This window comes from Brachymonas sp. KE5 (genome assembly GCF_057773645.1).
The window spans coordinates 169,893-284,630 of the sequence record NZ_CM173463.1 but is presented as its reverse complement, the minus strand read 5'-3'; the positions used below and the strand labels follow the sequence as shown (position 1 = coordinate 284,630).

Here is a 114,738-nt window from a genome sequence, read left to right as displayed (position 1 = left end):
ACATCGACTACGAGGCCGTGGGCAACTGGGCCGAGCGCCAGGGTCTGCCCTATGGCGGCTACGTGGATCTGGCTGCCAAGCCGCAGGTGCTGGAAATGGTGCGCGACTGCGTGGAGAAGGTCAACGCCGACCTGGCCCGCGAGGAAGGCATGGAAGACACCCAGGTCACGCGCTTCCTGGTGCTGCACAAGGAACTCGATCCGGACGACGACGAGCTGACCCGCACGCGCAAGGTGCGCCGCGGCTTCATCTCCGACAAGTACAAGGTTCTGGTGGATGCGCTGTACGAGGGCAAGCCCGAGCAGTTCATCGAGACCCAGGTCAAGTTCGAGGACGGCCGCACCGGCAAGGTGAGCGCCACCCTCAAGCTGGCCGATGCCAAGACCTTCCCCGCCACCCGGGCCGCTGCCTGACCCCCTGACGGAAAGACCGCATCATGACTACCAAGAAAATCGGCGACGTCATTCTCGACATCAAGAACATCAGCCTGCGCTTCGGCGGCGTAAAGGCATTGACCGACATCAGCTTCAACGTGATGGAGCACGAGATCCGCTCCATCATCGGCCCCAACGGCGCCGGCAAGAGCTCGATGCTGAACTGCATCAACGGCGTCTACACGCCGACCGAAGGCTCCATCACCTTCCGTGGCAAGACCTTCGACCACATGAACAGCCGCCAGGTGGCAGAGATGGGCGTGGCCCGTACCTTCCAGAACCTGGCGCTGTTCAAGGGCATGAGCGTGCTGGACAACATCATGTCCGGCCGCAACCTGAAGATCAAGAGCAACATCTTCATGCAGGCGCTGCGCATCGGCCCGGCCGAGCGCGAGGAAATCGCGCACCGCGAGAAGGTGGAGCGCATCATCGACTTCCTGGAAATCCAGGCCTACCGCAAGACGCCCGTGGGCACCCTGCCCTACGGCCTGCAAAAGCGCGTCGACCTGGGCCGCGCGCTGGCCATGGAGCCGCAGGTGCTGCTGCTCGATGAGCCGATGGCCGGCATGAACGTCGAGGAAAAGCAGGACATGAGCCGCTTCATCCTGGACGTGAACAACGAGTTCGGCACCACCATCGTGCTGATCGAGCACGACATGGGCGTGGTGATGGACATTTCCGACCGCGTGGTGGTGCTGGACTACGGCAAGAAGATCGGCGACGGCAGCCCCGACGAAGTGCGCAACAACGAAGACGTGATCCGGGCCTACCTGGGCGCCAGTCACTAAACCCGCCATCAAGGAGATTTCAAAATGGGATTTTTTCTGGAAACCCTGCTCGGCGGCCTGATGACGGGCATGCTGTACGCGCTGGTCGCGCTGGGCTTTGTGCTGATTTTCAAGGCATCCGGCGTATTCAACTTCGCCCAGGGCGCCATGGTGCTGTTCGCGGCGCTGGCCATGGCCCGCCTGGCTGAATGGATTCCCAAATACCTGGGGATCAACAACATGATCGTCGCCAACATCGTCGCCTTCATCGGTGCGGCGCTGGTGATGTTCGTGGTGGCCTGGGCCATCGAACGCTTCGTGCTGCGTCATCTGGTCAACCAGGAAGGCGCCACGCTGCTGATGGCCACGCTGGGCATCACCTACCTGCTCGAAGGCATCGGCCAGACCCTGTTCGGCAGCGAGATCTACTCCATCAACATCGGCATGCCCAAGGATCCGATGATCATCCTGGAAAGCGTGATCGAGGGTGGCGTGCTGGTGAACAAGGAAGACCTGATTGCCGCTGCAATTGCCGCAGTGCTGGTGGCAGGCCTGTCCGTGTTCTTCCAGAAGACCACCACCGGTCGTGCCCTGCGCGCCGTGGCCGATGACCACCAAGCCGCCCAGTCCATCGGCATCCCGCTCAACCGCATCTGGGTGATCGTGTGGTGCGTGGCCGGCGTGGTGGCCCTGGTGGCCGGCATGATCTGGGGCTCCAAGCTCGGCGTGCAGTTCTCCCTGGCAACCGTGGCCCTGCGTGCCCTGCCGGTGGTGATCCTGGGCGGCCTCACCTCCGTGCCCGGCGCCATCATCGGCGGCCTGATCATCGGCGTGGGCGAGAAGCTGTCCGAGGTCTACATCGGCCCCATGGTCGGCGGCGGCATCGAGATCTGGTTCGCCTACGTGCTGGCCCTGGTGTTCCTGCTGTTCCGTCCGCAAGGCCTGTTCGGTGAAAAGATCATCGATCGCGTGTAACCCATAACGATAAAACCTGGAGACTTTCCCATGCTTTACCGCGAAAACGGTCAGTTCAAGACCACCTACCGCGCCGACCAGGCCATGTTGCCGATCAAGCAGGACCGCCTGTTCATGATCCTGCTGCTGGCGGCCGTGTTCCTGGTGATTCCGGCGATTGCCACACCCTACTGGTTTACCGCCATCCTGATCCCGCTGGTCATCATGTGCCTGGCTGCACTCGGTGTGAACGTGCTGGTGGGCTATTGCGGCCAGATCTCGCTGGGCTCCGGCGCCTTCATGGCGGTGGGTGCCTACGGTGCCTACAACCTGTTCGTGCGCCTGCCGGGCGTGCCGCTGATCGTGGCGCTGATCTTCGGCGGCGTCTGCGCCCTGCTGTTCGGCATCCTGTTCGGCCTGCCCTCGCTGCGCGTGAAGGGCCTGTACCTGGCCGTGGCCACGCTGGCGGCCCAGTTCTTCAGCGACTGGATGTTCCTGCGCATCAAGTGGCTGACCAACAACTCCGCTTCCGGCTCCGTGTCCGTCAGCAACCTGAGCTTCTTCGGCATCCCGCTGGATACGCCCATGGCCCGCTACGTGTTCTGCCTGGCCGTGCTGGTCGTCACCGCCGTGCTGGTGAAGAACCTGGTGCGCGGCGCCATCGGCCGCGAGTGGATGGCCATCCGCGACATGGACGTGGCCGCCGCCGTGATCGGCATCCGCCCGATGTTCGCCAAGCTGTCCGCCTTTGCCGTGAGCTCCTTCATCGTGGGCATGGCCGGCGCGCTGTGGGGCTTCATCCACCTGAGCTCCTGGGAGCCGGGCGCCTTCAACGTGGACGTGTCCTTCAAGCTGCTGTTCATGGTGATCATCGGCGGCATGGGTTCGATCATGGGCAGCTTCTTCGGTGCCGCCTTCATCGTGCTGCTGCCGATCTTCCTGACCAACTTCCTGCCCCTGGTGGCCAGCCTGTTCGACGCCCAGGTGTCCACCGCCACCATCTCGCACATCGAATACATCATCTTCGGTGCGCTGATCGTGTGGTTCCTGATCGTAGAGCCGCACGGCCTGGCCAAGCTCTGGGCCATGGCCAAGCAGAAACTGCGCATCTGGCCGTTCCCGCACTGATCTCCGGGAAATTACCAAACCAAATTCTGTCAAATTTCTGACAACCTGAGCACCCTGTTCATCTGAGTTCATAACCAAGGAGACAACCCCATGAACGCACTGACCCTCCGCACCGGCCTGACCGGCATCGCCATTGCCGCAGCCCTGGCCCTGTCGGCCTGCGGCAAGCAGGAAACCGCCTCTGCCCCGGCCGCCTCCGGCGCCACCACCACTGCTGCTGCAGGCGGCGGCAACACCGGCGGCTCTCCCGCTGCCACCGGTGATACGCAGTTCTTCCCGCTGCTGTCCTACCGTACCGGCCCTTACGCTCCCAACGGCATCCCGTGGGCCGATGGCAAGCAGGATTACCTGAAGATGATCAACGAGCGTGATGGCGGCATCAACGGCGTGAAGATCTCCTTCGAGGAGTGCGAGACCGGCTATGCCACCGACCGCGGCGTGGAGTGCTACGAGCGCCTGAAGACCAAGCCCGGCGTGACCCTGTTCGATCCCCAGTCCACCGGCATTACCTTCGCCCTGACGGAGAAGGCTCCCGTCGACAAGATCCCGCTGATGACCTTCGGCTACGGCCTGTCCGTGTCGCAGAACGGCGACTTCTTCAAGTGGAACTTCCCGCTGATGGGCAGCTACTGGACCGCCGCTGACGCGCTGATCCAGCACATCGGCACCAAGGAAGGCGGTCTGGACAAGCTCAAGGGCAAGAAGATCGCCCTGGTCTACCACGACAGCCCGTTCGGCAAGGAGCCGATCCCCCTGCTGCAGAAGCGCGCCGAAATGCATGGCTTCGAGCTGCAGATGCTGCCTGTGACCGCCCCTGGCGTGGAACAGAAGGCCACCTGGCTGCAGGTGCGCCAGAGCAAGCCCGACTACGTGCTGCTGTGGGGCTGGGGCGTGATGAACTCCACCGCCATCAAGGAGGCACAGGCCACCGGCTATCCGCGCGACAAGATGTACGGCGTGTGGTGGGCAGGTGCCGAGCCTGACGTCAAGGACGTGGCTGCCGGCGCCAAGGGCTACAACGCCCTGTCGCTGAACGCTTCCGGCCAGGAGCCCAAGGTGATCCAGGACATCCTGAAGCACGTGTACGAGAAGGGCAACGGCACCGCCAACAGCAAGGACGAAGTGGGTACCGTGCTGTACAACCGCGGCGTCGTGATCCAGATGCTGGGTGTGGAAGCCGTGCGCGCCGCCCAGGAGAAGTTCGGCAAAGGCAAGGTCATGACCGCAGAGCAGGTGCGCTGGGGCATGGAGAACCTGAACCTGACCAAGGAAAAGCTGGCCGAACTGGGCTTTGGCGACATGATGCACCCCATCACCACCACCTGCAAGGACCACATGGGCTCCACCGCTTCCCGCGTGCAGACCTGGGATGGCAGCAAGTGGGCGCCGGTGTCCGACTGGATCCAGGCCGACCCCGCCGTGGTTGATCCGCTGATCAAGGCAGGTGCCGAGAAGTACGCCGGCGAAAAGGGCATCAAGGCCCGCGAAGAAGCCGACTGCAACAGCTGATGCGCTGTCTGGCAACCCTGCCCATGCAGGGTTGCCGGCTCCCCCGGGAGCCCCGCTGTTCCGGCAGCGGCAAGCTGATGCCCCGCGTCGTCTTGCCAGTGCCGCGCCAGATGCAAGGCCGCAACCCATACTGATAACGGAGACAAGCCCATGGAAGCCACCGCTACCGCCACCGACACCCGCTCGCCACTGACTGCACCTGCGCTGGTGACCGTCAACGGCATCGAAGTCATCTACAACCACGTGATTCTGGTGCTCAAGGGCGTCTCGCTGGCCGTGCCGGAAGGCAGCGTGGTCGCCATTCTGGGCGGCAACGGCGCCGGCAAGACCACCACGCTGCGTGCCATTTCCAACCTGCTGGCCGGCGAGCGCGGCGAGGTGACCAAGGGCACCATTGAGTACCGCGGCGAGCAGATCCAGAACCTGAATCCGGCCGAGCTGGTCAAGCGCGGCGTGGTGCAGGTGATGGAAGGCCGCCACTGCTTCGCCCACCTCACCATCGAGGAGAACCTGCTCACCGGCGCCTACACGCGCAAGGACAAGGGCGAGATCTCCGCCAACCTGGAAAAGGTCTACAACTACTTCCCGCGCTTGAAGACGCGCCGCACCAGCCAGGCCGCCTATACCTCCGGCGGCGAGCAGCAGATGTGCGCCATCGGCCGCGCGCTGATGAGCAACCCCAACATGGTGCTGCTGGACGAGCCCTCCATGGGCCTGGCGCCGCAAATCGTGGAAGAAGTGTTCGAGATCGTGAAGGATCTCAACACCAAGGAAAAGACCACCTTCCTGCTGGCCGAGCAGAACACCAACATGGCGCTGCGCTACGCCGACTATGGCTACATCATGGAAAGCGGCCGCATCGTGATGGACGGCACCGCCAAGGATCTGGCCAGCAACGAGGACGTGAAGGAGTTCTACCTCGGCGTTGGCGGCGGCGAGCGCAAGAGCTTCAAGGAAGTCAAGAGCTACAAGCGCCGCAAGCGCTGGCTGGCCTGATGTTTCCACTCCGGGCGGCCTGAGCGCTGTCCGGACTCCGGCCTGCGCCCCCGCAGTTCCTGCAGGCTTCGTCGAACGAATACCCCTTCCATGCTTCCTGCGCGGATACGCGGGAAGGCCTTCTGCAGCCTGAAAACGCACAAGCCATGCACACCTTTTACGACTCCCTCGAAAACCGCAGTCCTGCCGACCGCGAAGCCGCCCTGCTGGCTGCCCTGCCGAAGCAGATCGCCCACGCACAGCAGAACGCACCGGCCATGGCCGAGCAGTTGGCCGGCATCGACGCCGCCAGCATCGCCAGCCGCGAGGCCCTCGCCACGCTGCCGGTGATCCGCAAGTACGAGTTGCTGGAGCGCCAGCAGGCACAGCGTGCCGACAATCCCTTCGGCGGTTTTGCCGCCATCGGCATGGGCCCGAAAATGGCACGCGTGTTCGCCAGCCCCGGCCCGATCTACGAACCCGAGGGCAAGGCCAGGGATTACTGGCGCATGGCGCGCACGCTGCATGCTGCCGGTTTTCGCAGCGGCGAACTGGTGCACAACTGCTTCAGCTACCACTTCACCCCCGCCGGTTCGATGATGGAAACCGGCGCGCATGCGCTGGGCTGCACGGTGTTTCCGGGCGGCATCGGCCAGACCGAGCAGCAGGTGGAGGCCATGCGCGACCTGAAGCCGGCCGGCTACATCGGCACGCCCAGTTTCCTCAAGATCATTCTGGAAAAGGCCGCCGACATGGGCGTGGCACTGCCTTCGCTGAAGAAGGCGCTGGTCAGCGGCGAAGCGTTCCCGCCCAGCCTGCGCGACTGGTTCGCCGAGCGCGGGGTGCAGGGCTACCAGTGCTATGCCACGGCCGACCTGGGCCTGATCGCCTACGAGACCAGCGCACGCGAAGGCCTGGTGCTCGATGAAGGCGTGATCGTCGAGATCGTGCGCCCCGGCACGGGCGACCCGGTGCCCGAAGGCGAAGTGGGCGAACTGGTGGTGACCACGCTCAACCCGGACTATCCGCTGATCCGCTTCGGCACCGGCGACCTGTCTGCCGTGCTGCCGGGCCAGTGCCCGACCGGCCGCACCAACACCCGCATCAAGGGCTGGATGGGGCGCGCCGACCAGACCACCAAGGTGCGCGGCATGTTCGTGCATCCGGGCCAGGTGGCCACGGTGGCCAAGCGCTTCCCCGCGGTGCAGAAGGCGCGGCTGGTGGTCAGCGGCGAGATGGCGAACGACAAAATGGCGCTGCACGTGGAATGCGCCGAGCAGAGCGCCGAACTGCAGCAGGCCATCGCCGACGCCGTGCGCGAAGTGACCAAGCTGCGTGCCGATGTGGTGTTCTGCGCGCCGGGCAGCCTGGCCAACGATGGCAAGGTGATCGAGGACGCGCGCAGCTACGCATAAGGCGCTGACAGCGGCACACGAGCGCTGGCGGGAAAACGGCAAAGGCCGGCATCATCGTGCCGGCCTTTGTGCTTTTGGCACCGGCGCATACCGATCAGGCTGCGCCGGACCGCATCACGCCAGTGACACAAGGAGCTTGGCTTCAGGCAAACACACGGAAACGCGCAGCGTCGTCCATGAAGGCCTTGTCACCGAACGGTGCCTCGTGCGAGCCGAAGGGCATCTGCGCGCGCAGCTTCCAGGAAGCAGGGATATCCCACTCCTTCTGCGCAGCCTCGTCCACCACCGGGTTGTAATGCTGCAGGCTGGCGCCGATGCCGGCTTCGGCCAACGCCGTCCACACCGCGAACTGTGCGATGCCGGTGGAGTGCTCGGACCAGATCGGGAAGTTGTCGGCATAGGCGGCCAACTGCTGCTGCAGGCCCTTCACCACGTCCTGGTCTTCGTAGAACAGCACGGTACCGGCGCCGGCGGCAAAGCTGGCCAGCTTATGCTCGGTGGCGCCGAAGCTCTCGGCGGGCACCATGGGGCGCAGCGCTTCCTTCACCAGATCCCAGAATTTCACGCTTTGTGCGCCGAACAGGATCACGGCACGCGAGCTCTGCGAGTTGAAGGCGGAAGGCGCCTGGCGGATGGCTTCCTGGATGAGGTTGGCGGCAGCCTCCTGGCTGAACGGCAGCTGCTTGCCGAGGGCATACTGGGTGCGGCGCTTGGTGAAACTGTGGATGGCGGTGTTGCTCATGAAAACTCCTGGAATTGGGGGATGAACCGATCAGCTGGAGCCCATGACGGACGCCATCCGAACGCGATGAATCCAGTGTAGGAAAATCGCCGAATGCTTAGAATAGAAAATATCGAATATCACTCTTTCCATTTTTCAACCAATCACATGCAGGCACTGCCATGAAGAAGCTGCCGGATCTGGAAGCCTGGGCCATCTTCGCCAAGGTGGCCGAAACCGGCTCGTTTGCCAGAGCTGCGGAGGAACTGGGCCTGTCCCAGGCCACCGTCTCCAAGGCAATCACGCGCCTGGAGGCGCGCATGCAGACCATGCTGTTCCACCGCACCACGCGCCGCATGTCGCTCACCGAAAGCGGGCAGACCGCGCTGGAGTACGCCACCCGCATTCTGGAAGAAGGCGAAGCAGTCGAGGCCGAGCTGGCCGAACAATCCGTCAGCCTGCGCGGGCTCATCCGGATGACGGCGCCCATGTCCTTCGGGCTGAACTACGTGGCGCCGCTGCTGCCCGCCTTTCTCGAGGCGCACCCCGAGGTGCGGCTGGACATCGAATTCAGCGATGACCACATCGATCTGGTGGGGCAGCGCTTCGATCTGGCGCTGCGCATCTCCAATCTGGTCGACTCCAGTCTGCTGGCGCGCCAGTTGTGCACCATCCGCCTGCTGCTGGTCGGCACGCCCGCGTATTTCGCTTGCCATGGCAAGCCGCGCCATCCGCGTGACCTGGCCCGGCACAAGGCGCTGCAGTATGCCTACGCGCGCGGCGGGACCAACTGGAGCTTCCGCCATGCCCGCCACGGCGAGCTCACGCAGGAAACACACGGCGCCCTGCGCGTGAACAACGCCGAAGGCCTGATGCCCGCCCTGCTCGCGGGGCTGGGGCTGGCGCTGCAACCCGAGTTCATGGTCTGGCGCGAACTGCGCTCCGGGCAGCTGCTCTCGGTCATGGAAGAATGGCAGGTGGCGCCAGTCGCGCTGCACACCGTCACCCCGCCCGGGCGACGCCGGCCCGCCAGGGTGCAGGCGCTGCTGGACTACCTCGCCAGCAGCCTGGCCAACGCGCCCTGGGCCCGGCACGAAGAAACCGTGGCACCATGAATCCTGACATGCTCACCCTCACCTTTCTCGGCACCTCCTCCGGCGTGCCCACACGCCGCCGCAACATGAGCGCGCTGGCGCTGCAAACCGGCCCTGGCGCCTCCTGGGTGCTCGTCGATTGCGGCGAAGCCACGCAGCACCAGCTGCTGCGCGTGAAGCTCTCGGTGCGCGATCTCGAGGCGATCCTGATCACGCACGCCCATGGCGACCATTGCTACGGGCTGCCGGGCATGCTGGCCAGCGCCGCCATGCATGGCCGCACCAATCCCCTGCAACTGATCGCCCCGCAGGTGGTGCTCGACTGGGTGGAGGCTACGCGCCGCTGCGGCGACCTCTACCTGCCATATCCGCTCGAGACGCTGGCGCTGGAAGACGCGCCTGCCGTGGTGCTGGAGCGCCCCGGCTTGCGCATCGACCGCCACGCCCTGCTGCACCGCGTGCCCAGCGTGGCCTACCGGCTGGAAGTGTCCCGCACGCACACGCATCTGGATGGCGACGCGCTGCGCCAGTTCGGCCTGCCGCGCGGCCCGCTCTGGCGCCAGCTGCAGGATGACCAGGACGTGCAATGGCAGGGCCGCACCATCCGCAGCGCCGAGGTGCTGCGCCGGCATGTGGAACAGGTCCGCGCCGTGATTGCCGGCGACAATGCCGACCCCGGTCTGCTGGCCGAAGCCTGCGCCGATGCCCAGCTACTGGTGCACGAAGCCACCTACACCCGCCCGGTGCTGGACAAGGTCGGCCCCGAACGCATGCACAGCTGTGCCGAACAGGTCGCAGCCTTTGCCGAGCGCATCGGCCTGCCCAACCTGATTCTCACGCATTTCAGCCCGCGCTACGATCATGGCGACGGCATGGAGCAGCTGCGCCGCGAAGCCGTTTTGCAGTATGGCGGCACGCTGCATCTGGCGCGGGATTTCGACCAGTACACGCTGTCGCCGGATGGAGCGCTGCAATACCAGGGTTCCGTGCGCCGCTGACATGGGCTGATGGCTGATGGCTGATGGCTGATGGCTGATGGCTGATGGCTGATGGCTGATGGCTGATGGCTGACCCCAGCCTCCACCCTTTACCGCGCCAGCACCGCCTCCACGCGCTGCCCCATGGCCTGTGCCGAGTCATAGCCCTGCGCCAGCAGATAGAGCTGCTGGCCCACGCGCAGCAGCACCGTGGGGAAGGCATTCACGCCCCATTGCCGGGCCAGCGCAAAATCCTGGCGTGTCGCCTCGATGGCCTGCGGCGCAGGAAAGCGGCGGGCAAATTCATCGGCATCCAGCCCCAGTTGCTCGCACGGCAGCCGGTAGAACTCCCCCTCGGACGGATCCGCATTGTCGGCATAGAACCGGTGCTGCACCGCCTTGAAGAAGCCATACAGGTCCAGCCCGGGCGCGCTGCCGTCGTCGCGCATGCCGCGGGCCACTACCACGGCACGGCAGGCCGGTTCGGTGTCGTAGTTGAACTGGTCGCGCTCCAGCAAGCCGTAGCTCACCGGCTGGCCGGTGCGGGCATGCACCTGCTGCCATTCATGGCGCAGGAAGTCGCGGAACCTGGGTGTCCAGGCATCGCCACCACCGGGTCGCAAGCCGCCGAGAATCACTTCCAGCCCCATGCCCTGCGTTGCGGCATGCTGGCGCAGCCGGTCCAGCTCGGGCGCGATGCCCCAGCACCAGGAGCACATCGGGTCGCCGACGTAGATCAGTTCGGCATCCCGGGCGGGCGCCGCCGTTGCCCCGGAGGCGGTGGCATCCCGATCCGCATGGGCAGTTTCCGGCGTGGCACCAGCACTGGCCAGGTCTGCGGGCCGGCAAACACCCTCCGTACAGGATTCTTCAGCGGCATGGGCCTGCTTGGTCGCATCAACATCCAACGTCTGCGGTGCGGCTCCGGAATCGGGCGGCCGCCCGGGTTCAATCTGCTCGTTCATGACGCTCTCCTTGCGCTGCGCAAACGCGACGCTGAGGCCGGCTCAGCCGGACGGTAGCAAGCGACTCAGTCCTGCGCCTTGGGCGGCGGCGGAATCAACAGGCCGCGCTGCACGGCGGGCCGCGCCACAAAGGCTTTGAGCACGCGGTCCACCTCGGCAAAGTCGCTGTAACCCACCAGCTCGCCCGCTTCGTAGAAACCGATCAGATTGCGCACCCAGGGAAATACGGCGATATCGGCGATCGAATAGTCGCTGCCCATGATCCAGTCCTTGCCGGCGAGGTGCCTGTCGAGCACGCCCAGCAGGCGGCGCGTTTCGGCGGCATAGCGGTCGCGCGGGCGCTTGTCCTCGTACTCCTTGCCGGCAAACTTGTGGAAGAAGCCCAGTTGCCCCATCATCGGCCCGACGCCGCCCATCTGCCACATCAGCCACTGGATGATCTGATAGCGCGTCGCGGCGTCCTGCGACAGGAACTTGCCGGTTTTTTCGGCCAGGTAGATCAGTATGGCGCCGCTTTCCCACAGCGGCAGCGGCTGGCCGCCCGGGCCATTCGGGTCTATCAGCGCGGGGATCTTGTTGTTGGGGTTGAGCGAGATGAACTCGGGCGTCAGCTGGTCATTGGTGGCAAAGTCGACGCGATGCACCTCGTAGGGCAGGCCGCATTCCTCCAGCATGATCGAGGCCTTCACGCCATTGGGCGTAGGCAGCGAATACAGCTGGATGCGGTCGGGATGCTGCGCCGGCCACTTGCCGGTAATGGGGAATGCGGACAGATCGCTCATCAGGGCCTCCAATCGGTACAAGGGATGCCCCAGTATGCCGCGAAAGCGCTCTGCCCTGCGGGGTGCAGGGGCTTGCGTCAAGCACGCCCCCACAGCCATGACGGCTGCCTACCGCCGTCCGCCTTGCTGGCATACGACCTGATTGCGCTGGTGACTCACCAGTGGGGACAACACGCATCCCCGCCAGCATGATGCACCATCCGGCCTTGCCTGCTGCCTGCTGCCTGCTGCCTGCTGCCTGCTGCCTGCTGCCTGCTGCCTGCTGCTTCAGTCTGCCCACGGCGGCGTGCTGGTCGCCATCTCCATGGCAGGAGCATCCGTAGCCTCGGGAATTGCAGGCGCTGCAGCCGATGCCTGAGCGCTCTCCTGCGCAGCCGAAGGCGTCACGGGCGCAGCCGTCGCCCCGAGCACCTGCTCCCCGCCCAGCGCCTCGATCAAATCCGGCAACAGCTGCAGCAACTCGCCCGTCGTGATCGCCATATCCGAATCGAACACCGCATCCTTGTCGCGCTTGTCGATCTCCGGCATGTCCTCGAACACATCCTCCAGAAAATCGATCTTCTTCAGCTGCAGGGAGTCGGTGAGCACAAAGGACACGCGCCCGTTCCAGGTCATGGCCACGCGCGTCGGCACCTTGCCGCTGGTGATGTGCTGCTTCACCTCGTCGGTGTCCAGCGCATGGCGGGCGTAGCGCACCACGGATTTCATCTCGTCGGTGGACTTCAGCTCGCACTCGCGGTCGATGGTAAAGGCGTAGGGCTCCTCGCCCGTGCCCAGCCAGTGCGTCATCGCCACGGCGGGCGACATGGCCGTCTGCACCAGCGTGAGGGAGAGCCCGTCCAGCGCCTTGATCAGCAGCGTGGTGATCTCGTCCGCTTTCGAGTGACTGCCGGCATCGATTACCAGCAGACGCTCCTGCGGCGCCAGCCACACGCGCGTGGCGGACTGGCGCGTGAAGGCGCGCGGCAGCAATTCGTGCAGTGCCTGCTCCTTCAGCTCCCTGGTTTCCTTCTTGCCCGGCTTGCGGCCCGTGGTCTGCTCGATATGCGCCACGATCTCTTCCACGCGCTGGCGCACGGCCGAGCCCGGCACCACGCGCTGCTCGGTCATCAGCTTGAGCAGCAGATGCCCGCCCACCACTTCCACCAGCGCACCACCGGGCTCGCCGCGCGGCTCCACCCAGCCCAGCGATTTCTGCTGCGTCGGCCCGCAGGGCACAAAACGGCTCCCATCCAGCGCCGACTCGATGTCGGTCGCGCCGGCATTCCACTCCGCAGCGATGCGGTACACAATCAGATTCTTGAACACTGCTTTCCTTTGGGTTGCGGCCAGAAAGCAATCGCCCCGGATTCGGCCGGGGCGAGCAGGTCTGGCAAGGGCCATGCACACGGGGGCAATGCCGCGATGCGCCCAGCGCATCTACGGGCTGCGCCGCCGTGGCGCCAATACCGATATCCTAGCCGGTCTGGCGAAGCATCCGTGTGCAGGAAGTCACGCGTAGCGCTTGAACACGCGGCTGCTGCCGTCGCGCTGCACCAGCAGCACGGCATAGGGGTCGCGGCGGCCGCCGTAGACCGGGCCATCCATGCCCGGAGAGCCAATCGGCATGCCCGGCACCGCCAGACCCAGCGCCCTGGGACGCTCGCCCAACAGGCGCTTGACGTCCGATGCCGGCACATGCCCCTCGATCACATAACCGCCCACCAGCGCCGTATGGCAGGACGCATACTGCTGCGCCAGCCCCAGGCGCGCACGGATGGCGTTGTTGCCGGTTTCGTGCGCACGCACGCGGAAGCCGTTCTTTTCCATGTGTGCGATCCAGTCCTTGCAACAGCCGCAACTGGCGTCCTTCCATACCTCCACCTGCGGCAGGGCCGACTGCGCACGCGCCATGCCCATCAGGGGCAGCAGCGTGGCGACGGCGGAAATCTGGAGAAGCTGGCGGCGGGAGGAATGGGGCTTGCGGGACATGGCAGTCATGAAGTAAAAACAGTGGAGCCATGATAGCGCAGCAAAATTCCCTATCGCACACATGGACATGTGATGCGTTGCCTTCCACGTGACAGGAACTGGCATGGATATCCTGATTCGCCATCGACCTGCTGGCCATCTACCCTCTGCTGCTGGGCGTGACGCTCTACGGCCTGATTCACGCGCTTCAACGTCGGAAGTCGTGACCAAAGGTGACGGCTTCGCGGCCACCGTCACATGCAGGCACAAAAGTGACCGTTCGTTCGGTTTCATTTGCGACAGTGACGTGTAAACGCGGCTTTACAAGAACCACCTCATATCCATGCGCACTCGTACCCTCACCCTGTTCGCCGCCACCACCCTGACCCTGACCTTGGCCGCCTGCTCCGGCGACGTGCAGGAAGCCAAGTATTCCAGCCAGATCGAAGCCGCCAAGGCCGGCGCTATGGACCAGGGCTGGATCCCGCGCTGGCTGCCGGAAGAGGCCATCAACATCCGCGAAGTCCACAACCTGGACAGCAACGAAAGCCTGGTGAGCTTCACCCTGCCTGCCCAGCACCAATGGGCACCTCCGGCGGCCTGCCAGCCCGCCGAGGCAGCCCAATTGCCTGCCCCCGCCTTCGAGCGCAACTGGGCCCCGAAAAAACTCGACGGCTACACCACTTATGCCTGTGCTGAACCCGATAGTGGTTCCGGCGTGCGGCATGCGCTTGCGATTGCACCCGATCGCAGCAACGTGCTGTACTGGGGCAGCAGCCGCTGAGGCAGCCCTGAAACAGTAGCGGCCGGGTGGATGCATGCTCTTCCCAATCCGGGAACGCAGCCAATCGTTCAACGTCCCAATAGCCCCGCTGCCCATGCCTGAATAGGCGCCATGTTTGCCCTGCACTGCCGATCCGTTTATAAAACAAACATCGGCAGATGTTTTTCTTTGTTGTATCAGCTGCGCGATCCATACCGCCCACTTTTCAACAAGGAGAACCCCATGAGTCTGGCTATCGACGACCTCATGCACGAACACGACGCTATCCTGTCCTCTTTCCGGATCCTGGACGGCATGAGCCGGGTGCTGGCTGCAGGCCAGCCCATCGCCGCCAGCGATGCCGTGGAATTGCTCGGCTTTCTGCGCGAATTCGGTGACAGCTGTCACCACGGCAAGGAAGAAGGATTCCTGTTCCCCGCCATGGTCCATGCCGGCCTGCCGTCCGAAAGCGGCCCCATCGCCGTCATGCTGCATGACCACACGCAGGGACGCGCCTGGCTGCAGGCCATGGAACAGGCGCTGGGCCCGGAGTTTCGCCCCGACGCCTTCCTCACTGCCCTGCGCGGCTACGTCACGCTCATGCGCAGCCATATCGCCAAGGAAAACAACGTGCTCTTTCCCATGGCCGAAAACCTGCTCGACGCAGAAGCGCTGCAGACCCTGTTCGACCAGTTCGAAGAGCACGAGGCCCGCGTCATCGGCCCGGGGCGGCATCAGCAACTGCATGCCCTGCTCGAATCCCTGATCGCCCGCTACCCTGCCGCCGCGCACAGCCAGCACTCCCATGGCGTACACTGAGCCTCACAAGGAGGCAAGCCATGGACGCCAAAGACACCGCACCGGAAGTGCGCAACCTCAAGCAGATGCTCCAGTACCAGGAGAAGGCCGTCGTCAGCCGCATGCTGGTGAAAAACTCCGCCGGCAGCGTCACCCTGTTCGCCTTCGACGGCAACGAGGGGCTGAGCGAGCATACCGCTCCCTATGATGCCCTCGTCGTCGGCGTCGAGGGCCGCGCGGAAGTGCCCATCGGCGGCGTGACGCACCTCGTGGGTGAAGGCGACTCGCTGCTGATGCCAGCCAACGTCACGCATGCCATCAAGCCGCTGGGCGGGTTCAAGATGCTGCTGGTGATGATCAAGGGCGAAGTGAAATAGGCCATCGTCTCGGGGAGGAGGTTTGCATCGCGCCTGGCGTGATGGCGGTTGCGCAGTTGCGCGCCTGCGTGCTATTCCCGGCCGTGTCCATGGCAGGGATTTTCAGCAAGCCGGAGCCGATGCCCAGCACGCCGCCAAGTGCGCTGGCGGCGAAGGCGGCGGTGAAGAGCCAGAGGGTGGTGGAGAGGTCCGGCAATGGGAGTTTCCTTGTTGTCCGCAAAGGTTCCCAGCACTGGCATCGGTGCACTTATAGCCATCATCTGGAAAGGCCTCAAAAAACTCCGACTCGGCGTTCACTCCAGAAACATCCAAATGATCACGCGCACGAGTGCAAGCCACATACAGCAATTGGCACTCGGTCGGCCAGGCTGGCGGTGAAAGTGTCGGCGATGCTGAATTCCATGCATCAATTTCCACTCACATCGACGATGTTTACCTGCCACTCCTTGCACAACTTGCGGAATGAACGGCTGTGATCAAACGCCAGTTGCAGATCGAAGTGTGCCGTGAAAGCCGGTTGATCCAGCACTTCGCTGTAGGTCACGCTTGTCATGTTCCGGCGCAACCAGCCTTTCGCATCCCGTGGTATCTCTGCATCGGCAGGGCCTTCATCGGGGCAGCGGAATCCACGATGCCCATCAAGCGAACTTGCAGCCGCAATGAACCAGGCTTCGTACTCGCGCTTGGCCAATACTACTGATACGCGCCGGTGCGGCACAATCTGCTTCGCGCGCTCGCACACATCGGCCGCCAACGTGACCGGGCAATCGTCATCAGCATCAAGAACCACAAGAATCCACCCCTGGTCACCACACTTGGCGGCCACCAGCAACAGTTGCTTGCGAAATTCATCTTCGCGATTGAGAAAGCGATCCCGATGCACGCGAATGGGCTGCAGCACCTGCGCGTAGCCATTTCCAGGCCGCCACTCGTTCAAGCGACGCAGCAGCACCGGCAAGGCCGCCACCTCGCCATCGCCCTCCACAATGCTGGCTATCTGGATCATGCGCTCCTCGCCTCGCTGAAAAGATCGCCAGAGGCTGCATTGTCCTGCTCCTCGATGCTGGCGCGATCGGGCGCCAGTTGGTTCATGCGCAATAGTTCACCAGCTGAAAACAGATGATCCCGCATGACCTGGCGTGATCCGCCATCCAACGGCGCAATCTTGGTTTCTCCGGCCTCCGACACCACAGCCAACACGGCATCCGCGTCAATACTGCGATCATCCAGCAGGTCGGGACTGTGGCTGGTCACCAGAATTTGCGTGGTTTCGGATGCGCGCACCAATGCTTCTCGCAATGCGGCACTCGCTGCCGGATGCAGAGCGGTTTCCGGCTCTTCTATACCAATCAAGGTCGGCGAATAATCCATGTTTCCCTGCAATAACGCAGAGAGGACACCCAAGGCACGCAAGGTTCCATCGGACATGTTCTGCGCGAGGAAACGCCAGGGGTGTTTGGAGCCCGCCATCTCCCGGCGAAATTCCAAGGTTTCCATCGGTCCGATGGATTTGCGCCCCACGCCATGCACCATCGGCACCACCGAGTGCAGATACTCCTGGACCAGAGTCATCTGGGCAGGCGCCACCTTCTCGAGATGGCCGACCACGCTGGCGATATTCTCACCAGCCGATCGCAGCAATCGGCCATCTTGAGGCTTCTGCAACTCGCGCATCAGCTTGGGGTTGAGATTGTAGAAACCCATCGCCGTCAGGGCGTCGAACACAGGGCGGAAAGTCGTCAGGCCTGACGCCGCGACCAATGCCAGCCTGTCCGCCATAACAGACGGAAATACAGTTTCACTGCTGTCGCGCAACTTGCCTTTCTCGATGCGGAAGAACGGTCCCTTGCCTATACCCGCAACGACACATTCCTCTTTCTGTACCTCGTAGCCGCCATTCGGCATCGCCCCGATAACGAAACCATAGTGTCCGGGTTCGCCTGAGGACAAGACAAATTTGATCCGGATCGCGAAGTGGGTGGGATGACCGCCGCTGCGTCTGCGCACCTCGCTGATACCGCCACGCTTCATTCAGTGCGCTATCCAGAGAATTGAAAAGAGCATCACGCACGAAATGCAGTGCATTCATGAAATTGCTCTTGCCTGCGCCGTTGTGTCCTACAAGATAGGTTAGGGGACGCAACTTCACGTCGCAGTAACCAATGCTCTTGTAATTGCGCAAGATGACTCGGCTAATGAAAGGAATCTTGGTCATGCATTTTCTCCGCATCAAACCTTGAAGACCTTCATCACCTCATCGCCCAGGTGATTGATGACCTTCACCGCAAAGCGCCCGCTGCTGAGTTTCGGGAGCGAGCGCGAAGTGTCCAAATTAATCGTGGCCCACTCGTGCCAGCTCTTGAAACCAACATGATCGCCCGAATTGGATGGCCCGACTCAGACGTTGAACAGCGATTGTGACTGCAAGTCATTGAATGAACAGTTCACCATGCTTCTCCATTAAAAAACATACTCATGTTTGTACTCAAGAAACCCAGCATTGAGTACGTTCAACCGTGATGTGGCGCCGTTGCGGCGGCCCGGATTCAGCTTTCCAGGCGCCGGCGACAGGCATCAATGATGGATTTTATCTGCTGCGCCAGCATCTGCCTGATCGGCGCACGCTCCAACCGCTCACCCAATGAGCTTGCCTGCAGCAACATCCGGTCGATGATCTCCTCAGGCTCTTTCGTCGAGACGCCCCCCTCCTTCGCCAGGCGCAGTAGATGCCGGCGTTCGATGGCAGCACCTTCGCCGCAAACGTCCAGGTGATGCTGGCCCATCGGGCCTTCGCTGAAGGTCAGGTCGAATGCCGGAGCCAGACGCCAGCGCCGGTCAGGCCCGAGACGCCAGGCGAAATTCTTGGGGTGGTCGTCACGGTTGTGGAAGAGCACATTGAAGACGACTCGCGCGTAGGCTTTCTCCACTTCGCGCTCGTCGCGCGTCAGGAAACGGGTAGCTCGCAGGAAGGCGGTGTAGTCGGTGGCACCGGGCAGGCGAAAATCCACCTGCAACAATCCAGCCAGACTGTGCACCGGGACGCGTTGCCCACCCTCTCGGTCGAAGCGCGCGACGCCGAAGGCGGCCAGTTCAGGGCCAAGGTCGAACCAGCGGCTTTCGGGTACATCCAGTCCGCAATCCCGAGCCAACTCGGCATAGAGCTGCTCGATGACGCAGACTTCCTTGTGTTCGTTCTGCGCCGGGAACTTGACCAGCCAGGGACTGCCGGGCGCATCCGGACGGGTGCTGACTTGCCCGGTCGTTGCGTCGTACTGCACCAAGGCCTTGGGTCGAGCCCCTTGGACGCATCGACCATTCGTTGTCCCCACGCCGCCGCGCCCGATTTCTGGCGAAATCGAGCCCAGCGGCCACATTCTTTGTGCTCTCGAGAGCCAGCACAAAGAATCTGCTCATCGTGCTGGGGACAAGCGACTCTCGGGCTGCGTCCCGGCCGGAATGTGTCAGGCATGGTGACAACACTGTGTGCACAAAGTGGCGTCAATGTGGTGAACAGCGTGGCAACATTGTGTTGAACATGGCGGCAGCATTGTGGCGACATGTGGGTCACCGTGTGGCAACAAGGTGGCGCTGACAGTTCAAGCGACCGCATGGATGAAAGCATTCAGTGCCGCCGCGATGCGTTTACGGCGCTCCTGCAAGAACGCCTTGTAGTGATCCAGTACCAACAGTTCCTCCTCCACCGGGATGCACTGTGCCGCGAATGGTGCCGCACCGTGCTGCGCCACCAGCGGTAACAGGTAGGCCACAGGAGCCTTGTCGCTGATCGCGCGATTGGTTTTGCCGCCGATGAAAGCCAGGTTGGCGATGTCGTCAGCCTCACGAGGGGTGTAGCTGCCTCGCAGCAACGCCTTTGGGAAAATGTGATGGAACTGCAAGCGGTGCTGACTGCCGGAGTGATCCAGGGCAATAGCCAAGTGGCTGCGCCAATCCTTGGCGCCTGCCGCACGAAACGCCAGAAACATGGTCTTGAACAGTGCGCTCCTCTGGTTGCGCCCTTCCAGCTCTTCCGGCGTGATCTCAAGGTGGCCGAACTGCAGACGCAGCCGGTCGATCAGTTCATTGACGCCGCCGCCATTGCGGATGATCGCCAAATCCTGATCCAGAATGGTCTCACTGGAACCCCGCGAGAAACGGCCTTTGGCATTGGCGGCCAAGGCCCAGTAGCGCAGTTGGCGGGCCTCATCGTTGCTCAGCGCATAGTTGCGGCTATGCCCGAAATACGCCAGCACCACCAGCAGGAAAGGCGACGACAACAGTGCCGGGCTATCGATGCCAAGATTGCTGCGCAGGAAGTTGAGCGCGAATTCCATGCCATCGCAGGCTTCTTTCCATGCCTTCTGCAGCTTCTCCACATTCAGGCTACCCACGATCTGGAAACGTGATTGACCGGTGGCAAACGCCATCAGATTCTTCAAGTGCAAACCGAGATCAAGGTCAAAGCCCGTCTTGGCGCATGCCTTCTGGAAATCCTGGAACGTCTGCAGCGAGTGCCGCCATTTGGCGGTGATCTGAGCCAGAGCCAAGTCCGAACTGCGCAGCTTGGCTCCCAGTGAATTGACCCGGACGAAGATTTCCGTGACTTCATCGTAGGAAAGCGTGCGTTCCAGCACGTCCATCCGATAAACGTACTTGCGGATGCCACGTAGCCGGGCCAGGCGCTGACTGTATTTCTCGTAACGCGGATCATCAAAGCCACTGATGCCCGCACGTTTGAGGAAAGGCGCATCGCTGTCGGTCTTGAAGACTTCGGATACCTTCACCCAATGCGGCAACTGCTCCAGCTTCCTCGTGGCCACCACGAAAGTCATCTTGTTGAAGCGCTTGAGCAGTTCGTCCTCGGTCGAGTCCGTCTCATCGCCAATCAGTTCGCTATCGTCGTCGGCATCGTCCTCGTCGTCGCCGTTCTCTTCCACTTCGGTCACGACCGCCAACTGGTCGGGATGCTCCAAGTTGAACAGCAAGTCGATAGGCCGACGACGGCCGCGCACCGATACTGGCTCGCCGCGAATAACGGCAGAGAGCGATGTCAGACGCTGCTGACCATCCAGCAGAAGCCGCGTGCTCTGGTAAGGATTCGTGCTCTGGCTGACCGCGAAATCCTGCAGCGGCACAGCTTCATCCGTTTCCCAAAGCAGGATTGCGCCCGATGGGTAGCCGCGATACAGCGAATCCAGCAGATCACGCACTCGCGTGGAGCGCCACACATACTGGCGCTGCATCTCCGGCAAGCGCAGTTCGCCCCGCTCGATCATTGATACCAGTTCTTCAACGCTTGCTTCGGCCTTGGCCATGGTTATTCCTTATTGCGCTATTTAAGGTGAGCAAGTCGCCAGATACGGTAGTGCCTCAAGCCTTCACAAACCTCAAAAAGTCGGCCAACCGCCGCGACTCATTGACTTCATCGTGAGGTACGAGCAGATACCGCCACGGTTTGCCGCCGACGCTCGCCGTGAAGTCCGACGCGTGCTGGCACCACTGCAAGGCAGCAGCAGCTTTGGCCTGCACCTCTTGCGTGTTGATATCGCCGCGTGCTTTGGTTTCCACCATCAAGATCGTCGAGTCCGTTTCGGCGACGAAGTCCGGGATGTACTCCGGCTGCTCGGTGCCAAGCTTGTAGTAGATCTGGAACTGCCCCTTTGCAGGCTTGAACCACTTCAGGGCATCGCGCTCCAGAATGATGGCGAAGCGCCGCTCAGTGTCCGAATCGAACTTCTGTAGCGGGTACAGACAACGCGCGAAGCCACCGAACAGCATCTGCTTGATGCGACTGGTCTCGGTCACGGTCTCCCGGAAGTGGTGAGCCGTTTGGCCCGCCGTGGCGGTGTAGTTGCACGGCTTGAGTTCGGTGAAGCCACGGCTGACCTGCACCTCGTACTCCGTTGCTTCCTCCCAGAAGTGGGCCATCATCTGCGCATGGATTTCGCGCGCGATCAGGCGCCGGTCACGATCGAGGACGTTGACGGCCTCGTCCTCGGACAGATAACTGCGCAGGTGCTGCACCATCTGGCCCGCGAGGTCGTAGAGCAGATCGGCGTGGGTGAAATAGTCGATGTCGTCGAAGTCGACTAGCGCGTGGACGATGTAGTCTTCCAGACGCTGCTCTCTGAGCCCGACCTCGGTAGCCAGCGTGAACTGCTCGTTGGTGCGCAGCATCTGCCCAACGATCTCGCGCTCACCCGGCTGAAGATGAAGCTGGCTCACATCAAGCTGGAATGGATGGAACCCTGTCGTGACCTCGCCAGTGGGCACCACGGCAATACGCGGGATATCGATCGTCTGCTGGACCACGATTTCCGTGGTCTTGGCCACCACGGCGGACAAGTCAAGTGCGGGGGCTGAATCATCCACACCCGCCAACAACTCGCCTTGCAGGGGTTTCAATCGCTCCGCTACCTCCGCAAGAATCTCTTTCTGCACCTCGGGTTTCAGCAATGCGCCGCTGGTAGGCACCAGATCGCGTTTGACCTCGTACTTGCCAATGACGTCCATAACCACGCGCGCGGCCTGCTTCTCCGCCTCCGTGGTGAACACCGGTTCAGGGGCTGGCACTTTCGGTCCGCTGTCGGTGCCAGAAGGCCCTGTGACCAAGATCGGTGTGTCCGTCAAGCCGAGGCGCGACACTGCCCCGGATTCGACCTGCACGCTGACCTTTCTGTCGTCAGCATTCGGTGCTTCAAGGATGACCTGCTTCAGACGAATTGGCGAATCGCCACGATTGGCTTCGTCGATGATCTCTTGGAACTTGTCGTGTGCGACGATGTTCAAGCGATCCACCGCCGCGACACCCGTGCGTTTGCCGTAGGGCAGTCGCAGGCCACGTCCGATGGACTGTTCGATCAGCGTGCGGGCATTGGCGGCGCGCAGCGGCACGATGGTGTAAAGATTGGTCACGTCCCAGCCTTCCTTGAGCATGTTGACGTGGATGACAATCTCGGTCGGCTCATCCGGGCTTTCCACCGCCAGCAGTCGTCGGATCATCTCTTCCTCTTCCGCGCCACTCTTGCTGGAGTCAACCTGGATCACCTTGTCGGCGTAGCGTCCTTCGTAGAACTGCTCCGCCTCAATCAATTCCTTGAGCTGTGCCGCATGCGTGGTATCCCGGGCGATGACAAGCATGAAAGGCTTGACCGGCTTGACGCCGTTTTCGCGGGCGTAGGTCAGCAGTTCGACCTTGGTCGTCTCGTGCAGGCGCACGCCGTCTTCCAGCTTGGTCTTCTCGATTTCTTCGGGCGTGTGGGCTTTGGCGTCGAAGTTGCGTTGAGTGACCACGGCAGGCTCTTTGACGAAGCCATCCTCCATTGCCCGCGCCAGTGGGTAGTCCATGACCACGTTCTTGAACGGCACTGGTCCCTTGCTGGATTCCACGAAGGGCGTCGCCGTCACTTCCAGACCGAATAGCGGTTTCAGTTCATTGATGGCACGCACACCTGCGCTGGCGCGATAGCGGTGTGATTCATCCATCAACAACACCAGGTCGGGCAGATTTGCCAGATGATTGAAGTAGCTGTCGCCCAGCACCTCACGCATGCGCTTGATACGTGGCTCCTTGCCGCCGCGCACCTCGGAATTAATCTTGGAAATATTGAAGATGTTGATACGGACATCTTGGGCGAAGCCCTGTGGTTGGTCATCCACCGTCGCGCCGGTCTGGTCGTAGTTGTCACCGGTGATGATCAGCGGCGGTTGCTGCGCGAACTCGGCAATCCCCTTGAACACGTACTTCGGCGTGTTGCGCGTGAAGTCCGTGATGAGTTTGTTGTAGATCGTCAGGTTGGGCGCGAGCACGAAGAAGTTGTTGATGCCGTGGGCCAGATGCAGGTAGGCGATGAATGCTCCCATCAGGCGCGTCTTGCCCACGCCTGTTGCCAGCGCAAAGCACAGCGAGGGGAACTCGCGCTCGAAGTCCTCCAGCGTAGGGAACTCTGCCCTTAATGTGGAAAGGATGGTTGTGACATCTCGCTCATGGCTCAGCAGATCGGGGGCGGCTTCGATCATGCGCGCCAGCCTGGAAAGAGATTCCGCCTGTGGCGGGCGAAGAGACAAACGACCAGTGACGGCGTGCAGGACGCGGTTGCTCATTATTCGTCCTCCCCAAACAAGCCGCCCTGATTCGAATGCGTGGCAGCCACATTTCTGTTCTTTGACTTCTTATTGACGGCCTCGGCGGATGCAGCAGGATCGACTGGATCAGGTTTGGCCAACGGCAGGTTCGCCACATTCAGGCTGTAGTCGTCATGGCCCCATTCGCAGCGGGCCAGCACCATCTTTGGAATCTTCTTCAGCGTTAGATTCGGCCATCGTTCCGCCGCCTTGGCGGCCGTCACACCCCGAAACGCGGAGCAGCACACCAGCAGGCTCTGGTCGGAACCCACTTCGTCGGAGAGTGCCTGCAACTGGTCGGCGGACAGGTTTTGCGTGGTGACGTAGATGAAATCCCGCTCACTGGAGTGACCATGCTGCCACCAATGCGTTTCCGAAGGGGCATAGGTGAAGCCTTCCAGCTTGCACAGGGCTTCGGCCAGTTGCGCTGCGTTATATTCTGTGTTGATGATGGGATTTCCCCAGCGATCATTGACGATCAGGCTGGGCGCCAGACGGTAATAGCGGAAGCCGCCGCCGCCTTTCCAGCCCGTGCTTTCGGTTACGCCGCCTTTGTCTTCACCGTCAATGACCTTCTTCAGACGCGGGATGATATGGGTGTGACAGTGCTCACCCAGCTCCACCATGATCCAGCGGCGCCCCATCTTGTGCGCCACCGCGCCGGTGGTGCCGGAACCAGCGAAGGAGTCGAGAACGAGATCCCCCTCATTCGTAGCGATTTCGAGAATTCGCTTCAGCAGTCGCTCGGGCTTGGGGGTGTCGAAAACGTTGCGCGGACCATAAAGTCCAATCATTTCCTTTTTTGCCTCATCGGTATGTCCCACTTCTTCATGAGGCCACCAGTTATGTGGGGTCATACCATCTCTAACCTCGGAGAGAAACAGCTTCAACGCAGGAACGGTATTCCGACCGTCACGCCCCCACCAGATGCGATTCTCTTCAACGTGACGCTTATGCGTACTAGGGTCGTATTTCCACGCCTTCTTAGTGTTCTTTATGACGGCCCCAGTATTCGGATTGATTATGTCGTAGCACAAGTTCGGACGCTTTTCCGGTGTCGCCTGATTTAGATAATCGACTGCCTTCCAAGGGCCGCGAGGATCATTGTCTGGATTGCTATATCGCGCTGCAGACTCTTCGCTGCGAGGAAGTAGATTGTTCTTGAAAGCGTCGCTTTTCGCGTACACGAGAACGAAATCGCAGATGCTAGCTATGCCTTGGAAGTTATTGCTGACGCTATACTTTCTTTGCCACGTGACTGTTGTCTTGTAGTTGCGCCGCCCAAAAATCTCATCGCACAACACCTTGAGGTAATGGCACTCGTTGTCGTCGATGGTGATCCAAAGCGAGCCATCCTCCGACAACAGCCGCCGGATGATCTCCAGCCGGTCGCGCATCAGCCCCAGCCAGATGGAATGTTCAAGCCCATCGTCGTAGTGTGTAAATGCACTGCCTGTGTTGTAGGGTGGGTCAATGAATACGCACTTAACTTTCCCAGTAAATTCCTGCTCCAATGCCTTCAACGCCAGTAGGTTGTCCCCGAAGATCAGTCGGTTGTCGAAAATATCGTTTTCTGTCACACGCTGTTTGGCGTGGTACGACTTCTCTGGTTCTTCGAGCAGGATGCGCGGCTCCAGCTTGGGCCGCTTTTCCTTCCCAATCCACGTCAGTTCGAGTTTTTGTTTGCTCATAAAAAACCTATACATTCGTCATTTCTGCGAATCTAACTTCGGGAAGAGCATCTTTCTTAGCCTCCTCCAAGATCCGAAGTAGTTCATAATTTTTGTTTTCACTATTGCTAACAATATCCCTTGCCAACCTGACGCACGCGGCACGCACAAAGGAAACACCAATGGACTCTCGTCCAAAGGGTAAAATATTCCTATAATCAGCGTTATCAAAGATGATAGGTAGAATCTCTACCAACGATTCGATGCTCTCATCAGATAGATATTTTTTGCAATACATCTGATTGGCAGTCCAGAGCAATGCTGGCAAACCAGTCATTCGATTCGACCCTATCCGATAAATTAATCTAGAAATCAACTTCTCAATATTAGGTGATTCTTTTTGATCTCTCCAAGTTAACAGGGCATATGATGCATATGTCAACTTGTTTGCATCGTTTGATTGAAGGCCTTGTCTGATCAACCTTTCCACCTGCTCATTAAAAATTTCATTGTTAATAGCAAAGTATGGAAAGGCAATCAGCGCCTCTGGTGCCTCGACTTCGGAATAAAAGACACAAAGCTTTTGAAAATTTTCTTCTGTGAGATTTTCTGAAGGCAATGCAGGAACAACAGAGCGAGCCAACACTTGGCCGACTAGAACAGTGAGTTGGCGTTCTTCGTTTTGCGCAAAGCCGAGCATATCGCTGCTGTCTTTATTCGGTCTCCAAATAATCAGTTGCTCGAAGTAATCGGCAGCCTGATCTGCAGACGGAAACTCTTTGATATTTTCTGCTTGTGCGGCGTTGGCTATGTCCGTCAACAGCGCCGAATCAAGCAGGCTTGGCTTTTTTGACTCAAATAAATATCTCCTGACAAGAGCCTTGACAGCAACAGGATCTGGCGAGGGAATTTCAAGTAGTACATACTTGAGTAATCCTGTTTCAGGAGCATTGTTCAGATTCGGTTCACTTCCCCATACTTTTTGCGCAATTTTTTTAAGCTCTTCTTTTGTCAAAAATTCTTTCTCGATCAACGGAAGTAGACGCAGCAGAGCAGAGGCACTTTGAGGTGAGCAGGGTGCGATATGATCTATTATTTCATCTATACGACGATCAAGAGCTGAGTCTTGCTTTCTTTCCCCCGGGTGTTTTACGACTGGATTTCCCCACTCTTTGTGATCCTTAAAGCTTATTTCAGACTGGAGAGGGAAAGACAAGGCATCGAGCAACACATCATGCTGCTGCGAATCGGGAATGCTCTTGAGAGAGAATTCAGACAGGTGCTTGACTGCATCAAAAAGCCAGAGATGATGAAGTTCAGGTTTTTTGCCAAGAGATACAGCCAAGCGAAATATTTGCTTTGCCTGTTCGGCCGTGGCTCTCACTGAAACACGGGCTAATACCTCGATAAAAACCCGCAAGCGGTCAATAGCGACGCGGCTAGCATAAGAAGACTTATCCTCCCGCTTTTTCAGCCAATAGTTGATTGCTAGAATGCACTGATTTAGCAAGAAGGTCACATCACTTTCTGGAAGACATGCTATGTGAACTCTTGAGAAGACTTTTTTCAAAACCTCCGATGTGTCGCTGTTCGCTGAACGGATTGCCAATGCAAAGCGATGAATATTGTCAATACCTTCCAACTCTGCGCTCTTGGCTGCTTGTTCAACAAGGAAGCTAACACCGCTCCATCGAAGTGGCATACCAACGGTGCTCGAAACACCTTCTAACAGAAGCAATGGATGTAGTTCGTTGCTAAATGTTAATGTATTGGCATTGTCTTTATAACGCCCGGGTTCGAATGATGGCTCAATTGCCTGTTGTTTTTGCTGCTTCTCCAGAGCTTTTGAAATTCGTTCCCTAATATGCTCAATGTGATCCCATGGGTCACACTTGGAATCTCGATAGCTGGACGGAAATGCTTTGAAAGGTTTGTCAAAAGACGACAGATCGACGCCACGCATCAGCCAGTGTGCCCAGGCTAATCGCGAGAGTACATGGATTGAGTTGCGATCATTTCGATACTGGGTTAGGAGTTCCTTGTATGCTTCTGCTACTAGCGCCCCCCCCTTATCAAATTGCCCAAGGTCGGCAAGGAGAGAAGCTTTTCTTAGTTTCCAGACTGGATTGCTATTAGTAATTTTTTCAACATGTTGTTCCATGGCCGTATAGTCGAACTGGTCACGCGCCACGATAGCGTTGTGGTAGGCAAGCTCGTCACTGCTCTCGGGCCAGTGTTTTTTGCCTTTCTCCAATATTGCACTTGTCGTCTGAAAAATATTTCTGGAGTCAGGGTTATCCATCCAGCGCGTATTTTTCAGAAGCAGGACCGCAATTTCTAACTGCTGTCTTTTTGATAGTGAGCAGGGCTTGTCAGGATCGCATACAGCAAGCAACTCGCTTGCCAGCCATGATGGTATAACTTCAAAGGTTACTTGGTGATGCCAAGTGATTTCGTACAATAGCTTGGCTTTAGATGTTTCTGTCATTGCAGACAGATTCTTAGGGTTAGGCCAGGGATCGGTTATTTGGCTTTGCAACTGAAACCGCTGTTTATTGGGACAAACCAGCCAGTCAGGGTAGGACAATCGATCCTTCTCTAAAGAGGGTAGCTTCTCCTCCAGCAGTTTAGCCGCATAGCTGGCATCTTGATGAATCTTGGTGCTTTCTGCCCCAGTGCTTGTTGTACGATGCAGCTGCGTTGGATCCCACTCCCAAATCTGTTTAGGCTTAAGATCTTGTAGGGCTCGGACGAATATTTTAGTCGCTTCCAAATGTCGAATATCGCGCTCATCGTAATCTGTAACTAGGTCATCTAGGTCGATGGGTGCGACATTAATGGATTCCAGATATTTTCGTTTTGCGGAGTTCAGCCCCAGGGCCCCAACGAGGTAAATACGTCTTGAATGTGTGGCTAGATGATCTCGGACCCACCCAGCCCATTGGAGAAAGTTGGGATCATCACCGGAGAAGCCTAACAAACATAATTCGTTTTCGATGAAAACCTGACGCGAGAAATTGACAAACGCCGCGTATTGTTGTGGATATTTTCGGTAGTCCTCTTGGGTGAAAACCAGGTCTTTTGTTACGTCTATCGTCCCGTGTAACTTGACGATTCTTGGCGCTCTTGCACTGGAAAGATCTTCTTGCTTTGAAACCACACTGTAAATCGGTTGGTGCACCTCGGATGATGCACGCTCCAGCAACGTATCCCAATTAGTGGTCAGAATTTCTGACCATGGCAATTCCAGCAATGACTTGTACAACTCGCCAGGTTCCCACGCTGCATCGTTGATTTCTTGCTTTATCAAATCATACAGGGCTTGCTTGCCAAAATAAGCGCAATATTCTTCTGCCAAACGTAGAGCGTCGGTGCTGCCTGAACCCAATTCATCGGCAAGTTTGCTGGAAAAATGATTCCAGAGCGGCAGTTTCTTACTAGGATCGCCTGTCGAGGCAGCGCTTCTGCTAAAACCTGCGCCTACCATGATGGCTGCGCCATGGTAAGAGTTGTCCTGCTGCCAAAGTGCAGCCGCGAGTTTTTTTAATGCAGCGTAATCGGGAAGAGAAGAGATATGTTTCATCATTGCAACACCCACTCCACGTTGAACAGCACCTGTTCCCGGACCCTCTGTTCCAGTTGCTCTTCAAGCTTTTCGATCAGCGTATTGCGTTGCATCTCGACCTCATCCTGTCGGTTGAACAACTCGCGGCGCAGCTTGCTGCGCTTGCCTTCCAATTCGCGCTGCTTCTTCTGCCATGACAGCTTTTCGTCCAGCGTCGGCGAGGTCGCGGCGGTTCGGCGCACCTCCTTGATCTCGCGGTCGATCTCCTTGATCTCCTGCTCCAGACCCAATTTCAGATCGTCCGCCCAGGCATCCAGCTTCTGGACTTCCTGCTCGAAGTAACCAAGGTTGCGCTCGTTGACTTCGCGCAAGAGCGCGCTTTTGCGCGCTTCCACATCGACCAAAAGGGTGGCGTCAGGGGCGTTGAACAGACTGACCGTCTGCGTGGTTGCGGGCAGACGCAGCAGTTTTTCCGGGTCATCTTCCGTGAGCAAAACGCCGTCGGTTGTTGCCGCGGCGACTAGCAGATGTTCTTCCCGGTTGCCAAGGGTCTCGACCGTGATCAGTCTCACCGTGAGCCATCCAGCCTTGCCGCGATAGGCTTCAAGTGTGCTGATCTTTGAGCCGTAGGCGTCGTAGTCGAAGATGAGACGAACTGCATCAAGTTTCCGAGCCTTGGCCTGCTCGATAGCCCATCGAGCCAGTGGATGACTGATACGGTATAGGTGCGCATCACCGGACCGGCGGGGCAGTTCGTAGCGCCCCCGCTCGATGGTCGTAAGTCCGCTGTGCTCGATTTCGGCCGGTATTTGGCAGAGATCGAAACCGCTGTCATCGAACGAGGCATACTGGATCAATTCGGCGCGGGTCAAGTCCATCAACATGCGTTCGAAGCGATTGCGCGCGTTGCGGCTGTCGTCTGCACGTATCCGCAGCTTTTCCTGCACTGACTCGTCGAAGTTTTCAAGTAATGCCTGACGCGTCTTGACCATGGCGTCACTGATCTCTCCCGACAGGTCAAGGCGGAGCTGCTCAAAACTGGATTTGATTTCCTCTGGTTCTCGGCAGTTCTGGTAGATATCCGCGATACGTCGCTCGAAGTCGACACCCGAACCGATGGCACCCAGCACTTCGTCGCTGGCGCCAAACACGCCTTCGAAGAGCTGGAACTTCTGCGCCAGCAATTCATAGACGCGTTTGTCCGCCTCATTGCTGAGATCCACGAAGTTCACAACCACCACATCGTGCTTCTGGCCGTAGCGGTGGCAGCGCCCGATGCGCTGCTCGATACGCTGCGGATTCCAAGGCAAGTCATAGTTGATCACAAGCGAGCAGAATTGAAGGTTGATGCCTTCGGCGCCAGCTTCGGTTGCAATCATGACCTTGCCACGCTCCTTGAAGTACTCGACCAGTGCTGCACGGGTGTCGGCGGTCTTGGAGCCGGTGATGCGGTCAGTGCCTTCATGGCGTTTGAGCCAATCCTTGTAGATCGCCTGCGCACGTTGGTCGCTGTTGGTGCCGTTGAAGAGCACGATGCCGTCGCCGTATGGCGTGTCAGCCAGCAAGCTCAGCAGATACTCCTGTGTGCGCTTGGATTCGGTGAAGATAATGGCTTTTTGCGCTGCACCCAACCGATCCAGTTCGGCAAAGGCACGATCCAGTGCGGTCAGCAGCGCCTTACCCTTGGCATTGTCACGGATGTTGGTCGCCAACTCCTTGAAGTGGCGAAGCTCTTCGACTTCCTGCGCAATGGCATCTCGCTCTGAGCGGCTCGGTGCCGCCGTAGCGGAGCCTTGCTCGTTCCACTCATCCGCAGTTTCGTCCAGCGATTCGTAGTCTTCGTCGAGTTCTTCGGCCAGATCAGGAATTTCTGCCGTCTCGTCGAGCACTCCCTGAAGCCGTTTGGCCATCGTTTCCAGCGCACCTGCGATGGCGTGCGAGCTGGACGCGAGCAACTTCCATAGCACCAGTGAAATCAGCTGGCGCTGTCCCTCGGGCATGGCCTTCAGGTTGGGGCGACGCAAGTAATCAGCGACGAGTCGGGACAGTTCCTGCTCTTCGCTTGAGGGCGTGAATTCCTGGATGATGGCCTTGCGCGCCGTATACGACACATAGGGCTGAACCTGTTTGCGCAGCGTGCGCTTGCAGATGGGAGCCAGCCTGTCACGCAGACCGTTGAACGCCTGCTCCCGGCCAGTAAATTGCGAGCGAAAGCTGTCAAGGTCTCCGAACACGCGATCATCGATGAAGCTGACCAGCCCATAGAGTTCGAGCAATGAGTTTTGTAACGGCGTTGCGGTCAGCAGCACCTTGGAGTGAACGTGCGACAACGCATCCTTGAGGGTTTTGGCAATGACGTTGCTGGTCTTGTAGACGTTGCGCAGGCGATGCGCTTCGTCGAGAACGACCAAGTCCCAGTCAATGCTCTTGACATCGTCAGCCTTGGACTTGGCGAACTGGTAGGAACAGATGACCGGACCGGAGGCGAAGAGGAATGGATTCTGTCGATCCTGCTTGCGGATCGCGTTGTAGCTTTTGGCTTCGAGAATCAATCCTTGCAGACCGAACTTGTCTTGCAACTCCTGGTGCCACTGCTTGCGCAGGTTGGCCGGAACGATGATGAGAATCTTGCGGCGTCGCTCGGCCCAACGCTGAGAGATGACCAACCCTGCTTCAATGGTCTTGCCGAGCCCCACTTCGTCAGCGAGGAGCACACCGCGCGAAAGGGGATTGCGGCAGGCGAAGAGGGCGGCCTCCACCTGATGTGGATTGAGATCAACCTGCGAGTCGACCAGTGTTGAGGCCAGCGATTCCACGGAATCGCCCGCCGCACGGCGCGTCAGAAGCCATGCGTAGTACTGGCTTTGATACTGCGTAAGGGGCTGTTGCATCAGTCTCCCCCCTCTACCTTGACTTGTTTCCACTTCGCTCCTCGCCCCTTGCCCATGGACTCGATCACTCCCTCTGACTTCATCGCCCGCAGCACCAGCCGCACCATGTCCCGGCTCACGCCCGGGCAAGCTTCTTCAATTTCGGAAATCGAGAACGGCAGGGTGCGCCCCAAGACTTCCGCACGCACCCGGTCGCCTTTGCTGCCACGTCCCCGCTCGATGGTGCCGACACGCTCCTCGAACTCGCGGTATGCCCGCAGCAAGGCACGCCAGAAGTAGTCGAGCCAAGGCTTTGCGTCGTGCTGCCCCTGGTGCCAACCCTGAGAGCTGGCTTCCAGCGTCTCGTAATAACCTTCCTTGGTATCCTCGAAGATGCGTTCCAGGCTGATGTAGCGGCCCACGGCATAGTCGAAGTGGTAGAGCAGCAGCAAGGTCAGCAGGCGGGACATGCGGCCATTGTCGTCGGGGAAGGGGTGGATGCACAGGAAGTCGAGCATCGCCAGTGGCACCAGCACTAGTGGGTCGGCCAGGTGCTGGTCCAATGCGGTGGCGTAGCGCCCGGTCAGATCAGCCATTGCCATCGGCGCCAGATGCGCCGCGACCGGCTGGAAGCGCAGCCGCGACGTGCCGTCCGGGTGGCGCTCGATGATGTCGTTGTTAGTCGCCTTCCAGCGCCCGCCCGCCTGCGGCATGTAGCGGTACAGCAGGGTGTGCAGTTGCAGCACTACGCCCTCGCTGAAGGGCATGTGCGCGGCCGATTCGTGGATTAGCGCCAGAGCATCACGGTAGCCGGCGATCTCCTGTTCGGAACGACTCTTTGGCGTTGCGTTGCGGATGACCAGAGACTTCAACCGCGAGGGTGCGACGACAACGCCTTCCAGCCGGTTGGACGACTCGGTGGATTCGACTACCGCGACCTGGCGTAGGCCTTTGAGGGCTTCAGGCGACTGCGCGGCATAGAGCTGTTGCTTGCCCTGGTACTCGCCCAGTGTGCGCAACGTGGCAGCCTGGGTGCCATCGAAGCGAAGCGCGGCAAGGTACTCGGGTGTGAGCGAGTGCATGAAAATGTAAACCTAGGCTATCTAAATGGGGTAATCATAGCCATTAAATGGGGTATTGTCTCTACAAATACCCTGTTATCAGTCTCTGACTACTCCATTTCCTCAGCTTCTTGATTTTGACGTGCGCTTGCACCTCCTCGGCATTCACCACCCTCATATATTTCCCTTTACTGACAGGCCTTGAGGATCTGGTTTCAGGTCATGCGTACGAGCGTATTCCAGCACCAGAATTTCGATCATTGAAGCCACCGAGCGACGCTCGCGCTCAGCCGCCAAGCGCAAAAGCTGCTTGATCTCAGCGGAGGTGCGGATGGATAGGGTTTCGTCCTTCAGGCGTGACATGGCAGCGTCTCATCAGTGATGTCACGCAAATGTACTGCATTTTGCCCCACCTCGCCATGATTCTCTTCAGGGCGTAGATTCCGTGCTTGGGGCTGCTCGATGGCGCGGCACCTTGGCGGTAGCCGGCTTTACAGGGCGCTCAGCCTCGATGAGGATGGGTTGCAGTGCATGCAGGCTGCTGGCCTGATTGGCTTGCCCGTAGTGCCGTCGTGTTTTGCCGCTGGCATGTCCCAGCCCCTGGCTGACTGAATCCGCCGCTGCGTGCCGTTTCAGGTCGGCTGCCCATTGGTGGCGCAGGCAGTAAGCTGTGATAGCGTGCTTGTGTTTCGGCCAAATGCTACGTGCTAGCCGACGGACTTCGACGGTGAAGTTGACCGGGCTGTCAATGCAAACGATTAATTCCCGCAGCCCCGCTAGCCGGATGCGCAGAGCCTCCAACAATGGATGGGGGGCGTGTGCGCCATAGGCGATTAAGCGCTGCGGCTGGCCTTGATGCGTCTTAACCTTGGCGCCATCGATCTCGAATCTGATCTCGCCCATGCCGCTGCGCGGATTGTTCACCCAGCGAATGAGCACGCCGCGCCGGAGCTCTTCCGGACGGCAGCCGGTCAGCGCAGCGACCAGAATGGCATCGGCATACTTGCCTTTCGCAGCGCGCTGATACAGTTGCTCGCGCCAGTCGCCGGGGAGGCCGCGCAAGGCTTGCCGCTTGCTGGCACGCTTGCGGCGCTCGCCGGGATGGCCGCTTTGCCGGGCCATATCGAACTCGCGCAGAAATGCACGCTGTTGTTGCAATTGGGCCTGGATGGCCATGACTTGCAACCTGTCCACAGGTCGAGCAGAGAGCGCGGAATGCAGGCTTTTCAGCTGCTCGACAAGACCGGCGTACAGGCAGTAGCGAAGCGCTGCGACGCGTTTGTAGAAGGTTGTCGGGCGCTGGGTGGCCGTCATGACTTCGGCCACACCACCTTCGGCGTAGCGGGCACGCTGTAGCAGCGTGCGGCCAAGCTGGCGATAGTCTTGCCTGGTCTTGCTGCTCAAGCTGGCAAATTCATCGACCGGAAGCATGGCTTGCATCTCGTGCCGGCACGATTCGATCAGCGCAACCATCTCATCCGCGTCGATCATTGCTTCCGGCCCTGAAACATCGCCTTCAAATCGGCGATGGCCTTTGCGCGTTCAGCCTTTGTCTTTTGGCGCTCGGCTTCTGACTGCTGCACAGGGGCGCGCAATTGCACTGCCTCCATCGCCTCCTGTCGGTTCTTTCGCCAGCGGGCGATATTCGGCGCGAACTCGGCGATGAATTCTCCCGCGACAGCGCTATTCATCACGGCCAATAGCCATGAGCGCACGGAGCGGATGCCCGCGTGCTTGCCACTACCGGCTGCCGACAGGACGCCAGCCAGCTCGTCGGCGACAAGCTGTATCTGTTGTGTTGAGAGCGAGGGGCCGAAGCGGCGGGTTACGTCGGCGATGACGCGCAGGTAGGGCAGAAGAGAAGGGTGCGACAAGTCCAAGGGCGCGGAAGCCTCTCCCGTTTTCGGAGAGTTATCCACAGCCCCTGTCTGTAGTAGTGGTTTTATATTTTTTACTACTACTTCTTCCTTGTATTCACCTACACCTATATCACCGCCCTGACCGGCGACGGATGTGCCGTCCACGGTTTCTCCGTCGCCGGCCAAGCCGGCCATGGATGTTTGTGGCACCTTTTGCGAGACTGGTGTCAACACGGACTCCCATCGCCAAAGCCCTTCTTCGTCCTGGAATTTCCTCCGTGCCAGGTAGCCGGCGTCTTCAAGTTCGCGCAGGATGCGGCGGCAAAGGTCTCGGCCAAGATGGCCTTTCGCTCGCGACTGATCGTGCAGCACGCGCGGCAGTGCGACAGCGCGCAACTGCCAGTTACGGCCTAGCGAGAGCAAGTGGCAAGCCACGCCTCGCGCTTCATAGCTCAACCGGGAGTCGCGTAACAGGCTGCAAGGCAGAGACCACCAGTATTCGGCGGAGTCGTCAATGCGGATGCGGCTCATGACTTCGCCCTCTGGCGAGCCAGACAAACGGCGTGCTCACGATCCGCCGCCTGGGTCTCAAGCCACGCGTCGATCTCGTGGGCAAAAAAGCCAATCGAACGGCCGCCAGGGCCTAGCCGAACTGGCTTCGGAAAATCTTCAGTCTGGCAAAGTCGCCAGAGGGTTGTCCGGCTGACCGAGATCTTCATGCAGACATTCTGCGTCTTGATGATTTGCATGCTGTTCCTCTCAACGTGTTGAAACACGAAGGGATCATGCAAAAGATCTGGTTATGAAGTCAGGGAGCACGGTTGTCACCTGCACTCCCTATTCTCGGGCCTGAAATCACCCAGCATGCAAACCGGTGTCGAGCAGTGGCCTCAGCTGTGCCAGTCGAATGTCTCACAAAATGGCCGAGACAATCCAAGCTCGTATCCTTGGCAAGATGCCGTAAGGATGCTGCTTGTGGGCAGGGTTGGTTCACGTCCCTCGGAGACGGCTTTCATTATCTGGGACATGTAAAGATTGGGCTCTATCACTGTTTTCTTCAGCAGCACCCGGACTACAACTCCATCGATAGCGACGGTAAATCCTTTGCTGAAACGCCCCAGATAGTGATTGGCGCGATGAGCAGGCGTGGTTTCAGCATCTGCCTTCATGCCGCCCGCAGCATAGATGGCGCCGAGGAGATAGGCGGATGGCTCGTTCTTGCTGTTCACCGAGTGGTACTCGAACTCCTTGCTCCACTTGATCGGAATTCTGAATTGCTGGCAGGTAACGATAAATTGCTTCGCGATCAGCTCCTTGGCCTCATGTTCTCTGCTTGCTCCGGGCGCTGACAGTTGCCTGCTCACGGAGTGTAGCGACTCGCAGAACAGCTTATGGGTAGGCAGGTCCTTCCTCAGAAATTCGGGTAATAGCGCTGCCGACTCTTCGTCCAGGCTTCGAAGCGCCTTGCTTAACCGGGACGCCGCATCTCGGAGTCTTTTTAGTTGCTCAAGTGTGCCTTCTTCAATTTCAGGGGGCGGCATCGTACGCCAACGAAAACTTTCTGCCAGCCGCAGAAAAGCATTTACACATTGCTCGCGGCGCTGGACGCCATATCGGTCGCAGGTTGCCTCTGCTCTGGTGCGCAGCTCGGCGACGGCATCGGAGTTGGGAATATCTGGAGCCATGATCTTTGTGGTCATGCCTGTGCTTGCTCTTTCCATTCATCCAACTTGTCCGCCCAATCTTGCATCATGGCCCGACGCTCATCGAAATAGGTGGCGTGGTTGTAGGTACGACGCACATTGTTCTGGTCAGCATGGGCAAGCTGCGCTTCGATGGCATCGGGACGGTAGCCCATCTCGTTAAGGCGGGTACTGCCGGTGGTCCGCGTGGCGTGTGGGCTATAGGCGCCGCTCCACCCCAAAACCTTGAGTGCCTGGCGAAGCGATGCGGCGGACATTGGGGCGTTGCGATCATCCCGGCCGGGAAAAAGGTGCTTGCGGTTGCCGGTAATGGCATGCAGTCCTTTGAGCATGTCCACTGCCTGACGTGGCAGAGGCACGACGTGCTCCTTGCGCGCTTTCATGCGCTGCGCCGGGATACGCCACACAGCCTTCTCAAGGTCAAACTCATCCCAAGCTGCCTCGGCCACTTCAGTCGGTCGCGCCAGGGTCCACCACATCAGTTGCATGCAATGACTTACCTGAAAGCTGCAGCGGTGGTTTGCGAAGTCGCTTAGCAGTTTGCCAATCTGCTCTTTACTGAGCGCCGGTTTGTGCTGGGTCTTGTTTGCTGGTAGCGCCTTGCGCACCGGCCAAACCGGGTCGCTGTCGGCTCGCAAGGTGGCGACGGCGAACTCGAATACGGCGGACATGGTGCGCCGCGCCTCGGCGGCGACCGTGGGCGCGCCACGCTTTGCTGTTTTCTGCAGGATGTCCAGGACATGGGCTGGCGTTATTTCGCGAACCGGCATATTGCCGATACTGGGGAACACCACGCGCTCCAGCATATCCAGACGCCGGTTCTTGGTGACATCTTCCCAGTCCTTTGTCTGCAGCCACTCCTTGGCGACGATCTCGAAGGTGTTCTTTGCTTCGCTGGCTTGCCGGATGCGGTCGATCTGCCTTTGCTGGGCGGGATTGATGCCTTGCTTGACCAGTTTGCGTGCGGCCTCACTGCGTTCCCTGGCTTCAGAGAGCGTAACAGCAGGGTATTCGCCAAGCGCAAACATGCTGGCCTTGCCATCCAGTGTGAAGCGGTATCGCCAAGCCTTGACTCCGTTGGGCTTGACTTCGAGGTAGAGCCCGCGCTGGTCATTCAATCGCTAGAGCTTTTCCCTGGGCTTGGCGTTGCGGCAGTGCGTGTCGGTAAGCATGGTGGCTGACTCCTTGTCATGGCGGCAGCTTCACTATACTCATTTATTCGCACGCCATCCAAGGGCTGTACTCACCATCGTACTCAGATGCACTTTGGCTTCTCGGGAAACTTGAAGCAGCGCTATGAAACAATAAAACCGCGCAACTGCGCGGTTTTATTGGGATTTTCATGCCTTCCTAGTGTTTCATGAAACATCAGGAAAACGGCTTGGCGACTCAAACGTTGAACAAAAAGTTCATCACATCCCCATCCCTGACGACATACTCCTTGCCTTCAGCGCGCATCTTGCCCGCCTCCTTGGCGCCCTGCTCGCCCTTGTACTGGATGAAGTCGTCAAACGCGATCGTCTGCGCGCGGATGAAGCCGCGCTCGAAGTCGCCGTGGATCACGCCTGCCGCCTGCGGCGCGGTATCGCCGATATGGATGGTCCAAGCACGCACTTCCTTCACGCCGGCGGTGAAGTAGGTCTGCAGCCCCAGCAGGCTGAAACCCGCGCGGATCAGGCGGTTCAGGCCCGGCTCGTGCAGGCCCATTTCCTCCAGCATCATGTCGCGGTCTTCGTCGCTCATTTCGGCCAGTTCCGATTCGATCTTGGCGCAGATGGCCACCACCGGCGCATCGCCGTGCGACTTGGCAAATTCCTTCAGGCGGTCCAGCAGCGGGTTGTTCTCGAAGCCGTCCTCGGCCACGTTGCCCACGAACATGGCCGGCTTGCCGGTGATCAGGCACAGCGGCTTGAGCAGCGCCTTTTCCTGGTCGTTCAGGTCCAGGATGCGCGCGGGCTTGCCTTCGAGCAGACCGGCCTGCACTTTTTCCAGCACCTTGACCATGGCAATCGCTTCCTTGTCGTTGCCGCTCTTGGCTGCCTTGCCGTAACGCACCTGCGCCTTCTCCACCGTGCCCAGGTCGGCCAGGCAGAGCTCGGTCTGGATCACCTCGATGTCGGAGATCGGATCGACCTTGCCCGCCACGTGGATCACGTTCGGATCCTCGAAGCAGCGCACCACGTTGACGATGGCGTCAGTTTCGCGGATATGCGCCAGGAACTGGTTGCCCAGGCCTTCGCCCTTGCTCGCGCCTGCCACCAGGCCGGCAATGTCCACAAACTCGACGATGGCCGGCACGATGCGCTCGGGCTTGATGATCTCGGCCAGCTGCTGCAGGCGCGGATCGGGCACTTCCACCACGCCGGTGTTGGGCTCGATGGTGCAGAAGGGGTAGTTTTCGGCAGCGATGCCGGCCTTGGTCAGGGCGTTGAACAGGGTGGACTTGCCCACGTTGGGCAGGCCCACGATGCCGCATTTGAGGCTCATGGAAGTTCCTTGGAAAGCGCTAGCCGCTTGAATTAAAACAACCTTCTATTCTACCTGTGGCCGCCATTCTCCCGGCAAGGCATCCACCAACAGCACGCCGCTGGCCGGAAACGCCGCCAGACTCACCGGCGTGCAGGCCGGATGCGCCCGCTCCTGCCCCTCGCGCGCCAGCGCCGTCTGCAGCGCCCGCTCGCCCTGGCACAGCACCACGCGCCAGCTGCGGCCATCGCGGCGCAGCGTGACAGTGGTTTCCTGCCAGTGCGGCGGCAGACAGGGCTCGATGTGCAGCACATCCTGCTTGAGCACGATGCCGCAGAGCGACTCCAGCCCCGCCCGCATCAGCCAGCCCGAGCTGCCCGTATACCAGCTCCAGCCGCCACGGCCGGCGTATGGCTCGACCGTATAGACGTCGGCAGCCACCACATACGGCTCGAGCGCATAGGTTTCGCCCAGCCCGTTGTGCTGCCAGCGGTGCGCCGGGCTGATGCCCTGGAACACCCGCCAGGCTGCGCCCGCCTGCCCCAGCCGCGCAAAGGCCATCAGCCCCCACACCGCGCCGTGGTTGTACTGCCCGGCGTTCTCGCGCACGCCGGGCGGATAGGCCTGGATGTAGCCGGCGCTCGGCTTCGCATGCTGCAGCGGCGGCGTCAGCAGGCGCATCACCTGGTGCTTGTGGTCGAACAGCTGCTGGTCGGCCTGCTGCATGGCGGCGCGTGCCCGCACCGGATTGGCCGCCGCCGACAGCACGGCCCAGGCCTGGGCAATCAGGTCGATGCGCCCTTCCCCGTTGCTGGCACTGCCCAGCACCGAACCATCGTCGAAGAAGGCACGGCGGTACCAGCTGCCGTCCCAGCCCTCGGATTCCAGCGCGTCGATCCAGCCGTTGCGCGCCTGCTCCCACGCAGCCACGCGGCCGCCATCGCGCCGCGCCCGCGCCAGCGGCAGGTACACACGCACCACCTCGCACAGGAACCAGGCCAGCCAGACCGACTCGCCGCGCCCCTCGTGGCCGACGCGGTTCATGCCGTCGTTCCAGTCGCCCGTACCCATCAGCGGCAGGCCGTGCACGCCGGTGCGCAGGCTGCGGTCGATGGCCAGGGCACCATGCTCGTACAGGGTGTCCACATGGTCGCTCACCTGCGGCGACTCGTACACGTCCTCGCGTTCCGGCGGCACCTGGGAGCCCTGCAGGAAAGGCACCTGCTCGTCCAGCAAGCCATGATCGCCGGTACGCTCCACATACAGGGCCAGAGCCAGCGGCAGCCAGAGCAGGTCATCGGTGAAGTGGGTGCGCACCCCCGCGCCTCCGGGCTCATGCCACCAGTGCTGCACATCGCCTTCCGAGAACTGGCGCCCCGCATGACGGCGGATCTGGCGTGCCAGCAGTTCGGGCGCATGCCCGACCATGCTCATTGCATCCTGCAACTGGTCGCGGAAGCCGAAGGCGCCGCCTGCCTGGTAGAAGCCCGCGCGCGCCCACAGGCGACACACCACGGTCTGATACGGCAGCCAATGGTTGACCAGCGCATCGAAGGCGGGATCCGGCGAACGGATCTGGCGCGCACCACACAGTTCACCCCAGAAAGCGCGCACCTGCTCGAAGCGCTCGACGATGGGCGTCGTGCGCACCTGCTCGGCCAGATGGCGGGCCTGCGGCAGACTCCAGCCATGCCCCAGGATGGACACTGCCGATACCGTGGCCCCGGGCTGCGCCGTCAGCACACAGGCTACCGCCGCGCATGGGTCCAGCCCCAAGCCGCTGCGCTGGCCGAAGCGCGTGGGCAGCACAGGGCAGCCCTCGCTGTTGAACAATTCACGGCGGTCGCAGGTCCAGTCGGCCTGCTGCGACTGGCCTGCAGGCCCGATCAGCGCCAGGAACGCCGTGCTCTCGCCAAAGCCGCCGGCGCGATCCAGTTGCGTGGCATACAGCACCGGGGCCGTCGGCGGCGGGGGCAGGCCCACACCATGCGGCCCCACCACATGCTGCTCGGTGTGCGTGTAGATGCTCATGCGTTCACGCCGCGAGGCGCCCAGCACCCACTCGGCCAGCGTCACCAGCCGCAGGCGGCGGGCCTGCACTCCGGTGTTGCGCAGCATCACCACGCACTGCTTCACAGGCAGGTCGCGGTCCACGCACCAGGTCAGCGTCACGTCCAGCCCCGGCAGCTGCTGCTGCATGCGGGTAAAACCGATGCCATGCGTCACATGCACGGCATGACCCTGGCAAACCTGCCCCAGCGTCCAGACTTCGCCACCGTCGATATCCTCCAGCAGCAGGCGCTCGCCCGCAGGGTCGCCCAGCGGATCGTTCGACCACGGCGTCAGCTGGTGCATGCGGCTGTTGCCGGCCCAGGTCATGCCGGCCCCCACTTCGGACACATGGCAGCCGAAATCCGGATTGGCCAGCACGTTGATCCAGGGCCGCGACGGACGATGCCCGTCATCGAGCGTGAAGCTGAAACTGCCATCCGCCGGATCGAAGCGCCCCTGCGGCGATGGCGGCGCCGCCCCTCCCGCGGAGCCCAGCCGCGGCACCTGCAGCCGGCAAGGCACCGATTCGACGACCGGCGCCTCCACGGCGCCGCTGGCAGCTCCGCTGCGCAGCACCTGCTGGGCCAGCGTGCGCCCGTCCGCCGTCAGGCGCACCGAGGCCAGCAGATACAGCGTGGTGCGCTCGTCGTCCGACAGGTCGCTGTCGTGCAGGATGAACAAGGCGGCACGCAGATGTTCGGGCCAGCGATCGTCCTTGCGTGCCAGCAGGCGCTCGCGCATCAGCTGCAGCTGCCGTTGCACCGGCGTGAGGTAGGAGGCCGGTTCGCCGTTGAGCACCACCATGTCCACCCCCAGCCCGCCGGCCGACCACAGGCGCAGCGAGCGGCGCAGCTGCTGCACCATGGGCAGGCCGGATTCTTCCGAGATCGACACCACCAGCAAGGGGCGGTCGCCCGAAATGCCGTGGCGCCAGAGCAGGCGGCGGTCGCAGGCCAGCCGTGCGGCGCGTTCCACGTCGTTCTGCGCCAGATGCTGTTCGCGGTAGTGCTGGGCCGACAGCTGGGTCTGCACGCGCAGCAGCGCCCGCCAGGCTTCGGGGTCGAGCTGGATTTCGTGCAGGCGAACACCGCTCATGGTGTTGGCCATGCTGCTGGAACGCTTCACATGGCCTTCCTGCCGGTAGCGGTCCACCAGCTGCTCCAGCGCCGCCGGATCGCGCGAGGCCGCCATGGCAAACACCAGACGCGCCTGCACCCCCGCCGGGATGCGCAGTCGCACACGCAGCACGGCCACCGGATCCAGTCCGGTATCGACGGCAATGCCCGGCAGTTCGGGCTCGCCATGATCATCATGCAGCAGCGTGTAGCCACCATCGCCACGCACATGCGCCGAACAGCCGTGACGGCCGACCCAGCGGCTGCGGTCGGCGCAAGGCTCGACGGAGACGATGTCCGCCTCGCAATGTGCCAGGAAGGCAGCCGCATACATGGGCTGATAGTCCGCCAGCCGCGGCTTGCGGCAGAGGTAGAGGGCGCGGTCCGCCGAATCCCAGTGCGTGCGCACGAACAGGTTGGAGAACGCCGGGTGCGCCTCGTCATCCGCCTGCGTCGCCAGCGTGATTTCGGAGGCGAAGCTGATGGTGAGCTCGAGCGGATGCTCGCCCAGGTTCTCCAGCCGCACCTGGCGCAGTTCGCAGTCGTCCTCGGCGCTGACCCAGACATCGGTCAGCGCTTCCAGATCCTTCCAGAGCGCCTTCAGCAAGGCGCGGTCGGGCAGCAGTTCGGCGTGATAGCGGGCTTGCGGATCCCGCGCCGGCAACAGCGTGAGCGAATGCCGCACTGCGGGAGTGTCCGTGTCTTCGTGACGCTCCACATAGAGATAGCTGCCATAGGCATCGCGCAGCGGGTCGTCGCGCCAGCGCGTCAGGGCCAGCCCCTGCCAGCGGCTCACGCCGGCACCGCGGCTGTTGATCCAGACGGCGTGGCTGCCGTTGCTGAGCAGTTGCAGCGTTGCCGGCTCGGCCAGCAGCGGCTCTTCCAGCTGCGCCATGTAGGTCGGGCCCGCGCTGCTGGAGATCGGCCTGCCGGAAGGCGGCTGCAAGGGCTGCACCACGCGCGGCGTGGGCTCGTGCAGCAGCGCAGCCACGGCACGCAGATAGGGATCGCTCATGGCCCACTGACGCGGCGCGTTGTCGCACAGCACGTCGGTGAAGGCGACCAGACTCATGGCCTGGTGGTGCGCCATGTAGGTGTGCACCGGCGTCGAGACGCGCCCGGCCAGCTGGCGCTGCGGCGAGTAGTCGAGCGACTCGATGAAGCCCATGTCGCCGCGCATGCCCAGTTCCTGCAGTCGGTGCAGGTTGGCAATGGCCTCGCCCGGATACAGCATGGTCGCCATGGCGGTGGCATACGGCGCCACCACGCGCACGTCGGACGGCGTGCGGCGCAGCGCCAGAGCCGCCACGCCCTGCGGTCCATACTGGTAGGCCAGCGTCTGGTCCTGCCCGGCAATGGCCGATTCGGAAATGCCCCAGGGCGTTCCCCGCTCCTCGCCGTCGGCGCGCTGCTCCAGGATCGCCTGGCGCGTCACATGGCCCAGCGCGCTCGCCGGCGGCTCGTCCAGCACCAGCGTCGGCATCAGGTATTCGAACATCGAGCCCGACCAGGACTTGATGCCCAGCCCGCGTTCGTTGAAGAAATACGGCCTGCCCAGCGCCGCCCAGTGCTCGGGCGGCACATCGCCCTTGGCAATTGCCACCAGGCTGGTCAGGCGCGATTCGCTCGCCAGCAGGTCGTAGTGGTTGGCGTCGAGCTCGCCGGTTTCGGTGCGCAGGCCGATGTGCAACAGGCGGCGGTCGCTGTCGTACAGGATGCTGTAGTCGGGCTCCAGCGCCAGCGTGCGGCAGCGCGTGCCCAGCTCAAGCAGTTTGGCGCGCAGCACGGCCGGCGGCACCACGCGATCCCGCAGCAGCGAGGAGAGAATGGTCAGGTGATCGGTCAGTTGCGCCAGCGCCGGCTGGAGCGCGACACTGGCGGTCTGCCGTGTCAGTTCGGCACGTTCGCGCGAGGCCTCCACACGCGCCAGCAGCGCCGCCATCGGTGCGCTGCCGGGGCCGGGCGGCGTGGCATGCACCAGATCCGCCACCGAGGGGAACCACTCCAGCGGCTGCAGTTGCGTCAGCACCGGTTGCAGCCGCAGGGCCGACCATTCCAGCGTGCATTCCAGCGCCGTGTGCTGCTCGGCCAGCGCCTGCGGGTCGAGCGCAGCGGCCTCCTCGCAGGCGCGCGCCACCACCAGCAGATGGCCGGAGCAGTTGCCGCTGTCCACCGTCGAGACATAGCCCGGCGGCAGCACCGCGAGCGTGCGCGTGTCGTACCAGTTGTAGAAATGCCCGGCATGGCGCGGCAGCCGCTCCAGCGTGGCCAGCGTGTCCTGCAGGCGCGCCACCATTTCCGCGCGGCCGATGAAGCCGATCTGGCGCGCGCAGGCCAGCACCAGCAGGTACATGCCGATATTGGTCGGCGAGGTGCGGTGCGCCACCATCTGGAAGGGCTGCATCTGCACGTTGTCGGGGGGCAGGAAGTTGTCCTCCTCGCCCACGTGCCGGTCATAGAAGCGCCAGGTATCGTGCGCCAGCTCGAACAGGTAGCTGCGCTGCTGCTGCGTGATGCGCTCGCGGCGCGGGCGCGGGCGCAGCCGGCTGATCAGCGCCACCCACACCGGCACCAGCGCCCACAGCACCAGCAAGGGCAGCAGCGCCACCCAGTTCACCGGCCAGCCGGCCAGGCTCCCCCCCAGCGCCAGCAGCAACAGCACGCCGGCCGTCACCACCGTGGCCCGGTGCTTGCGCAGCAGCGAAGGCAGATCGGTGCGCACCGAGGCCTGGGCCGCCGCCGCCGTCATCCATTCCAGCAGCAGCCGGTGCGACACCAGCTGCCGGTACACGGCCCGGATCACGGCATCGCCATACAGCACGGCCTGATCCAGCAGCGTGGCCAGATGCCACAGCGGCGTGACCAGCGCGCGGCCCAGATCCTTGAAACCCTCGGCAAAGAAATGCCGCAGCGCAATGTCGTCGCGGTGCGGCGCCAGGCCGGCCAGCGCCCCCAGCAGCGGCCCGCCGCCATAGGCCGCCAGCACGGCCAGCAGCGCCCAGTGGAAAGGCAGCGTCTGCGTCAGCGCCACCCACACCAGCAGCAGCGCAGAAAATGGCGCCACCACCGAGCGGCGCAGGTTGTCGAACACCTTCCAGTAGTTGATCACCGGCACGCGCGAGCGCAGCAGCAGGCCGATCAGCGGCAGCAGCTGCCAGTCGCCGCGCGTCCAGCGGTGCAGGCGCGAGGCGGCCACGTCGGCGTGCATGGGCGCGTCCTCGACAAAGGTCACGTCGCTCACGCCGGCGCAGCGCAGCAATGCGCCTTCCAGCAGGTCGTGGCTCAGCACATGCTCGGGCGGCAGTTGGCCGGCCAGCACCTGGTGCGTGGCCTGCACGTTGAGCAGGCCCTTGCCGGTGAAGGTGCCCTGGCCGAACACATCCTGGTAGATCTCGGAACTGGCCGCGCTGTACGGATCCACCCCGAGCCGGCCGGCAAACAGGCTGTGGAACCAGGTGCCCGCCTCGGCAATCGGCATCGGCGTGGCAATGCGCGGCTGCAGGATGCCGTAGCCGCGGCTGATGTAACGCGTGCCCGGTTCGACATGCGGCTGGTTCAGCGGATGCGCGGCAATCGCCACCAGTTCGCGCAGGCGGCCGGGCGGCATGTCGGTATCGCTGTCCAGCGTCACCAGGTGGCGCACGCCCGGCGCCACGCGCGACAGCTCACCCAGGTCGATGAACGGTGCCGGCGGCGTCTCCTGGCCCTCGGCCAGCGCTTGCACCAGCTGCTCCAGCTTGCCGCGCTTGCGTTCCCAGCCGATGAAGCACTGCTGCGTGTCGCTCCACTCGCGCGTGCGGTGCAACACCAGAAAGCGCAGCGGCCGCCCGGATTCCACCGGGTAGCGCCGGTTGAGTTCCGCCACGCCCTCGCGGGCAAACTCGAGCGCCGCGCTGTCGCCCTCCACTGTCGCCGTGGCCGCGTCGGCAAAGTCCGACAACAGGGCAAACTGCGCATGGGTTTCCGGGTTGGCCAGATGGTGCTGCTCGAGCTGGATCAGCAGCTCGCGCGTGCTTTTCTCGCTGGTCAGCATGCTGGGAATCACCACCAGTGTCTGGTGCGCCAGCGGAATGCCCTGGCGCAGCCCCATGCGGTGCAGCGCCGCGGGCGGCACCGATTCGCTGATCAGGCGGTTGACCAGAGCCACCACCGTCTCGGCCAGCGGCGCCAGCAGCAGATAGGCGGTCACGCCCCACATCCAGCCGGGCAGGCCCTCGCCCTGGTAGCCCAGATCCATCAGGCGCAGCGTCAGCCACCCGGTGAGCAGCACCACCACCAGCAGATAGGCCCAGGCATTCCAGCGCCGCCGCGTCCGGCTGCTGCGTGCGGGCAGCCGGCGCGCCGGCAGGCCGAGCGCCTGGCGCAGCCGCGGCTCGCCCTCGCCGCCCCACCAGTAGGCAGGCGCCACCTGCGGGTCATCCGGCCCTTGCCCGAGTCGGGTCAGGTCCAGCAGCGCCTGCGCCACGGCGGGCTCGGCGTGGCGCGACTTGCGCGCCAGCCGCTCGATCGCATGCAGCGTGCGGTCCTGTGTGGACAGGTTCTCCGCCACATACTGCGGACAGCCCGCCATGATGCGCATCACCGCGTTGTTGCGCGCAAACAGCTCGCGCCAGTTCACCTGGTCGATCTTGCGCAGGGTGGTGATGGCGTTGCGGATGCTCTGCTCGTCTTCCGTCAGCGCCGCCTGGTGGCGTGCCTCGGTCGCCACCGGATCCTGCAGGCGCACCTTGAGCCAGGCATGCAGCTGACGGCCGTTCTCATAGGAGAGTTCTTCCTGGCGCTGCTCCACCTGCAGCAGGAAGGCTTCTTCCACCCCGAGCTGGCGGAAGTGCCGCTCCAGGTCATCGAGCTGGCCGATGGTGCGCTGCGGCTCCGGGCCGTCGAACCAGCCGTGCGCGGCATCACGCGCAGCCTGCAGTGCCGCCGTGCGCAGGGCCAGCCGTGCCAGGTTTTCCAGCAGCACCACACGCAAGGTGGTCGGAAATGACCACAGTTCGGCCAGCGACAGATAGCGCTCGCCCAGGTAGCCACTCAGAAAGGCTTCCAGCAGCTCCTCGTCCAGATGGCTGTCCGCATGCGCCACATAGGCCCACACCACGCCATAGATGCGTGGCAGATCAGCCAGCGGCTCGCTGCGCAGGCGTGGCAGCTTGCGGAAAAAGCTGTGCGGCAGGCCCTCGCGGATCGCAAGCGCCTGCGCGTCGATCACCGAGGCGTTATCGAGCAGCCACTGCGCCGCCGGTCCCGGATGGCGGCCGTCGGCCGTCAACTGCTCCAGCACTTCGCGCGACTTGTGCAGATCGGCGATGTTCTGGCGCAGCCGCGGAAAGAACGGCTTGCTGCGTCGCCAGTGCGGGGTGTAGGCCTCGTGGATGGCGGCCAGATGCTCGCCGTGCTGGCGGAAGCGCGCCGGGCCGAACAGCTCGGCCCGGATCGGGGCCTCAATCGGGGAGCGGAATCCCCTCAGTCCATCCAGGGCGGCGCGTAATGAAAATCCCTTGAGTGCCGGCAAGTCGCATCACCCGCCGGTCAGAACCAGGACAGGCTGGCCTCGAAGGCGACAACCGCCAGCAGCAGCGTGGTGACGAAATGCGTGCCCGGATAGGCCAGGCCGCGCTGAAGCAGTTCCCGCGCCTGCGACCAGCGGCTGGCCGATGCGCGGCATTGTGCAAACTGACGCCCCAGGGCAGCCATGTCGGCAGACAGTTCGGCGGCCGCACGCGTGCGTGCGGCAGGTAGACGGGGGGAAGCAAATACGTGTTTCATGCCGGACTCTTCTTGATCTGTGTTGTCTCTCGGAACGCAGCATGGCAAACCCGCTGCCAGCGAAGCATTCCTCCTTGTTCTTTCTGCATGACCGCCTCGGCGACGGCCACAGCGCACCTGACGCAGGCGCAACTGCCCTGCCACGACGCGACTCCGACGGTTCCACGCGAGGCAGACTGAAAACGCTAACGCCGGAACATGTCAGAAATATGAAGATACCGTATCAGTCTGAACGATACCATCGGTGCATGTTGGCACCGCAGGTAGGATCAGTCCTACACCAAACAGAGTAGCACAACCGTCCGCAAAGGTCTACCAGACGACATTTGCCCTGTGGCACGGCTGACCGCCCGGCACAGCCGCCTACAATGCGGTTTTCGGCTCCCTGTTTGCATTGCCATGGCCTACAGTTCTCACGACGTCTGCATTCGCGGCAGCGGCATCGTCGGCCGCACCCTCGCCCTGCTGCTGGCACGCCACCGCCTGCGCGTGGGGCTGGTCGAATCGCCCGCGCCCGCCGGCAACCAGCCGGACATCCGTGCCTACGCCATCAACCACCGCTCCCAGCGCCTGCTCGCCGGCCTCAAGTGCTGGCCCGGCGCCGAGCGTGCCACCCCGGTGCTGCAGATGCGCGTGCTCGGCGATGGCCATGCCAAAACCGTGTTCGATGCCTCGCGCATGGAACAGGAAGCCATGACCTGGATCGCCGACGTGCCCACGCTGGAGCACATGCTGCAGCAGGCCTGCCAGTACCAGAGCGGCATCGACGTGATCACGGCCGAGCAGGCCGATGCCGCTCCGGCGCCGCTTACCGTGGTCTGCGAGGGCAAGCACAGCAGCACGCGCCAGCAACTCGGCGTGGACTACGACGTCACCCCCTACGGCCAGACCGCCATCGCCACCCGCGCCACGCTGGATGCCCCCCACCTGCAGATTGCCTGGCAGTGGTTCAACCAGAGCGGCTGCGAAAGCGACATCCTGGCCTTCCTGCCGCTGGACGGACCGGAAGGCCGCGAAGTAGCCATCGTCTGGTCGGTGGACCGCAACCGCGTCGACGACCTGCTGGCGCTGGACGACGCCGCCTTCGCCGCCCACCTGCAGAACGCCGCCCATCTGCAGCCCAGCGATGCCCCCAACGTGGTTGCCGTGCAGCGCCGCGTGGCCTGGCCGCTGCAGCTCGGGCTGGCGCGCCGCTGGGTCGGCAGCCGCATCGGCGCCGACGGCGTCACGCGCCACAACTGGGCGCTGGCCGGCGATGCCGCCCACAGCGTGCACCCGCTGGCCGGCCAGGGCCTGAACCTGGGCCTGGCCGACGTCGCCCTGCTGGACCAGATCATCGGCGGCCGCCCCTACTGGCGCAGCCCCGGCGACATGCGCCTGCTGCGCCAGTACGAACGGGCGCGCAAGGCCGAAACCGCCCCGCTGATCGCCGGCATGGACGGCATCCAGCGCCTGTTCTCCCACAACGCCGCCGGCGTGCGCCAGCTGCGCAACCTCGGCATGAGCCTGTTCGAGCGCAGCGGCCCGGTGAAGGACTGGGTGGCCCGCCGCGCCATGGACTGACGCACTTCCGCGACCTGCCCGCAACACCACGAATATCTCCCCGCATGAACAAGCCCCTGTTTGCCCGTCCGCTCATCCTGTCCCTCGCCGCCCTGGCCCTGTTCGGCTGCAAGGAATCCGACGCGCAGGAAAGCACCATCCGCAAGAACCTCGCCGCACGCCTGCCGCAGCTCGCCAAAATCGACGAAGTGAGCAAGACGCCCATGCCCGGCCTGTACGAAGTGCGCGTGGACGGCACCGAGATCTTCTACACCGATGCCAAGGGCGACTTCCTGCTCAACGGCTCGCTGCTCGACACCAAGACGCGCCGCGACCTGACGCATGAACGCACGCAGAAGCTCACCGCGATCGACTTCAAGGCGCTGCCGCTGCAGGATGCCTTCGTCACCACGCGCGGCAACGGCGCGCGCAAGGTCGCGGTGTTTGCCGACCCCAACTGCCCCTACTGCCACCGCTTCGAGGCCGATCTGGCCAAGGTCAACAACGTCACCGTCTACACCTTCCTGCTGCCCATCCTGGGCGAAGACTCGATGACCAAGTCGCGCAACATCTGGTGCGCGAAAGACCGCAGCAAGGCCTGGGCCGGCTGGATGCTCAACCGCGTCACGCCACCCGCCGCCAGCTGCGACACCGCCGCGCTGCGCCGCAACGTGGCCTTCGCCGAAAAATACCGCATCACCGGAACGCCGGCCATGGTGTTCAGCAACGGCAAGCGCGTGCCCGGCGCCATTCCCACCGCACAGATCGAGAAACTGTTGGCAGAAAGCAAATAACACTGCGCCTGCAGGCGCCAAAGTGTGCTTTTTGCCACGTGGACACCGGAGCGGCTCCCCCTGGAGCCGCTTTTTGTTTCACAATGGAGCACAGCAGCCCGATTCAGCTTTCTGTCAGTTGGCAGACGTAATCTTGGTGTTGCCTGTCGGCGTGTCCGCACGCTGCATTCCGTTCGTGCCCTTGCGGGCGTTCCGGGTCCTGACCGCATGCTTCCTGAACACAGCCGTACCTTCATCCGCGCCATCGCCTATCTGGGAACCATCCCGATGGTGATCATGGCCCTACTGATGTGGCTGGTGCATGACGAACTGCACGGCTTCGTCGCTGCGGCGCTGGCCAGCTACGGCGGCATCGTGGTAGCGTTTCTCGGCGGCATCCACTGGGGCATCGGCCTGCGTGCCGGCGTCAACGCGCCCAAGCTGCACTTCATCTGGGGCGCCTTCGCCGCCTTTGCCGGCTGGTTCGGCGTGCTCATGCACCCCGCTGCCGGCATGCCCTTCCTGGCCCTGATGTTCGTCATCTGCTACGTGGTGGATGACCGCACCTGGGAGCGCGCCGGCCTGAGCGAATGGCTCACCGTGCGCTTCCACGCCACCGTGCTGGCGGTGATGAGCTGCCTGGCCGGAGCCGCCGGCTCCATGTAATCGGCGCGCGGCTGCGCTATGCTTGCCGCATGCCCAAGAACAAGCCCTCTTCTGCGGCCGGTGCGCCGCTGCACTACCTCGTCAGTGCGCCCGAGCCCCATACCCACCTGTTCCACGTCACGCTGCGGGTGGCCGAACCGCAGATCCGGCAGGAAGTCAGCCTGCCGGTGTGGATTCCCGGCAGCTATCTGGTGCGCGAGTTCAGCAGGCACCTGCAGTGCCTCAGCGCCACGCAGGACGGCAAGCCCTGCCCCGTGCGCCAGCTCGACAAGCAGCGCTGGCAGATCGGCTGCCTGCCGGGTGCTCCGCTGGAACTGCGCTACCAGGTCTACGCGCATGACGATTCGGTACGCACCGCCTGGCTGGATGCCGCCCGCGGCTTCTTCAACCCCACCAGTTTGTGCCTGCAGGTCAGCGGCCAGACCCATGTGCCGCACCTGATCGAAGTGCTCTCCCCCGACAAGTCCTGGCGCCTCGCCACCAGCCTGACGCCGCGCAACACCGGCAAACGCGGCTTCGGCAGCTATCTGGCGCCCGATTACGACACCCTGGCCGACAGCCCGTTCGAGATGGGCAACTTCTGGAGCGCGGATTTCGACGTGTGCGGCATCCCGCACCGCTTCGTCATCGCCAGCCCGCCGCCGGCCTTCGACGGGGAGCGCCTGCTGGCCGACACCCGCCGCATCTGCGAAGCCGCCATGCGTTTCTGGCATGGCGACAAGCCGGGCAAGTCCGTGCCCTTCGAGCGCTACGTATTCCTGCTGCGCACCGTCGACGAAGGCTACGGCGGCCTGGAACACCTGAACAGCACCGCCCTGATCGCCGGCCGCAAGCATCTGCCGCGCCCCGGCGAAACGCCGGGCGACGACTACACCACGCTGCTCGGCCTGATCAGCCACGAATATTTCCACGCCTGGAACGTCAAGCGCCTGCGCCCGGCCGAACTCGTGCCCTACAACTACAGCCGCGAGAACTACACCGACCTGCTCTGGTTCTTCGAGGGTTTCACCAGCTACTACGACGACCTGCTGCTGCTGCGCGCCGGCTGCATCGACGCGGCTGGCTACCTCAGGCTGCTCAACAAGGCAGTGGACAGCGTGCAGGCCTCGCCCGGCCGCTTCATCCACAGCCTGGCGCAATCCAGCTTCGAGGCCTGGACCAAGTACTACCGCCAGGACGCAAACACCCCCAACATCACCGTCAGCTACTACACCAAGGGCGCGCTGCTCGGCCTGTGCCTGGACCTCACGCTGCGCCAGGAAGGCCGCACCACGCTCGATGCCGTGATGCGCACGCTCTACCAGCGTTGCTACGTCCGGCAGAAGCCACTGCGCGGCCTGAGCGAGGCCGACGTGGCCGCCGTGCTGCAGGAACTGGGTGGCCGCAGCTTTGCGCGCGAACTGCGCGACTGGGTGCATGGCACGGCCGAACTGCCGCTGGAGAAGCTGCTGCGCCGCGCCGGCGTGCGCATCGTGCAGACGCCGGCACCGCTGGCACGCCAGTGGGGACTGCGCTGCAAGGAAGGCGCCAGCATCAGCGTGCTGGGCGTGGCCCGTGGCGGCGTGGCCGAGGCGGCCGGCATGGCTGCAGGGGATGAATGGCTGGGCATCGAACTGGAGGAGGCGGACGTGGCCAAGGGCAGCCATGCGGCCTGGCGCGTCGGCAACCTGGCCGACGTGCAGGCGTATCTGCCGCCCGGCCGCAAGCCGCAGGAGCGCAGCTGCACTGCCCTCGTCGCGCGCGACCGTATGCTGCTGCGCCTGCCGCTGACGCTGCCGGCCGCGCCCGAACAGCAATGGAAACTCGAACCCGGTGCCGGCGCGCGCAAGAAATCCGCCGAGCGCCAGAAAGTCTGGCCATGGGCATGAGCACAGCTGTCGCACCCGTCAGCCATGTGCTCTACCTGCACGGCTTCCGCTCTTCGCCGCGCTCGGCCAAGGCGCTGCATGTGGGGGCCTGGATGGCGCAGCACCGACCCGACGTGCAGTGGTGCAGCCCGCAACTGCCACCCTCTCCTGCTGCCGCCATGGCCCTGCTGCAAGCGCTGACGGACGGTTGGCCACAGGCAGGCAGCCTGGTCATCGGCTCCTCGCTGGGCGGCTTCTACGCGGCGGCCATGGCGGCACGCAAGGGCTGGCGCAGCCTGCTGCTCAATCCCGCCGTGCACCCCGCGCGCGACCTGGCCCGTTACATCGGTGACAACACGGCCTGGCATGCGCCCGAGGAACACTTCTACTTCAGCCCGGCCTACATCGGCGAACTGGAAGCGATTGAGGCGGAAACGCTGGCACTGGAACAGCAGCGCGCGGACGCCGGCACCCGGGCTCCGGCCTGGGCCCTGATCTGCGAGGGGGACGAGGTGCTCGACTGGCGCGAAATGACGGCGCGCTACGCCCATGCACGCCAGACCGTGCTGGCGGGCAATGACCATGCCATCAGTGATTTTGATTTGCATTGGCCGGAGCTGGCGCGGCAGACCGGCCTGCAGCTTTTCTGACCCGAAAACGCGGGCATCTGCACGCAACACCTACCCATGTAACATGAATTTCAGGTAACCCCCAATGTTCGGGGCTCCAAATTCTATTTACATTTTCGTGCAAAGTGTTAATCATATAAACAAAGCGCTTCTTGATCGCGCTTTGAACCTTAAAAACACTTGAAGAAAAAAAGTAGGTATGGAAGCATCGATTCTCGCCTTGGCGAATCTTGTGCGCTTCGATGCTGTATTTGCCGGTCGCGGACATCGTGACAATGGTCAAGTCATCATTGAACAGGTCATTTGGCTACAAGGCCTGCCGCAGGAGTTCGTGACGGAATATGCAGCCGTGGCGCAGCACGACCGCGTGGCGCAGCTATTCATGGATTTCCCGTGGGAGCCGCAAGCCATCACGGTGGCCGATTACTTCGGCGAGCCCGGCAGCGCGCTGCGCCGTCGCACGGCCATGCAGCGCTCCAACGAAATCGTGGGCGAGTTCTTCCAGCGCTTCGGCATCCGGCACGCCGTGCTCTCTGGCGTGGAAAACTCCTATGGGCTGGCCTGGATGGGTTTTCACCGCATCCAGATCGACGAGCCCTTCTCCTTTGACGATACCGAAAATATCAAGTTCGAATTGCCCGCCCACCTCTACCGCTGGCAGAAAAAGCACTTGCAGCGCCTGCCCAAGCAGACCAGCCGCGTCTCGCTGACGCCGCTGACCCGGCGCGAGATGGAGGTGTGCGTGCGCAATGTGCGCGGCGAGGCGCCCAAGGCCATTGCACGCGACCTGGAACTGAGCGTGCATTACGTGCGCGAGTTGATCCAGCGTGCCCGCGGCAAGCTGGGCGTGGCCGGGCGCAAGCTGACCGAAAGCGACCTGATGCAGCTGCCGCCCGGCAATTGAGACGGCTGCGCGCACGACGGCCAGCCTGCGTCGCCGAAAACTTTACGCGCACACCGGCAGGCATGGGAAAATAGCGCCCCATGTTTGCAATGTTCGAAGATTCCGGCAAGTTCCTCGCCGGCCGCATCCTGTCCCAGGCGGACAGTTCCTCCCAGATCGAGCTGGATTCCGGCAAGCGCGTCAAGGTCAAGCACGCGCATATCGTGCTCAGCTTCGACAAGCCCGCTCCCGCCGAACTGCTGGCCCAGGCACAGGCGCTGAGCCAGGAGGTGGATGTGCAGCTGCTGTGGGAATTTGCCCCCGAAGAAGAATTCACCTTCATCGACGTGGCCCGCGACTACTTCCAGGATCCGCCGTCGCTGGTGGAGCAGGCCGCCACGCTGCTGGCCTTGTTCCACGCGCCGCACTATTTCCGCCGTGCCGGCGGCGTGAAGGGCCGCTTCCGGAAGGCGCCGGCCGAGATCGTGCAGCAGGCGCTCGCCGCCATCGAGAAGAAGGCCCGCATCCAGGCACAGATCGACGCCTGGGCCGCCGAACTGGTGCAGGGCCAGTGCCCCGAGCCGATCCGCGAGCAGCTCTACCGGATCCTGTTCAAGCCGGACAAGAACGCGCCCGAGTACAAGGCCGTGGTGCATGCCTCGAAAGAGGCACAGATGGCCCCGCTCGACCTGCTGCAGCGCGCCGGCGCCATCCACTCGCCCTACGAGTTCCACTGGCAGCGCTTCCTGTTCGAGCATTTTCCCAAGGGCACCGGCTTTCCGGCGCTGCAGCCCGCGCTCATCGACGATTCGGAGCTGCCGCTGGCCGGGGTGCAGGCCTTCTCGATCGACGATTCCAGCACCACCGAGATCGACGATGCGCTGTCGGTGAGCGGACTGGGCAGTGGCCGCGTCACGCTCGGCATTCATATCGCAGCGCCGGGCCTGGCCGTGCAGCCGGGCGACGCCATCGACGCAGTGGCGCGCCAGCGCATGTCCACCGTCTACATGCCGGGCTACAAGATCACCATGCTGCCGCACGATGTGGTGCAGCACTACACCCTGGGCGCCGGCCAGCCGCGCCCGGCGCTGTCGTTCTACGCGACCTTCGACGAAGCCACGCTGGAACTGCAGGGCACCGAGAGCCGCATCGAGCGCGTGCCGGTGGTGGACAACCTGCGGCTGGACCAGCTGGAGCAGACCGTCACCGCCGAGTGGCTGTCCGCCCCGGCCGACACGCCGGAGCCGCAGGCACAGCTGCAGGCGCATCGCCCCTCCCTCGCCTTCCTCTGGCGTCTGGCGCAACACCTGAAGGCGCAGCGCGAGGTGGTACGCGGCAAGCCCGAAACCTTTACCCGGCCGGATTTCAACTTCCGCCTGGAACGCGATGCCTCGCTCAAGGAAACACCGCCGGACGGCAGCGAAACCGTGGTGATCGAAATGCGCCAGCGCGGCGCACCGCTGGACCTGATGGTGTCGGAAGCGATGATTCTGGTGAACCACCACTGGGGCCAGATGCTGGCCAACGGCGGCATTCCGGGCATTTACCGCAGCCAGGCGGCACTCGCGCCCGGCGTGAAGGTGCGCATGGGCACCAAGGCACTGCCGCACGCCGGCCTGGGCGTTCCGTGCTACGCCTGGAGCACCTCGCCACTGCGCCGCTATGTCGACCTGCTGAACCAGTGGCAGCTGATCGCCGCCATCCGCCACGGCGCCACCGCAGCCCTGGCCGCACCGTTCAAGCCCAAGGATGCTGCCCTGTTCGGCATCATCTCCGGCTTCGACGCCTGCTATACCGGCTACAACGCCTACCAGGCCAGCATGGAACGCTTCTGGACGCTGCTGCACGTGCAGCGCCACGGCATCACCGAGCTGGACTGCAGCGTGATCAAGGACGGCCTGGTGCGCGCCAACACGCTGCCGCTGGTGATCAACGTGATCGGTGCCGACGGGCTGCCGCGCAATGCGCAGGTGCGCGTGCGCCTGGGTGGCGTCAACCTGATGGCGCTGGATGTGAATGGCAGCGTCATCGCCCGGCTGGACGATGACGGCCAGGCCACCCTGCCCTCCGACGAGTCCGAGGACGATACCATGGAGCTTGACGCCGGTCCGCTGCATATTGCCGTGGACGTGAACGAGCCCGAAGCCGACGGCACTCCGGGCCAGACCGTCTGATTGCTGCCATGCCTGATACTTCCTCCCCCCTGCCGGCACGCTATGGCGTGATCGGCCATCCGGTCAGCCACAGCCGCTCGCCCTGGATCCATGCGCGCTTTGCCGGGCAGACCGGGCAGCAGCTCAGCTACATCGCCATCGACAGCCCGGTAGACGGCTTTGCCGCCACGCTGGAACGCCTGCGCGGTGAAGGCTACGGCGGTGCCAACGTGACGGTGCCGTTCAAGCTGGAAGCCTTTGCCGCCGCCGACGTACGCAGCGCGCGGGCCGAACTGGCGCAGGCTGCCAATACCCTGATCTGGCGCGAGCAAGCCGGACAGTGGCGTCTGCATGCCGACAACACCGACGGCGCCGGCCTGATGCGCGACATCCGCCACAACGCCGGCGTGCCGCTGGCGGGGCGCCATGTGCTGCTGCTGGGTGCGGGCGGCGCTTCCGCCGGCGTGCTGGGCGCGCTGCTCGCGGAAGCCCCCGCCAGCGTGACGGTGGCCAACCGCAGCGTGGACAAGGCCGGGCATCTGGTGCAACTGCATGCATCGGTCGCTGCGGAGCATGGCGTCGCCCTGCGCGCCTGCAGTCTGGCGGCCGTTCTGGACGACGCACCGCCGCACGACCCAAGCCTTTCGGACGCCTTCGACATCATCCTCAACGGCACCGCCAGCAGCCTGGGCGGGGCACCGCTGCTGCTGCCCCGGCGCCGCTTCGCCCCGGGTGCGCTTGCCTGCGACATGATGTACGGTGCCGCCGCCCTGCCCTTCCTGCAGCACGCGCAGGCCTGCGGCGCCACGCCGCGCGACGGCCTCGGCATGCTGGTGGAGCAGGCGGCGCTGGCCTTCGCCCTGTGGCGTGGCGTGACGCCGGACACGGCACCGGTGCTGGCCGAACTGCGCGCCCTGGTCGATGCCCCGGCCGCCGGAAAGCCCGCGTGATGCAAGCCGTGTTCGCCGCTCGTCCTTCATGCACTGCTCCCCGTGCCGCAAGGGCAGGAGGCAGCGCGCAATGAAACGCCTGTTGCGCCTGCTGGGATGGATGCTGCTGGCCGGCATTCTGCTGCAGCTGTTTTTCTTTGCACGCATCGCGCTGATGCGCGTGGTCGATCCGCAGTCCACCAGCTTCCAGCGCTCCGAAATGGCGCGCGTGGTGGCCAGCGGCAAGTTGGCCTGGGGCCAGCAATGGGTGCCCTACGACGAGATCTCGGACAACCTCAAACGCGCCGTGATCGCCTCGGAAGACAGCGATTTCGTCAACCACCAGGGTGTGGAGTGGGAAGCGATCGAGCAGGCCCGTGCCCGCAACGCGGCCGCCGAAGCACGCAATCAGCAACGTCTGCAACAGGCGCAGGCGCGCATCGAGCAGGCCCGCGAACGCGCACGCAAAAAGGTGGAGCGCCTGGAAAAGCGCGGCAAGCCGGTCGATCCGCAACTGCGCGGCATTGCCGACGGCAGCATCATGCCACCCGGCATCACAGTGCCGGCGCCCAAGGTCTACGGCGGCTCCACCATCACCCAGCAACTGGCCAAGAACCTGCTGCTCTCGCCCGAGCGCAACCTGCTGCGCAAGGGACAGGAGCTGGTGTTCACCCAGTATCTGGAGTTGCTGCTGGACAAGGAGCGCATCCTCGAGATCTACCTGAACAACGTGGAATGGGGCGAGGGCATCTTCGGGGCCGAGGCAGCTGCGCAGTATTACTTCCGCAAGCCCGCCGCGCAGCTCAGCGCCTACGAGGCGGCCAAGCTCGCCGTGATGCTGCCGCGCCCGCGCTTCTACGAGCAGAACTTCAATTCCGGCTATCTCAACAGCCGTGCCAGTACCATCGCCGCGCGCATGCGCGACGTGGAGCTGCCCTGAGGCCGCCATGCGCATCCTTGGCATCGACCCCGGCCTGCGCACCACCGGTTTCGGCGTGATCGAAGCCGACGGCCCGCGCCTGCGCTACGTGGCCAGCGGCACCATCCGCACCGTTAACGAAAAACGCCCGGACGACCCCGCCCTGCCACACCAGGGCAATCTGCCGGCACGCATCAAGCTGCTGTTCGAGGGCGTGTGCGAAGTCGCACAGACCTACCAGCCGGATGTCGCCTCGCTGGAAATCGTGTTCGTCAACGTCGATCCGCAGGCCACGCTGATGCTGGGCCAGGCGCGCGGCGCCTGCCTGGCGGCGCTGGTCTCGAGCGGCCTGCCGGTGGCCGAATACACCGCGCTGCAGATGAAGAAGGCAGTGGCCGGTCACGGCCGTGCCAACAAGGCGCAGATCCAGGAAATGACGCGCCGCCTGCTCAACCTGAGCGGCCTGCCTGGCACCGATGCGGCGGATGCGCTGGGGCTGGCGATCATGCACGCCCATGCGGGGCAGGCGATGGCGCGGCTGGCCGAAGCCACGCCGCTGCAGCGGCGTACGCATGCATTGTTCAAGGGGGGACGCAGCTACTGAGGCTGCTCTTGGGCTGTTCAACAAGCTGGCGCCGAACCGTCCTGGGTTTCGAACAGGCTGGTTGGTTTAAGTCGACGCCTCTGCCACGGTGTTGCTGGCACCACACGGTTCATCTGCTGCCCGCCATGGGCTAGATGCGCTCGATCACCAGCACCGCAAAGAACACGCACAGCACGATGATGGTCCACTTGAACAGGCGCAGCGCCTGCCGCTTGTAGCGCTCGTTGCCGGTGAACAGGTACAGGCCCATGGTGCCGGCACTCACCAGCAGCATGAGGATGAAGAGGACGCGAACAATGGCCATGGCCGCTAGCGTAACAGGTTCAGGCGAGCCACCCGCGACTTACCACTGCACGGCCAGTTCGCCAAAACCCTTGGGCGCGTTGCGCTCGTTGTCGAAACTGACGATTTCGTAGGCGTCCGGCTGAGCCAGCAACGCCCGCAGCAGCTGGTTGTTCATGGCATGGCCGGAACGGTAGGCGCTGTAGGCCGCCAGCAGGGGATGGCCGATCAGAAACAGGTCGCCCATCGCATCCAGGATCTTGTGCTTGGCGAATTCGTCGTCGTAGCGCAGACCGTCGGCATTGAGCACGCGGTAGTCGTCCAGCACGATGGCGTTTTCCAAGCTGCCGCCCATGGCCAGGCCGTGCGAGCGCATGTATTCCACATCCTTGGTGAAGCCGAAGGTGCGGGCGCGCGCAATGTCACGCGTGTAGACGCCGGTGGACATGTCGAATTCCACGCTCTGCCCGGTGGAATCCACCGCCGGGTGGGCAAAGTCGATCTGGAAGCGCAGCTTGTAGCCGTGGTAGGGCTCCAGCCGCGCCCACTTGCCTTGGGCGCCCTCGCCCTCGCGCACTTCCACCGGCTTGAGCACGCGCACGAACTTCTTCGGTGCACGCTGCTTGACCACGCCGGCGCTTTGCAGCAGATAGACGAAAGACGAGGCAGATCCGTCCAGGATCGGCACTTCCTCCGCCGTGATGTCGATATACAGATTGTCGATGCCCAGGCCGGCGCAGGCCGACATCAGGTGCTCGACGGTGTTGACCTTGACGCCACCATTGGAGATGGTCGAGGCCAGACGGGTATCGGTGACGGACTCCGCGGTCACCGGGATTTCGACCGGAACCGGGAGGTCGACGCGGCGGAACATGATACCGGTGTCCGCCGGTGCCGGACGCAAGGTGAGCTCGACCCGCTGACCGCCATGCAGGCCCACGCCCACGGCCTTGGTCTGTGTCTTGATGGTTCTCTGTTCTAGCATGCGTCCATTGTAGAAGTTGCCCGCCTGCAGAGTGTTTGGTTTTGTCGATGCCCGCGATAGGCCGAGGCCATCATCGGCACCGATGCCTGCCGCCATGCGCTCGGGTGCTGCGACAGTTTGTTTCTCTCAAGTGGCCTTTATGCCGGCCGGCGCTTGGGCCGCGTGCGCACGGACAGGCAACCGTGCGCACGCCAGCAAGCAAGCAAGAAGAGTCATGCGTCCTTGCGCGTGCCCTGCCCCTGCAGGTGCGCGTACGACGCTCCGGCTACGCCAGGGCGCAACCGGTGTTCACGAGTCTCAGTCCGCCTGCTTGCGCAGGAAGGCCGGGATTTCGAAATCGTCCATGCCGCTGGAAGACAGCTGGCTGACGCGCTCGGAAGCGTGCGTGCGGTCACGGCCGGTGCCCCAGACGCTGGCGCCCACGGTGCCGGCGGGAGAGACGCCGCTCATGCTCGGCAGGCTGCTGGTCTGCGGCATGGCTGCAGAGTAAGGCATGTCGTCGGTACCGGTACGGCTGATGACCTGCATGGGAGGCGCCATGCGGCGGGCGTTCTGGCGGCTCAGGCCGGTGGCGACCACGGTCACGCGCAGCTCGTCGCCCATCTGGGAGTCGTAGGCGGTACCGTAGATCACGTGCGCATCGGGCGAAGCGTAGGCGCGGATGGTGTTCATGGCCAGCTGCGATTCCTTCAGCTTCAGGCTGCCCTGGGCCGCGGTGATCAGCACCAGCACGCCCTTGGCGCCGGACAGGTCGATGCCTTCCAGCAGCGGGCAGGCCACGGCCTGCTCGGCAGCGATGCGGGCGCGGTCCGGGCCGCTGGCGGTAGCCGTACCCATCATGGCCTTGCCGGGCTCGCCCATCACGGTCTTCACGTCTTCGAAGTCGACGTTCACGTGGCCGGGCACATTGATGATCTCGGCAATGCCACCGACGGCGTTCTTCAGCACGTCGTTGGCGTGGGCGAAGGCTTCGTCCTGGGTCACGTCGTCACCCAGCACTTCCTGCAGCTTCTCGTTCAGCACCACGATCAGGGAATCGACGTTGGCTTCCAGTTCGGCCACGCCGGAATCGGCGTTGGTCATGCGGCGGCCACCTTCCCACTCGAAGGGCTTGGTCACCACACCCACCGTCAGGATGCCCATTTCGCGGGCGATGCGCGCGATCACGGGAGCTGCGCCGGTGCCGGTGCCACCGCCCATGCCGGCGGTCAGGAACAGCATGTGCGCGCCTTCGATGGCGGAGCGGATCTCGTGCTCGGCCACTTCGGCGCAGTCACGGCCCTTCTCGGGCTTGCTGCCGGCGCCCAGGCCGGTGGTGCCGAGCTGGATCACGCGGTCCGCCGTGCTGCGCGTCAGCGCCTGCGCGTCGGTGTTGGCGCAGATGAACTCCACGCCCTGGACCTTGCGGTCGATCATGTGTTGCACGGCGTTGCCGCCGCCGCCACCCACGCCCATGACCTTGATCTGGGTGCCTGCGTGGAATTCTTCGGTGTCAATCATTTCGATGGGCATCTTGCTCTCCTTGCTGTTTAACCTTGCTGTCTCTGAAAAAAATCACTTGCCTGTCTGGCGTTTAGGGCCTGCCGGGGCCATGGACGAGCTTGCAATCCCGTCCAATCCGGTTCATGCGGCGGGGAAGCGTTCCTTCCCGTGCCGGCTGTCATGCCAGCGTGCCTGCGCGAGGGGTTTCTGCTGGATGGCCATCAGAAGTTCCCCACGATGAAATCCTTGATGCGGCCGAACACCCCGCGCACGGCGGAGTCGCTCTTGCTGCGCGAAGCCACGTAGCCGCGCTGCTGCGCCTGGCGGGCGTCTTCCAGCATGCCCATGACGACGGCGGCACGCGGCTGCGTCACCATGTCGGCCAGGGCGCCGTTGTAGATCGGGGTGCCGATGCGCACCGGTTTGAGGAAAATGTCCTCGCCCAGTTCGACCATGCCGGGCATCACGGCGCTGCCGCCGGTCAGCACCACGCCGGACGACACCAGGTGCTCGAAGCCCGAGCTCTGCACTTCCTTCTGCACCAGCGAGAAAATTTCCTCGATGCGCGGCTCGATCACGCCGGCCAGCACCTGCTTGCTCAGCAGGCGCGGCGGACGGCCGCTCAGGCCGGCCACTTCGATATGCGTATCCGGATCGGCCAGCAGCTGCTTGGCGCAGCCGTTCTGCATCTTGATGTCCTCGGCATCCTCGGTCGGGGTGCGCAGCGCCATGGCGATGTCGCTGGTGATCAGTTCGCCCGCCACCGGCAGCACCGCCGTGTGGCGGATGGCGCCGCCAGCGAACACTGCAATATCGGTAGTGCCGGCGCCGATGTCCACCAGCACCACGCCCAGCTCGCGCTCGTCCTCGGTCAGGCAGGACATGCTGCTGGCCAGCGGGTTCAGCATCAGGTGGTCCACCTCCAGGCCGCAGCGGCGCACGCACTTGAGGATGTTCTCGGCCGCGCTCTGGGCACAGGTGACGATGTGCACCTTGGCTTCCAGACGGATGCCGCTCATGCCGATCGGCTCCTTCACTTCCTGGCCGTCGATCACGAATTCCTGCGGCTCGATCAGCAGCGGACGCTGGTCGGTGCTGATGTTGATGGCGCGCGCCGTCTCCAGCACCTTGGCCACGTCGGTGGGCGACACGTCGCGGTCGCGCACCGCCACCATGCCCACCGAGTTGCGACCGCGGATGTGGCTGCCGGTGATGCCGGTGATGACACGCGTGATCTTGCATGCGGCCATCATCTCGGCCTCGCGCACGGCCTGCTGGATGCTCTGCACGCAGGCCTCGATGTTGACCACCACGCCGCGCTTCATGCCGTTGCTGGGCGCCACGCCCAGGCCCAGCACCTTGAGCGCGCCGTCCGCCTGCACCTCGGCCACCACCACCATGATCTTGCTGGTGCCGATGTCGAGGCCTACGACCAGATCCTTGTATTCTTTTGCCATGGCTGTTTATGTCTTTGGTTTCGTTGGCTGGCGCTTGCCAGCGTTGCCATCCGGAGACTCCATCGTCCCCACCCCCTTCAGGCGCAGCGCGTAGCCGGTCTTGTAGCGCAGATCCGCATACTGCAGATCGGCAAAGCTGCGGCCATAGCGCGCAGTCACTGCGCCGATCGTCTGCACGAACTGCCGGATACGCGCCGCCAGTTCCTGTTCATTGCCGCTGCCCAGGTTGAGCACGGTGTCATTGTTCAGCGTCAGGCTCCAGTAGCCGCGCGGATCCAGTTCCAGCGCGGTGATGCGCGCCTCCAGCGGGTTGAACAGCGGGCCCAGGCGGCGGTACATCAGCAGCACCGCGGCCGACTGCTCGTCCGGGCCGGACAGGCGTGGCAGCTCGATGTTGGCCACTTCCTCCGGATTGCCCTCGAACACCTCGCCCTGGCGATTGAGCAGGCGCATGCCCTCCTCGTCATTGCCCCAATAGGCGACTTCCTCATGCTCTTCCAGGCGCACGGCAAGCTGGTTCGGGAACACGCGGCTGACCACCGCCTGGCGCACCCAGGGCTGCTGCTCGAACACGTCGCGCGCTTCTTCCAGCCTGATGGAGAAGAAGTTGCCCGTCAGGCGCGGCAGCACCTGGCTGCGCAGCGCGTATGGCGTGGTGTGCGTGGTGTGGCCCATCACCTGGATGCCCTTGAGCGAGAACTGCGGCAGGCGCGTGAACCACCAGGCCGCGCTGATCAGCGCGCCCAGCAACACCAGGCCGAACAGCAACGAGGCGGTTGCATTCATCAGCCGGATGTCGGTGGTGGTGGTTACGGGCTGCGGGGCTTGCATGGCGCGTGTTCCTTGTCCCTTCAGACCGTGGCGGCCTTGCTGCCGTCCAGGCTGGCGCTGGCCAGGATCTGCAGGCAGAGGTCGGGATAGCTGATGCCGCTCGCCTTGGCGGACATGGGCACCAGCGAATGGCTGGTCATGCCGGGCGAGGTATTGATCTCGAGCAGGAAGGGCTGGCTGTCACTGCCACGCACCATTACGTCGACACGGCTCCAGCCGCGGCAGCCCAGCACCAGGTAGGCCTCGAGTGCCATCTGCTGGATGGCACGCTCCTGCTCGGCCGGCAGATCGCTCGGGCACAGGTAGCGCACGTTGTCCTTGAAGTATTTTTCCTCGTAGTTGTAGTCGCCACCCGGCGCCACGATGCGAACCACGGGCAGCGCACGGGCCTGCTCGCCGGTGCCGATGACGGGGCAGGTCAGCTCCTCGCCCACGATCAGGTTCTCGCACAGCACGGCGCTGTCTATGGCGATCACCTCGCGCACGGCGTTGGCGGCTTCTTCCGCGGTCTTGACCTTGTACACGCCGATGGACGATCCCTCGTGCGGCGCCTTGACGATCATCGGCAGGCCGAGCTGCTGCACGGCATCGACCACGAAGGCCACCAGCGCGCCCTCGTCCTGCAGCTTGCGCGAGGCCATCTGCAGGTAGCGCGGCGTGGAAATACCCTCCGACAGCCAGATGCGCTTGGTCATGATCTTGTCCATGCCGACGCTGGAGGCCATCACGCCCGGACCGGTGTAGGGAATGCCCAGCAGTTCCAGCGCACCCTGCACTGTGCCGTCCTCGCCGTAGCGGCCATGCAGCGCAATGAAGCAGCGCGCGAAACCCTCGCGCTTGAGCTCGGACAGGTCGCGCTCGGCCGGATCGAACGGGTGGGCGTCGACGCCGCGGCCGCGCAGCGCCTCAAGCACGCCCTGGCCGGACATCAGCGAAATCTTGCGCTCGGCCGAGCGGCCGCCCATCAGCACGGCGACCTTGCCCAGCGCCTTGACGTCAATGGTGTTCATGGTATTGCTCATGACGGTTCAGGCCTTTTCCTGCAGGGCGGCCAGCTTGCCGGGAACGGCGCCGATGGAGCCGGCACCCATGCTCAGCACCACGTCGCCATCGCGGGCAGCGTGGAGGATTGCTTCGGGCATGTCCTCGATCTTCTCGACGAACACGGGCTCGACCTTGCCTGCCACGCGCAGCGCGCGCATCAGGGCACGGCCGTCGGCGGCCACGATGGGCTCTTCACCAGCGGCATAGACTTCGGCCAGCAGCGCCAGATCGGCCTTGCCGATGACCTTGACGAAGTCCTCGAAACAGTCGCGCGTGCGGCTGTAGCGGTGCGGCTGGAAGGCCAGCACCAGACGGCGGTCGGGGTAGGCCCCGCGGGCGGCAGCGATGGTGGCGGCCATTTCGACCGGATGGTGGCCATAGTCGTCAACCACCAGAAACTCGCCGCCCTCGCGGCAGGGGAAGGGGCCGTAGTGCTGGAAGCGGCGACCCACGCCCTTGAATTCGGACAGGCCCTTGAGCAAGGCCTCATCCGGGATGTTCAGCGCCATCGCCACGCCGATGACCGACAGGGCGTTGAGCACGTTGTGCACGCCGGCCAGATTCAGCTGCACTTGCAGTTCGGGGCCATACAGCTGGCCGTTGTCGTCCTTGCGCTGCACGCGGAAGTGCATCTGGTTGCCGACGGCGCGCACATCCAGCGCACGGATCTGCGCGTCTTCGGACATGCCGTAGGTCGTGACCGGGCAGCCCACCTCGGGCAGGATCTCGCGTGCGGCCGGGCTGTCGATGCACAGCATGGCACGGCCGTAGAAGGGCATGCGGTGCAGGAAATCGACGAAGGCCTTTTTCAGGTTGGCGAAGCTGTGGCCATACGTTTCCATGTGATCGGCGTCGATGTTGGTGACGACCGCCATGATGGGCGACAGGTTCAGGAAGGAAGCATCGGACTCGTCGGCCTCGGCCACGATGTATTCGCCGGTGCCCAGACGGGCGTTGGCGCCGGCGCTGTTCAGGCGGCCGCCAATGACGAAGGTCGGATCCAGCCCCGCCTCGGCCAGCACGCTGGCGACCAGGCTGGTGGTGGTGGTCTTGCCATGGGTGCCGGCGATGGCGATACCCTTGCGCAGGCGCATCAGCTCGGCCAGCATCATGGCGCGCGGCACCACGGGGATGCGCTTCTCGCGGGCAGCGACCACTTCCGGGTTGTCGGCCTTGACGGCGGTGGAGGTGACAACCACGTCCGCGCCCTGGATGTTATCGGCCGCGTGGCCCACATGCGTCTGGATACCGAGCGCGCCCAGGCGGCGCGTGGTGGCGTTGTCGGCCAGGTCGGAACCGGACACGGTGTAGCCCAGGTTGAGCAGCACCTCGGCAATGCCGCTCATGCCCGAGCCGCCGACGCCGACGAAATGAATGTGCTTGACGACGTGTTTCATGCGACGAGCTCCTCGCACACCGCCACGATCGCTCCCGTGGCTTGCAGTTTTTCCATCTTCTTGGCCTTTTGCGCGCGGTCCAGCAGTTCGGCGCGCGTCACGTTCTTCAGAAATTCGGCCAGCCACTCGGGAGTGAGCTGGGTTTGCGGAGCCAGCCAGCCGCCCCCCGCTTCGACCAGGAAGCGGGCGTTGGTGGTCTGGTGGTCATCCACGGCAAAGGGAAAGGGCACGAACACGGCCGGAGCGCCGACGGCGGCAATCTCGGTCACGGTGCTGGCGCCGGCGCGGCAGACGATCACGTCGGCCTCGGCAAAGGCCTGCGCCGTGTCCTCGATGAAAGGCAGCAGCGCGGCATCGACGCCGGCGGCATCATAGGCCTGGCGCAGTGCCTCGATCTGTTTCTCGCCACTCTGGTGCGCCACCCACGGGCGGTGCGTGGCGTCCAGCAGAGCCAGTGCCTTGGGCACGGTCTCGTTCAGCGCCTTGGCGCCCAAGCTGCCGCCCACCACCAGCAGCTTGAGCGGGCCGGTACGCTCGGCAAAGCGCTCGGCCGGCGGTGGCTGGCGCAGGAAGGGTTCGCGCAGCGGGTTGCCCACCCAGCTCACCTTGCCGTCGACGAACGGCGGCCTGGCGGTATGGCCCAGCACGTTCGGGAAGGCTGTGAACACGCGTTTGGCCATCTTCGAGACCAGCTTGTTCGCCATGCCCGGCACCGAGTTCTGCTCGTGCAGCAACACCGGCTTGCCCAGCAGCGCGGCAGCAATGCCGGCCGGCGCCGTCAGATAGCCGCCGAAGCCGATCACCACATCGGGGTTGACGCGGCGGATCACGTCCTTGGCCTGGCCCACGGCACGGCTCAGGCGCAGCGGCAGCTTGAGCAGCGTGGACAGGCCCTTGCCGCGCACGCCGCCGAACTCGACCGGTTCGAAGGCAAAGCCGCGCGCCGGCACCTTTTCGCTTTCCATGCTGTTGGGCGCGCCCAGCCAGTGCACGTTCCAGCCGCGCGCGCGCAGCGCCTCGGCCACGGCCAGGCCGGGGAAAATGTGGCCGCCGGTGCCACCGGCCATGATCAGGGCCGTCTTGCTCGGATGGCTCACAGGCTGCCTCCCTTCATCAGGGTGCGGTTTTCATGGTCGATGCGCAGCACGATGGCCAGCGCGACCAGATTCATCAGGATGGCGGAACCGCCGTAGCTCATCAGCGGCAGCGTCAGACCCTTGGTGGGCAGCGCGCCCAGGTTCACGCCGATGTTGATCAATGCCTGGAAGCCGATCCACAGGCCCACGCCCTGCGCGGCCAGTCCGGCAAAGGTGCGGTCCAGCGCGATTGCCTGGCGGCCGATCTCGATGATGCGGCGCGTTAGCCAGAAGAACAGCACGATCAGGATGGCAATACCGATGAAGCCGAATTCCTCGCCGATGACCGACAACAGGAAGTCGGTATGCGCCTCGGGCAGCCAGTGCAGCTTCTCGACGCTGCCGCCCAGGCCAACGCCGAACAGCTCGCCACGGCCGATCGCGATCAGCGCGTGCGAGAGCTGGTAGCCCTTGCCCAGCGCGTGCTCCATGCTCCACGGATCCAGATAGGCGAACACGCGCTCGCGGCGCCAGGGCGAGGTGGCGATCATCAGCGCGAACACGCCCACCAGGATGATGGCGATCAGGAAGAACATGCGCGCGTTCACGCCGCCCAGGAACAGGATGCCCATGGCGATCACGGCGATCACCATGAAGGCGCCCATGTCGGGCTCGAGCAGCAGCAACACGCCGACCAGGCCCACGGCCACGGCCATCGGCGCCACGGCGCGGATGAAACGCTCCATGTCGCCCATATTGCGCTCGCGCTCCTGCACTTCCATCTTGCGGCGGATGTAGTCGGCGGCGTAGAGCAGCACGGCCAGCTTGGCCAGTTCGGATGGCTGGAAGTTCATGATGCCGAGCGAAATCCAGCGGCGTGCACCGTTCACGCCCTTGCCGATGCCCGGGATCAGCACCGCGATCAGCAGCAGCACGGCCCCGATAAACAGCACCGGCGCCCATTTTTCCCAGACGTTGATCGGCACCTGGAACACGATCAACGCCGCCACGCCGCCCATCAGCAGCGAGAACAGGTGGCGCGTGAGGAAGTGCGATTGCGCGTAATTGGCAAAGCGCGGATTGTCCGGCATGGCGATGGAGGCGGAGAACACCATCACCAGGCCCCACAGCAGCAGCGCCGCGATCACCCAGACCAGCGCCTGGTCCACGCTCACGTTGGCCATGGTCAGCTGCGGCGTGCGGGCGCGTGCATAGGCGGACGCTGGCATGCGCACGGGGATGGCGTTCTCGTCCTTCTCGCGTTGCCACGGCAGCGCCGCGCCGGGACGGGCGAACCGGTCGCGCAGACGTTGCCAGCGGTTGCCGGCGGGATTGCCGGGCAGTACAGCACTCATGCCGCTCCCTCCAGAGAAGCGCCGCGGTCCTCGGCCAGTTGCGCCACGGCGGCGCAGAACTGGTGGGCCCGGTCGGCATAGTCCTTGAACATGTCGAAACTGGCGCAGGCCGGCGACAGCAGCACGGCATCGCCTGCCTGCGCCTGCGCAGCCGCGGTGTTGACGGCGGCCTGCATGCTGTCGGCGTGCAGCAGCGCCACGCCGGTGTCCTTGAGCGCGGTTTCGATCAGCGGCGCGTCGCGGCCGATCAGCACCACGGCGCGGCAGCAGCGCTGCACCGCGGACGCCAGCGGGGCAAAGTCCTGCCCCTTGCCTTCACCGCCCAGGATCACCACCAGGCGGCGGTCGGCGCCCAGACCATTCAGGGCAGCCAGCGTGGCGCCCACATTGGTACCCTTGCTGTCGTCGAAATACTCCACCTGCTCCACGATGCCGACCGGCTCCACGCGGTGCGGCTCGCCGCGGTATTCGCGCAGGCCGTACAACATGGGCGCCAGCGGCGCACCGGTCTGCAGCGCCAGTGCCAGCGCGGCCAGCGCATTGCTGGCGTTGTGGCGGCCGCGGATGCGCAGCGCATCGGCCGGCATCAGGCGCTGGATGAACAGCTCCTCTTCGGCAGCGGCGCGGGCACGCTTGCCCTTGAGCGTTTCGTCCTGCTCGCCGGCACGCACCAGCCAGACCATGCCGTTGACTTCTTCCAGACCGAAATCGCCCGGGCGCGTCGGCATGCCGAAACCGAAGCTGATCAAGTTGCGCTGGAATTCGCCCTTGGCCGCCTTGGTGCCCGGCTGGCTCTGCGGCACCAGCTGCGGCAGCAGCGCCATCACGACCGGATCGTCGCGGTTCAGCACCGCCACGCCCTGCTGGCCGAAGATGTGCGCCTTGGCCTGCACATAGGCCTCCATGCCGCCGTGCCAGTCCAGATGGTCCTGCGATACGTTGAGGATGGTGGCGGCGGTCGGCTCGAAGCTGGTGCAGTCGTTGAGCTGGAAGCTGGACAGTTCCAGCACCCAGGCCTGCGGCAGCGCCTGCGCGTCGATCGCGGCAGACAGGGTATCGAGCAGCGTAGGACCGATGTTGCCGGCCATGGCCACGCTCAGGCCAGCGCGCTCCACCAGCTGCGTGGTGAGCGAGGTGACAGTGGTCTTGCCGTTGGTGCCGGTAATGCCCAGCACCTTGGGGGCATAGCTCTGCTCTTGCTGCAGCGTGCGCAGCGCCTGGGCAAACAGGTCGAGCTCGCCGCCCACCCACAGGCCTTGCGCGCGCGCCGGCTCCAGTACGGCGGCGGTATCCTGCGGCGCCAGACCAGGGCTGACGAAGACGGCACGCACGGAGTTGCCGGCCAGAAGGTCGGCACTGAACGCTCCGGCTACAAAGCGCGCCTGCGGCACCTCCGCCTGCAGCACAGCCAGATTGGGCGGTGCCTCGCGGCTGTCGGCCACGGTCACGCTGGCGCCCTGGCGGGCACACCAGCGCGCCATCGCCAGACCGGAAATGCCCAAGCCCAGAATCAGCACGTTTTTTTGATCAAGAATGCCGCCCATGGTCTTACCTCAGCTTCAGGGTGGACAGGCCGGCCAGGCACAGCAGCATGGTGATGATCCAGAAACGGACCACGACCTGCGTCTCGCGCCAGCCGTTCTTCTCGAAGTGGTGGTGCAGCGGCGCCATCTTGAACAGACGTTGCCCGGTGCCGGTACGCTTCTTGGTGTACTTGAAGTAGGTCACCTGCAGCATCACCGACAGCGCTTCCACCACGAAGATGCCGCCCATGATGGCCAGCACGATTTCCTGGCGCACGATCACGGCGATGGTGCCCAGCGCGCCGCCCAGTGCCAGCGCGCCCACGTCGCCCATGAATACCTGCGCCGGATGGGTGTTGAACCAGAGAAAGGCCAGGCCGGCGCCCATCATCGCGCTGCAGAACACCAGCAATTCGCCCGCCCCCGGGATGTGCGGCAGGAACAGGTAGCCCGAGAACACCTTGCTGCCCGTGACATAGGCGAAAATGCCCAGCGCCGAGCCGACCATCACCACCGGCATGATGGCCAGGCCATCCAGTCCGTCGGTCAGGTTGACGGCGTTGCTGCTGCCAACGATCACCACGAAGGTCAGCGCCACGAAACCGAACACGCCCAGCGGGTAGCTGATCTGCTTGAAGAAGGGCACCATCAGGCCGGCCTTGGGAGGCAGGTTGATGTCGAAGCCGGAGCGGATCCACTCGTACACCAGCTGGATCACGCGGTAGTTGTCGCTCTCGGAGATGCTGAACATCAGGTACAGCGCGGCACCCAGGCCGATCAGCGTCTGCCACAGGAACTTCTCGCGCGAGGGCATGCCCTCGGGATCCTTGCGCACTACCTTGCGCCAGTCATCGGCCCAGCCGATGGCACCAAAGCCCAGCGTCACGATCAACACGATCCAGACGAAGCGGTTGGTCAGGTCGGCCCAGAGGAAGGTCGAAATCGCGATCGACAGCAGGATCAGGATGCCGCCCATGGTGGGCGTGCCGCTCTTGCTCAGGTGGGTTTCCATGCCGTAGCCGCGCACCGGCTGGCCGATCTTCAGCTCGCGCAGGCGGCGGATCACCCAGGGGCCGGCCAGCAGCCCCAGGATCAGCGCAGTCATGGCCGTCATCACCGCACGGAAGGTGAGGTACTGGAAGACGCGCAGGAAACCGTACTGCGGGTACAGCTCCATCAGCCATTGGGTCAGTGCGGGCAGCATGTATTTTCCTTCTTGTCTTGTTGTGCCTGCTGCAGCAGTTCCACCACGCGCTCCATCTGCATGAAGCGCGATCCCTTGACCAGCACGCTGCTCACCTGCGGCAGCAACGCCTGCATTCTGTCGAGCAGCACAGGCATGTCGGCCGGGGCATCACCACAGTGCTGCGCAGCCGGCAATTGCGTCGCCACATGGCGCGCCAGGCTGCCCAGCGTCAGCACCTGCTCGATGCCCTGCTCGCGGGCGTATTGGCCGATTTCCTGATGGAAGGCCTCGCCCTGGTCGCCGACTTCGCCCATGTCGCCCAGCACCAGCAGGCGCGGGGCCGGCAGTTCGCGCAACACCTCGATGGCGGCGCGCACCGAATCCGGATTGGCGTTGTAGCTGTCATCCACCACGGTGAGGGCACGGCCCTGCCACTGCGCCTCGAAGGCACGCGAACGGCCCTTGACCGGCTCGAAGCCGGACAGGCCCTGCGCGATGGCGGGCAGTGCCACGCCGGCGGCCAGCGCGCAGGCGGCAGCAGCGAGGGCATTCTTGACGTTGTGGCGACCGGCCACCTGCAGCGTGAAGGACAGCGGGCCGTGCGGCGTGACCGCCTGCACCTCCCAGTGCGCGCCGACCCAGCTGATCTGCGTGGCGTGCACTTCGGCGCCGCTGGCTGCGTCCAGCGCAAAACGCAAGCTGGGACGCGTGCCGGAGACGGTCTGCCACACGGAGGTGTAGGCGTCGTCTGCGGGGTAGACCGCAATGCCGTCGGCCGGCAGCGCGGTAATCACGCTGCCGTTCTCGTGCGCCACGGCCTCGACCGTGCCCATGAATTCCTGGTGTTCGCGCTGGGCGTTGTTGACCAGCGCCACCGTCGGCGCCGCCATCTGCGCCAGACCGGCGATCTCACCCGGATGGTTCATGCCGAGTTCGACTACGGCCAGACGGTGCGCGTCGCGCAGGCGCAGCAGCGTCAGCGGCACGCCGATGTCGTTGTTGAGGTTGCCCTGGGTCGAGAACGCGGCCTCGCCCACGGCCGCGCGCAGGATGGAGGCAATCATCTGCGTGACGGTGGTCTTGCCGTTGCTGCCGGTCACGGCAATCAGCGGCAGCCTGAACTGCGCTCGCCAGCCGGCGGCCAGTTGGCCCAGCGCCTGCTTGCTGTCGGCCACTTCCAGACCATTCCAGCCCATGGCGGCCAGTTGGCCGGGCTGACACACGGCTGCCACGGCGCCGGCTTCACGCGCCTGCGCCAAGAAGCTGTTGGCATCGAAGCGCTCGCCCTTGAGCGCCACGAACAGGTCGCCCGGCTGCAGCGTGCGCGTATCGGTATGCACGCGCTGCACGGCAGTGGCGCCATCGCCCACCAGAACGGCGTGCGGCAGCCAACGGGCTGCCTGCTCCAGAGTCATCATCGGGGCGTTCATGCGGTGGCCCCTTCCCGGGCCTGTTGCGCCCGCTTGTCCAGTGCCATCTGCACGTGTTCCTGATCCGAGAAATGGGTGCGTTGCCCGTTGATTTCCTGATAATCCTCATGCCCCTTGCCGGCCACCAGCACCACGTCCTGCGGCGCTGCCTGCTGCACCGCCGCCGCAATCGCCAGCGCGCGGTCGACCTGCACCAGCACGCCGTTGGTCTGCTCCAGCCCGCACAGCACCTGCGCGATGATGGCCTTGGGGTCTTCGGTACGCGGGTTGTCGCTGGTCACCACCACGCGGTCGGCGCCGCGCTCGGCAGCCTGTGCCATCAGCGGGCGCTTGGCCGGATCGCGGTCGCCACCGCAGCCGAACACGCACCAGAGCTGGCCGCCACGCTGCTGCGCCAGCGGACGCAGCGCCTCCAGCGCCTTTTCGATCGCATCGGAGGTGTGGGCATAGTCCACCGCCACCAGCGGCTGGCCTGCGGCGGTGAGGCATTCCATGCGGCCGGGCACCGGCAGCAGGCCGCTGCAGGCCGGCACCGCCTGGGCAAGCGGCACCTGCAGCGCGCGCAGCGAGGCCAGCACGCCCAGCATGTTGGCAACGTTGTACTGGCCGATCAGCGCGGTGCGCAGCAGCTGGCTCTCGCCGCCCTCTTCCACCAGCGTGAACACCAGGCCCTGCGCGTCATAGTGGATGTCGCGCGCCTCCAGACGTGCCGGCTTGCCTTCGCAGGAGACGGTCCAGACATCGAGCGCACCGCCCGCCAGTTCCTGGGCCAGATGCTCGCCTTGGGCGTCGTCGACATTGATGACGGCGGCCTGCAGGCCTTCCCAGTCGAACAGTGCGCGCTTGGCCTGCCAGTAGGCTTGCATGCTGCCGTGATAGTCGAGATGGTCCTGCGTGAAGTTGGTGAACAGCGCCACGCGGATACGGGTGCCGTCCAGACGGTGCTCGGCAATGCCGATGGAAGACGCTTCCATCACGCAGGCCTGCACGCCCTGCTGCACGAACTGGCGCAGCTGGCCCTGCAGCAGTACCGGATCGGGCGTGGTCAGGCCGGTGTAGCTCAGCTCGGCCTGGCCATTGACGAAGCGGCCCACGCCCAGCGTGCCGACCAGGCCGCAGCCATGCGAGCGGCCGTCCAGTGCGGCGACCTGCGACAGCGCCTGCGCCAGCCACCAGGCGGTGCTGGTCTTGCCGTTGGTGCCGGTGGCGGCAATCACAGCCAGGGCGTCGGACGGATGGCCGTAGAACTCGGCGCCCACCAGCGCTGTGGCACGCTTGAGGCCGACATAGGCCGCCACGCGGCCCGCCACCTGCGCTTGCGCCTGCGGCTGTGCAAAGTCGAAGGCATCCACGCCCTCGGCTTCCACCAGGCAGGCGGCAGCGCCACGCTCCAGCGCAGCCAGCACATGGGCACGCGCATCATGCGCCGCGCCCGGCCAGGCCACGAAGGCATCGCCGAGCTGGATCTTGCGGCTGTCGGTGCGCAGCACGGACGCGTGCTGGCGCAACCATTGCGCCGCTTGCTGCGGCGTCGTCAACAGGGGCAGGAGGTTCTTGTCTGTCATAGCGACTCCTGCGGAGCATCGGTAATCACACCCGGCTGCACCGACATGTCGGGCTGTACGCCGAGAATGCGCAGCGTCTGCTGCACCACCTCGCTGAACACCGGAGCGGCCACGACACCTCCGTAGATGCTGCCGCGAGGCTCGTCGATCATCACGCCCACCACGATGCGGGGCGACTCAATCGGCGACACGCCCACGAACGAGGCACGGTATTTCTGCGAGGAATAGCCACGGCCTTCCTGCTTGCGCGCGGTGCCGGTCTTGCCGCCCACCGAGTAGCCGACGGTCTGGGCCTGCTGCGCGGTGCCGCCGGGCAGCGTCACGAGGTGCAGCATGTGCATCACCTGCTTGGCCACCTTCGGGCTGTAGACGCGCTTGCCCTCGCTCTTCTCGAGCGGCTTGAACTTGCCGGTGCTGTCCACCACGCCGTCACGCACCAGGGTGACCGGCATCATCACGCCATCGCGCGCGAACACCGAGTAGGCACGCGTCAGCTGGAACAGGCTGGCGGACAGGCCGTAGCCGTAGCTCATGGTGGCCTTTTCCACTTCGCGCCAGCTCTTGTACGGGCGCAGGCGGCCGGCAGCCATGCCGGGGAACGGCAGGTCGGGCTTCTGGCCCAGGCCGATGTTGCTGAAGTTCTCCCACATGTCCTCGCCGGTGAGGCGCTGGGAGATCTTGACGGTGCCGACGTTGCTCGACTTCTGCACCACGCCATCGACCGTGAGCGTGCCATAGCCATGGGTATCGCCGATGCTGGCGGTGCCGATGGTCATGCGGCCGTTGCCGGTGGCAATCAGCGTGTTCGGGGTCACCTTGCCCTGCTGCAGTGCCAGTGCCACGGTCACCGGCTTCATGGTGGAGCCGGGCTCGTAGATGTCGGTGAGCGCGCGGTTGCGCAGCTGCTCGCCGGACAGGTTCTTGCGGTTGTTCGGGTCGTAGCTCGGGTAGTTGGCCAGCGCCAGCACCTCGCCGGTCTGCACGTCGAGCACCACCACGCTGCCACCCTTTGCGTTGTAGGCCTGCACGGCGTCGCGCAACTTCTGCCAGGCAAAGTACTGCACCTTGCTGTCGATGGTCAGGTGGATGTCCTGGCCGTCGGTGGGCGGCACCTGTTCGCCCACGCCCTCGATCACGCGGCCGAGGCGGTCCTTGATCACGCGACGCGAGCCGGGCTTGCCGGCCAGCTGGGTGTTGAAGGTGCGCTCCATGCCCTCCTGCCCCTTGTCCTCCACGTCGGTAAAGCCGACGATGTGGGCCACGGCCTCGCCCTCGGGGTACTGGCGGCGGTATTCCTTGCGCTGGTAGATGCCCTTGATGTGCAGGTCGGCAATCTGCTTGGCGATGGATTCATCGACCTGGCGCTTGATATAGACGAAGTTCTTGTTCTCGATATCGAGGCGCTTCTCGATGTCCTTCATCGGCATGCCGAGCAGCTTGGCCATCTTCTGCAGCTTGGCAGCGTCTTCCTCCTGGTCCACCTCCTCGGGGAAAGCCCAGATGCTTTCGGCCGGCACGCTGGAAGCCAGGATCAGGCCGTTGCGATCCAGGATGCGGCCGCGGTTGGCAGGCATCTCGAGCGTGCGCGCAAAGCGCACCTCGCCCTGGCGCAGGAAGAAGTCGTTGCCGAAGATCTGCACGTAGGCGGCGCGGCCCGCCATGATGGCAAAGCCCAGTGCCAGCCCGCCCACCAGCAGGCGGCTGCGCCAGACCGGCGTGCGGCTGGTCAGCAGCGGGTTGGCACCCAGCGAGACGTTCTTCACGCCCTTGACGCTGGTGACCCCCTTGAGGCTGCGCTGCAGAGCGCGGTCCTGACGGTCCTGGCGATCCTGGCGGCCGAAACGGATCATGGCTTCCTCCCGGCCGCGCTGGTCTGCCCCGCGGCAGCCACGGGCGTGCTCACCGTCACCTGCCCGTTGCGGATGGTGACGTACTGGGTGATGGAAGGCGTGGCCTCGCGCATGGCCAGCTGTTCGCGGGCAATGCCCTGCACGCGCAGGGCGGCGGTCTGGGCGCGCTTCTGCACCTCGAGCGTCTCGCGCTCGGTGGTGAGCTTGCGCGCCGCGGCCTGGGTCTTGTCCATGGCGGTATACACGGTGCGCGACTCGTACTGCAGCTGCACCAGATAGAAGGCGCTGCCGAGCACGGCCGCGAGCAGAATCATGTTGAGGCGCATCATGCCGGCACCTCGGTACGGGTGGCGTAGCGCAGCACGGCGCTGCGCGAACGCGGGTTATCCTGCACTTCCTGGGCAGTGGGACGCAGACGCGTCACATCGGTCAGACGCATGGGCGCGGGCGCACGCGCAAAGGCCGCCGGCATGCGGCGGTCGAATACTTCACGCGAGTGCTGCACCATGAACTGCTTGACGATGCGGTCTTCCAGCGAATGGAAGCTGATCACCACCAGGCGCCCGCCCGGCTTGAGCAGGCGCAGCGTGGCCTTCAGCGTCTGCTGCAGCTCTTCAAGCTCTGCGTTGATGAAAATCCTAAGAGCCTGAAATGTCCGCGTTGCAGGGTCCTGACCCGGCTCGCGGGTTTTGACCGCACCAGCCACGAGCTGGGCCAGTTCTGCGGTGCCTGCAACAGGGCCCCGCTCCTGTCTGCGAGCAACAATCGCCTTTGCAATCTGTTGAGCAAACCGTTCTTCGCCGTAATCACGTATCACCTCCGCAATCTGGTCCGTCTCGGCATGGGCGAGCCATTCGGCCACACTCTCGCCGCGCGTCGGATCCATGCGCATGTCCAGCGGGCCCTCGAAACGGAACGAGAAGCCGCGCGCCGGGTTGTCAATCTGTGGGGAACTCACGCCCAGGTCGAGCAGCACGCCATCCACGCTGTGCGCCGGCAGCTCTTCCATGCCGGTGAAGCTGTCGTGGCGGATGGAGAAGCGGCTGTCGTCGATGGCGTTGGCATGGGCCACGGCCTCGGGATCCTTGTCGAAGGCGATGACGCGGCCCTGCTCGTTGAGCTGCCCGAGGATGGCACGGGTATGGCCGCCGCGACCGAAGGTGCCGTCGACGTAGCAGCCGGCAGGGTCGTGCACCAAGGCTTCGACCGCCTCACCCAGCATGACTGTGGTGTGTTTCCAGTTGGCGTCCATGCCGACCCCTCAGAAGACGAGATCCTGCAGCGCTGCAGGCAGGGGCTGCTGACGTGCCAGGGCTTCCTTGGCGGTGTAAACGCCCTTGTCCCACAGCTCGAAATGGCTGCCGTTGCCGAGCAGCAGGGCTTCCTTGCCCATCATGGCGGCCTCGCGCAGTTCGGGCGAGAGCAACACGCGGCCGGTGTTCTCGTCCATGTCGAGGCCCAGCGCATTGCTCAGCACGATGCGCTTTTGCCAGGCGGCCGACATCGGCCAGGCCGCCACACGTTCACGGAACTGCACCCACTCGTTCTCGGGGAACAGCAGCAGGCAGTCTTCCTGGAAGTGGCGCGTGATGTGCAGCTTGCCCTGGGCGGCCTCCAACAGGGCGGCACGATACTTGGTCGGTATCGCAATCCGTCCTTTGGCATCCACCGAGAGGGAAGAAGCACCTTCAAACACGCCAGAATTCCTGAAACAGCTCCAAAAACAGGTGGCCAGCGGCAATATTCACCACTTAAATCCACTTTTCGACACTGTATCAGGAAACAAGACCCGGAACAATCGTCCGGGTCGTGATTTTTTTAATGAAATCAACCACTTACGCCGCGTTTTGCAGCCATCCGAGCGAAAAATGGCTGCAAAAATAACGACTTGGGTCAGGCTCTCAAAGTTTTGCTTGAGACAGAAAAACTGATTACAGAATGTATCTGCTCAGATCCTCGTCACGGGACAGTTCGCCCAGCTTGCCATCGACGTAGGCAGCGTCGATCTGCAGGGTCTGCCCGGCCAGCTTGACGGCGTCGAAACTGACTTCTTCGAGCAGGCGCTCCATCACGGTGGAGAGGCGGCGCGCGCCAATGTTCTCGGTGCGCTCGTTCACGTCGGCGGCGATCTGCGCCAGACGCGTGATGCCCTCGGGAGCGAACTCCAGTGTAACGCCTTCCGTGGCCAACAGGGCCTGGTACTGCTTGATCAGCGAAGCCTGTGTCTGCGTCAGGATGGCCTCGAAATCGGCCACCGACAGGCTCTGCAGTTCGACGCGGATCGGGAAGCGGCCCTGCAGTTCGGGGATCAGGTCGCTCGGCTTGCTCAGGTGGAAGGCGCCCGAAGCCACGAACAGGATGTGGTCGGTCTTGATCATGCCGTACTTGGTGCTGACGGTAGTACCCTCTACCAGCGGCAACAGATCGCGCTGCACGCCCTGGCGCGACACGTCGGCGCCGCTGCGCTCGGCACTGCCGGCCACCTTGTCGATCTCGTCGATGAAGACGATGCCGTTCTGCTCGGCGTTCTCCATGGCCTGGGTGCGGATCTCGTCCTCGTTCACCAGCTTGCCGGCCTCCTCGTCGATCAGCTGGCGCATGGCTTCGGCCACCTTGACGCGGCGCGTCTTGCGCTTGTCCTGCCCCATGGCGCTGAACATGCCCTTGAGCTGCTCGGCCATTTCTTCCATGCCGGCCGGGCCCATGATCTGCATGGCGGGCGCAGGATCGAGCAGGTCGATCTCGATTTCCTTGTCGTCGAGCTGGCCCTCGCGCAGCTTCTTGCGGAAGGCCTGGCGCGTGGCGTTGTCAGTGGAGCTGGACGCGACCGGATACTCGCCCACCGGGCGCGCGGGCGGCAGCAGTGCATCGAGAATGCGCTCCTCGGCGGCGTCCTCGGCCTTGGCGCGCATGCGGCGCATGGCCTGCTCGCGCGTCTGCTTGACCGACACTTCGACCAGATCGCGCACGATGGAGTCCACATCCTTGCCGACATAGCCGACTTCGGTGAACTTGGTGGCCTCGACCTTGATGAAGGGTGCATCGGCCAGACGTGCCAGGCGGCGGGCGATCTCGGTCTTGCCGACGCCGGTCGGGCCGATCATCAGGATGTTCTTGGGCGTGATTTCGGGGCGCAGCTTCTCGTCGACCTGCTGGCGGCGCCAGCGGTTGCGCATGGCGATGGCGACGGCGCGCTTGGCCTGGTTCTGGCCAACGATGTGGCGGTCGAGTTCGGAGACGATTTCCTGGGGGGTCATGGAGGACATGGTGCTAGCTCAGGCCGGGAAGTCCAGCGTTTCGATCGTGTGGTTCAGGTTGGTGTAGATGCAGATGTCGCCGGCAATCCGGAGCGACTCGCGCACCACCTGTTCGGCGGACATGTCGGTGTGCTCGATCAACGCGCGGGCAGCCGACTGCGCATAGGCGCCGCCGGAGCCGATGGCCACGATGCCCAGTTCGGGTTCGAGCACGTCGCCATTGCCGGTGATGATGAGGGAGGCTTCGCGGTTGGCCACGGCCAGCATGGCCTCGAGCCGGCGCAGCACGCGGTCGGTGCGCCAGTCCTTGGTCAGCTCGACGGCGGCTCGCGTGAGATTGCCCTGGTATTTCTCGAGCTTGGCCTCGAAACGCTCGAACAGGGTAAAGGCGTCGGCGGTGGCGCCGGCAAAGCCGGCCAGCACCTGGCCGTTGTAGAGCTTGCGCACCTTGCGGGCCGAGCCCTTGACGACAATATGGCCTAGCGTGACCTGGCCGTCGCCGCCAATGGCGACCTGCAGGCCCTGGGGCGTCTGGCGACGCACGCTGAGAATGGTGGTTCCGTGATACTGTTCCATGGCGACTCAGATGGGGATGACCGCCCGGCTTTGCAAGCGCGCAGGCGGTGATCTTTCATTCTGGACGCGCAGTGTGACAGTGGACGGACACAGGCGCAGTCAACGTACAGGGCCGCACCAGCTCGACGCCCGTACCGTCTTTAAAAACCGGGAAAGCCCCTCTGGCAGCGCCATCCAGGGCCGGGGCAGCCGTCTGGCTCAGTCCCCGAACAGCTTCTGCTTCATCTCGCGGCGCTGTTGCGCCTCGAGCGACAGCGTGGCCGTGGGGCGCGCCAGCAAGCGGCCGATGCCGATCGGCTCGCCGGTTTCGTCGCAGTAGCCGTAGTCGCCGGCGTCGATCAGCGCGATGGACTGCTCGATCTTCTTGAGCAGCTTGCGCTCGCGGTCGCGCGTGCGCAGTTCGAGCGCGTGCTCTTCCTCGATGGTGGCGCGGTCGGCCGGATCGGGCGTGACCACGGCGTCTTCACGCAGGTGCTCGGCGGTCTGGCCGGCATTGCTCAGGATATCGTCCTTCAGCAGCGTCAGCTTGTGGCGGAAGAAGGCCATCTGCGCGTTGTTCATGTATTCGGACTCGGGCATGGCCAGCACTTCGGCATCGGAGAGCTCTTCCGGAGCCTTTTTCTTCCAGTTGTTGGCGAGTTTGGCGTCTTTTTTCAGGGACGTGTCAGTCATGTCAGTCGATCGGGAACGGGAAACTGCCGCAGCGGGCTGCGGCTCTGGGTTGCCGGCGGTAAGGACGGCCTCATCAGGGGTGATACCGGCCGCCACTGCCTTCTTGCGCGGCGCTGCCTTGCCAGTGGCGGCGCGCGCAGCCGGCTTGGACTGCGAATGGGTGGCCATGGTGTCTCCCCCTTGTCTTGTTGTTGCCTCGCCTGATCGGCCGGGATGCCTGTCAGGTGGCAAATAAGCGATTTTCGCTAATTATGGGCGCTAAAAAAGCAGGGATTGTATGGGTTTTACGTGACATGTCGATGGCGCACCGCAATCCGCACGGATGCGGTGCGGTATGTCACACCTCGCACTGCTTCAGACCCTGCTCGAGAATCTCGCGCGGCAGCTCGACGCCGATGAACACCATCTTGCTCTCGCGCTGTTCGTCCTTGCCCCATTCCGGGCCCAGGTCGCTGCCCATGAGCTGGTGCACGCCCTGGAAGATCACCTTGCGGTTGGTGCCCTTCATGTCGAGCACGCCCTTGTAGCGGTACATCTTGGGGCCGTAGATCTGCACGATGGCGCCGAGGAAATCCTCCAGCTTGGCCGGATCGAAGGGGCGACGCGCGCGGTAGACGAAACTCTTCACGTCGTCATCGTGGTGATGATGGTGGGCGTGGTGGTGGCCCTTGTGGTTGCAGGGCTCGTCCTTGGCGTGGTGGTGATCGCAATCGTCGGCGTGCTTGTGGCCGTGGTGGTTGCAGGCTTCGCCTTCGGCATGCTGGTGATCGCAGTCCTCGGCGTGCTTGTGGCCGTGATGGTTGCAAGCCTCTCCTTCCGCGTGGTGGTGATCGCAATCCTCCGCGTGCTGGTGGCCATGGTGGTTGCAGGCCTCGCCTTCGGCGTGGTGATGATCGCAGTCGTGCGCATGGCCGTGGTGGTGATGGTCGTCGGCCTCCATGAACTCGGGATAGATCTCGAGCGCGGCATTGAGGTTGAAGCCGCGCAGGTCCAGCACCTCGTTCAGCGGCACTTCGCCGAAGTGCACCACCTTCTGCGGCGCACGCGGGTTCATGGCGCGCAGGCGGTTCTGCAGGTCGAGCAGTTCCTGCTTGCTGACCAGATCGGCCTTGCTGATGAACAGCTGGTCGGCAAAACCGACCTGGCGCTGCGCTTCCAGGCGCTCGTCGAGCTGGTGTTGCGCGTGCTTGGCATCGACCAGCGTGACGATGGAATCGAGCAGGTAGCTCTCGGCGACTTCGTCGTCCATGAAGAAGGTCTGTGCCACTGGGCCGGGATCGGCCATGCCGGTGGTTTCGATGATGACGCGCTCGAAATCGAGCAGGCCCTTGCGCTTCTTGGCGGCCAGCAGCTGCAGCGTGGCGCGCAGGTCGTCGCGGATGGTGCAGCAGACGCAGCCATTGCTCATCTGGATGATCTGCTCCTGCGTGTCGGACACCAGGATCTCGTTGTCGATGTTCTCTTCGCCGAACTCGTTTTCGATGACGGCGATTTTCTGGCCGTGCGCCTCGGTCAGCACGCGCTTGAGCAGCGTGGTCTTGCCGGAGCCGAGGAAGCCGGTGAGGATGGTGGCGGGGATGAGGGCCATACTTGTTCAACCATACGCACAGCCTTAGGCTGCACAAGAATTAGATAGATGTCGGGTGCACTGCCCTGACAAGAAAAAGCCATTGTATTGACAACATGGCAACCTTTTGCAGCCATGGACATGCCGGAGATGCGTCAAGCTTGATTCCACCCTGCATCGAAATAGTCGCTATCCACATGCTGGATGGCAATGGTTTTGACCGTGGCAACGCCGACACCATGCTCCACCATTAGTCGGGCCAGTTGTGGTCCATCGATCAGAACCACTTTCTGATTCTGGAGACGCATCGCGAACTCGCGCGCATCCCGGGAAAATCCAGCGCTGGTAATGAATACCCCCTTGACGGCGCCAGCTCCTGTCAATGCGCCCAGGAACTGCTGCACTTCCGGTCGTCCCACGTTCTGCTCGGTATAGCGTTTGGCCTGGACATAAATCGAACTCAAACCCAGCTTGTCCTCGTGCACCAGCCCGTCAATACCTCCATCGCCCGTATATCGGGTGACATGACCTGATGATTCATCAAACCCATAGCCCATGGCCAGCAGCAAATCGACCACCAGACGTTCGAACTGCTGGGGTGTAACCTGCTTGACGCGCTCCAATACATCGGCGCGCAACTCCGTAGCCAGGGACTCGACTGCTGCATCCAGCGCTTCTTCTGGCGGCACGGGTGGAATACCCTGCTGCACCTCGGAGGAGAACGCTAGAGATGGTTGAGGCAGCTCAATGAAATCTCCCCCAGCGTTTACGAGTCGCCTTCCAACGTCTGTTATCTGGACCATGCCCCGATCTGGAATCGAGATAGCGCCATCATCTTTCAGGTGCTGCCGCGCCCAGCGCACCAGATTCTCGAACTTCAAAGCACCCGAAGCATGTCGTACCGCCAGGTCTTCAGGGCTCAACTGGAATCGATTCGCCAGTTCCGGCACGGTCTCACGCAACAATCGCGGACGACCGTCCTGCAACACCTCAAGCAAGCCCTGCTTAATGACACTGACTTTCGGAATTGTCATGAATCAGAATCCTTTTTTACTTTCGCTCTGGGATGCGCCGCATCGTAGACCTTCGCCAGATGCTGGAAGTCCAGCCGCGTGTAGATCTGCGTGGTGCTGATGTTGGCATGGCCGAGCAGTTCCTGCACCGCGCGCAGGTCGCCGCTGGATTGCAGCACGTGGCTGGCATAGGAATGACGCAGCATGTGCGGGTGCACGGGGGTGGCCAGGCCGGCCTGCTGGCTGCGCTGGCGCAGCTTCTGCCAGATGGACTGGGCGGTGAGGCGGGTGCCGTTGCGGCCGATCAGCAGGGCCGGCGTGCGCTGCGCCACCGGCAGCGCCGAGCGGGCCTCCAGCCAGGCGCGCGCCGCGGCGATAGCCTGGCTGCCGAGTGGCACGCTGCGGCGCTTGCTGCCCTTGCCCAGCACGTGGGCCTGGGCGTCGTCCAGATCCAGCCAGCCGCGGGCGTCAGGCCCGGCGGCGGCATCCAGGCCGACCAGTTCGCCGACACGCAGGCCGGCGCCGTAGAGCAGCTCCACTATCAGGGTATCGCGCAGCTCCTGCCAGCCGCTGTCAGCATCCGGCCTGGCTGCCACCGGCTTGTGGAAATCCGCCAGCTGCATCGCGGCATCGACCGGCAATGCCTTGGGCAGCGGCTTGGGCGCCTTGGGCGCACGCACACCCTCGATCGGGTTGTGCGCGATCAGGCGCTCCTGCGCCAGCCAGTGGTAGAAGCCGCGCCAGCCGGACAGGATCAGCGCGATGCCGCGCGGACTGCGGCCCTGGCTGTGCATGGTGGCGATCCAGCGGCGTACGTGGGCAGATTGCACCTGCACCAGCCTCTGGCCGGCGGCGGCGGCAAAGTCCTGCAGCTTGTGCAGGTCTTCCTGGTACAGGGTGACGGTGCGCGCGGCCAGGCGCTTCTCGAAGCGGACGAAATCCAGGTAGCGCAGCACCAGCGGATCGGCGACGAGGTTTGCGTCGGGACTGGCAGGGGCTTGCGCGGGGGACATGACGTGCTTGAGCGACGATGAGCCCGGTTACCGGCTCTCGCTCGTAACGCTCTCTACCGGTTCCATGGTGGGCGCTGTCCCTGCGCCGTCCGCGGCTCCGGAGGAGGCGTCCCCAACAGCGGGTGCGACAGCCGCCATCCGGGCCGCACCGGCCGCGACGGTGGCATCGGCTGCCGGCGCGGCTTCTGCCACGGATGGCGCCGTGCCCGTGCCGGATGGCCCCGGCGTCGTCAGCCGCGACAGCGCTGCACTGGCGATCTCGGCAATGCGCTCCAGGAAATCCGTCGCCATGTCTTCCTGATAGCGCTGGGTATCGGGCGACGCCAGCACCAGCATGCCGAAGGCCGGCGCGCGCGGCTGTCCGGCCGGGCGCAGCGGCAGCAAGGCCAGCGAGGCCGCCTGCGTGGGCTCTTCCAGCCACTTCACGGCTTCCACGCCCACATGCATGCCGCAGTACGGTGCGCTCAGGGACGAGGCGAAGTTGCGCGCATCGGCGCTCACGCCCTGGGCGAAGGGCTGATCGGCAAATTCGGGCGTGACGCCCCAGACGCGCAGCGCCGCCTGCGGCACCATGAACACGTCGCGCATGTCGTTGCAGATCTTGCCGGGCAGCGCGTTCAGGTCGTGCTCCAGATACAGGCCGGTGGCCCATTTAAGCAGGCGGTTGGTTGTCACACTGTTGTTGCTGCCGTGGCGGATCATTTCCACCAGGCGATGCTCCAGCACCTTGATCTTGTCGCGCAGCATCTCGGCCTGGCGCTCATGCAGGCTGACCACGCGCTGGCCGTGCGCGCTGCCCAACTGCACGGCAGACAGCAGCTCGGCATTGCGCTCGAAGAAGCCAGGGTTCTGGATCAGGAATTCGGCGATATCGCGCTCGGTAATGGGGGCAAATTCGTTGGCGTTCATGCAGGAACCTTGGAAACATCCGGAAGCCAGGGGTGGTCTGGCAGATCAATTTCACCGTGGTACACGGTGGTGGCGGGGCCGCTCATCAGCACGGGCGCATCCCCGCCCTGCCAGGCAATGCGCAGGGTGCCGCCCAGTGCATCCACCTGCACCGGCGAATCGAGCAGGCCCAGGCGAATGCCCGCGACCACGGCGGCGCAGGCGCCGGTGCCGCAAGCCAGCGTTTCGCCAGCCCCGCGCTCGTACACGCGCAGCCGGACGTGGCCGCGATCGAGCACCTGCAGGAAGCCGACGTTGACACTGTTCGGGAAGGCCGGCAAGGCCTGCACGGCGGGGCCGACAGCCTGCACCGGCGCCGCCATCACGTCGTCCACCAGCAGCACGGCATGGGGATTGCCCATGGAAACCAGCGCCACCTCCACAGGGGCGCCAATGCCGGCAGCGGACAGGTCCAGACGCCAGAGTTCGGCCTCGCCCTGCAAGCGCTGCGTCAGGCCATCGGCAACGAAGGGCAACGCGGCCGGGTCCAGACGGGGCGCGCCCATGTCCACAGTCACCAGGCCATCGGGCAGCGCTTCGAGTTCGATGATGCCGTGTTGCACCTGCACGCGGATGCGCGCCTTGTCGGTCATGCCTTGCTCCTGCACGAAGCGCACGAAGCAGCGCGCGCCATTGCCGCACTGCTCCACCTCGCCGCCATCGGCGTTATGGATGACATAGGCGAAGTCGACGCCGGGCTGCGTGGCCGGGCGCACGGTCAGGATCTGGTCGGCACCCACGCCGTAGCGGCGGTCGCCCAGAAAGCGGTAGTGCTCGGGACGCAGGTGGTAGCGGGTGCGCGTTTCGTCCAGCACGACGAAATCATTGCCCGCCCCCTGCATCTTGCTAAAGGGAATTCGCATCACGGCATTATCAATCAAGGCATGGCGCTGCGCCGGGGCACCACAGTTTGTGGCATAGTTTTCAGCTGTCTTTACCAGAAGTATTCATGCCATGCCCCGCCCCAGCCAGCAACTCCATCCCGCAGTCCCGACCCTGAACCCGCGCCTGGCCGCCACCGTGCTGCTGCTGCGCGATGGCCCGCAAGGCATGGAAGTGCTGATGACGCGGCGATCGGCCAAGGCCAGCTTTGCCGCCAGCCTGTATGTGTTTCCTGGCGGTGCCGTGGATGCCGCCGATGCCGAAGCGCCGAAACAGCCGGGCCTGGTGCACCAGCGCAGCGGCCAGGGCGGCGAGCAGCTGACCTGGGCCCTGGCCGCGCTGCGCGAGAGTTTCGAGGAAGTGGGTGTGCTGCTCGCCCGTCGTGCCGATGGTTCGCCCGCCACACAGGTGGAGGTGGACCAGCTCGATGCCAGCATCGGCCGCCGCAACACGGCCGAGGCCTTCTACCAGGCCTGCGCGCAGATGGGCCTGCAGCTGATGGTGGACCAGGTCTTCGTGCTGGCACGCTGGATCGGTCCGCTGGACATTCCCAAACGCTTCGACACGCCTTTCCTGGTCGCGCGCATGCCGGCCGGCCAGACCGTGCAGACGGACGAGCACGAGCAGTTCCAGGCCCGCTGGGTCCGTCCTGCCGAAGCGCTGGAACTGCATGAGAAGAAGCAGTTCGCCATCATGTTCCCGACCGAGCGTACGCTGCGCCGCATTGCACACTTTGAAACGGTCGATGCCCTGCTCGACGCCTGCAGCGAGGAGCCCCTCTGGACCTACTGCCCGCGCGGTGCCCTGGACAACGGCAAGGAGGCCCGCATCGTCAACGATGAACTGGCCTTTGGCGAAATCGGCCTGGTCACGCCGCACGGTCAGGTGGCGCACACGCTGGAATGGCAGCACGAGCGCCCCGTGCCGCTGCTGCGCAACGTCCGGCGCCTGACCGCACCCAACGCCAACCGCATGACGGGCCCCGGCACCAACAGCTACATCGTCGGCACCGAGGCCAGCGGCTACGCGGTGATCGATCCCGGCCCGGCACTGGATACGCACCAGCAGAAGCTGCTGGAGGCCACCGGCGGCGATGTGCGCTTAATCATCTGCACGCACTCCCACCCCGACCACAGCCCCGGCGCCGTGCTGCTGCAGCAGCTGTGCGCCATGATGGCCGAGAAGCCCACGCCGCCGATCTATGGCGTGCCGCACGGCCCGGATGCGCGTGCCGACAGCCAGTTCCTGCCGGATGAAGTGCTGGCGGACGGCCAGACCCTGCTGCTGGAAGAGCCGGACGGCACCCGGCACACGCTGCAGGCCATCCTCACGCCCGGCCATACCGCCAACCATGTGTGCCTGGCGCTGCTGGAGGACGAGCTGCTATTCAGCGGGGACCACATCCTCAATGGCAGCACCACCATCATCGATCCGCCGGACGGCAACATGGGCGACTACCTGGCCTCGCTGGACAAGCTGGAGCGCGCCTGCGAGGAGCAGGAGCTGGAGTTCATCCTGCCGGCGCACGGCTATGCGATGCAGCATGCCACCACCGTGATCGAAGGCCTGCGCGCGCACCGGCTGGCGCGCGAGGCGCGGGTGGCGGCAGCCATGGAACAGCTGCCGGATGGCGCGCCGGAGGATTGGGTGCCGCTGGCCTACTCCGACACGCCCGAGGCACTGTGGCCGCTGGCGCGGCGCTCGCTGATCGCGCATGTGGAGCATATCCGCGCCAAGCGGGGCGAGGCGTAAGGCTACTTCGGTGTGCGCGGCTTTCTGCCGCATCTGACGCGCGGGTGGGCCCAGCTTAGGCCGTGCCCCCGTGGCGGGCCTGCTGCGCCTCGCGCAGCCAGCGTGCCAGCGGCCCGATACGCAGGGGCAGCTGCTCCAGCAAGCCGCCAAACCATTCGGAGGCCAGCACCTGGTATTCGTTGCAGCGTGCGGCCGCAATCGCATCGCCCTGCACCATGGCCGTGGCGGGGTGGCACATCAGCACATCGCCGTGCCGGGCGTGCAGCAGCCAGGCGCCGAGTAGCTGCTGGTAGCGCACGCCGTCGCCCTGGAAATCGTACACACCCGACAGCGCCCGGTTGGTGGCAAAGCCGTAGGTGGTGGCCATGCGCCGCAGGGCCGGGCGTCCCAGTGCGGCAATCACCGCCGCCTTGAACGCGTTGGCGACCCCGGCGCTCAGGCCCAGCGCCGGCCGGGTGTCGCGCAGCCAGGGGCGTTGTGCGGGATCGGGGTAACGTTGGAGCAGTTCGTCCAGCAGGGCCTCGCGCACCATGGGCAGCTGGTGCACATGCTGGTGGCCGTCGACAAAGGCCGGGGGCTGCTGCCAGGCCCGTTCGAAGGCATCGAGCTGGCGCCTCACCTCGCTGGCCAGCCAGGACGGATCGAGCCGGCGTGTATAGCTCGCCACGATCAACTGGCGCAGCGGCAGCTTGGCGCGGCTTTCGCTGGCCAGCGCCGCTTCGGTCAGGTCAAGATGCAGGCCGACGTCGATGTGGCCGGCAGGCTGGGCATGCAGGGCAGCCGCACCTGCCGTCCATGCGGGGCCGTCGACCATGGCGCCTGTGGCGCCGATGCGCCCAAGTTCCAGCAGATGCAGCACGGCATCGTTGATGGCGGCGTGCAGCCCGAAGTCGTCCACGCACAGGCAGACGCAGGGCAACGGATGCGCCATGTCGCTGCGCGGTGCGGCCGCGGCGTCGCTCGGCAAGGAAGGATCAGCACTCATTGGGCGATTGTGGCATGGGCGCCGAATTACAGCATGGAGCAGCCGGGAGCGAAGCCAGCGCAGGCATAGAATGGCCGCTTCGATCATTTTGCCCTGCTTGCTGCACCATGCTTCACCTCCTGCCCCCGCCACTGCGCTTCATTGTCGTGGGCTGCTGCGCGGCAGCCGTACACTGGGGCGTGGTGCGCCTGCTGGTGGAGGCAGGCTGGCTGCGCCCGCTGCCGGCCAATGTGCTGGGCTGGATGGTTGCCTTCGGCGTCTCGTTTGCCGGCCATGCCCTCTGGACCTTTGCCGAACACGGCGCGCCCTGGCGGCAGGCGCTGCCGCGCTTTCTTGCGGTGTCTGCCGCCGGCTTCGCGGTCAATCAGGGCGCCTATGCGCTGGCGCTGCAATGGCTGCCCTGGCGCTACGACTTGCTGCTGGCGATCGTGCTGCTGGCGGTGGCTGCGGGCACCTATGTGCTCGGCAAGCTGTGGGCGTTCCGCTCGGCGACGCATCGGCATTGAGGCCTCTCCCTGGTGGCGGGCACGTGCGGCCTACTGCAGTGTCACATCATCCGGCAGCGGATCGGGCAGATCGGGATGGACCGTGTTGGCCCCACCCGAGAGCGGATACAGCGTGTTGCGGCGCTTGCGCGGCAGGCCGCTGCCGTGCTCTTCCGACACGATGTAGACCGGCCGGCGCTTGACCTCCTCGAAGATGCGCGCAATGTATTCGCCCATCACGCCGAGCGACATCATCTGCAAGCCCGAGAACAGCAGGATGCAGACGATCAGCGTGCTCCAGCCCGACACGTGGTTGCCCCAGATGAAATAGGACAGCACGACCCAGGAGCCGTAGAGGAACGCCACCACGGCGGCGAGCAGGCCGATCAGCGTGACCACGCGCAGCGGCCAGGTGGTGAAGGCCGTCATGCCATCGATGGCGAAATGCAGCAGCTTGATGGCGTTGAAGTGCGACAGCCCGCTTTCGCGGGTGAGTGGTTGATAGGGAATGGCCACGGTACGGAAGCCCGCCCAGGCATACAGCCCTTTCATGAAACGGTTGCGCTCGGGCAGGCGGCGCAGCGCCAGCACGACCTTGCGATCCATCAGGCGGAAATCGCCGGCGTCGGGGGGTATGCCGAAACGGGCACCGCGGTTGACGGCACGGTAGAACAGGCGGGTGCCGATCTGCTTGAGCGGCTTTTCGTCCTCGCGGTGGCTGCGGATGGCATATACCACCTCGGCGCCCTCGCGCCAGTGCTGCAGCATCACCGGAATCAGGGAAGGCGAATGCTGAAGGTCGGCGTCCATGATGATGACGGCATCGCCGTGCGCCATGTCGATGCCAGCCGTGATCGCCGCTTCCTTGCCGAAGTTGCGCGAGAAATGCACGGCGCGCACCCCCCTGATCTGCTCGCTCAGGCTCGCCAGCGTGTCGAAGGTATGGTCACGGCTGCCGTCGTTGACGACGATGATTTCCCACGCCATCCCGGTGCGATCCAGTTCATCGTGCAGCATGGGCAGCAGCCGTGCGAGATTGTCCGCCTCGTTATAGGCCGGAATCACGCAGGACAGGGTGCCGGCAGACTTCGAGGAATCAGCAGAAGTGGAGGCCTTGTTGGGCATGGACAGCAATCACTGTGGGACAGGGATGTTTCATCATAGCGCAGGGCATGGCGGCTGGCCTGGCTGGGGCATTTGAACCGTCCACTGCACGGCGGTGATGCCGCCTCCGAGATTCTCGACTCGGCCGCCAACGGCCGAAGGCGGCACTGGCGGCAGCGGAACTGCGTTGCGGTATTCCACCTCGATCTTCACAGCGCCGCAGCGGGCCACCAGGTCTTGCGGCACCCACGGGCTCCAGCGGTAGTTGTTGCTGAGCAGCACCAGTGGGCGCTCTGGCAGATTCAGCGAAATCGCGCCCGTTTCCTTGCTGGGTCCGATCAGCACGCGCACCGTTCCGTCCAGCGCCTTATGCACCTGCGGCGCCATGGCGGCCGCCACGCGCGCGGCATCGAAATTGCGCCAGGCGCGGTTGCGGAATCCGGACAGGCCGTAGGACGAGGTCAGCACCACCTGCAGCATGAGTAGCGCCTGCAGCACGATGAAGATGCACAGCACCGGGCGAGCCAGCACTGCCGGCCAGTCAATACGACGGGCCAGCAGCATGGCGCCTGCCATGCAGGCCGGCAGGTATGCCACACCCCAATGGCGCTGCAGCACAGAGCCGAACAGCAGACCCATCAGCAACATCAGCAACAGAGGCAGGCCGCCCCAGGCCAGCAGAAAGAAGGCCGGACTGACAGGCGTTTTGGCCTGGGTGGAAACCACGCCGACGGCTGAGGGGCTTGCGCCGGAGGGGCGGCGCCGGCGCCAGAGCCAAACGCCCAGTCCCAGCAGCAAGCCGGAGAGTATGCCGCGCGTCAGCAGTTGCTCGACCAGCCACAGCAGACTGCCGCCGACACCGTCCAGCCCCGCCTCGCCGGCGGCCACCGACGTGCTCATGGCATAGTCGATCGTATCGGTACCATGCTGCCACTGCCACCAGGCATGCGGCGCAAACACCAGCATGGAAATCACCCCGGCCAGGAACAGGCCGCCCAATTGCACCGGATCCTTCCAGCCGCGCGCGCGCCACCACACCAGCAGCAGCGCCGCCACCGACAGGCCGATCTGGTACTTGGCCAGCGCCCCGGCGCCGAGTGACAGTCCCAGGAGCGCCCACCAGGTCCAGCGGCGCTGTTCCAGCGCCAGCCAGGCAGCCACTGCGCTCAGTACCGTGAACAGCAGCAGCGTGGTGTTGTGGTTGTAGAAATGCAGCCGCCCGCCGATATTGGTGATACACAGCATGGCCAGCAGCGCGATGGTGGCGAACCGGCTGTCGTGCATGCGGCGCAGCAACCACCAGAGCAGGCCCAATGCACCGAGCGTGAGCGTCGCGCCCAGCACGTAGGTGACCCAGCCATGCAGGCCGAAGAGTTGCACCAGTGGCCAGAGCAGCACGGTTGTCAGCGGCGGATGCTTGTAGTAGCCCCACTCCAGCTTGCGCACCCAGATCAGCTGTTCGATGTTGTCCATCGGCGGCACCAGCACCGTGCCGCCATGCACCAGCAGCCAGAGCGCACCGTAGACCAGCAGGAACAAGCCGATCCAGCGCGCACGGATGGGCGCGCGCGCGTCGGCAATTGCACGGAGAAAGGGGAACATCATGGGCGGAGGGTCTGCCGCAAAAAATGCGCGAACCGGAAAAGAAAGTGTGAAGTCTGCCGATAAGCCGGATTCTGTGCACAGCGGTTGCCCGCTGCGTGACCGCCATTCATCTGGGCCGGGGGTCGCCCACCCGGCTCGGTGCTACCTACCCGCCAGCTCTGCGGAACCACATCAACGCTGGCCTACTTGGTATTGCTGCGCGCAGAGATTGCCCGTTTCACCCGCACTCAAGCGGCTCGTCTCTGTTGCTCTGATCCTCACCTCGCGGTGGAGAGGTGTTACCTCCTGCGCTGTCCTGTGCAGTCCGGACGTTCCTCCAGTGCCGTGTTTCCACGTTGGCACCAGCGGCGGTCTGGCAGGCTTCACGCTGCGCATTATCCCAGAGGGATGACAGCAGCGCCAGCGTATCCGATAATTGATGCTTTGCTTGATTGCCACAAGCCCATCATGATCCGACTCTCCGAAATCCGGCTGCCGCTCGACAGCAGCGATGCCGATCTGCGCCAGGCCGTGGCCGATGTCCTGGGCCTGCCCCCCGCCGACCTGGGCGACGTGCATGTGCACAAGCGCAGCTTTGATGCCCGCAAGAAGCAGCTGCAGCAGGTGTTCATCGTCGATGTGACGCTGGCCGACGCCTGCAGCAGCAGCGTGGAGGCACTGCTGCAGCGCCACGCCGGCAACGCCCACATCCAGCCCACGCCCGACATGCGCTGGTACGCCCCCGCGCACGCCCCGGCGCACCTGACGGAGCGCCCGGTGGTGATCGGCTTCGGCCCCTGCGGCATGCTGGCGGCGCTGGCGCTGGCGCAGATGGGTTTCAAGCCCATCGTGCTGGAGCGCGGCAAGACCGTGCGCGAGCGCACCAAGGACACCTGGGGCCTGTGGCGCAAGCAGGTGCTCACGCCCGAGAGCAACGTGCAGTTCGGCGAGGGCGGCGCCGGCACCTTCAGCGACGGCAAGCTCTACAGCCAGATCAAGGATCCGCGCCACCTGGGCCGCAAGGTGATGGAGGAATTCGTCAAGGCAGGCGCGCCGGAAGACATCCTCTATGTGGCCAGGCCGCACATCGGTACCTTCCGCCTGGTGAAGGTGGTGGAGAATATCCGCGCGCAGATCGAGGCGCTGGGCGGCGAAGTGCGCTTCCAGCAGCGCGTGGACGATATCGTGCGCGATGCGGGCGGCGCCTTGCAGGCGCTGCAGGTGCACGACCTTGCCCGCGGGAGCGACTACGAACTGCCGGCACGCCATGCCATCTTCGCGCTGGGCCACAGCGCGCGCGACAGCTTCACCATGCTGTTCGAGCACGGCGTGCCCATGCAAGCCAAACCCTTCTCCGTCGGTTTCCGCATCGAGCATCCGCAAAGCCTGATCGACCAGGCGCGCTGGGGCGTGCACGCCGGCCATCCGCTCCTGGGCGCGGCGGATTACAAGCTGGTGCATCACGCGAGCAATGGCCGCGCCGTGTACAGCTTCTGCATGTGCCCGGGCGGCACCGTGGTGGCCGCCACCAGCGAGCCGGGCCGCGTGGTCACCAATGGCATGAGCCAGTATTCGCGCGCCGAACGCAATGCCAACGCCGGCATGGTGGTCGGCATCACGCCGGCGGATTTTCCGCAACTGGATCCCGACCGGCCCGCCGCCGAGGCGCTAGCCAGGGCCGAGCAGCTGTCGCCGGCCGTGCTGGAGCGTGACGGCGTGGGCTCGGGCCGCAGTCCGGCGCATCCGCTGGCCGGCATCGCCCTGCAGCGCATTCTGGAGAGCCAGGCCTTCCGCATGGGTGGCGGCGACTACCGCGCACCCGGCCAGACCGTGGGCGATTTCCTGGAGCAGCGCCCGTCTACGCAACTGGGTGCGGTCGAGCCCTCCTACAAGCCGGGCGTGACGCTGACCGACCTGTCGCGCGCCCTGCCCCACTACGCCATCTACGCCATGCGCGAGGCCCTGCCCGCCTTCGGCCGCAAGATCCGCGGCTACGACTGGAGCGACGCCATGCTCACCGGCGTGGAAACGCGCACCTCCTCCCCCATCCATATCGACCGCGACCGCGAAACGCTGCAGAGTCCGGGCGTGCCCGGCCTGTACCCGGCCGGCGAAGGCGCGGGCTATGCCGGCGGCATCCTGTCCGCGGCCGTGGATGGCATCAAGGTGGCGGAAGCTTTAGCTGTCGCAATGACGAAACAGTAAACCGAATTTTTACCCCGCGTTGCGGCGCCACTCTATACAATCGCGCTTCTTTCGCATTTCTTTCCTGACCAAGGACCGTCAATGCCCCGTCATACCCTGCTGAATGGCAAGATCCATCGCGCCACCGTTACCCACTGCGAACTGCACTACGAAGGCTCCTGCGCCATCGACGAAAACCTGCTGGAAGCTTCCGGCATCCGCGAATTCGAGCAGATCGACATCTGGAACATCAACAACGGCGAACGCTTCACCACCTACGCCATCAAGGGCGAGCGTGGCAGCGGCATGATTTCCGTGAACGGCTCGGCCGCACGCCGTGCCGCCAAGGGCGACCTGGTGATCATCGCTGCCTTCGTGCAGCTGGAAGCCAGCGAAATCGCCGCGCACAAGCCGCAACTGGTGTTCGTGGACGAGAACAACCGCCAGATCGAGCTGCGCTCGCATATCCCGACGCAGGAGATGGAAGAGGCCTGAGCCTGCTTTTTTTTCCAACAGGAAGGGCTGCATCCTTGCGGGTGCAGCCCTTCCTGCTTGTGGCGTCTTCGGTGATCAGTCACCGCGTGCCGGCTAGAGCTTCTTCGCGCCCATCACGCCGAGCACCAGCATGATCAGGAACAGCACCACGAAGACGATGAACAGAATCTTCGCAATGCCGGCAGCGCCGGCCGAGATGCCGGTAAAGCCGAAAATGCCCGCAACAAAGGCGATGATGGCAAAGATGATGGCCCACTTGAGCATGATGACCTCCTGGTTGAGTGGATCGCCCGGCGCCGCTTGACGCCTGACATGCTTTCACTCTAGTTTGTCCCGTGCACAGCCTCCATCAGCGCAGGGCGCTGCCCCCGGTAGGATCACGCCGACAGGGCCGGCTCGCACCAGTGCGCGGGCAAGGCACGCGCCACCGTCACGCCCTGCCTGGCGAGGCGCTTGCGCAGGCGCAGCACGTAGCCGTCCTTGCTCAGCAGCAGGGCCTGATGCAGCAGCGCCAGGTCGATGAAGCACTGGTCATCGGCATCCTTGCAGATCACCTCGCAGCGCGGCGCCGGCTCCATCCATTGCACCCGGGCATCCATGGCGGCCAGCACGGCCTCGTTCTCGCGGCCGTGGTAGGCGGCGCGCCTGGCGATCTGCGGGTAGTGCAGTACGCGCGCCAGTTCCTCGCGCATGCGCGGCGTGGCCAGCCATTGCAGCCGGCCCTGCTGCAGCGCCTCGCGCAGCGGCACAACGGCAGGTTCCTCGAACACCAGCAGGTCGAGCACGATGTTGGTGTCGATGACGACAGGCTGCATCAGAACTCCGGCACCGGGTTCGGCCCGCCGTCCACCTGCTCGTACAGGCCGTCGTTCAGACGGAACAGCTGGGTTTCCTGCACCGTCTGGCGCTCGCCGCGCACGGTGGATACCAGGCCCTTGAAGCGGATGGAGACATCGGCGCTGGCAGCCTCGCGCGAGATCGGATGCACTTCGCCGCGCACGTCGAAGCAGCTGTGGCTGTCGATCGCGGCGCTGGCGGCGGCAGAAGCGGGTGTGGCCGGGTCCGCAGCCGCCGGGCGGCGGCGCTGGCGCGGCCCGCTGCGCTGCGGCGACAGCCGCGCATCGCAATCGGCATAGGCGGCACGGTTATTGCCGGCCAGACGCGACTGCAAGGCCAGCGCCATGCCTTCGGGTTGCAGCAGATAGCCATGCAGCCAGCTGCCGCAGGTGCCCTGCCAGCAGCTTTCGGATTCGAAGGTGAGCAGGTAGCGCTCGGGAGCCAGTTTGTAGACCTGGCTGTCGCCGGCGCTGCCTTCGTAGCCGACTGCGTCGACGTAGGGCAGGAAGCGGCTGACCTGCCATTGCTCTTCGCCGGCAGCACGCGGCTTTTCAGGGCTGTTCTTCCCGGCCGCCGCACGCGAATAGAATACGGCGCCCAGCACAGCCTGGCTGGTCTGCCTGCGCGCCGGGCGGCCCTCCCCGTCAGCCGGCACCGACTCGAACACCAGCACGGCCCGGGTGTCATTGAGGCGCACCACTTCGCGCGGGATCGTCACGACGGCAGTACGCTGCAGCGCCACCGGCAGGGGGTGGCTGGCTGCCGTCAGGGGAGGCAGCGGCGCCAGCGGCTCGCTGGCCGGCAACATGACGCTGGGAAGACGTGCCTCCTGCGCCGGCGGCAGCATCAGGTTGGCACGCCAGCGCACCTGCTGGGTGTCTATCACCTGTTGCTGGCTGCCGAAGGCGGCGTCCATCAGCGCGTTGAGATGCAGGGAACTGGCCACGCCATTGTTGGGCGGCGTCAACGCATCGCCGCTGCCGCGCTCGCAGCCTGCTAGCGACAGGGCCAATGCCAGCGCCGCAGCGGCCTGAAGCAGTCGCGCGCCCAGCCGTGTTGCCCTGCCCTGTGCGCTCACTGGCCGGCACCTCCCGGGCCGGTCACCGTGGCGTCGCCCGCGCTTGCGTCACGCGGCGCGCGCGTCTGCATGGAGCCTGCCACCAGGTCGAAGCGGAACAGGCGGCACTCGATCGGGCCGTTCCACATCGGGATCTTGCGCGTTTCCTTCAGGCGCATGCGGCGCGGCAGGTCGCGATCGGGGGTCAGCATCCATGCGGTCCAGCCGGTGTAGTGCTTCTTCCAGTGGCTGGCCAGGCGGGCGAAGAAATCGTCATCTTCGCTGCCGGCGGCCATGATGGCGCTTTCGCGGCCGCCCCGGCTGGCGGCAGCCTCGCGCAGCGTGCCGGTGCCCAGGGTGCCGCCGACGCGGTGCACGCGCGGCGCGCTGCGGGCACGCTCCTCGGCGCGCTGGCCGGCCACACCGGCCGCGGCAATGCGCTCGCCGTAGGGCGGGTTGACCAGCAGGATGCCGGGCGCATCAGTAGGCGGCATGCGCTGCAGGGCATCGCCGCCGCGCAGCTGCACGGCATGTGCCACGCCGGCGCGCTGGGCATTGCGCTGGGCAAAGTCGACCATGCGGTGCGCCACGTCGCTGCCGAACACCAGCAGCGGGCCATCGCGCAGTTCGGCGGCGCGCGCCTCCTGGCGCAACTGCTGCCAGACATGGGCCTGGAACGGCAGCAGACGCTCGAAACCGAATCGGCGCTGCGCGCCCGGCGCCATGCGGCATGCCATCTGCGCCGCCTCCACGACGATGGTGCCGCTGCCGCAGCAGGGGTCATACAGCGGCTGGCCGGTTTCGGGCCTCCAGCCGCTGGCGGCGATCATGGCGGCGGCCAGCGTTTCCTTGAGTGGCGCATCGCCCTTGTCCTCGCGCCAGCCGCGCTTGAACAGCGGCTCGCCCGAGGTGTCGATGTACAGCGCCATGCGGTCATTGGTGAGGTGGGCAAAGATGCGCACGTGCGGCCACTGGGTATCCACGCTGGGGCGGCTGCCGGCGCGGGCGCGGAAGCGGTCGGCCACGGCATCCTTGATCCTGAGCGCGGCAAAGTTCAGGCTCTTGAGCGGGCTGCGCTGCGCCGTGATGTCGATGCGGAAAGTCTGCTGTGGCGTGAACCACATTTCCCAAGCGATGGCCGAGGCGGCTTCGTACAGGTCGGCCTCGTTCTGGTAGGGCGTGCGCGAGAGCTGCACCAGCACGCGCTGGGCCAGCCGGCTGTGCAGGTTGAGCTGCAGCGCGTTACGCCAGCTGCCCTGCACCAGCACTCCGGCGCGCAGGGCCTGGATCTGGCCCGGCGGCAGTGCCGTGATGGCCGCGACTTCGTCGGCCAGATAGCCCTCGACGCCAGCGGCGCAGGGCAGGAACAGGTGCAAGGCATTCATGGGCGATACCTTACCAGACTCTGACGTTTTTCTGCTGCCAAATCGCGGACTTGGCCCCGAAAAATCGCACTCCCGCCAGCCTGCGGCACTGGCAGGTGGCGCCCGCTTTGCCCGACAATGGCAGGATGTCTGTCTCTACTGCCCCCGAACTGCCTCCCCTCGACCAGACCTGCCCCCGCTGCGGCCAGCCGAACCGCTGCGCCATCGCCGCCGGCGCACCCGCCGATAGCTGCTGGTGCATGCAGGAGCCGCCCGCCCTGTGCCACGTGCCGGCATCTGCCGGCAGCCACGCCGCCCCGACCGCCTGCTACTGCCAGGCCTGCCTGCGCTCCCGACCAACCTCCTGACGCCCGGAAAGACCGCCATGTGCCAGCTGCTCGGCATGAACTGCAACACCCCGACCGACATCACCTTCAGCTTCAGCGGCTTTGCCCAGCGCGCCGGCGTTACGGACCACCATAGCGACGGCTGGGGCATTGCCTTTTTCGAAGGCACGCCCGGCAGCACGCCGCAGGCCGGGCCGGACAAGGGCCTGCGCCTGTACGTGGACAACCAGGCCGCCAGCACCTCGCCGGTGGCGCAGCTGATCCGCCACTACCCGATCCAGAGCCGCAACGTGATCGCGCATATCCGCAAGGCCACGCAGGGCCCGGTGGCCCTGGAGAATTGCCACCCGTTCGTGCGCGAGCTGTGGGGCCGTTACTGGGTGTTTGCGCACAACGGCAATCTGGAGAACTTTCAGCCCCATCTGCACAGCCACTTCCGCCCGGTGGGCGATACCGACAGCGAACGCGCCTTCTGCTGGATCATGCAGGAGATCGCCAAGGCGCATGCCTGCATGCCGCCGGTGGAAGAATTGACGCGCACGCTGCGCGAACTGATGCCGCCGCTGGCGCGGCATGGCACCTTCAACATGCTGCTGTCCAACGGCGAAGCACTATGGGCGCATGCCAGCACGCACCTGCACTACGTCGTGCGGCAACACCCGTTCACCACGGCCCAGTTGCGGGATGAAGACCTGGAGATCGATTTCGCCCGGCACACCACACCGCAGGACCGCGTGGCGGTGATCGCCACGCAGCCGCTCACCAGCAACGAGGCATGGACGCCCTTCTGCTGCGGCGAACTGCGCGTGTTCGTGGACGGGCAGCCGCTGGACTAGCCCCGTCGCACCATCAGGAGCGCGGCTTCTCGGCCGGCGCCTTGGCGGCAGCAGGCCGCTTGACCGCCGGCTTGCGCGCTGCAGCCGGCTTGGCGGCTGCCTTGGGGCTTCCCGCGGTACTGGTGCCGGCAGCCGCCGCGGCGCGGGGCGCCGTCCTGGCGGCCGTTGCCGGTTTGGCCGCCTTGCCGGGGGCTGTCTTTGCAGCGCCCGCTGCCGCCTTGGGCTTGGCCGCAGCAGGTTTGCGCGCGGTGGTGGCACGCGCCGCCGGCTTGGCAGGCTTGACCGAAGACGCCGCCGGTTCTGCCGCGGCAACCCCGGCCGCCACTTCCGGCATCGCCGCAGCCACCTGCTGCGCCATTTCCTCCTGGGCCTTCAGGAACTCGGCCTGACGCTGCAGCACGTCTTCCTGGGCCTGCTGGGCAATGCTCTGGAAGGTCTGCATCATGCTGCCCCACCACTGGCCGGCCTGGGCAAAAGCCGCGTTCAGCGGGGACTCGCCTGCTTCGGCTGCCGCCTCGTCCCCGGAGGCTGCCCCCTGTGCCGCCTGCACCGGCACCTCATGCCAGGTCACGGCAGACGCCGGGACGGCTGCGGATTCCTGCGCCGGCGCCTCGGGCACGGCCGCCTTGACGGCCTGCGTCACGCTGGAAACGGTGTCGGCCACGCCTTGCTGGAACACCTGCGCCATGTCGTTCAGGCCGACATTCATGTCCTTGAGCGTGGTCAGCGTCATCTTCTGCACTTCGAGTGCCTGGATGGTGGCCTTGAGCGCAGTGGTGTTCTGTTCCAGCCAGAACTGTACGGTGCGCAACTCCTGGATGCGGCGCTCGACCTCTTCGGGATCCACCGTGGGCGCCACCCACTGCGCAGGCGAGGGCATCATGCTGCGCGGCTGCGTGATCTGCTTGAGAAAGTCGAAGCCGGGAACGAACTTGCTGAAGTCGAAGCCTACTGCGTTGATGTTCATCTGCACTCTCCTGCCTGGCCGCCGTGCGGCGAATGGTGATGGTCGAAAGCATACTGCATGCGCATGACGCGTGCCAAGCCGGACAAGCCCCGGCCGCCCGGTCAGTCCACCGCGTGGTGCTGTCGGATGCGGCGCACGAACCAGGCGACCAGCAGCACCACCGGAATCACGCTGGCGCCCACGGCGGCCTCGACCGGGATATGCAGTGCCTCGATGGCCGGCACCGTCTTGAGCAGCTTGAATACATAGCTCAGCAGGCTGATGGCGTAGTAGCTGATGGCCACCACCGAAAGCCCTTCCACCGTCTGCTGCAGGCGCAGTTGCAGGTGCTGGCGGCGTGCCAGGGCCTGCAGCAATTGCTGATTGTCTTCCTCGCGCCGCGCCTCGACCCGCACCTTGGTGAGCTCGACCACGCGCTGCACGCGTGCGGCCACATCGCTCAGGCGGGCATCGGTGCTGTCGCATAGCTCTATCGCCGGCAGAAAGCGGCGCGACAGGAAGCCGCCCAGCGTCTGCACGCCCTGGATACGCGATTCGCGCAGACCCTGCAGGCGCCGCTCCACGATGCGGTGGTAGGCGCGCGTGGCCGAGAAGCGGTAGCGCGAGCGCGCCACGCCATGCTCCACTTCGGAGGCGATGGCCACCAGTTCGGCGAACACCTGCTGGTCCTGCACCTGCTGCTCGGCCGCAGTCGCCTGCCTTTGTGCCGCAAACTGGTCCACCGCCTGCAGCAGGCGGCGCTCCAGCGTGCGCAGCAGCACCGATTCCTGCTGTGCCAGCGGAAAACCCAGCATGGCCAGCGCCCGGTAGCCCTCGATCTCGACGATGCGCTGCACCTCGCGCGCACGCTGCTGCTCCGACAGCTGCACGTCCAGCAGCAGAAAGCGGGTGAAGCCGGCCTCGTCCAGCAGCAGATGGGTGAACATGGCGGCGCGGTCATCGGCAATCCAGGAGCCGATCAGGTCATGCGTCGCCTCGGTCGCCGTGCGCGTGGCAGCAAGCAGTTGCGCCATCACGCGCCGCGCCTGGCGCAGCATGCCGTCCTCTTCCGCCGGCCAGACCACCACATGCGTGGCAGCCAGCATCGGGGCATCGCCCAGCGCCGAAAAAAAGGCCGGCGACAGCGCGTAGCGGGCATCGGCCCGCAGCATGGCGCCGAGCAGCAGTTCCGGCTCCTGGCTCGGATCGGCCGGCAAGTCCATCCGCAGCTGCCAGCTGACGAATTCGCCATGACGCTCGTACTTGAGCGCCCAGCTGCCCGTCTCGATCAGATGGTGGCGCCGGCCCGACGCCGGCGCCGGCTGGCCCGCATCGGCACAGGCCACGCGCAAGGCAGCGTCGGCGACCTCGGCCGGCAAGCCGGCCTGGGCCCAGTAGCTGACCACGCAGCAAGGTGTGGTACGCAGCGGCGGGCGGGCATGCAGTTCGTCATGCAGCTCGGCATGGCTGCGCGGAGGCGACTGCAAGGGGGCCGCCAGCGGCAGAGTCTGTTCCTGCGGGGTTCCGGCATCGGTCGTCATAGGCGTTCTCCAGGGGAGACGATCTCGTGGTCAATGGCGCCAAACAGGCTCTGGCCGTCGCGTGTGCGTGCCTCGATGCGCAGCGTATCGCCGGGCTGCAGCCAGGGGGTTTCGGCGCTGCCGTGGTCCTGAATTTCCAGCGCCCGCTTGTCGGCCAGGCAGGCCACGCCCTTGCGACGGTCACGGTTGCTGACCGGGCCGGCGGCAAGCACCGTGCCGGCACGCACGGGCCGCGTACGGCACAGGCGCTCCAGCAACTGATCGAAACCGGCCTCCATGTCGGCACCGCTGTCCAGCAGACCCAGCTTGCGGCCGTTGCCCTGCACCTGCAGGCTCAGGTGGGCGCGGCCGTGGTGCCAGGCATCGCCGAGCTCGTCCGGCGTGACTGCCACCGGACCGAAAGCCATGGCCGGACGCGACAGCAGCGCTGTGCCATCGCCGTCCGCGCCCGCCAGGTGGCGCAGGCGCAGGCCGTTGCAGAGCAGCAGCAGACGGATGCCCTCGAGCGCCTGCTCGGCGGTAGCACCAACGGGCAGGTCGGCGCACACAACGCCCAGTCCGGCCTCGAAATCGGCCTCTGCGGCTGGCAGTAACACCGGATCCTGCGGACCGAGATGGCAGTCGGAGCCGGCCTGCCACAGGCGCAGGGCCTGCGCGGCAGTGGCACCGACTGCTGCCGGACCCTGGCCGGCATAAGCCGCCCCGTCCACCCGCTGAAACGCGCGCGGCAGCGGCGCCATGCAGCATGCAGGGTCGAAGGCGAAGGCGTGCGGCACGCGCCCGGCATTGAGCTGGCGGTACAGGTCCTCCAGTTGCGGGCTGATAAAGTTCCAGTCATCCAGCACCTGTTGCAGGCGCGCGGCCGTGTGCGTGGCAAAGCAGGCATGGCGCAGATCACGCGAGACGACCACCAGCAATCCGTCGCGCGAGCCATCCCTGTATGTTGCAAGTTTCATTGGTATCCTTCTGTCACCCGATGGGTCTGGCGTCGCGCGGGCACGCCAGCCATTGATCGGTCCATTCTAGAATAGGCCAAGCCGGTTCCGTCACCTCGCTGCGCACGTCATGGCGTGCTGTCGGGGAGGCGGCAACAGTCCACTTTTCACCTTCTGCCGCCTTGTCAGCCACCCGCCCTTCCGCTCCCGCTGCCCGCCAGATTCGTCCGCTGCCCCTGCTGCTGGCGGCGCTGGCCGTGGCCGCCGTGCATGCCCTGCTGCTGTTCGGCCTGCCGGGCCGGGCGCGTCCGGCAGAAAAATCGCCCGCCAGCGAAGCGGTGGTGGTCAGCCTGGATACGCGCACGATCACCCCCGAGCCTGCGCCCGAGCCCGAGCCACCGCCACCGCCCCGCCAACCCGACGTCGCTCCGGCGCCAACGCCCGAGCTGGCGCCTCCGGTGCGCGTGCGCCGTCCACCCCCGCCGCTGCCGCCCCGGCGCGAACCGGAAACGCAAGGCCCGGCACGCCCGGCAGCTCCGGTTCCGGCCGCTTCTGCCCCGCCGGATGCGGCATCCGCCCCTCCTGCTGCCGATGCAGCCGCATCCGGCGCGGCAAGCGCGTCGCTGCCCGGCCCCCCTGAGCGCGACATCGCGCTGGCCGGCACGGCCGCCAGCGCCCCCGCAGCGGCAGCCTCGGCCCCGGCTCCCATCCCGGCGGAACTGATCGCCCTGTCGCGTGCCCCTGCCAAGGCCCCGCCCTCCTTCCTGCTCGAATACGACATGACCGGCGAGGCCAAGAAGCTGCAGTACCACGCCAGCGGTACGCTGCAATGGACCAACCAGGGCGACCAGTCCTACCAGATGGCCTACACCATCAGCGCCTTCCTGGTGGGCAAGCGCACCCAGGTCAGCCAGGGCCGCATCGGCCCCAACGGCCTGCGCCCGGACCGCTTTGCCGACCAGTGGCGCGGCGAGAAGGCAGCCAGCTTCACGCGCAACCCGGAGGCCGACCCGAAAGCCGCACAGGGCACGATCCAGTTCAGCGCCGGCAATCCCGAAGTGCCGCTGCTGCCCGGCGCGCAGGACCAGGTCAGCATGTTCGTGCAGCTGCTGGCGCTGTTCAATGCCGATGCCGGCCGCTATCCGCCAGGCAGCACGCTGCTGTTGCAGTCCGCCGGGCCGCGCAACGCACCACTGTTCCGCTTCCGCGTCGACCCGGAGGAAACGGTGCACGCCGGCGGCCAGGAGCACCGCGCCATCAAGCTCACCCAGGTGCGCAGCGCCGGCCAGAACAAGCGCATCGAGATGTGGCTGGCCCCCTGGCAAAGCGGCGGCCAGACCCACTACCTGCCGGTGCGCATGCGCATCAGCGAGGACAATGGCAACTACGTGGAGCAGACGCTCAAGCGCATGCCGCCGGGCTGAAACCGTGATCTTGTGCCGTCCTGATACAGAAGTTGTTCTCCGCGCTCACCTTTGACGCCGCGACACACCTTGATTTGCGGTTTGTCGCTACCATGTAGGTGACATGCACAAAGACCTTTTTGACCAAACCGTAGCCGGCATGCACACGCTGTACGACTCCGACAGTTTCGTGGTCGTGCACATGCAGTCGAATCCCGAACTGGATGCCGATGACGTGATCCAGATGCGCGGTCGCGGCCATCTGGCCCTGGCGCGCCACGGCTTCGAGATCGTCGACAAGCGTTCCGGACGCCACGTCTATCTCGACGGCAGTTGGGCCGAGCTGTTCCAGCAGCAGATCACGGCTTGGCAGGACAACACCCCCACGCAGGAAGAGGTGGAGGATGCGCTGGAGCACTACAGCGGACTGGCCAGCAGCCCGGTAATGCTGCACTGAGCCTCTGCACCCCCGCCGCGCAAAGCCCTCTTCGGAGGGCTTTTTGCTGCAACGGAGGCAGCCGCGCGTTTTCCCGCCGGCCCCTCTCAAGGTTGACCGCCCGGATCAGAGCATCACCGCCAGACTACCGTCGTGCGCTTTTCGGGCAGCCTCGCCCGGGCCATGACTTGGCCCAGCAGCCCTTACGCCAGCGCCCGGATCGCCTCGGCCAGGGTCTCGACCATCTGCGCGATATGCGCCTCCTCGGCCACGAAGGCCGGCGCCAGCACCACCACATCGCCGGCATTGCGCACCAGCACGCCGTTCTCGTAGCAACGCAGGAAGATCTCGTAGGCCCGCCGGCCCGGGTTGCCGGCCATGCCCTGCAGTTCCACCGCCCCGGCCATGCCCAGCGTGCGGATGCCGGTCACGTTCGGCAGTTCGCGCAGCTGGCTGTGCATGGCATCGCCCAGCACCGGCGCCATGCGCGCGGCCCGTGCGAACAGATCCGCTTCCACATAATGCTGCAGCGTCGCCACCGCGGCCGCCGCCGCCACAGGGTGGCCGGAGTAGGTATAGCCATGGAAGAACTCGATGGCATGCGCCGGCTGGTCCACCCCCATCAGCGTGTCGTAGATGCGGTCGGAGCAGACCACGCCCCCCATCGGGATGCTGCCGTTGGTTACGCCCTTGGCGAAGTTCAGCATGTCCGGCTTCACGCCGAAATACTGCGCCGCGAATGCCGTGCCTAGGCGGCCGAATCCGGTGATCACCTCGTCGAAGATCAGCAGGATGCCGTGACGGTCGCAGATCTCGCGCAGGCGCTGCAGGTAGCCCTGGGGCGGCACGTACCAGCCGGCGCTGCCGGCCACCGGCTCGACGATGATGGCCGCCACGTTGGACGGATCGTGCAGCGGCAGGATGCGTTGCTCCAGTTCCAGCAGCGGGTCGTCGTCCCACTGCGGCAGTTCGCCCTGGATGAAGGCATGCGCCGGGTCGTGGATGAAGCGCATGTGGTCCACCCGCGGCAGCATGGCAGCGCCATAGGCCTTGCGGTTGCCCGGAATGCCGCCCACGCTCATGCCGCCGAAGTTCACACCGTGGTAGCCACGCTCGCGGCCGATGAACACGCAACGCTGCCCTTCGCCGCGCGCCCGGTGGTAGGCCAGCGCCAGCTTGAGCGAGGTGTCGGCCGCCTCGCTGCCCGAGTTGCAGAACAGCACCTTGTTCAGGTCGTCCGGCGCCAGCGCGGCGATCATGCCGGCGGCCTGTACCGCACGGTCATTGGTCATGGAAAACGCGGTCGAGTAGTCGAGCGTGTCGAGCTGCTCGCGGATGGCGGCGTTGATGGGAGCGCAGCGGTGACCGGCATTCACGCACCACAGGCTCGAGACGCCATCGAGGATGCTGCGGCCATTGCTGGTGGTGAAATGCATGCCGCAGGCCTCGACCACCACGCGCGGCTGGCGCTGGAAATCACGGTTGGGCGTGAACGGCAGCCACTGGTGCACGGTGCCGGCACGGGCATAGGGGTGGATGCGGGAATCTGCTGGCAAGGGGGCGTCCATCTCGTCTCCTTCGTCGGCAATGGCGTGGTGCCGCATGCACAGGCTGTATTACATTTCTTACAATAGAGCCCGCCTGTACGGACACGCTACTACAATAAGCGGCTTTGAAGCCTGTCTGCCGGCTCAGCCGGACAGTGCACCCATTGTGGCATCGAATGCCCGGTCCGGCGACACTTGCAGCACCGCAGATTTCTACTCTGATTCCCGCCGCGCCTCCTGCAGCACAACTGCGGAAGGCTGTGGCGAGCCCCTCACGATGAGCCATCCTTACATCCTGACGCTTTCCTGCCCCGACCGCATGGGGCTCGTGCATGCCGTGTCCGGCTTCCTGATGGAGCACGGCGGCAACATCAACGAGGCCGCCCAGTACAACGATACGGATACCGGCCTGTTCTTCATGCGCGTGGGCTTTACCTGCCCCGAACCGGATTTTGCGCAGCTGCGCGCGGCGCTGGCCGAATTTGCCAAGCCCTACCAGATGCAGACGCGCCTGTACCCGCGCGCCCTGCCCATGCCCACGGTGATCATGGTGAGCAAGGAAGGCCACTGCCTGAACGACCTGCTGTTCCGCTGGCGCAGCGGCCTGCTGGCGATCGACGTGCGCGCCATCATCAGCAACCACCGCGACTTCTACCAGCTCGCTGCCAGCTACAACGTGCCCTTCCACCACATCCCGGTGAACACGGACAACAAGGCCCAGGCCGAGGCGCGCCAGCTCGAGATCATCGAATCCGAGGGGGCCGAACTGGTGGTGCTGGCCCGCTACATGCAGATCCTCTCCAACGACCTGTGCGGCAAGCTCGCCGGCCGTGCCATCAACATCCACCACAGCTTCCTGCCCAGCTTCAAGGGAGCCAAGCCCTACTACCAGGCCCACGACCGCGGCGTGAAGCTGATCGGCGCCACCGCACATTACGTTACAGCCGACCTGGACGAAGGTCCTATCATCGAGCAGGATGTCGCGCGCGTGGACCACAGCAAGACAGTCGAAGACCTTACGGCTATCGGGAAAGACACCGAGAGCCAGGTACTCGCGCGTGCCGTAAAGTGGCACAGCGAACATCGCGTCCTTCTCGACGGCCACCGTACCGTCATCTTCCGATAAAAACAAGCAGGCGCAGGCCGCTCCACAAGAGCCGGCGCGCCGCAGATTGCAGACAGGGATACCCTCCATGGCCATGCGCATTCCCCCCATCCAGTGCCTACTCACCTTCGAAGCACTGGCCCGGCTCCGTAGCGTCACCCACACCGCCGAAGAACTCTGCGTCACGCCCAGTGCCGTCAGCCACCGCATCAAGCAGCTGGAACAGCTGGTCGGCATGCGCCTGTTCGGCCGCTCCGATTTCTCGCTCACGACCGAGGGCAGCGAATACCTCTCGCACGTACGCGAGGCGCTGGCCATGCTGGAGCGTTTTCCCGGCTGCAACCCGGCCCTGTCGCGCCGCAAGCTGCGCGTGGCCGTCACGCCCACCTTCGCGCGCAGCATCCTGATGCCGCGCCTGCGCCAATTCACCTCGGCCTATCCCGAGATCGACCTGTCGCTGCACGTGAACATCCCGCTGCTCGACGTGGTGGCCGAGGATGCCGACCTGACCATCCGCTACGGCGCCGGCCGCTATGCGGACCTGGAATCGGTCTGCATCATGAAGGACATCATCTCCCCGCTGGCCTCGCCCGCGTATATCGAGGAGTTCGGCCCGTTCCGCTCGGTGCAGGACCTGCAGAATGCCAAGCTGCTGCGCAGCCCGCTGGAACCCTGGCGCACCTGGTTTGCCGCCCACGACCTGGACTGGCCCGAGCCCATGGATGGCTCTTCGTTCAACGACGTGGGTCTTGCCTGCGATGCCGCCGCACAGGGTCTGGGCGTGGCACTGGTGCGCCTGCAACTGGCGCAACCCTGGCTGGCCAACGGCTCGCTGGTGCGCCTGTTCGAACGCAGCATCCCGAGTCCGCATGCCCACTATCTGTGCTGGCGCACCGGCAACATGGATCGCTGGGAATGCAGCACCTTTGCACGCTGGCTGCAGGAGAGCCTGCAGCAGGACGCGTCGGCGGCCGAAGCTGCAACGCCGCAGCGCGTGCTGACCACGGCCTGAGGCGCCGCGGCAAATCCTCACGGCAGCGCTGAAGCGATTTCATGCTGCCCGAACGCCCCTTTGCGGGGCGTTTTCTTTTACATTGGCAGCATGTCTGCCGCTGCCTTTCCCCCCATTCAGGATGATGCGCCTCCGGTTGCCAAGGCCGAGCTGATCGCGGCCCTGCAGCAGGGCATGCCCGCGCATGCGCTGCTCTGGCACGAGGAGGACACCACCCCCTACGAGTGCGACGGCCTGACGGCCTACCGCCAGCGCCCCCTGTGCGTCGCCCTGCCCGAAACCGAAGAGCAGGTGCAGCACGTGCTGCGCACCTGCCACCGCCTGCGCGTGCCGGTGGTGGCGCGCGGGGCCGGCACCGGCCTGTCCGGCGGCGCGCTGCCGCACCGCCATGGCGTCACGCTGTCACTGGCGCGCTTCAACCGCATTCTCGATGTCGACCCGCGCAGCCGCACCGCGCGCGTGCAGGCCGGCGTGCGCAATCTGGCCATCAGCGAGGCAGCGGCGGCGCACGGCCTGTACTACGCGCCTGATCCCAGCAGCCAGATCGCCTGCACCATCGGCGGCAACGTGGCGGAAAACGCCGGCGGCGTGCACTGCCTGAAATACGGGCTCACCGTACACAACGTGCTGCGCGTGCGCGGCTACACCATCGAGGGCAAGCCCCTCACCCTGGGCAGCGAGGCGCTGGACGCGCCAGGCTACGACCTGCTCAGCCTGGCCATCGGCAGCGAAGGCATGCTGGCGGTGGTGCTGGAAGTCACCGTCAGGCTCATCCCCAAGCCGCAGTTGGCGCGCTGCATCATGGCCAGCTTTGCCGATGTGCGCCAGGCCGGCGATGCCGTGGCCAACGTGATCGCCGCCGGCATCATTCCGGCCGGACTGGAGATGATGGACAAGCCCATGACCGCCGCCGTGGAGGACTTCGTCCACGCCGGCTACGATCTGGACGCTGCAGCCATCCTGCTGTGCGAAAGCGACGGCACGCCACAGGAAGTGGAAGAGGAGATCGCCCGCATGAGCACCGTGCTGCGCGCAGCCGGCGCCACCGCCATCACCGTGAGCCAGGACGAGGCCGAACGCCTGCGCTTCTGGAGCGGGCGCAAGAACGCCTTCCCGGCCAGCGGCCGCATCAGCCCGGACTACATGTGCATGGACAGCACCATCCCGCGCAAGCGCCTGGCCGACATCCTGCTGGCCATCGGCGAGATGGAGCACAAGTACGGCCTGCGCTGCTGCAATGTGTTCCACGCCGGCGACGGCAACCTGCACCCGCTGATCCTGTTCGACGCGAACGATCCGGACCAGCTGCACCGCGCCGAGCTGTTCGGTGCCGACATCATGGAAACCAGTGTCGCCATGGGCGGCACCGTGACGGGCGAACATGGTGTGGGTGTGGAAAAGCTCAACAGCATGTGCGTGCAATTCTCGCCAGAAGAGAACGCGCAGATGTTTGCCGTCAAGCACGCCTTCGATCCGCAGGGCCTGCTCAATCCGGGCAAGGTCATTCCCACGCTGCAGCGCTGTGCCGAGTATGGCCGCATGCTGGTGCGCGGCGGGCGTCTGCCGTTTCCGGAGCTGGAGCGCTTCTGAGCCTCGGTGCAGGACGGCCTGTTGTCTGACAAAAAACGGCCGAGCCCCAGCGCCACAATGAAACCCCCGGCGGCATGCTTGCCGCCTCCTTCGCGTTTCCGGAGCTTCGAGCCACCATGCAGAGCCTGACCGTTGAAACCTTCATCCATGCGCCGGGCGCACCGACAACTTCGACGCCCTGCTGACCCCCGCCGGCCTGAAGGAAGTGGCCACCTATGCCGACGGCGTGGGCCCCTGGAAGCCGTACATCGTGCCCATGGTCGGACAATTCGACGCCCAGGGCAGGATGCTGGACGTGAACAAGGACGGCAAGGTCAACGGCATGGACGCCAGCAGCGGCACCCCCACCACGCTGATCGCCGATGCGCACAAGGCCGGCCTCGCCATCCATACCTGGACCTTCCGCAACGAAGCCCGCCGCCTCGCCTATGACTACCAAGGCAATCCGGTGAACGAATACCTGCAGTTCTATCGCCTCGGCATCGATGGCGTGTTCTCGGATTTTCCGGACACCGCAGTGGCTGCACGCCAGGCTTACCTGAAGGAGCTGGGCCGCTGATCAGCGCCCCGCTCGGCCGCGCCTGAATGCCCCGGGCGCGGCAATACCCGAGTTACTTGCATGGTTATGTAATACCAATTTATTGAAGTTGTGGTATCATTGGATTCGCCAGTTATTGGCGCAACCCAATTGAATCCATCAGGAGTATTCAATGCCCTCCGACAACGCCAGTTGTCATTCTCATCAACCTCGCGTTCCGCGCCGGTGATTGAAGGTTCTTCTCGCCGAAGCTGGCACGCACCAGTTCATCAGGAGGTGAGACATGAACTACGCTTACGCATCCCTTCCCTACGCCGATCTGCACGTGGCTGACGCCCACGAGCGTGAGGCCTATCTGCATGGCCGTCCGCATCGTCTGCGTTCCATGCGCGCCGTGTGGGCCCTCAACCCCGAACGCGGCGTCATGGAGTGCAGCTGGGTTTCCAACGGCCTGCATGCCTGACGAAGCCGGCACAAGTCAGATGCCATGAAAAAGCCCCTGTAGAGGGGCCTTCACAGGGGCAGCCCTGTTGCAAGACCGGCTGCCCTTTTTGCCGCGCTTTTATACGCCCATGCGGTCGAGCGCATCCTCCATCAGCTGCACCGTACGCTCCACGTTGCGCCATTTCTCCAGCCCGAACAGGCCCAGGCGGAAGGTGCTGAAGCCCTGCGGCTCGCCGCACATCAGCGGCACGCCGCTGGCCGCCTGCACGCCGGCGGCGACGAACTTGCTGCCGTTCTGCAGACCCGGATCGCTGGTGTAGCTCACCACCACGCCCGGCGCCTTGAAACCTTCGGCCGCCACGCTGGGGAAGCCGCGCGCTTCCAGCATGGCACGCATCTGCGTGCCCAGCGCGATCTGGCGCTCGCGCGTGGTGTCGAAACCATCGGCCCGCGTCTGCTGCATGGCATCGCGCAGGCGCAGCAAGCCGTCGGTAGGCATGGTGGCATGGTAGGCGTGCTGACCCTTGACGTAGCCTTCTGCCAGCATCACCCACTTCTTCAGGTCGCAGGCAAAGCTGTTGCTGGCGGTGTTTTCGAGAGCCGTGCGCGCGCGCTCGCTCAGGCAGACCATGGCGCAGCACGGCGTGCCGCTCCAGCCCTTCTGCGGCGCGCTGATCAGCACGTCCACGCCCACAGCCGGCATGTTCACCCACATGGCGCCGGAAGCGATGCAGTCCAGCACGAACAGGCCACCCACCTCGTGCGCGGCATCGGCCAGCTGGCGCAGGTAGTCGTCGGGCAGGATGATGCCGCTGGCGGTTTCCACGTGCGGCGCGAACACCAGCGCAGGCTTCTGCTCGCGGATGGTGGCAACCACATCCTCGATCGGCGCCGGCGCCCACGGGGCCTGCACGTCGTCGCTGGCAGGGCGTGCTTCGCACACCGTCACGGTCTGGGTGATCTGGCAGACTTCGAAGATCTGGCTCCAGCGGTAGCTGAAGAAGCCGTTGCGCACCACCAGCACTTTCTGGCCCTGCGCGAACTGGCGCGCCACGGCCTCCATGCCGTAGGTGCCGCTGCCCGGCACGATGGCCGAGGTGTGCGCGCCATAGACTTCCTGCAGCGTGGCGAGAATGTCCTGCATGGCGCCGACGAATTGCCTGGACATGTGGTTGACGGCGTGGTCGGTATAGACCACCGAGTATTCGAGCAGTCCTTCGGGATCGATGTGGGGCAGCAGTCCGGGCATGGGTTTGTCTCTTTCGTTGGTGTCGGTTTTGGCAGGCATCCATGGTAATGGGTTTGCCAGCCCCTGACTGAAAACCCGTACACTGCCCGCCATGTTGCAAGGAATTGTGCTCTCCGCCACGGCCTCGGTGCTGTTTGCGGTGCTGTATTACTACGCGGTGCTGCTGCAGCCGCTGGACGGGCTGCCGATTTTCGGCTGGCGCGTCGCGCTGGGGCTGCCGGTTCTGACTGTCTGGGTGCTGCTGCTCGGCAGCGGGGCCGCGCTGCTGGCGCTGTGGCAACGCGTGCGCCGCGAGCCGCTGCTGGGGCTCGGGCTGTTGGTGAGCGCGCATCTGATCGGCGCGCAGATGGCCTTGTTCACATGGGCGCCGCTGCATGGCCGGGCGCTGGAGGTGTCGCTGGGCTATTTCCTGCTGCCGCTGGTGATGGTGCTGACCGGAGGCGTGGTGTATGGCGAACGGCTGAACCGCTGGCAGCAGCTGGCGGTGCTGCTGGCTGCCTTCGGCGTCGGGCATGCGGTCTGGCAGGGTGTCAGCCTGTCGTGGGCGGCAGCGCTGGTGGCACTGGGCTATCCGCCCTACTTCATGCTGCGCCGGCGCCTGCAGGTGGAGGCGCTGCCCGGGCTGTGGGCCGAAACATTGCTGCTGGTGCCGGCAGCGCTGTGGCTGCTGGCGGGTGAGCCGGTCGGTGCGCAGCTGGCGCAACAGCCACGCCTGGGGGTGCTGCTGCCGCTGCTGGGCGTGCTGAGCGCCACGGCGCTGGCCTGCTATCTGGCCGCGAGCCGACGCCTGCCGCTGGGACTGTTCGGGTTGCTGGGCTATCTGGAGCCTGCGCTGCTGTTCGGCGTGTCGCTGCTGCTGGGCGAGCGCATGGCGCCGGGCGCGGCATGGACCTATGTGCCGATCTGGCTGGCGCTGGCGGTGCTGGCGCTGGACGGGGTGCAGCAGTGGCGCAGGCGCCGGCCGCAGCCCTGAGCACAACTAGTCAGACCGGAGCCGGATAGCTGCGCTGCCCGAAAATCGCCGTGCCGACGCGCACCATGGTGCTGCCGGCGGCGATGGCCAGTTCCAGATCGCCGCTCATGCCCATCGACAGCGTATCCCACTGCGGCAGGTCCAGTCGGGCACCCACTTCGTCGAACAGCGCGCGGGTGCGCTGGTGCACCTGCAACATCTGCTGCGGATCGTCATAGGGCTCGGGGATGCTCATCAGGCCGCGCAGCTGCAAGCCGGGCAGCTCGCGCACGGCCCGGGCAAAGTCACCCACCTGCTCCGGCGCCAGCCCGGACTTGGTGGCGCCGCCATCCATGTTGACCTGCAGGCAGACCTGCAGCGGCGCGCGCTCAGGCGGGCGCTGGCGGCTCAGGCGCTGGGCAATGTCGAGCCGGTCCAGCGACTGCAGCCAGTCGAAGTGCGTGGCCACCTGGCCGGACTTGCGGCTCTGCAGCGGGCCGATGCAGTGCCATTCCAGCCCGAGAGCCTGCAAGGCGTCGATCTTGGCGACTGCCTCCTGCACATAGTTTTCGCCGAAAGCGAGCTGGCCGGCAGCGGCCGCCTCGCGCACGGCCTCGGCCGGAAAGGTCTTGGACACCGCCAGCAGGCGCACGGAGCCGGGGGCGCGGCCGGCCGCCTGAGTGGCAGCCGCAATGCGCTGCTGCACTTGGGCGAGGCTGGTGGCGATGGGGGAAAGAGATTCGGATTCGGGCATGAACGTGCGGGCCTTTCAACGCACCGCGTGCGCCTTCGCAACAGCGAAGCCGCATGGAAATGTGACTGTCGTGAACGTTTGCAGGGAATAGGCCGGGACGGACCACCCCTTTGCATGGGAATGTTACCGAAGTTCCGGGCGCTGCGTTACCATGTGCCGTCCCAGTTTTTGCACCCGCCAAGGAGTTTTCCATGTCCCAGATCGCCGACAAGACCTATGCCCCGAGCCAGCCGCACAGCGTGGCTTTTCTTGGCCTGGGGGTCATGGGCTATCCGATGGCCGGCCATCTGGCACGCGCCGGCCATGATGTGACGGTGTACAACCGCACCTCCGCCAAGGCCGCCGAATGGGTGCAGGAGTGCGGCGGCAAGGCGGCCGCCACCCCGCGCGAAGCCGCTGCGGGGGCCGACATCGTGTTCTGCTGCGTCGGCAACGACGACGACCTGCGCAGCGTGGTGCTGGGGCCGGACGGCGCCTTTGCCGGCATGCAGCCCGGCAGCCTGTTTGTGGATCACACCACCGCTTCGGCCGAAGTGGCGCGCGAGCTGCACGCCGCTGCGGCCGAAAAAGGCCTGCATTTCATGGACGCCCCCGTCTCCGGCGGCCAGGCCGGCGCCCAGAACGGCATGCTCACCGTGATGTGCGGTGCCGACGCTGCCACTTTCGACCGCGCCCAGCCGGTGATCGCCGCCTTTGCCAAGGCCTGCAGCCGCATGGGCGAGGTGGGTGCCGGCCAGCTGGCCAAGATGGTGAACCAGATCTGCATTGCCGGCCTGGTGCAGGGTCTGAGCGAAGCGATTGCCTTTGGCCAGAAGGCCGGTCTCGACATGCCGGTGGTGCTGGACGCCATCAGCAAGGGTGCGGCCCAGAGCTGGCAGATGGAAAACCGCGGCAAGACCATGGTGGAAGGCAAGTTCGACTTCGGCTTTGCCGTGGACTGGATGCGCAAGGACCTCGGCCTGGTGCTGGACGAGGCGCGCCGCAACGGCGCTCGCCTGCCGGTGACCGCGCTGGTGGACCAGTTCTATGCCGATGTGCAGCAATCCGGCGGCAACCGCTGGGA

The 114,738-nt window shown here is 64.5% G+C and carries 99 protein-coding genes and 1 other RNA gene (2 of these 100 running past the window's edge); 37 read left to right on the top strand and 63 right to left on the bottom strand.

All coding sequences use genetic code 11. The features are described from left to right. The 7 genes from ACX36O_RS01360 to ACX36O_RS01330 form a co-directional block, all read left to right on the top strand. Positions 1 to 413: the 3' end of an AMP-dependent synthetase/ligase gene (locus ACX36O_RS01360; protein ID WP_371686815.1), read on the top strand. It extends 1,522 nt beyond the left edge of the window; the window shows 413 of its 1,935 coding nt (coding positions 1,523-1,935); the start codon falls outside the window, past its left edge; the stop codon is at positions 411 to 413. Between the two features lie 23 nt (positions 414 to 436). Continuing rightward, positions 437 to 1,222 (top strand): ABC transporter ATP-binding protein, encoded by a 786-nt coding sequence (locus ACX36O_RS01355; RefSeq protein ID WP_213362494.1) that lies wholly within the window; start codon positions 437 to 439, stop codon positions 1,220 to 1,222. Positions 1,223 to 1,246: 24 nt separating this feature from the next. Next, complete coding sequence (locus tag ACX36O_RS01350) at positions 1,247 to 2,176, top strand: branched-chain amino acid ABC transporter permease (protein WP_213362493.1); 930 nt, start codon at positions 1,247 to 1,249, stop codon at positions 2,174 to 2,176. Between the two features lie 30 nt (positions 2,177 to 2,206). After that, positions 2,207 to 3,283, top strand: coding sequence for a branched-chain amino acid ABC transporter permease (locus ACX36O_RS01345; protein WP_488359945.1), 1,077 nt, complete (start codon positions 2,207 to 2,209; stop codon positions 3,281 to 3,283). A 90-nt stretch (positions 3,284 to 3,373) separates the two neighbouring features. Beyond that, positions 3,374 to 4,792, top strand: coding sequence for an ABC transporter substrate-binding protein (locus ACX36O_RS01340; protein ID WP_371686817.1), 1,419 nt, complete (start codon positions 3,374 to 3,376; stop codon positions 4,790 to 4,792). Positions 4,793 to 4,942: 150 nt separating this feature from the next. Continuing rightward, positions 4,943 to 5,788 carry an ABC transporter ATP-binding protein gene (locus ACX36O_RS01335; RefSeq protein ID WP_488359944.1) on the top strand — a complete coding sequence of 282 codons (846 nt, stop codon included), beginning with the start codon at positions 4,943 to 4,945 and terminating at the stop codon, positions 5,786 to 5,788. Between the two features lie 146 nt (positions 5,789 to 5,934). Next, positions 5,935 to 7,182 (top strand): phenylacetate--CoA ligase family protein, encoded by a 1,248-nt coding sequence (locus ACX36O_RS01330; RefSeq protein ID WP_488359943.1) that lies wholly within the window; start codon positions 5,935 to 5,937, stop codon positions 7,180 to 7,182. Between the two features lie 142 nt (positions 7,183 to 7,324). Here ACX36O_RS01330 and ACX36O_RS01325 read toward each other — a convergent pair whose 3' ends face one another. Further along, positions 7,325 to 7,924, bottom strand: coding sequence for a nitroreductase family protein (locus ACX36O_RS01325; RefSeq protein WP_371686819.1), 600 nt, complete (start codon positions 7,922 to 7,924; stop codon positions 7,325 to 7,327). A 161-nt stretch (positions 7,925 to 8,085) separates the two neighbouring features. On the opposite strand from ACX36O_RS01325, the gene ACX36O_RS01320 reads away from it, so the two are divergent. Both ACX36O_RS01320 and ACX36O_RS01315 read left to right on the top strand, forming a co-directional pair. Next, positions 8,086 to 9,018 carry a LysR family transcriptional regulator gene (locus ACX36O_RS01320; protein WP_213362484.1) on the top strand — a complete coding sequence of 311 codons (933 nt, stop codon included), beginning with the start codon at positions 8,086 to 8,088 and terminating at the stop codon, positions 9,016 to 9,018. 8 nt (positions 9,019 to 9,026) lie between these two features. Then, complete coding sequence (locus ACX36O_RS01315) at positions 9,027 to 9,995, top strand: ribonuclease Z (RefSeq protein ID WP_488359942.1); 969 nt, start codon at positions 9,027 to 9,029, stop codon at positions 9,993 to 9,995. An 89-nt stretch (positions 9,996 to 10,084) separates the two neighbouring features. Here ACX36O_RS01315 and ACX36O_RS01310 read toward each other — a convergent pair whose 3' ends face one another. The 4 genes from ACX36O_RS01310 to ACX36O_RS01295 form a co-directional block, all read right to left on the bottom strand. Continuing rightward, complete coding sequence (locus tag ACX36O_RS01310) at positions 10,085 to 10,939, bottom strand: DsbA family protein (protein WP_371698799.1); 855 nt, start codon at positions 10,937 to 10,939, stop codon at positions 10,085 to 10,087. Positions 10,940 to 11,004: 65 nt separating this feature from the next. Beyond that, complete coding sequence (locus ACX36O_RS01305) at positions 11,005 to 11,721, bottom strand: glutathione S-transferase N-terminal domain-containing protein (protein WP_488359941.1); 717 nt, start codon at positions 11,719 to 11,721, stop codon at positions 11,005 to 11,007. A 267-nt stretch (positions 11,722 to 11,988) separates the two neighbouring features. Then, positions 11,989 to 13,029: a recombination-associated protein RdgC gene (locus ACX36O_RS01300; RefSeq protein WP_371698800.1), complete on the bottom strand. Its 1,041-nt coding sequence runs from the start codon at positions 13,027 to 13,029 to the stop codon at positions 11,989 to 11,991. Between the two features lie 183 nt (positions 13,030 to 13,212). After that, positions 13,213 to 13,692 carry a DUF411 domain-containing protein gene (locus ACX36O_RS01295; RefSeq protein WP_488360223.1) on the bottom strand — a complete coding sequence of 160 codons (480 nt, stop codon included), beginning with the start codon at positions 13,690 to 13,692 and terminating at the stop codon, positions 13,213 to 13,215. Between the two features lie 322 nt (positions 13,693 to 14,014). Here ACX36O_RS01295 and ACX36O_RS01290 point away from each other — a divergent pair, with 322 nt between their 5' ends. From ACX36O_RS01290 to ACX36O_RS01280, 3 genes are all read left to right on the top strand, one after another. Further along, positions 14,015 to 14,455: a YbbD-related protein gene (locus ACX36O_RS01290; RefSeq protein ID WP_371698801.1), complete on the top strand. Its 441-nt coding sequence runs from the start codon at positions 14,015 to 14,017 to the stop codon at positions 14,453 to 14,455. 222 nt (positions 14,456 to 14,677) lie between these two features. After that, entirely contained in the window at positions 14,678 to 15,253 is a 576-nt protein-coding gene (locus ACX36O_RS01285; RefSeq protein ID WP_371699104.1) for a hemerythrin domain-containing protein, read from the top strand. A 20-nt stretch (positions 15,254 to 15,273) separates the two neighbouring features. Then, positions 15,274 to 15,609 (top strand): cupin domain-containing protein, encoded by a 336-nt coding sequence (locus ACX36O_RS01280; protein WP_371698803.1) that lies wholly within the window; start codon positions 15,274 to 15,276, stop codon positions 15,607 to 15,609. A 406-nt stretch (positions 15,610 to 16,015) separates the two neighbouring features. Here the strand turns inward: ACX36O_RS01280 and ACX36O_RS01275 are convergent, their stop codons facing one another. The 19 genes from ACX36O_RS01275 to ACX36O_RS01185 all read right to left on the bottom strand — a co-directional run bounded on the left by ACX36O_RS01275 (position 16,016) and on the right by ACX36O_RS01185 (position 47,857). Then, entirely contained in the window at positions 16,016 to 16,615 is a 600-nt protein-coding gene (locus ACX36O_RS01275) for a DUF4276 family protein (protein WP_488359940.1), read from the bottom strand. Further along, positions 16,612 to 17,037, bottom strand: a complete 426-nt coding sequence (locus tag ACX36O_RS01270) for an AAA family ATPase (protein ID WP_488360222.1) — start codon at positions 17,035 to 17,037, stop codon at positions 16,612 to 16,614. The genes ACX36O_RS01275 and ACX36O_RS01270 overlap by 4 nt, the downstream gene beginning before the upstream one ends. A gap of 370 nt (positions 17,038 to 17,407) precedes the next feature. Then, on the bottom strand, positions 17,408 to 17,824 hold the full coding sequence (locus ACX36O_RS01265; protein ID WP_488359939.1) for an AAA family ATPase: 417 nt from the start codon (positions 17,822 to 17,824) through the stop codon (positions 17,408 to 17,410). A 331-nt stretch (positions 17,825 to 18,155) separates the two neighbouring features. Beyond that, complete coding sequence (locus ACX36O_RS01260; protein WP_488359938.1) at positions 18,156 to 18,983, bottom strand: type II toxin-antitoxin system HipA family toxin; 828 nt, start codon at positions 18,981 to 18,983, stop codon at positions 18,156 to 18,158. 222 nt (positions 18,984 to 19,205) lie between these two features. Further along, on the bottom strand, positions 19,206 to 20,921 hold the full coding sequence (locus ACX36O_RS01255; protein ID WP_488359937.1) for a GmrSD restriction endonuclease domain-containing protein: 1,716 nt from the start codon (positions 20,919 to 20,921) through the stop codon (positions 19,206 to 19,208). Positions 20,922 to 20,976: 55 nt separating this feature from the next. After that, positions 20,977 to 23,709 (bottom strand): DEAD/DEAH box helicase, encoded by a 2,733-nt coding sequence (locus ACX36O_RS01250; protein WP_488359936.1) that lies wholly within the window; start codon positions 23,707 to 23,709, stop codon positions 20,977 to 20,979. After that, positions 23,709 to 25,421, bottom strand: coding sequence for a site-specific DNA-methyltransferase (locus ACX36O_RS01245; RefSeq protein ID WP_488359935.1), 1,713 nt, complete (start codon positions 25,419 to 25,421; stop codon positions 23,709 to 23,711). The genes ACX36O_RS01250 and ACX36O_RS01245 overlap by 1 nt, the downstream gene beginning before the upstream one ends. Positions 25,422 to 25,428: 7 nt before the next feature. After that, positions 25,429 to 28,986 (bottom strand): SIR2 family NAD-dependent protein deacylase, encoded by a 3,558-nt coding sequence (locus ACX36O_RS01240; protein ID WP_488359934.1) that lies wholly within the window; start codon positions 28,984 to 28,986, stop codon positions 25,429 to 25,431. Beyond that, a complete protein-coding gene (locus ACX36O_RS01235) occupies positions 28,983 to 31,856 on the bottom strand; it encodes an SNF2-related protein (protein ID WP_488359933.1) in 2,874 nt (957 codons plus the stop codon). Before ACX36O_RS01235 ends, ACX36O_RS01240 begins: the two co-directional genes overlap by 4 nt. Next, the gene (locus ACX36O_RS01230; RefSeq protein WP_488359932.1) at positions 31,856 to 32,917 is read right to left on the bottom strand and encodes a Fic family protein; all 1,062 of its coding nucleotides are present in this window, start codon (positions 32,915 to 32,917) and stop codon (positions 31,856 to 31,858) included. Before ACX36O_RS01230 ends, ACX36O_RS01235 begins: the two co-directional genes overlap by 1 nt. Positions 32,918 to 33,070: 153 nt before the next feature. Next, positions 33,071 to 33,259 carry a hypothetical protein gene (locus ACX36O_RS01225; RefSeq protein ID WP_092310308.1) on the bottom strand — a complete coding sequence of 63 codons (189 nt, stop codon included), beginning with the start codon at positions 33,257 to 33,259 and terminating at the stop codon, positions 33,071 to 33,073. Between the two features lie 66 nt (positions 33,260 to 33,325). Then, positions 33,326 to 34,387, bottom strand: a complete 1,062-nt coding sequence (locus ACX36O_RS01220) for a site-specific integrase (RefSeq protein WP_488359931.1) — start codon at positions 34,385 to 34,387, stop codon at positions 33,326 to 33,328. Continuing rightward, positions 34,384 to 35,286 carry a hypothetical protein gene (locus tag ACX36O_RS01215; RefSeq protein ID WP_488359930.1) on the bottom strand — a complete coding sequence of 301 codons (903 nt, stop codon included), beginning with the start codon at positions 35,284 to 35,286 and terminating at the stop codon, positions 34,384 to 34,386. The genes ACX36O_RS01220 and ACX36O_RS01215 overlap by 4 nt, the downstream gene beginning before the upstream one ends. Continuing rightward, positions 35,283 to 35,504, bottom strand: a complete 222-nt coding sequence (locus tag ACX36O_RS01210; protein WP_488359929.1) for a helix-turn-helix transcriptional regulator — start codon at positions 35,502 to 35,504, stop codon at positions 35,283 to 35,285. The genes ACX36O_RS01215 and ACX36O_RS01210 overlap by 4 nt, the downstream gene beginning before the upstream one ends. A 141-nt stretch (positions 35,505 to 35,645) precedes the next feature. Continuing rightward, positions 35,646 to 36,455, bottom strand: coding sequence for a hypothetical protein (locus ACX36O_RS01205; RefSeq protein ID WP_488359928.1), 810 nt, complete (start codon positions 36,453 to 36,455; stop codon positions 35,646 to 35,648). Continuing rightward, positions 36,452 to 37,576 carry a tyrosine-type recombinase/integrase gene (locus ACX36O_RS01200; RefSeq protein ID WP_488359927.1) on the bottom strand — a complete coding sequence of 375 codons (1,125 nt, stop codon included), beginning with the start codon at positions 37,574 to 37,576 and terminating at the stop codon, positions 36,452 to 36,454. Before ACX36O_RS01200 ends, ACX36O_RS01205 begins: the two co-directional genes overlap by 4 nt. Before the next feature lie 271 nt (positions 37,577 to 37,847). Then, entirely contained in the window at positions 37,848 to 38,945 is a 1,098-nt protein-coding gene (ychF, locus tag ACX36O_RS01195) for a redox-regulated ATPase YchF (RefSeq protein ID WP_488359926.1), read from the bottom strand. 45 nt (positions 38,946 to 38,990) lie between these two features. Beyond that, entirely contained in the window at positions 38,991 to 47,603 is an 8,613-nt protein-coding gene (locus ACX36O_RS01190; RefSeq protein WP_488359925.1) for a GH36-type glycosyl hydrolase domain-containing protein, read from the bottom strand. A gap of 17 nt (positions 47,604 to 47,620) precedes the next feature. Further along, positions 47,621 to 47,857: a hypothetical protein gene (locus ACX36O_RS01185; protein WP_213362464.1), complete on the bottom strand. Its 237-nt coding sequence runs from the start codon at positions 47,855 to 47,857 to the stop codon at positions 47,621 to 47,623. A gap of 399 nt (positions 47,858 to 48,256) precedes the next feature. On the opposite strand from ACX36O_RS01185, the gene ACX36O_RS01180 reads away from it, so the two are divergent. The 10 genes from ACX36O_RS01180 to ruvC all read left to right on the top strand — a co-directional run bounded on the left by ACX36O_RS01180 (position 48,257) and on the right by ruvC (position 58,802). Then, a complete protein-coding gene (locus tag ACX36O_RS01180; RefSeq protein WP_488359924.1) occupies positions 48,257 to 49,420 on the top strand; it encodes an FAD-dependent monooxygenase in 1,164 nt (387 codons plus the stop codon). A 44-nt stretch (positions 49,421 to 49,464) separates the two neighbouring features. After that, positions 49,465 to 50,193, top strand: a complete 729-nt coding sequence (locus ACX36O_RS01175; RefSeq protein ID WP_488359923.1) for a DsbC family protein — start codon at positions 49,465 to 49,467, stop codon at positions 50,191 to 50,193. Between the two features lie 207 nt (positions 50,194 to 50,400). After that, a complete protein-coding gene (locus tag ACX36O_RS01170; RefSeq protein WP_213362458.1) occupies positions 50,401 to 50,838 on the top strand; it encodes a DUF3429 domain-containing protein in 438 nt (145 codons plus the stop codon). A 29-nt stretch (positions 50,839 to 50,867) separates the two neighbouring features. Further along, on the top strand, positions 50,868 to 52,706 hold the full coding sequence (locus ACX36O_RS01165) for a M61 family metallopeptidase (RefSeq protein WP_488359922.1): 1,839 nt from the start codon (positions 50,868 to 50,870) through the stop codon (positions 52,704 to 52,706). Continuing rightward, complete coding sequence (locus ACX36O_RS01160; RefSeq protein ID WP_213362454.1) at positions 52,703 to 53,335, top strand: YqiA/YcfP family alpha/beta fold hydrolase; 633 nt, start codon at positions 52,703 to 52,705, stop codon at positions 53,333 to 53,335. Before ACX36O_RS01165 ends, ACX36O_RS01160 begins: the two co-directional genes overlap by 4 nt. Positions 53,336 to 53,645: 310 nt before the next feature. After that, a complete protein-coding gene (locus tag ACX36O_RS01155) occupies positions 53,646 to 54,218 on the top strand; it encodes a helix-turn-helix transcriptional regulator (protein WP_488359921.1) in 573 nt (190 codons plus the stop codon). Between the two features lie 80 nt (positions 54,219 to 54,298). Then, positions 54,299 to 56,371 (top strand): ribonuclease catalytic domain-containing protein, encoded by a 2,073-nt coding sequence (locus tag ACX36O_RS01150; RefSeq protein WP_488359920.1) that lies wholly within the window; start codon positions 54,299 to 54,301, stop codon positions 56,369 to 56,371. Positions 56,372 to 56,379: 8 nt separating this feature from the next. Next, positions 56,380 to 57,300 (top strand): shikimate dehydrogenase, encoded by a 921-nt coding sequence (gene aroE / locus ACX36O_RS01145; RefSeq protein ID WP_213362449.1) that lies wholly within the window; start codon positions 56,380 to 56,382, stop codon positions 57,298 to 57,300. A 70-nt stretch (positions 57,301 to 57,370) separates the two neighbouring features. Then, positions 57,371 to 58,219 carry a transglycosylase domain-containing protein gene (locus tag ACX36O_RS01140; RefSeq protein WP_213362448.1) on the top strand — a complete coding sequence of 283 codons (849 nt, stop codon included), beginning with the start codon at positions 57,371 to 57,373 and terminating at the stop codon, positions 58,217 to 58,219. A 7-nt stretch (positions 58,220 to 58,226) separates the two neighbouring features. Continuing rightward, on the top strand, positions 58,227 to 58,802 hold the full coding sequence (gene ruvC / locus ACX36O_RS01135) for a crossover junction endodeoxyribonuclease RuvC (RefSeq protein WP_213362447.1): 576 nt from the start codon (positions 58,227 to 58,229) through the stop codon (positions 58,800 to 58,802). Positions 58,803 to 58,932: 130 nt separating this feature from the next. On the opposite strand, the gene ACX36O_RS01130 is transcribed toward ruvC, so the two are convergent. The 25 genes from ACX36O_RS01130 to dapF all read right to left on the bottom strand — a co-directional run bounded on the left by ACX36O_RS01130 (position 58,933) and on the right by dapF (position 86,174). Further along, positions 58,933 to 59,106 (bottom strand): hypothetical protein, encoded by a 174-nt coding sequence (locus ACX36O_RS01130; RefSeq protein WP_213362446.1) that lies wholly within the window; start codon positions 59,104 to 59,106, stop codon positions 58,933 to 58,935. 39 nt (positions 59,107 to 59,145) lie between these two features. Further along, positions 59,146 to 60,069 carry a UDP-3-O-acyl-N-acetylglucosamine deacetylase gene (lpxC, locus tag ACX36O_RS01125; protein ID WP_213362445.1) on the bottom strand — a complete coding sequence of 308 codons (924 nt, stop codon included), beginning with the start codon at positions 60,067 to 60,069 and terminating at the stop codon, positions 59,146 to 59,148. A 297-nt stretch (positions 60,070 to 60,366) separates the two neighbouring features. Then, the gene (ftsZ, locus tag ACX36O_RS01120) at positions 60,367 to 61,581 is read right to left on the bottom strand and encodes a cell division protein FtsZ (protein ID WP_213362443.1); all 1,215 of its coding nucleotides are present in this window, start codon (positions 61,579 to 61,581) and stop codon (positions 60,367 to 60,369) included. 191 nt (positions 61,582 to 61,772) lie between these two features. Beyond that, the gene (gene ftsA, locus ACX36O_RS01115) at positions 61,773 to 63,008 is read right to left on the bottom strand and encodes a cell division protein FtsA (RefSeq protein ID WP_213362442.1); all 1,236 of its coding nucleotides are present in this window, start codon (positions 63,006 to 63,008) and stop codon (positions 61,773 to 61,775) included. Between the two features lie 6 nt (positions 63,009 to 63,014). Further along, complete coding sequence (locus ACX36O_RS01110) at positions 63,015 to 63,839, bottom strand: cell division protein FtsQ/DivIB (protein ID WP_213362439.1); 825 nt, start codon at positions 63,837 to 63,839, stop codon at positions 63,015 to 63,017. Between the two features lie 20 nt (positions 63,840 to 63,859). After that, the gene (locus ACX36O_RS01105) at positions 63,860 to 64,861 is read right to left on the bottom strand and encodes a D-alanine--D-alanine ligase (protein WP_213362438.1); all 1,002 of its coding nucleotides are present in this window, start codon (positions 64,859 to 64,861) and stop codon (positions 63,860 to 63,862) included. Between the two features lie 6 nt (positions 64,862 to 64,867). Then, entirely contained in the window at positions 64,868 to 66,280 is a 1,413-nt protein-coding gene (murC, locus tag ACX36O_RS01100; protein WP_213362437.1) for a UDP-N-acetylmuramate--L-alanine ligase, read from the bottom strand. Then, positions 66,277 to 67,377, bottom strand: coding sequence for an undecaprenyldiphospho-muramoylpentapeptide beta-N-acetylglucosaminyltransferase (murG, locus tag ACX36O_RS01095; RefSeq protein ID WP_284069730.1), 1,101 nt, complete (start codon positions 67,375 to 67,377; stop codon positions 66,277 to 66,279). Before murG ends, murC begins: the two co-directional genes overlap by 4 nt. Next, the gene (gene ftsW / locus ACX36O_RS01090) at positions 67,374 to 68,711 is read right to left on the bottom strand and encodes a putative lipid II flippase FtsW (RefSeq protein WP_213362436.1); all 1,338 of its coding nucleotides are present in this window, start codon (positions 68,709 to 68,711) and stop codon (positions 67,374 to 67,376) included. The genes murG and ftsW overlap by 4 nt, the downstream gene beginning before the upstream one ends. After that, positions 68,708 to 70,255 (bottom strand): UDP-N-acetylmuramoyl-L-alanine--D-glutamate ligase, encoded by a 1,548-nt coding sequence (murD, locus tag ACX36O_RS01085; protein WP_213362435.1) that lies wholly within the window; start codon positions 70,253 to 70,255, stop codon positions 68,708 to 68,710. Before murD ends, ftsW begins: the two co-directional genes overlap by 4 nt. Positions 70,256 to 70,259: 4 nt before the next feature. Then, positions 70,260 to 71,438, bottom strand: coding sequence for a phospho-N-acetylmuramoyl-pentapeptide-transferase (gene mraY, locus ACX36O_RS01080; RefSeq protein WP_213362434.1), 1,179 nt, complete (start codon positions 71,436 to 71,438; stop codon positions 70,260 to 70,262). Continuing rightward, positions 71,423 to 72,838: a UDP-N-acetylmuramoyl-tripeptide--D-alanyl-D-alanine ligase gene (locus ACX36O_RS01075; protein WP_213362817.1), complete on the bottom strand. Its 1,416-nt coding sequence runs from the start codon at positions 72,836 to 72,838 to the stop codon at positions 71,423 to 71,425. The genes mraY and ACX36O_RS01075 overlap by 16 nt, the downstream gene beginning before the upstream one ends. An 8-nt stretch (positions 72,839 to 72,846) precedes the next feature. Next, entirely contained in the window at positions 72,847 to 74,415 is a 1,569-nt protein-coding gene (locus ACX36O_RS01070; protein ID WP_213362431.1) for a UDP-N-acetylmuramoyl-L-alanyl-D-glutamate--2,6-diaminopimelate ligase, read from the bottom strand. Continuing rightward, positions 74,412 to 76,265, bottom strand: coding sequence for a peptidoglycan D,D-transpeptidase FtsI family protein (locus ACX36O_RS01065; RefSeq protein WP_213362429.1), 1,854 nt, complete (start codon positions 76,263 to 76,265; stop codon positions 74,412 to 74,414). Before ACX36O_RS01065 ends, ACX36O_RS01070 begins: the two co-directional genes overlap by 4 nt. Next, complete coding sequence (gene ftsL, locus ACX36O_RS01060; protein WP_213362427.1) at positions 76,262 to 76,594, bottom strand: cell division protein FtsL; 333 nt, start codon at positions 76,592 to 76,594, stop codon at positions 76,262 to 76,264. The genes ACX36O_RS01065 and ftsL overlap by 4 nt, the downstream gene beginning before the upstream one ends. Further along, positions 76,591 to 77,517, bottom strand: coding sequence for a 16S rRNA (cytosine(1402)-N(4))-methyltransferase RsmH (gene rsmH / locus ACX36O_RS01055; RefSeq protein ID WP_213362425.1), 927 nt, complete (start codon positions 77,515 to 77,517; stop codon positions 76,591 to 76,593). Before rsmH ends, ftsL begins: the two co-directional genes overlap by 4 nt. Before the next feature lie 9 nt (positions 77,518 to 77,526). Further along, complete coding sequence (locus tag ACX36O_RS01050) at positions 77,527 to 77,961, bottom strand: division/cell wall cluster transcriptional repressor MraZ (protein ID WP_213362424.1); 435 nt, start codon at positions 77,959 to 77,961, stop codon at positions 77,527 to 77,529. A 235-nt stretch (positions 77,962 to 78,196) separates the two neighbouring features. After that, positions 78,197 to 79,531, bottom strand: coding sequence for an ATP-dependent protease ATPase subunit HslU (gene hslU, locus ACX36O_RS01045; RefSeq protein WP_213362422.1), 1,335 nt, complete (start codon positions 79,529 to 79,531; stop codon positions 78,197 to 78,199). A gap of 9 nt (positions 79,532 to 79,540) precedes the next feature. Then, positions 79,541 to 80,098, bottom strand: coding sequence for an ATP-dependent protease subunit HslV (hslV, locus tag ACX36O_RS01040; RefSeq protein WP_213362421.1), 558 nt, complete (start codon positions 80,096 to 80,098; stop codon positions 79,541 to 79,543). 198 nt (positions 80,099 to 80,296) lie between these two features. Next, the gene (gene dksA / locus ACX36O_RS01035; protein WP_250131085.1) at positions 80,297 to 80,938 is read right to left on the bottom strand and encodes an RNA polymerase-binding protein DksA; all 642 of its coding nucleotides are present in this window, start codon (positions 80,936 to 80,938) and stop codon (positions 80,297 to 80,299) included. 169 nt (positions 80,939 to 81,107) lie between these two features. Continuing rightward, positions 81,108 to 82,358 (bottom strand): CobW family GTP-binding protein, encoded by a 1,251-nt coding sequence (locus tag ACX36O_RS01030; RefSeq protein ID WP_213362420.1) that lies wholly within the window; start codon positions 82,356 to 82,358, stop codon positions 81,108 to 81,110. A gap of 134 nt (positions 82,359 to 82,492) precedes the next feature. Then, entirely contained in the window at positions 82,493 to 83,371 is an 879-nt protein-coding gene (locus ACX36O_RS01025; RefSeq protein ID WP_488359919.1) for a restriction endonuclease, read from the bottom strand. Continuing rightward, the gene (locus ACX36O_RS01020; protein WP_213362418.1) at positions 83,368 to 84,363 is read right to left on the bottom strand and encodes a tyrosine-type recombinase/integrase; all 996 of its coding nucleotides are present in this window, start codon (positions 84,361 to 84,363) and stop codon (positions 83,368 to 83,370) included. Before ACX36O_RS01020 ends, ACX36O_RS01025 begins: the two co-directional genes overlap by 4 nt. A gap of 27 nt (positions 84,364 to 84,390) precedes the next feature. Further along, the gene (locus ACX36O_RS01015) at positions 84,391 to 85,272 is read right to left on the bottom strand and encodes a DUF484 family protein (RefSeq protein WP_349772158.1); all 882 of its coding nucleotides are present in this window, start codon (positions 85,270 to 85,272) and stop codon (positions 84,391 to 84,393) included. Further along, entirely contained in the window at positions 85,269 to 86,174 is a 906-nt protein-coding gene (dapF, locus tag ACX36O_RS01010; protein WP_488359918.1) for a diaminopimelate epimerase, read from the bottom strand. The genes ACX36O_RS01015 and dapF overlap by 4 nt, the downstream gene beginning before the upstream one ends. Before the next feature lie 91 nt (positions 86,175 to 86,265). Here dapF and ACX36O_RS01005 point away from each other — a divergent pair, with 91 nt between their 5' ends. Continuing rightward, positions 86,266 to 87,945 carry an MBL fold metallo-hydrolase gene (locus ACX36O_RS01005; RefSeq protein WP_213362416.1) on the top strand — a complete coding sequence of 560 codons (1,680 nt, stop codon included), beginning with the start codon at positions 86,266 to 86,268 and terminating at the stop codon, positions 87,943 to 87,945. A gap of 55 nt (positions 87,946 to 88,000) precedes the next feature. Here ACX36O_RS01005 and ACX36O_RS01000 read toward each other — a convergent pair whose 3' ends face one another. Next, on the bottom strand, positions 88,001 to 88,930 hold the full coding sequence (locus ACX36O_RS01000; RefSeq protein WP_213362415.1) for a ChbG/HpnK family deacetylase: 930 nt from the start codon (positions 88,928 to 88,930) through the stop codon (positions 88,001 to 88,003). A gap of 107 nt (positions 88,931 to 89,037) precedes the next feature. Here ACX36O_RS01000 and ACX36O_RS00995 point away from each other — a divergent pair, with 107 nt between their 5' ends. Then, positions 89,038 to 89,436 (top strand): GtrA family protein, encoded by a 399-nt coding sequence (locus ACX36O_RS00995; RefSeq protein WP_213362413.1) that lies wholly within the window; start codon positions 89,038 to 89,040, stop codon positions 89,434 to 89,436. A gap of 30 nt (positions 89,437 to 89,466) precedes the next feature. Here the strand turns inward: ACX36O_RS00995 and ACX36O_RS00990 are convergent, their stop codons facing one another. From ACX36O_RS00990 to rnpB, 3 genes are all read right to left on the bottom strand, one after another. After that, positions 89,467 to 90,540 carry a glycosyltransferase family 2 protein gene (locus ACX36O_RS00990; protein WP_371699240.1) on the bottom strand — a complete coding sequence of 358 codons (1,074 nt, stop codon included), beginning with the start codon at positions 90,538 to 90,540 and terminating at the stop codon, positions 89,467 to 89,469. A 33-nt stretch (positions 90,541 to 90,573) separates the two neighbouring features. Beyond that, a complete protein-coding gene (locus ACX36O_RS00985) occupies positions 90,574 to 92,124 on the bottom strand; it encodes an ArnT family glycosyltransferase (protein ID WP_213362410.1) in 1,551 nt (516 codons plus the stop codon). 44 nt (positions 92,125 to 92,168) lie between these two features. Continuing rightward, positions 92,169 to 92,488: RNase P RNA component class A (gene rnpB / locus ACX36O_RS00980), an RNA gene on the bottom strand. A gap of 83 nt (positions 92,489 to 92,571) precedes the next feature. On the opposite strand from rnpB, the gene ACX36O_RS00975 reads away from it, so the two are divergent. Together ACX36O_RS00975 and panD are read left to right on the top strand one after the other, a co-directional pair. Further along, on the top strand, positions 92,572 to 94,308 hold the full coding sequence (locus tag ACX36O_RS00975; RefSeq protein WP_488359917.1) for an NAD(P)/FAD-dependent oxidoreductase: 1,737 nt from the start codon (positions 92,572 to 92,574) through the stop codon (positions 94,306 to 94,308). A gap of 81 nt (positions 94,309 to 94,389) precedes the next feature. Beyond that, complete coding sequence (panD, locus tag ACX36O_RS00970; RefSeq protein WP_488359916.1) at positions 94,390 to 94,782, top strand: aspartate 1-decarboxylase; 393 nt, start codon at positions 94,390 to 94,392, stop codon at positions 94,780 to 94,782. 93 nt (positions 94,783 to 94,875) lie between these two features. Here the strand turns inward: panD and ACX36O_RS00965 are convergent, their stop codons facing one another. From ACX36O_RS00965 to ACX36O_RS00950, 4 genes are all read right to left on the bottom strand, one after another. Next, on the bottom strand, positions 94,876 to 95,046 hold the full coding sequence (locus tag ACX36O_RS00965; protein WP_213362407.1) for a DUF1328 domain-containing protein: 171 nt from the start codon (positions 95,044 to 95,046) through the stop codon (positions 94,876 to 94,878). A 113-nt stretch (positions 95,047 to 95,159) separates the two neighbouring features. Then, entirely contained in the window at positions 95,160 to 95,597 is a 438-nt protein-coding gene (locus ACX36O_RS00960; protein WP_213362406.1) for a putative toxin-antitoxin system toxin component, PIN family, read from the bottom strand. Further along, on the bottom strand, positions 95,597 to 96,697 hold the full coding sequence (locus ACX36O_RS00955; protein ID WP_213362405.1) for a hypothetical protein: 1,101 nt from the start codon (positions 96,695 to 96,697) through the stop codon (positions 95,597 to 95,599). The genes ACX36O_RS00960 and ACX36O_RS00955 overlap by 1 nt, the downstream gene beginning before the upstream one ends. After that, positions 96,694 to 98,061 carry a THUMP domain-containing class I SAM-dependent RNA methyltransferase gene (locus tag ACX36O_RS00950; RefSeq protein WP_371686942.1) on the bottom strand — a complete coding sequence of 456 codons (1,368 nt, stop codon included), beginning with the start codon at positions 98,059 to 98,061 and terminating at the stop codon, positions 96,694 to 96,696. The genes ACX36O_RS00955 and ACX36O_RS00950 overlap by 4 nt, the downstream gene beginning before the upstream one ends. A gap of 125 nt (positions 98,062 to 98,186) precedes the next feature. Here ACX36O_RS00950 and ACX36O_RS00945 point away from each other — a divergent pair, with 125 nt between their 5' ends. Continuing rightward, positions 98,187 to 98,408, top strand: coding sequence for a cysteine-rich CWC family protein (locus ACX36O_RS00945; protein ID WP_488359915.1), 222 nt, complete (start codon positions 98,187 to 98,189; stop codon positions 98,406 to 98,408). Between the two features lie 17 nt (positions 98,409 to 98,425). Beyond that, positions 98,426 to 99,223 (top strand): class II glutamine amidotransferase, encoded by a 798-nt coding sequence (locus ACX36O_RS00940; RefSeq protein ID WP_213362402.1) that lies wholly within the window; start codon positions 98,426 to 98,428, stop codon positions 99,221 to 99,223. A 13-nt stretch (positions 99,224 to 99,236) separates the two neighbouring features. Here the strand turns inward: ACX36O_RS00940 and ACX36O_RS00935 are convergent, their stop codons facing one another. From ACX36O_RS00935 to ACX36O_RS00925, 3 genes are all read right to left on the bottom strand, one after another. Further along, on the bottom strand, positions 99,237 to 100,190 hold the full coding sequence (locus tag ACX36O_RS00935) for a PhaM family polyhydroxyalkanoate granule multifunctional regulatory protein (protein WP_488359914.1): 954 nt from the start codon (positions 100,188 to 100,190) through the stop codon (positions 99,237 to 99,239). Between the two features lie 101 nt (positions 100,191 to 100,291). After that, positions 100,292 to 101,710, bottom strand: coding sequence for a DUF3422 domain-containing protein (locus tag ACX36O_RS00930; RefSeq protein ID WP_213362399.1), 1,419 nt, complete (start codon positions 101,708 to 101,710; stop codon positions 100,292 to 100,294). Then, positions 101,707 to 102,666 carry a fumarylacetoacetate hydrolase family protein gene (locus ACX36O_RS00925; RefSeq protein WP_213362397.1) on the bottom strand — a complete coding sequence of 320 codons (960 nt, stop codon included), beginning with the start codon at positions 102,664 to 102,666 and terminating at the stop codon, positions 101,707 to 101,709. Before ACX36O_RS00925 ends, ACX36O_RS00930 begins: the two co-directional genes overlap by 4 nt. 161 nt (positions 102,667 to 102,827) lie before the next feature. Between ACX36O_RS00925 and ACX36O_RS00920 the strand changes: the two genes are divergently transcribed. Further along, positions 102,828 to 104,069 (top strand): DUF3108 domain-containing protein, encoded by a 1,242-nt coding sequence (locus tag ACX36O_RS00920; RefSeq protein ID WP_488359913.1) that lies wholly within the window; start codon positions 102,828 to 102,830, stop codon positions 104,067 to 104,069. Positions 104,070 to 104,208: 139 nt separating this feature from the next. Continuing rightward, positions 104,209 to 104,505, top strand: coding sequence for a BTH_I0359 family protein (locus ACX36O_RS00915; RefSeq protein ID WP_091817498.1), 297 nt, complete (start codon positions 104,209 to 104,211; stop codon positions 104,503 to 104,505). A gap of 182 nt (positions 104,506 to 104,687) precedes the next feature. On the opposite strand, the gene aptA is transcribed toward ACX36O_RS00915, so the two are convergent. Beyond that, positions 104,688 to 106,052 carry an omega-aminotransferase AptA gene (gene aptA / locus ACX36O_RS00910; protein ID WP_488360244.1) on the bottom strand — a complete coding sequence of 455 codons (1,365 nt, stop codon included), beginning with the start codon at positions 106,050 to 106,052 and terminating at the stop codon, positions 104,688 to 104,690. Positions 106,053 to 106,308: 256 nt separating this feature from the next. Here aptA and purU point away from each other — a divergent pair, with 256 nt between their 5' ends. The 5 genes from purU to ACX36O_RS00885 all read left to right on the top strand — a co-directional run bounded on the left by purU (position 106,309) and on the right by ACX36O_RS00885 (position 110,739). Beyond that, positions 106,309 to 107,157 carry a formyltetrahydrofolate deformylase gene (gene purU / locus ACX36O_RS00905; protein ID WP_213362394.1) on the top strand — a complete coding sequence of 283 codons (849 nt, stop codon included), beginning with the start codon at positions 106,309 to 106,311 and terminating at the stop codon, positions 107,155 to 107,157. A gap of 67 nt (positions 107,158 to 107,224) precedes the next feature. Continuing rightward, entirely contained in the window at positions 107,225 to 108,148 is a 924-nt protein-coding gene (locus ACX36O_RS00900) for a LysR substrate-binding domain-containing protein (RefSeq protein WP_213362393.1), read from the top strand. Between the two features lie 90 nt (positions 108,149 to 108,238). Beyond that, positions 108,239 to 109,738 carry an FAD-linked oxidase C-terminal domain-containing protein gene (locus ACX36O_RS00895; protein ID WP_213362392.1) on the top strand — a complete coding sequence of 500 codons (1,500 nt, stop codon included), beginning with the start codon at positions 108,239 to 108,241 and terminating at the stop codon, positions 109,736 to 109,738. A gap of 205 nt (positions 109,739 to 109,943) precedes the next feature. Then, a complete protein-coding gene (locus tag ACX36O_RS00890; RefSeq protein WP_349772157.1) occupies positions 109,944 to 110,297 on the top strand; it encodes a glycerophosphodiester phosphodiesterase family protein in 354 nt (117 codons plus the stop codon). Between the two features lie 262 nt (positions 110,298 to 110,559). After that, positions 110,560 to 110,739, top strand: coding sequence for a hypothetical protein (locus ACX36O_RS00885; protein ID WP_213362391.1), 180 nt, complete (start codon positions 110,560 to 110,562; stop codon positions 110,737 to 110,739). A 99-nt stretch (positions 110,740 to 110,838) separates the two neighbouring features. On the opposite strand, the gene ACX36O_RS00880 is transcribed toward ACX36O_RS00885, so the two are convergent. Beyond that, positions 110,839 to 111,969: an aminotransferase class V-fold PLP-dependent enzyme gene (locus tag ACX36O_RS00880; protein WP_213362389.1), complete on the bottom strand. Its 1,131-nt coding sequence runs from the start codon at positions 111,967 to 111,969 to the stop codon at positions 110,839 to 110,841. Positions 111,970 to 112,060: 91 nt separating this feature from the next. Between ACX36O_RS00880 and rarD the strand changes: the two genes are divergently transcribed. Further along, positions 112,061 to 112,942 carry an EamA family transporter RarD gene (rarD, locus tag ACX36O_RS00875; RefSeq protein WP_213362387.1) on the top strand — a complete coding sequence of 294 codons (882 nt, stop codon included), beginning with the start codon at positions 112,061 to 112,063 and terminating at the stop codon, positions 112,940 to 112,942. 10 nt (positions 112,943 to 112,952) lie between these two features. Here the strand turns inward: rarD and ACX36O_RS00870 are convergent, their stop codons facing one another. Then, positions 112,953 to 113,675 (bottom strand): YggS family pyridoxal phosphate-dependent enzyme, encoded by a 723-nt coding sequence (locus ACX36O_RS00870; protein ID WP_213362386.1) that lies wholly within the window; start codon positions 113,673 to 113,675, stop codon positions 112,953 to 112,955. A 191-nt stretch (positions 113,676 to 113,866) separates the two neighbouring features. On the opposite strand from ACX36O_RS00870, the gene ACX36O_RS00865 reads away from it, so the two are divergent. After that, positions 113,867 to 114,738, top strand: partial view of an NAD(P)-dependent oxidoreductase gene (locus tag ACX36O_RS00865; protein WP_213362385.1) — the 5' portion only. Its footprint extends 31 nt past the window's final position; only the first 872 of its 903 coding nucleotides appear in the window; it begins with the start codon at positions 113,867 to 113,869; the stop codon falls past the right edge of the window.

Bases quoted from the DNA above. Each gene is read 5' to 3' on its own strand.
- ACX36O_RS01345 (WP_488359945.1), top strand. From the start codon at position 2,207: ATGCTTTACCGCGAAAACGGTCAGTTCAAGACCACCTACCGCGCCGAC.
- ACX36O_RS01210 (WP_488359929.1), bottom strand. From the start codon at position 35,504: ATGCAAATCATCAAGACGCAGAATGTCTGCATGAAGATCTCGGTCAGC.
- ftsZ (WP_213362443.1), bottom strand. From the start codon at position 61,581: ATGCCCATCGAAATGATTGACACCGAAGAATTCCACGCAGGCACCCAG.
- ACX36O_RS01255 (WP_488359937.1), bottom strand. From the start codon at position 20,921: ATGGCCAAGGCCGAAGCAAGCGTTGAAGAACTGGTATCAATGATCGAG.
- ACX36O_RS01310 (WP_371698799.1), bottom strand. From the start codon at position 10,939: ATGAACGAGCAGATTGAACCCGGGCGGCCGCCCGATTCCGGAGCCGCA.
- ACX36O_RS00895 (WP_213362392.1), top strand. From the start codon at position 108,239: ATGTCTGCCGCTGCCTTTCCCCCCATTCAGGATGATGCGCCTCCGGTT.
- ACX36O_RS01270 (WP_488360222.1), bottom strand. From the start codon at position 17,037: ATGTCCGATGGAACCTTGCGTGCCTTGGGTGTCCTCTCTGCGTTATTG.
- ACX36O_RS01335 (WP_488359944.1), top strand. From the start codon at position 4,943: ATGGAAGCCACCGCTACCGCCACCGACACCCGCTCGCCACTGACTGCA.
- rarD (WP_213362387.1), top strand. From the start codon at position 112,061: ATGTTGCAAGGAATTGTGCTCTCCGCCACGGCCTCGGTGCTGTTTGCG.
- ACX36O_RS01175 (WP_488359923.1), top strand. From the start codon at position 49,465: ATGAACAAGCCCCTGTTTGCCCGTCCGCTCATCCTGTCCCTCGCCGCC.
- ACX36O_RS01015 (WP_349772158.1), bottom strand. From the start codon at position 85,272: ATGAACGCCAACGAATTTGCCCCCATTACCGAGCGCGATATCGCCGAA.
- ACX36O_RS01170 (WP_213362458.1), top strand. From the start codon at position 50,401: ATGCTTCCTGAACACAGCCGTACCTTCATCCGCGCCATCGCCTATCTG.
- ACX36O_RS00985 (WP_213362410.1), bottom strand. From the start codon at position 92,124: ATGATGTTCCCCTTTCTCCGTGCAATTGCCGACGCGCGCGCGCCCATC.
- aroE (WP_213362449.1), top strand. From the start codon at position 56,380: ATGCCTGATACTTCCTCCCCCCTGCCGGCACGCTATGGCGTGATCGGC.
- ACX36O_RS01295 (WP_488360223.1), bottom strand. From the start codon at position 13,692: ATGTCCCGCAAGCCCCATTCCTCCCGCCGCCAGCTTCTCCAGATTTCC.
- ACX36O_RS00925 (WP_213362397.1), bottom strand. From the start codon at position 102,666: ATGAAACTTGCAACATACAGGGATGGCTCGCGCGACGGATTGCTGGTG.
- ACX36O_RS00870 (WP_213362386.1), bottom strand. From the start codon at position 113,675: ATGCCCGAATCCGAATCTCTTTCCCCCATCGCCACCAGCCTCGCCCAA.
- ACX36O_RS01320 (WP_213362484.1), top strand. From the start codon at position 8,086: ATGAAGAAGCTGCCGGATCTGGAAGCCTGGGCCATCTTCGCCAAGGTG.
- hslV (WP_213362421.1), bottom strand. From the start codon at position 80,098: ATGGAACAGTATCACGGAACCACCATTCTCAGCGTGCGTCGCCAGACG.
- ACX36O_RS01275 (WP_488359940.1), bottom strand. From the start codon at position 16,615: ATGATCCAGATAGCCAGCATTGTGGAGGGCGATGGCGAGGTGGCGGCC.
- ruvC (WP_213362447.1), top strand. From the start codon at position 58,227: ATGCGCATCCTTGGCATCGACCCCGGCCTGCGCACCACCGGTTTCGGC.
- ACX36O_RS01000 (WP_213362415.1), bottom strand. From the start codon at position 88,930: ATGAGTGCTGATCCTTCCTTGCCGAGCGACGCCGCGGCCGCACCGCGC.
- ACX36O_RS01340 (WP_371686817.1), top strand. From the start codon at position 3,374: ATGAACGCACTGACCCTCCGCACCGGCCTGACCGGCATCGCCATTGCC.
- ACX36O_RS01110 (WP_213362439.1), bottom strand. From the start codon at position 63,839: ATGCAAGCCCCGCAGCCCGTAACCACCACCACCGACATCCGGCTGATG.
- ACX36O_RS01240 (WP_488359934.1), bottom strand. From the start codon at position 28,986: ATGATGAAACATATCTCTTCTCTTCCCGATTACGCTGCATTAAAAAAA.
- ACX36O_RS01245 (WP_488359935.1), bottom strand. From the start codon at position 25,421: ATGAGCAAACAAAAACTCGAACTGACGTGGATTGGGAAGGAAAAGCGG.
- ACX36O_RS01005 (WP_213362416.1), top strand. From the start codon at position 86,266: ATGCCCCGCCCCAGCCAGCAACTCCATCCCGCAGTCCCGACCCTGAAC.
- ACX36O_RS00880 (WP_213362389.1), bottom strand. From the start codon at position 111,969: ATGCCCGGACTGCTGCCCCACATCGATCCCGAAGGACTGCTCGAATAC.
- ACX36O_RS00900 (WP_213362393.1), top strand. From the start codon at position 107,225: ATGGCCATGCGCATTCCCCCCATCCAGTGCCTACTCACCTTCGAAGCA.
- ftsA (WP_213362442.1), bottom strand. From the start codon at position 63,008: ATGGCAAAAGAATACAAGGATCTGGTCGTAGGCCTCGACATCGGCACC.
- panD (WP_488359916.1), top strand. From the start codon at position 94,390: ATGCCCCGTCATACCCTGCTGAATGGCAAGATCCATCGCGCCACCGTT.
- ACX36O_RS01250 (WP_488359936.1), bottom strand. From the start codon at position 23,709: ATGAGCAACCGCGTCCTGCACGCCGTCACTGGTCGTTTGTCTCTTCGC.
- ACX36O_RS01230 (WP_488359932.1), bottom strand. From the start codon at position 32,917: ATGCACTCGCTCACACCCGAGTACCTTGCCGCGCTTCGCTTCGATGGC.
- ACX36O_RS01265 (WP_488359939.1), bottom strand. From the start codon at position 17,824: ATGACCAAGATTCCTTTCATTAGCCGAGTCATCTTGCGCAATTACAAG.
- ACX36O_RS00965 (WP_213362407.1), bottom strand. From the start codon at position 95,046: ATGCTCAAGTGGGCCATCATCTTTGCCATCATCGCCTTTGTTGCGGGC.
- ACX36O_RS00885 (WP_213362391.1), top strand. From the start codon at position 110,560: ATGAACTACGCTTACGCATCCCTTCCCTACGCCGATCTGCACGTGGCT.
- ACX36O_RS01325 (WP_371686819.1), bottom strand. From the start codon at position 7,924: ATGAGCAACACCGCCATCCACAGTTTCACCAAGCGCCGCACCCAGTAT.
- ACX36O_RS01160 (WP_213362454.1), top strand. From the start codon at position 52,703: ATGAGCACAGCTGTCGCACCCGTCAGCCATGTGCTCTACCTGCACGGC.
- ACX36O_RS01280 (WP_371698803.1), top strand. From the start codon at position 15,274: ATGGACGCCAAAGACACCGCACCGGAAGTGCGCAACCTCAAGCAGATG.
- ACX36O_RS01075 (WP_213362817.1), bottom strand. From the start codon at position 72,838: ATGATGACTCTGGAGCAGGCAGCCCGTTGGCTGCCGCACGCCGTTCTG.
- ACX36O_RS00940 (WP_213362402.1), top strand. From the start codon at position 98,426: ATGTGCCAGCTGCTCGGCATGAACTGCAACACCCCGACCGACATCACC.
- ACX36O_RS01290 (WP_371698801.1), top strand. From the start codon at position 14,015: ATGCGCACTCGTACCCTCACCCTGTTCGCCGCCACCACCCTGACCCTG.
- ftsW (WP_213362436.1), bottom strand. From the start codon at position 68,711: ATGAGTGCTGTACTGCCCGGCAATCCCGCCGGCAACCGCTGGCAACGT.
- ACX36O_RS01030 (WP_213362420.1), bottom strand. From the start codon at position 82,358: ATGGCCCTCATCCCCGCCACCATCCTCACCGGCTTCCTCGGCTCCGGC.
- ACX36O_RS01315 (WP_488359942.1), top strand. From the start codon at position 9,027: ATGCTCACCCTCACCTTTCTCGGCACCTCCTCCGGCGTGCCCACACGC.
- ACX36O_RS01350 (WP_213362493.1), top strand. From the start codon at position 1,247: ATGGGATTTTTTCTGGAAACCCTGCTCGGCGGCCTGATGACGGGCATG.
- ACX36O_RS01025 (WP_488359919.1), bottom strand. From the start codon at position 83,371: ATGACAATTCCGAAAGTCAGTGTCATTAAGCAGGGCTTGCTTGAGGTG.
- ACX36O_RS01070 (WP_213362431.1), bottom strand. From the start codon at position 74,415: ATGACAGACAAGAACCTCCTGCCCCTGTTGACGACGCCGCAGCAAGCG.
- ACX36O_RS01185 (WP_213362464.1), bottom strand. From the start codon at position 47,857: ATGAAACACGTATTTGCTTCCCCCCGTCTACCTGCCGCACGCACGCGT.
- dksA (WP_250131085.1), bottom strand. From the start codon at position 80,938: ATGGCCACCCATTCGCAGTCCAAGCCGGCTGCGCGCGCCGCCACTGGC.
- ychF (WP_488359926.1), bottom strand. From the start codon at position 38,945: ATGAGCCTCAAATGCGGCATCGTGGGCCTGCCCAACGTGGGCAAGTCC.
- ACX36O_RS01180 (WP_488359924.1), top strand. From the start codon at position 48,257: ATGGCCTACAGTTCTCACGACGTCTGCATTCGCGGCAGCGGCATCGTC.
- ACX36O_RS01305 (WP_488359941.1), bottom strand. From the start codon at position 11,721: ATGAGCGATCTGTCCGCATTCCCCATTACCGGCAAGTGGCCGGCGCAG.
- ACX36O_RS00990 (WP_371699240.1), bottom strand. From the start codon at position 90,540: ATGCCCAACAAGGCCTCCACTTCTGCTGATTCCTCGAAGTCTGCCGGC.
- ACX36O_RS00995 (WP_213362413.1), top strand. From the start codon at position 89,038: ATGCTTCACCTCCTGCCCCCGCCACTGCGCTTCATTGTCGTGGGCTGC.
- lpxC (WP_213362445.1), bottom strand. From the start codon at position 60,069: ATGCTAGAACAGAGAACCATCAAGACACAGACCAAGGCCGTGGGCGTG.
- ACX36O_RS01260 (WP_488359938.1), bottom strand. From the start codon at position 18,983: ATGTGGCCGCTGGGCTCGATTTCGCCAGAAATCGGGCGCGGCGGCGTG.
- ACX36O_RS01150 (WP_488359920.1), top strand. From the start codon at position 54,299: ATGTTTGCAATGTTCGAAGATTCCGGCAAGTTCCTCGCCGGCCGCATC.
- ACX36O_RS00975 (WP_488359917.1), top strand. From the start codon at position 92,572: ATGATCCGACTCTCCGAAATCCGGCTGCCGCTCGACAGCAGCGATGCC.
- ACX36O_RS01020 (WP_213362418.1), bottom strand. From the start codon at position 84,363: ATGTCCCCCGCGCAAGCCCCTGCCAGTCCCGACGCAAACCTCGTCGCC.
- ACX36O_RS01330 (WP_488359943.1), top strand. From the start codon at position 5,935: ATGCACACCTTTTACGACTCCCTCGAAAACCGCAGTCCTGCCGACCGC.
- ACX36O_RS01285 (WP_371699104.1), top strand. From the start codon at position 14,678: ATGAGTCTGGCTATCGACGACCTCATGCACGAACACGACGCTATCCTG.
- ACX36O_RS01355 (WP_213362494.1), top strand. From the start codon at position 437: ATGACTACCAAGAAAATCGGCGACGTCATTCTCGACATCAAGAACATC.
- murD (WP_213362435.1), bottom strand. From the start codon at position 70,255: ATGGGCGGCATTCTTGATCAAAAAAACGTGCTGATTCTGGGCTTGGGC.
- dapF (WP_488359918.1), bottom strand. From the start codon at position 86,174: ATGCGAATTCCCTTTAGCAAGATGCAGGGGGCGGGCAATGATTTCGTC.
- ACX36O_RS01065 (WP_213362429.1), bottom strand. From the start codon at position 76,265: ATGATCCGTTTCGGCCGCCAGGATCGCCAGGACCGTCAGGACCGCGCT.
- aptA (WP_488360244.1), bottom strand. From the start codon at position 106,052: ATGGACGCCCCCTTGCCAGCAGATTCCCGCATCCACCCCTATGCCCGT.
- murC (WP_213362437.1), bottom strand. From the start codon at position 66,280: ATGAAACACGTCGTCAAGCACATTCATTTCGTCGGCGTCGGCGGCTCG.
- ACX36O_RS01220 (WP_488359931.1), bottom strand. From the start codon at position 34,387: ATGATCGACGCGGATGAGATGGTTGCGCTGATCGAATCGTGCCGGCAC.
- rsmH (WP_213362425.1), bottom strand. From the start codon at position 77,517: ATGGACGCCAACTGGAAACACACCACAGTCATGCTGGGTGAGGCGGTC.
- ACX36O_RS00915 (WP_091817498.1), top strand. From the start codon at position 104,209: ATGCACACGCTGTACGACTCCGACAGTTTCGTGGTCGTGCACATGCAG.
- ACX36O_RS01165 (WP_488359922.1), top strand. From the start codon at position 50,868: ATGCCCAAGAACAAGCCCTCTTCTGCGGCCGGTGCGCCGCTGCACTAC.
- purU (WP_213362394.1), top strand. From the start codon at position 106,309: ATGAGCCATCCTTACATCCTGACGCTTTCCTGCCCCGACCGCATGGGG.
- ACX36O_RS01235 (WP_488359933.1), bottom strand. From the start codon at position 31,856: ATGCAACAGCCCCTTACGCAGTATCAAAGCCAGTACTACGCATGGCTT.
- ACX36O_RS01140 (WP_213362448.1), top strand. From the start codon at position 57,371: ATGAAACGCCTGTTGCGCCTGCTGGGATGGATGCTGCTGGCCGGCATT.
- ACX36O_RS00950 (WP_371686942.1), bottom strand. From the start codon at position 98,061: ATGAATGCCTTGCACCTGTTCCTGCCCTGCGCCGCTGGCGTCGAGGGC.
- ACX36O_RS00960 (WP_213362406.1), bottom strand. From the start codon at position 95,597: ATGCAGCCTGTCGTCATCGACACCAACATCGTGCTCGACCTGCTGGTG.
- ACX36O_RS00930 (WP_213362399.1), bottom strand. From the start codon at position 101,710: ATGACGACCGATGCCGGAACCCCGCAGGAACAGACTCTGCCGCTGGCG.
- ACX36O_RS01105 (WP_213362438.1), bottom strand. From the start codon at position 64,861: ATGAGCAATACCATGAACACCATTGACGTCAAGGCGCTGGGCAAGGTC.
- mraY (WP_213362434.1), bottom strand. From the start codon at position 71,438: ATGCTGCCCGCACTGACCCAATGGCTGATGGAGCTGTACCCGCAGTAC.
- ACX36O_RS01215 (WP_488359930.1), bottom strand. From the start codon at position 35,286: ATGAGCCGCATCCGCATTGACGACTCCGCCGAATACTGGTGGTCTCTG.
- ACX36O_RS01225 (WP_092310308.1), bottom strand. From the start codon at position 33,259: ATGTCACGCCTGAAGGACGAAACCCTATCCATCCGCACCTCCGCTGAG.
- ftsL (WP_213362427.1), bottom strand. From the start codon at position 76,594: ATGATGCGCCTCAACATGATTCTGCTCGCGGCCGTGCTCGGCAGCGCC.
- ACX36O_RS00945 (WP_488359915.1), top strand. From the start codon at position 98,187: ATGTCTGTCTCTACTGCCCCCGAACTGCCTCCCCTCGACCAGACCTGC.
- hslU (WP_213362422.1), bottom strand. From the start codon at position 79,531: ATGTCCTCCATGACCCCCCAGGAAATCGTCTCCGAACTCGACCGCCAC.
- ACX36O_RS01205 (WP_488359928.1), bottom strand. From the start codon at position 36,455: ATGACCACAAAGATCATGGCTCCAGATATTCCCAACTCCGATGCCGTC.
- ACX36O_RS01130 (WP_213362446.1), bottom strand. From the start codon at position 59,106: ATGGCCATTGTTCGCGTCCTCTTCATCCTCATGCTGCTGGTGAGTGCC.
- ACX36O_RS00935 (WP_488359914.1), bottom strand. From the start codon at position 100,190: ATGAACATCAACGCAGTAGGCTTCGACTTCAGCAAGTTCGTTCCCGGC.